This is a genomic window from Paenarthrobacter sp. NPDC089988 (assembly GCF_044748465.1).
In the GTDB taxonomy this organism is placed as follows: domain Bacteria; phylum Actinomycetota; class Actinomycetes; order Actinomycetales; family Micrococcaceae; genus Arthrobacter.
Map to the genome: position 1 here is coordinate 1 of NZ_JBIVGD010000016.1, position 115,343 is coordinate 115,343.

Consider the following 115,343-nt stretch of genomic DNA (forward strand, 5'->3'; position numbering starts at 1 on the left):
GGGCAGGGATAACAAAATCCATGACGGACCTTTCCCCGCCGATGCATCAAACTGATGCGACAGCAACCTGTCACACAACAGCCTGACACACACGGAGCTTCCCGGTGTACATGCAGCGTTGCCGCGCCCTCGAGCTCGGTCCGGCCGAAGCGCACAATGTCCGCCACCCGCTGTACACTTAAGTATCGAACATATATTCGAATAAAGGTGTGTTGTGGGCGTGATAGTCGGCCCCCGTGTGCTAGATGCGGGCTTTTCGCTTTTGTCGGTCCTGTTGGCTCCGGTCCCAGTGGCAGCTGGGTTTCCTTCGCCCGCGCAGGACTACTTCGACGGTCGGATCGACCTCAATGAGCACCTCATCAAGGACGTCACCAGCACGTTCGTCGTGCGCGTGACCGGCCAGTCCATGGAGGGTGCGGGTATCAGTGACGGCGACGAGTTGATCGTCAACCGCGCGCTGGAGCCGAAGGACGGGTCCGTCGTCGTGGCTGTCCTTGATGGCGAGTTGACCATCAAGAGGCTCCGCGTCACGAAGTCCGGGGTGGTGCTCCAGGCTGACAATCCGAAGTTTCCGGACATCCGGGTGGGAGCGTTGTCCGAGCTGACCATTTGGGGCGTGGCCACCACGTGCCTTCATCACATTTGAGGGGGCCGGGCTGTCGAGCGTCGCACCACCAGTTGTGGCATGAACCTGCGGTCCGCGGGAGGCCCGTCCGGGTTGGCGAGTCGCTGCAGGGCAACCTCGCCGGCGGCCTCTCCAAGCTTGACGGCGTGCAGGTCCACCGAGGTCAGGTCGATCCCGTGCAGCCGCGCGGTGCGGGAGTTGTCGTAGCCGATCAGCGAGAGGTCCCCGGGAATGGAGATACCCCTGGCGTAGGCGGCTTCCCGCGCTCCGAGTGCCAATTGGTCGTTGTGGCAAAAAAGTGCCGTCGGCCGGTCCGTCTGGTCCAGGATCCGGGCTGCGGCGCGTTCTCCGGAGTCCTGGGTGAAGTCGTCCGCGCATACCGTCTGCGGGACCAGGCCGGCGTCCCGCATGGTTTGCTCGTAGGCGCGTCGACGCACCAGATGGCCGTCGTAGGCAAGTCCTGCCAAGTGGGTGATCCGCGTGTGCCCAAGGCCCAGGAGGTGCTCGGTGGCCGCGCGGGCGCCATACGCATCGTCGGAATAGACGCTGTCCACGCCCTCCACCGGTCGCGTCACGCTCACCAGCGGTACGCTCCGCGCCATCTCGTGGACGTCATGATCCGGGTCCAGGAGAGTCGCGGCGATGATGATGCCCACCCGGGCCTCGATCAGCGACTCCAGCGCCCCGCGGTCCTCGCCGTCGGCAGACCGGGAAACGCTGAGGATCAACCTGTTGTGTTGCTGTGCCAAGGCTGTCCTGACGCCACTGAGGATATCGGCGTAGATCTCGTTGCGGATGTCCATGAGGTAAAGCCCGACGGCGGAACGGTGCTTCCGTGCCAGGTCGGCGGCTACGGCATTGGGCCGGTATCCGAGACGCCGCGCGGCTTCGAAGATCGCTTCCTTTGTTTCGCCGCTGACCCCTGGCGCTCCGCGGAAGGCGAAGGACACGAGGGTGCGGGACACGCCGACTTCGCGTGCAACGTCGCTCTGCGTCGCAGCCCGGCGCGGCTGGTTCTCGGATGCCATGGGGATCATCCTGCCATGAAGACAAACCGAACAATTAAGGTCATTTGTTAGTTTGACCTTACATTTAAGTCTTTCGCGCGTTAGTCTTGTGTCAGAGCGGGAGAGTATGACCCGCAACACACTGACAAAGGAGTCCTGATGTCTGCTACGCAAACTCAACGGGAGAGTGCCCATAACGCGGCCCTGCCCCCGTTGACCAACGGCCCGCACCGCAAGCGGCTGGGCCTGGTAGCTCTGGTCGCCACGTTCGGCGGCCTCCTCTTTGGTTACGACACAGGTGTGATCAATGGGGCACTCCGGCCAATGACGGTCGATCTCGCCCTGACGCCCCTGACGGAAGGAGTCGTCACCAGTTCGCTGCTGTTTGGCGCCGCGGCCGGCGCTGTGGCCGGAGGCAGGCTTTCCGACGGGTGGGGGCGCCGGAAGACCATCATCCTCCTGGCAACGCTTTTCTTCGTCGGAACCATTGCCTGCGTCTTCGCGCCAAGCTTCGAAGTCATGGTGCTGGGCCGGGTCATCCTGGGCCTGGCCGTGGGCGGCGCCTCAACCGTTGTGCCGGTCTTCCTGGCAGAACTTGCGCCCTACGAAATCCGTGGATCCCTGGCCGGACGCAACGAACTCATGATCGTCATCGGCCAACTCGCCGCCTTCGTGGTCAACGCCATCATCGGCAACATCTGGGGTGAATTCGGCGGAGTGTGGCGCATCATGCTCGCCGTCGCAGCCCTGCCGGCCATCGCCTTGTTCTTCGGCATGCTCCGGATGCCCGAATCGCCGCGTTGGCTCATCTCCAAAGGCCGCACCCGCGAGGCGCTGGCTGTCCTGAAGACCATCCGCTCTGAGGAACGCGCAGAAGCCGAGATGGCCGACGTCAAGCACCTCGCGGACGAAGAGAAGGCCTCCAAGGCAACCTCCTGGGCGGCCCTCAAGGACAAGTGGATCCTCCGCATCATCCTGGTGGGCATCGGCCTGGGCGTTGCCCAACAGCTGACGGGCATCAACTCGATCATGTACTACGGCCAGTCCGTCCTGGTGGAAGCCGGTTTCGATTCCAGCGCTGCCCTGATCGCCAACATCGCACCCGGTGTGATCGCCGTCGTCGGTGGTGTTATCGCACTGACGTTGATGCAGCGCGTCAACCGCCGCACCACGCTGCTCCTCGGCTTCACCCTGACCACCGTCTGCCACTTCCTCATTGGCATCGCCTCCATCGTCCTGCCGGTTGGCAATGCTGCCCGTCCGTTCGTGATCCTGTTCCTGGTGGTGGCCTTCGTGGGCTCCATGCAGACCTTCCTCAACATCGCCGTCTGGGTGATGCTGTCCGAGATCTTCCCGCTGCATGTCCGTGGCTTCGCCATTGGCCTCTCGGTGTTCTGCCTCTGGATCGCCAACGCCCTCCTGGGTCTCTTCTTCCCCACGCTCGTGGCCGGGGTGGGCATCACCGGCACGTTCTTCCTGTTCGGCGGGGTGGGAATCCTGGCGTTGATCTTCATCTACACGCAGGTCCCGGAAACCCGCGGCCGCACGCTCGAAGCCCTCGAAGAAGACGTCACCACCGGCGCCATCTACCTGGTCCACAAGAAGTAGCCACGCATACCCAACTGGGTCGCAGTTAAGGTCGTTCCCAGCCCTGGGAACGACCTCAACTGCGACCCAGTTGGGTGCTGGGCGTTAAGAACGCGTCAAGATCCGTCCCTGCCGCGTTAAGGAACCGTTAGGAACGGCTTCCGGCTGGTTTTGGAGGAGTTGACTTTCATCTGTCCCGCTAACGGGACCTGATGAAAGGACGTTCCAGTGGCCGAGCTGGCTGTTGTGGGGATTCTCGTGGTGTCCATGGGAATCGTGATGTGGGTTGCCCATTTATTGGGCCGGATGATCGACAAAGACGGGCCGGTGAGTGGCCGGTGACCATCGACGCTGTGATCTGGATCGGCCTGCTCGTGGCCGGACTGGCGCTCCTGGGCTACCTCGTGGCCGTCTTGGTCAATCCGGAAAAGTGGTGATCCTGGGTGATCTTCAATACCCTTGCCTTCCTTACCGAGGTTGCCGTTTTGTTGGTGGTCCTGGTCCTGCTGCATAAGCCCCTTGGCATCTACATTGAACGCGTGCTCGCCGGGACCACGTCCTCGCGCGCAGAGAAAATTTTCTATCGCCTGGCCGGAGTTGACCGCACCGCCGAGCAGGGATGGTCTGTGTACTTGCGCAGCGTCCTGGTGTTCTCGGCCGTGTCCATCCTGCTGGTGTTCCTCTTGCAGCGGTTCCAGGGCATCATCCCGGGAACGGGGCCCGCAGCCCCCGTGGATCCATGGGTGGCCATGAATACCGCGATTTCCTTCGTGACGAACACCAACTGGCAGACCTACGTACCCGAAACCACGGTGGGCATCTTCGTCCAGATGTGCCTCCTGGCGGTACAAAACTTCTTGTCCGCGGCCGTGGGCATTGTTGTGGTTGCCGCACTCATCCGTGGCATCACCCGTACCCGCACGGACAAACTCGGCAACTTCTGGGTGGATTTGGCCCGGACCACTTTCCGGCTCCTCCTGCCGCTGGCAACCATCGGTGCGGTGGTGCTGGTGCTTGGCGGCGTGGTGCAAAACTTCTGGTCCACCGATGTCAACAACGCGGCCATGGGCGTCAGCCAAACAATCCCCGGAGGTCCTGTAGCTTCGCAGGAGGCCATCAAAGTCCTGGGAACCAACGGCGGCGGCTATTTCAATGCCAACTCAGCCCACCCCTTCGAAAACCCGAACGCCTTCACCAGCCTCTTCCAGGTGTTCCTGATCCTGCTGATTCCTTCGGCCCTGCCTTACACGTATGGACGGATGGTGGGCGACCAGCGCCAGGGATTCACCGTTGCGGGCGTCATGGGCACCCTGTGGCTGGGTTCCACGCTCCTCATGGGGGCTGCGGTTGCTTCCGGGCAAGGGACCGCGACGGCGGCTGCCGGCGGCCTGGGCGAGGGCTTCGAACAGCGTCTCGGACCGGCGTCGAGCGCTTTGTTCGCTGCCTCCACCACCCTGACGTCAACGGGCGCGGTAAACGTCGCCCACGATTCTCTGCCACCCCTCGCTGGAGGTGCGGCCATGGTCAACATGATGCTCGGCGAGGTAGCCCCCGGCGGCACGGGCTCGGGACTGTACGGCATGCTCATGCTGGCCATCATCGCCGTCTTCATCGCCGGACTCATGGTGGGCCGGACGCCCGAATTCCAGGGCAAGAAGATCGGCCCACGCGAAATGAAGCTGGCGGCCCTCTACATCCTCGTCACGCCCACGCTGGTCCTGGTCCTTGCCGGAATCACCGTCCTTTTGCCCGGAATCATCGCCAACGCCCCCGCCTCGGGCCCACACCAATTCAGCGAAGTCCTGTACGCCTTCACGTCCGGCGCCAACAACAACGGCTCCGCGTTCGGTGGCATCACCAGCTCCGGCCCTTACCTGTCCACCATGCTGGGCCTGGCCATGTTGTTCGGACGTTTCCTGCCCATCGCCTTGGTCCTGGCGCTCGCCGGTTCCTTGGCGCGGCAACAACACGTGCCCGCCTCGTCGGGAACCGTACCAACGCACGGTCCGCTGTTCGGATCCCTCCTGATGGCAGTCACCGTTATCCTCACCGCGCTCAGCTATTTCCCGGCCCTGGCCCTGGGCCCCCTCGCAGAAGGACTCGTCGCATGACCAAGTCATTGACGGAAGCCGCCACGGCAACCCTTGCCGACGGCAACCCGCTGGGAACTCCCGGCGAACACAAGCACCACACCAAAGCCCCTGCCAGGCTCACGTTCACGGCAGTACGCGAGGCCCTACCCGTAGCTTTCCGGAAACTGGCCCCGCGCCAGATGCTGCATTCACCGGTCATGTTCACCGTGTGGGTGGGTGCTGCCCTCTGCACGTTGATCTGCGTGGTCCGGCCGGCGGTCTTCAGTATCGCCGTCACGCTGTGGTTGTGGCTGACCGTGCTCTTTGGCACCTTATCCGAGGCCATCGCCGAAGGACGCGGGAAGGCCCAGGCGGACAGCTTGCGCGCCAGCCGGGAAGGCGTCATGGCCAAGGTCCGTTCAGCGGACGGCACCATCAGGGAAGTTCCGGGAACCGAACTGCGGCTCAACGACACCGTTGTGTGCGAGGCCGGCGACGTCATCCCCTCGGACGGGGAGATCATCGAGGGCCTGGCGAGCGTGGACGAATCCACCATTACGGGCGAGTCGGCCCCGGTGATCCGGGAGTCCGGCGGCGACCGGTCCTCGGTGACCGGTGGAACGCGGGTCCTTTCCGATCGGATCGTGGTCCGGATCTCCGCCGATCCCGGCGAAACCTTCATTGACCGCATGATCAAACTGGTGGAGGGTGCCGTCCGGCAGAAGACACCCAACGAGATCGCCCTCCACGTTCTCCTGGTCTCCCTGACAGTGGTTTTCCTCATCGTGACCATGAGCCTTGCCCCGTTCGCCTCGCTCGCCGGGGCCACGCCGTCGCCCATTGTGCTCACAGCGTTGCTGGTGTGCCTCATCCCCACCACCATTGGCGCGTTGGTCCCGGCCATCGGCATTGCTGGCATGGACAGGCTCGTCCAGCACAATGTGCTGGCAACGTCAGGACGGGCTGTCGAGACGGCCGGTGACATCACCGCACTACTGCTGGACAAGACCGGGACCATTACGTTCGGCAACCGTCGCGCAGTGGAGTTCCACCCGGCGTCGAACGTTGGCAAGGAAGACCTGGTGGAAGCTGCCCGGCTGTCCAGCCTCGCGGATGAGACGCCGGAGGGGCGGTCCATTGTGGAACTGGCTGACGGGCGCGGAAGCAACGGCCCGGGGCTGGAAGAACTCCAGGCCGCGGACAGCGCGCTCGAGGTGGTGCAATTCAGTGCCAGCACCCGCATGAGCGGCCTTGATACAGGCGGGCGGATGCTCCGGAAAGGTGCTTCCGCCGCGGTTGCTGCTTTCGTGACTGAGGCCGGCGGCGCCGTTCCCGCTGACGTTGATGAGGCAGTGCGCCGCATCTCAGCCAGCGGCGGGACCCCGCTGCTGGTCGCCGAGAGGAACCACGACGGCGGAGCCCGGGTCCTGGGAACCGTCCACCTTGCGGATGTGGTCAAGCCCGGGATGACGGCCCGCTTTGCTGAACTGCGGAAGATGGGGATCCGCACGGTCATGATCACCGGCGATAATCCCGTGACCGCCGCAGCCATTGCCGCCGAAGCAGGCGTGGACGACTTCGTTGCCGAAGCCACTCCCGAAGACAAACTCGAGGTCATCCGCCGCGAACAGGAACATGGGCGCCTGGTGGCCATGACCGGCGACGGAACCAACGACGCCCCGGCGCTCGCCGCGGCCGACGTAGGGGTTGCCATGAACTCCGGAACGCCCGCGGCCAAGGAGGCGGCGAACATGGTGGACCTGGATTCGGATCCCACCAAGCTCATCAACATCGTGGGCATCGGCAAACAATTGCTGATCACCCGCGGAGCCCTCACCACCTTCTCCGTGGCCAACGATGTTGCCAAGTACTTCGCGATTGTCCCGGCCCTCTTCACGGCAGCGTTCCCGGGACTGGGCCTGCTCAACATTATGGGTCTGGCCACGCCGTCCTCGGCCATTCTTTCCGCGGTCATCTTCAACGCGCTGATCATCGTGGCCCTGGTCCCGCTGGCCTTGCGTGGCGTCAAGTACCGGGCTGTTTCGGCGAGCCAGGCGCTGGGCAGGAACCTCCTGGTCTATGGACTGGGCGGCCTGGTGGCACCGTTCATCGGCATCAAACTCATCGACATGCTCATCGCCCTGATCCCCGGTATGGCTTAGGAGGCCCCCTATGAATACGCTAACTGGTTACTTTCGGCAGGCAGCCACCGCCCTGCGGTTCCTGGTGTTGGCCACCGTTGTGCTCGGCGTCGCCTACCCGCTCGCCGTGTTCGGGGCGGGCCAGCTGGTGGCCCCATCCCAGGCAAACGGTTCGGTCATTCACGACGCCGGTGGCCGTCCGGCTGCCTCGGCGCTGCTGGCGCAGGTGGCCGCCACGACGGACGGCGTGCAGGATCCGGCCTGGTTCCATGCCCGGCCGTCAGCGGCCAAGTGGGACCCTGCGGGTTCCTCCGCCAGCAACCTTGGCCCGAACGAGACGAAGCTGCAGGATGCCGTTACTGCCAACAGGAACGCCGTGGCTGCGTCCGAAGGCGTGGCACCCGCCCAGGTTCCGGCCGACGCCGTGACGGCGTCGGGATCGGGCCTCGACCCGGAGATCTCCATGGACTACGCCATGATGCAGGTCCCGCGGGTGGCCCAGGCCCACGGGCTGCCCGAGGACGCCGTACGGTCCATGGTTGAGGCGCGCACGAGTTCCGGGGTGGTGGCCTTCCTGGGCCAGCCAAGCGTCAACGTCACCACGTTGAACCTCGATGTTGCCGCGGCGGCCGAAGGCAAGTAACTGATGATCCAACGAGTGAAAGAATGACGTCATGGCAAGGGGTACGCTGCGCATTTTCCTGGGGGCCGCCCCGGGCGTCGGGAAGACCTACGCCATGCTTGAGGAAGCCCACCGCCTGAAAGGCCGCGGCGAGGACGTGGTGGTGGCTTTCGCCATGGATCACGGCAGGTTGGAAACACGCGCCTTGCTGGATGGACTGGAAGTCATTCCGCCCAGGGCCATGGATTACCGGGGAACCTCCTTCGAGGAGCTCGACGTCGACGCCGTCCTGGCACGCAAGCCGCAAACCGCCGTCGTGGATGAGTACGCCCATTCGAACGTGCCCGGGAGCCGGAACCCGAAGCGGTGGCAGGACGTGGAGCAACTGCTCGACGCAGGCATAGACGTCCTGTCCACCGTCAATGTCCAGCACCTGGCATCCCTGGGAGACGTGGTCACCGCGATCACCGAGGTGAAGCAGGCCGAAACCGTGCCTGATGACGTGGTCCGGAAAGCCTCCCAGATCCATCTGGTGGACATTTCGCCGGAGCTGCTCCGGCAGCGGCTGGGCGACGGACGGATCTATGCGGCGGACAAGATCGATGCCGCCCTGTCCAACTACTTCCGCCTGGGCAACCTGACGGCGTTGCGCGAGCTGGCACTTCTATGGCTGGCGGACAGGGTGGACGAAGGCCTGGCACGCTACCGGGCCGAGAACCGCATCGAGGCAAGCTGGCCGGCCAGGGAACGGATCGTAGTGGGGCTCACCGGCGGACCCGAGGGCGAGGTCCTGATCCGGCGGGCGGCCCGCATCCTCAAGCGGGTGAACGGCGGGGACCTCCTGGCCGTTCACGTCCGGGCCTCGGACGGCCTGGCCACGGAGTCTCCCAAGGACCTGCGAACACAACGCACCCTCGTCAAGGACCTGGGAGGCAGCTACCACACTGTGACGGGGGAGGACCCGGCCACGGCCTTGCTGGATTTTGCCCGCAGCGTCAACGCCACACAGATCGTGGTGGGGGTTTCGCGGCGGAAGTCGCTGCCGGGGCGTTTGTTTGGCGGAGTGGGCAACAAGGTGGTCCGCGAGTCGGGCGACATCGATGTCCACATGGTTTCGCATCCCCTCGGGGGCCGGGGCCGGGAACGCCCGCGTCAAGGGGATCTCGGCCGGATCCGGGTTGGCATCGGATTCGCCTTGGCCGTGGTGTTGCCGGTGCTGGTGCAGGTGCTGCTGGCGGCCAGTCCCACGCACAACATCGCCACCGCCGCACTGATCCAGCTCACCGGTTCCGTGGTGGTGGCGTTGGTTGGCGGGCTCTGGCCGGCACTGCTCGGTGCGCTGTGGAGCAGCTTGCTCCTGAACTACTTCTCCGTTCCTCCGTTGGGAACCCTGACCATCAGCGATCCCCAAAACCTGCTGGCCCTGCTGGTCTTCGCCGGGGTGTCCACCGCCGTGGCCGTAGTGGTGGACCGTTCGGCACGCCGGTCCAAGGAAGCCTCGCGCGCCCGGGCAGAAGCTGAGACATTGGGCGACCTGACCCGCGGCGCCTCGACGGCCGACGATCCCGTCCAAGGACTCCTGGAACAAGCGACGGCGGTGTTCCAGGTTCGGCGGGCGGCGCTGTACACGTCGGCCGCAGACCCCAACGCCGCCGGCGAAGGTGCCGAACCCCAACGGTGGCGCCTCATCGCGGCAGCGGAATCCGGGCCTGGGGAAGCCGCGGCGGGTTCTCCCGGGCCCTCCCTTTCCGGCTTCCCGGCGGTCTCTCCTGCGGCGGATTCGGTGGAGACCGTGGAACAGATCGACGCCGACACCCGGCTGGTCCTCACGGGCCGGGCCTTGCCCGCGAGCGACAGGCGCCTCCTTGGCGCTTTCGGGGCGCATCTTGCCGCCTTGTTGGAACGCCGCCAGTTGGCCGCCAGCCGCCGGGAAGTGGTGCGCCTGGCCGAAAGCAACAGCATGCGCACATCCATCCTCCGGGCGGTTTCCCATGACCTCCGCACTCCCTTGGCCGGAATCAAGCTCGCCGTGGGTGGACTGCGGCAACCCGGCGTCAATTACACCAAGGACGAAGAGCAGGACCTGCTGGCCACCATCGACGAATGCTCGGACCGACTGGACGTCCTGGTGGGAAACCTGCTGGACATGTCCCGGATAACCTCCGACTCCGTAACCCCGCTGCTGAAGCCCGTGCGCTGGTCCGAAGTGATACCAACGTCCCTCCACGGGGTCCCCGAAGGTGCGGTGCGGGTGGACCTTCCCGCCAATATGCCGGAGGTGGAAGCGGACGCCGGGATGCTGGAACGGGTGATCGCCAACATCGTGGAAAACGCCGTCAAATACGCGCCCAACACGGACATAGTGGTGGTGGGCGCGGCCGGGGGACTGAGCACCGTGGCACTGGACGGGCGCCCGGCCGGGGAACTGCGCATCATCGACCACGGGCAGGGTGTACCGGCGGCCAACGTCCTGCAGATGTTCCAACCTTTCCAACGATTGGATGATGTACCCGCGGCCACCGGCGTTGGCCTTGGCCTGGCCGTAGCCAAGGGGTTTATCGAAGCCATGGCTGGAACACTCACTGCCGAGGAAACCCCGGGCGGTGGCTTGACCATGGTGCTCCGGCTGCCACTCTCAACCGGCTCGTTGTTCGTCCATCCCACCGGCCAGGCTCCCATGGAGGCCCAATCCGTGCTGCTCCACCGACACCACACTCCGCCGTTGCCGGCCAAGGAAGGGCTGCAGTGAACAACGTTCTGGTAGTGGATGACGACCCGCACCTGTTGCGGGCCCTCGGCATCACCCTCAAAGCCCACGGCTACACCGTGGCCACTGCTGCCGATGGCGAGTCCGCACTGCACTTGGCCGCCCAACGGCCTGTCGCCGTCGTCATTCTCGACCTCGGTTTGCCGGACATCGACGGTACCACCGTCATCACGCGGCTTCGGCAGTGGAGCAGCGTACCCATCCTGGTGCTCTCCGCCCGGCACGGTTCCAACGACAAGGTGGAGGCCCTCGATGCCGGCGCGGACGACTACATCACCAAGCCGTTTGGCCTCGATGAGCTGCTGGCCAGGCTCCGCGCCATTCTGCGGCGCAGCAACGAAACCGGCCCTGAATTCCCTGTTGTTGAAACGGGCGCGTTTACTGTGGACCTCGCCAAGAAGCGCGTCAGCAGGGAAGGGCAGGACATCAGGATGACCCCCACGGAGTGGAACATTTTGGACATCCTGGTCCGTAACCCGGACAAGCTGATCACCCAGCAGCAACTCCTCAACGAAGTGTGGGGACCTTCCTACGCCAAGGAAGGGAACTACCTCCGGGTCTACATGGCCCAGCTCCGCCGCAAGCTCGAAGCTGAGCCCGGCAATCCACGCCACCTGATCACCGAGCCTGGAATGGGGTACAGGTTCGTTCCGTGAGAAGGGTGGCGTCCTCGGCCGCCGAGCCGTCAACGGATGCGTCAGGCCGGGTAGACCGTGATCGCCGTGGCCTTGATGACGAAATAGGCCGCTGATCCTGGCGCCAGGCCGAGTTCCGCGGATGCTGCCGGTGTGACGTCTGCGGCGAGGTGGCCTGCCCGGACACGGATCAGGTCGCCGTGGGGTTCCAGGTCTGTAATGGTGACCTTGAAAGAGTTCCGGGGGCTGCCGTGCTCGGCCGTGGGGTAGATCGAGACGGCCGACGGTGGGAAGGCTGCTGCGCCCGGGTTCCCGGGCAGGGCTGCCTCGTCCAGGTGGCCTGCGATCTTGAGGCCCTCATTCGACGTCAGGCCTTCATCAGTGATGGTTCCGGTGAGCAGGTTCAGTCCGGAAAGCCCGGCGGCAAACCGGCTGCGCGGCCGCTCAAGGACTTCGCGGGTAGGGCCCTGCTCAGTGATGTGGCCGTCCTCGATCACAACCACCCGGTCCGCCAACATGAGGGCGTCCAGGACGTCGTGCGTGATGATGATTGCCTTGCGGCCTGCGAGCACGCGCTTGAGCAGGCGCCGGAGCAGCGGTGCCGCGTGGATATCCAGGGCAGCCATCGGTTCATCGAGGAGGAGCAATTCCGGGTTGGTTGCCAGCGCCCGGGCTATGGCGACGCGCTGGGCCTGCCCGCCGGAGAGCTGGCCCGGACGGCGAGTGGCGAACTCTGAGGCGTCGACTTCGGCCAGCCAATGCCGGGCCGTCTCGTGTGCGTCTTTCCGGGAGGCGCCCGACGCGCGCGGCCCAAACGCCACGTTCTCCAAGACGCTCAAATGCGGAAAGAGCAACGGCTCCTGGGCCAGGAGGGCTGTGCCGCGCTGGTGCGGTGGCGTCCAGAGGTGAGTTCCGCCGTCGAGCGTGAACAGGGGCCTCCCGCCTAACTCAGCGGAGCCCGTGTCAGGCCGGAGCAATCCGGACGTAATGCCGAGCAGCGTGGACTTTCCTGCACCGTTGGGACCCAGGACGGCCACGGTTTCAGCCGGCCCAAGGTTCAGCGAGACCTCAAAGTTGCGTGCCTTCAAGGCCGCGTTCAAGGTAAACGTCATGCCGTGGCCGCCTCGTTGACGGGCTGGGTGCGGTAGCGGCGGTAGGAAAGCCCGACGACGGCGACAGCCACCGCTACGAGGACGAGGGAGAGGGCGACGGCGGCATCGGCGTCGGTTTCGCGCTGCAGGTAAATCTCCAGGGGCAGCGTTCGGGTGACTCCCTGCAGGCTGCCGGCGAAGGTCAGGGTGGCCCCGAATTCACCAAGGCAGCGGGCGAAGGACAGGACTGCGCCCGAAGCGAGCCCGGGCAGGACGAGCGGAATGCTCACTCGACGCAACACCGTGGTGGGACGGGCACCGAGCGTAGCAGCCACGGCCTCGTATTTGGTACCCGCCGTGCGCAGGGCCCCTTCGAGGCTGACCACCAGGAAGGGCAATGCCACGAAAGTCTGCGCGAGGACCACGGCAGTGGTGGAGAAAGCGATCTGGATTCCCCCCACTTCCAGGGTCTTTCCGAGGAGGCCCTGCCTGCCAAACGTGTAGAGCAGCGCAATGCCACCCACCACGGGCGGCAGGACGAGCGGCAGCAAGACAAAAGCCCGCAGCAGGCGTTGTCCCGGAAAGCTTCCCCGGGCGAGTACCAGCGCCAGCGGCACCCCCAAAACGATGCACAACGCGGTGCTGGCGGCGGACGTACGCAGGCTCAGGCCCAGCGCGGTGAGCGAGGACTCCGAGGTGATGAGTGGGACGAACTGGGTCCAGTTGACCTTGGCCACCATGGCCACCAGCGGCAGCAGGACGAAGAGTCCCGCTGCTGCCGCGATGGCGTAGATCCACGGTGGTATGCCGGTGTACCCGGTTCTACGGCGTGATGGCATCCGTGCAGTCTACGGGGTGCCGAAGCCTGCGTCGGTGAGGACCTTCCTGCCCTCGCCGCTGGTCACGGCTGCGATGAAGGCCTTGGCCAGGTCCTTGTTCCTGCTGGCCCCCACCGTTGCGATCGGGTAGGTGTTGACGGCCTTGTCCGATTCGGGGAACGGGATGCCCTTCACCTTGTCGCCAGCGGTCTTGACGTCCGTGACGTAGACCAGGCCGGCGTCGGCCTCCTGGGTGGTGACCTTGCCCAGGACATCGGTGACGGAGGACTCTTCACTGACCGGTGTCAGCGTAGTGCCCGTAGCCTTTTCGATGGTCTCAGTCGCTGAGCCGCAGGGGACCTGGGGGGCACAGACGACTACTTTGACGCCGGACTTGGCGAGGTCCGCGAACCCTGCGATGTTGGCGGGGTTCGACGGCGGGACGGCGATTTCCAGAACGTTCGTGGCGAAGTTGGTGGCAGATCCGTCGACCTGCTTCGCGTCCGAGAGCTTGGTCATGTTCTTGGTGTCGGCGGAGGCGAAGACATCGGCCGGTGCGCCTTGGGTGATCTGGGTGACCAGGTCCGAGGAACCGGCAAAGTTCAACGTGACCTTGGTGCCCGGGTTGGCGGCCTCGAAGTCCGAGGCGATTTTGGTGAAGGTGGACTTCAGCGACGCTGCGGCGAAGACGGTCACGGTGCCGGAGGGCTTGGTGCTTTCGGAAGCTGTGCTGCTGGAGGCCGGTGTGGCGTTGCCGCCGCAGCCTGCAAGACCGGCGGCGAGCGCGCCTGCAGCCACCAGGGTGGTGATGGTCTTGGGGGCGATCCTCATATGATGCTCTTTCCTTGGGGCGTTTCGATGATGACTGTGGTGGCCTTGACCACGGCGGTGGCCACTGAGCCAAGTTCCAGCCCGAGTTCCCGGACGGCTTCGCTGCTCATGAGGGATACGACCCGGAAGGGGCCGCACTGAAGCTCCACCTGCGCCATGACCTTGTCGGCCGTAATTCCCGTTACGAGTCCGACGAAGCGGTTGCGGGCGGAACGGCCGATGTGGGTGGGGTCGTCGGGCAGTTGCGCCTGTTCGCGTGCCAGGCGTGCGAGTTCGAGTCCGTCCACTGCCAAACGGCCCGAGCCGTCCTTGAAGGGAGTGAGCGTTCCGTTTTCGGTCCATCGCCGTACGGTGTCGTCGCTGACGCCCAGGAAGCGCGCTGCTTCAGAGACTCGTATTTTGGCCATGGATCGAGTGTAGATCCTTGAATGCGGAATTTTTTAGTCGATAGCTCCGCAAATCCGAATGTGACCGAAGAATGATCCCCTCAGGTGCCGCTTCGGCGTTCGAGCAAGACGGTGTCCCGCCAGGTTCCTGCGGCGGGTCCGTATCCCATAAATCCGATCCGCTTACGGGTCCCGACGACGGCGAAACCGTGCCGCTGATGCAGCACGATGGAGGCGGTGTTTTCGGGGAAGACGGTGGATTGGATGGTCCAAACTCCCGCGCTTTCGCAGTGCCGGACGAACACCGAGAGTAGTTGGCCTCCGTAGCCCCGTCCATGGGTGCCCTGCGCGATGTAGATGGAGTGCTCGATGACTCCGCGGTACACAGGCCGGGAGGACACGGCCGAGCCCGCGGCCCAGCCCACCACGAGACCGCTTTCTTCGGCGACGAGGCGCAGGTCCGGGCGGCGGCTTGCGTCGAACTCCTCCCAGCTGGGTGGGTTGGGTTCGAACGTCGCGTGCCCGGTGGCTATGCCGTCGCTCCAGATGGCCGCCACGGCGGGCCAGTCGCCGTGGACCATGGGCCGGATCGACAGTCTCGACTCCATGGTCAAGGGATGGCCGGTTCGCCGGTGCGTCCGTGCTGGAGTCCCGTAGCGAAGCCGATGGTCACAGGTACGGGTTCCGGGCTTCCGCAGCAGGCATCCGCAGCATCGCTGGTGTCAGTTGGCAGGCTGGTGGAGCAGACGCCGGTTTCGGGGAGTTCGAGCTCCAGCGCGTCCGCCGCGGCAGTATCGCCGGCGAGCGCTGCAGCGATTGACCGTACCTGCTCGTAGCCGGTGGCCATGAGGAAGGTGGGTGCTCGTCCGTAGGACTTCATCCCGGCAAGGTAGAAGTCTTTCTCCGGTTGGGCGAGGATTCTGGCTCCGTGGGGAGGGACGGTGCCGCAGCTGTGGAAGTCGGGGTCAATCAGTGGGCCCAGGGCCTTTGGCGCGTCAACGGCTGGGTCGAGGTCCAGTCGCAGCTCGGACAGGATGGAGAGGTCCGGGCGGAAGCCGGTAGCCGCAATGACCCGGTGGACGGTAAGTGCACGCCCGTCCGCCGAGTGGACGGTCACGCCGTCGTCGGCTGTTTCGATGCGGTCCGTGCGGAAGCCGGTCAGGAGCTGGACGGAGCCGGTCTCGACGGCGGTGCGCAGCCGGGTGCCGAGCTGGCCGCGGGCGGGCAGTTCGTCGGCGTTCCCGCCGCCGTACGCACGGGCAGGGGTAGCCGCGCGGATGGCCCAGAGGACTTCCGTGCGTGGGTTGGTGCGGCTCAGCCGGGCCAAGTCCAGGACCATGTTCGCGGCAGAGTGGCCTGAACCAACCACCAGGGTACGGTGGCCTGCGAACCCGGGAACCGTGACATCGGGCAGGGGAGCAGTGACCACTCCGGTGGCCCGGGCCTCGGACTCTCCGGGAACAGCCCAGCCTGAAGATCCCAACGGAGCGGGCGAATCCCATGTCCCGGAGGCGTCGATCACGGCCCTCGCACGGATTTCGGTGAGTTCGCCGCTGTTGAGCTTCACCTGCAGGAGGAACGGGGTTTCCTCCCTGCCCCGGCTGCGGCCCTTGTCCATTCCGTCGCGGGTCACTGCGATGACCCGTGCTCCGGTCCGGATCCTGTGCTGCAATTCGGCTGTAGCGGCCAGTGGCTCCAAGTACTGCGACACGATCTCATGGCCGTAGGGGAGCGCGGTGGGACGCGGGGCCTCCCAGCCGGCGGCCTCAAGCAGGCGCACGGCTGCCGGGTCGAGGTTGTATTTCCAAGTGGAGAACAACCGGATGTGCCCCCAGTCCCGGATGGCGGAACCGACGCCTGGTCCCGCTTCCAGGACCAGGGGTTCCAGCCCCCGTTCGAGCAAGTGTGCGGCGGCAGCCAAGCCGACAGGCCCGGCGCCGATCACCGCGACGGGCAGGGTTTCCAGAGCGGTCATGGCTGTCTCCCCTAAATTCCGGCTGCGGGAGCCAGCGAGGTGATCAACGCCTCAACCCGGCCCTTGATTTCGTCGCGGATTGGACGGACGGATTCGACGCCCTTTCCGGCAGGGTCTTCGAGGACCCAGTCCTCGTAGCGTTTGCCGGGGAAGTAGGGGCATTCGTCGCCGCAGCCCATGGTGATGACGACGTCGGAATCCTGGACGGCCGCGGTGGTGAGGACTTTCGGGATCTCGGCCGACATGTCGATGCCCACCTCGGCCATGGCCTCGACGGCGGCCGGGTTGACCTGCTCGGCGGGCTGCGAGCCGGCAGAACGGACCTCAATGGCCCCTCCGGAAAGGGTGGTGAGGTAGGCGGCGGCCATTTGGGAGCGGCCGGCATTGTGGACGCAGACGAACAGGACAGAGGGCTTGTTGCTCACGTGAGCACCTTTCGGTCAGCCGCGATATCCGCGGAAGCGCTGGGAACGGGGTAGAGGAAGCGAATCAGGGCAAACCCAAGAACGCCGGCGGCGAGTTGGGCCAGGATGAATCCCGGGGCGGAGGCCGGGGCGATCCCGGAGAAAGTATCCGTGATGGTCCGGGCGATCGTGACTGCAGGATTGGCGAAGCTGGTGGAGGAGGTGAACCAGTAGGCGGCTGCGATGTACCCGCCGACGGCGAACGCCACCCGGTCCGCCCTGCCGGAGCGAACCGTTCCGAAGACAATGACCAGTAGCCCGGCGGTAGCGATCACTTCAGCGAGCCAAAGACCCGGACCGGAGCGTTCGTGCGTCGATAAGGAGGCCGCGGGCAGGCCGAACATCAGGTTCGCTGTGACCGTCCCAGCCAAACCACCAAGAACCTGTGCCGAGGCCAGCACGGCCGCAGTCGGGGTGTCAATCATCCCCAAGGCACGTTCGACGAACGTGACCACGGGATTGAACGATGCCGAAACCGGCTGGAGCGCCAGGATCAGCGCGACGAGGGCGGCGCCGGTGGCGAGGCTGTTCTGCAAAAGCTGCAGTCCGACGTCGTTCGGTGACAGTCGGGATGCCATCACGCCCGACCCGACCACGGCCATCTCCAGAAACGCGGTGCCGAGGAACTCAGCCGCGGTGCGCCTGCCCAGCACCTTCGTCACGCGGCCTGCCCGCCGATCAGGGCTGCCAAGTTCTGCAATGCCTCGGTCCGCGCCTTGTAGTAAACCCACACGCCGCGCTTCTCGCGATCCAGCAAGCCCGCCTCGTGCAGCACTTTCAGGTGGTGGCTGATGGTGGGCTGCGACAACTCAAAGGCATCGTTGAGGTCGCACACGCACGCCTCGCCGCCCTCGTGGGAGGCAACGAGGGACATCAGCCGCAACCGAACCGGGTCGGCCAGCGCCTTCAATAGCGGAGCGACTCCCTCGGCTTCGCCCTCCGACAGGGGCTCCCTGGCAAGGGGTGAGCAGCAGGCGACCGCTTGAACAGGGGTCAGTTCCAAAGACATAGACACACGTAAATATTTACATTCATCTATGTTTGAGGCAAGACCGGACCCCCACGCGGCTCGGCCCGGGTGGAATGTCATTGCCGGTATCAGGGGAGGGCGCGGCATTGTGCTCGACACCGGCCTTCCGGTGAACGGTATGGCGCGGAGAATCGTGCGTACCATATGATGGCTGTGCATGCTGACGGTACCGGTCGGGATATCCGCGAATCGCTGAATAGGCGCTATTGAAGACGTATTTATTCTCCTGGCGCATCTTCTGATAAAACCTACCGCCGCCGCCAAGAGCGGCCGCATCTCCCGCGGCACTGTTGCCGTCGGAAACCGAGCGTTCGACGCTGTCTGCATGCAGCGCAGTATCGTTTGGAAAGCCGTAGCGCTTCGTCGCCCGATTCGATTCCTTGTGGTGTCCGGGACCGGAGTGTTAGGAGGAGCCGCCACGGAGTACGGGCGGATTCCATTTGTTCCAGAAGATTCATCTTGGATGAACCCGCGGTACGTTCTTCGAATCGAATGGGCACCTCTGCAATCTCGATTCCCTGAAGCGTGGTCCGATAGTTCATTTCGACTTGAAATGAGTAGCCATTACTTCCAATAGTTGAGATATCAATTTTCTGGAGAGTGGTGGCCTTCCATGCTTTGAAGCCGGCGGTGGCGTCCTTAACCTTTAGTGAGAGGATGGACCGAACGTAGAAGTTTGCCCAGGTTGAGAGCGCCTTGCGGTGCCAAGGCCATTCTGACGCGGTGGTACCGCCCGGAACGTAGCGTGAGCCTATAACCAAGCCCACTTTACTTGTCTTAAGCCGTTCGATCATTGTGGGGATCACAGAAACAGGGTGTGACAAATCAGCATCCATTTGTATGACGATTTCTGCTTTTTCAGTCAGGGCTTTCATCATTCCAGCCACATAAGCACGACCCAGCCCATTCTTTTCAGTTCGATGAAGAACGGAAAGCTTGCCATTTGACTTCTGTGCCAAGTTGTCTGCAACATTGCCTGTTCCGTCGGGAGAGCTGTCGTCAACAACCAAAATGTAGAAATTTGAGAGTCCGAGGCTTGCTAGCTGGTTAACAAGTACTGGCAGGTTCTCTTTTTCGTTGTACGTGGGTACGACGACTGTGATCTTGGGGCTGGAAGGGGTCACAATGAGACTCCGTTTTCGTAAATTTTCTGGCAGACCAGTTTAGTGCATTGAGCAGAGACCATGAATTACAGTGGCCAAGTGTACTACTGCAAATTTTGCGTATCTTGTATAGATGGCGCGGTGCTGATGTGGGTGACCGGGCTGGTTCAGCAGGGTCCTCTTCCGCGACTGGCCACCATGAGCATGTTTGTAGGCAGGCGTGCTTTGTAGCACGCTTCGAAGACCAATTTGCACTCTTCGATAACTTTGGCGTCATAGACGTCCTTGAGTTCCATCGCCTGACGATTGAGGGATTGGATTGTGTGAATTTGGTGTCGACTGGTTTCTTCCGTGATGTCACGGAATTTCAATGGCAGAAGGTTTGCGTCCATCATTACAGCGACGTAGTCGTCAAGTTTCATGAACGGGCTCTGAAACGCTAACTTCCTGTAGCCTTCGACCACTTTGCGTTCATGCGCAGTCGGGGTTGCGATCTCGATGCGGTCGGTTAGAGCCAGCTTTCCACCTGGACGCAGAATGTGGCTGATGTTGCGGAAGACCCTGGCCCGGTTGGGCATATGCACCAATGACTCTATGGCGATTACCGAGTCGAAAGTGGAGGCTGCGTAAGGCAGCTCTTCGGCGTCGACCACCTCAAACGTCACTCGATCTGCGACACCAGCTTCTCTAGCCGCCTTGTTGGCAGCCTCAATCAATTTGGGACTCGTTGCAATTCCAACAATCTCGACATCCACACCTTGAGCGATGCGTATCGCTGGTGCACCGAGACCACATCCAACGTCGAGGATTCGGTGGCCCGGCTCAGCGGCCAAGTGCTCGGCGACGATATCCGTCATTCGAATGGTGGCCTGTTGCATGGTGCTCGTGTCGTTGGGTGAGTCCCAGTATCCGACGTGGACGTTTGTATCCAGGCGACTGAACATTGGTATCGCGTTGTCGTAGAAATCGGCCACGGCCTTCTTCTCGGGAACATAGACCGAAGTCATACGGATCTCTCCTAAAGTCTTGATTGTGGGGCGGTCAGCATATGAGTGTGAGGCTGCTATCAAGGGTGACCTAGGTCCATTCGACACCGAGCTGTTTTGCGGCCTGCGCGCCTGAGGAACATCCAGCTTCATGGAAGCCATTGCCGAGGTACGCCCCCGCGTAGGCCAGAACAGCGTCGGATAGATCTCGAACCCTATACTGCGCCTCTATGCTTTCGGGAGTGAATAATGGAACCTCATAGACCTCGCGTACAAGCACTTTCGAAGGATTTATGGGGTCGATGGGATTAAACGTCTTTAGATAGCGGACGTCGGTCTCCAGATGGAGTGCCTTGGTTACGTCCACATGACAATTACCGAAAGGAGACGTCTCGGCAGCACAAGCGAGCCGTATCATGAGCCCTCCGTGACAGTCTTTTCCGGGCAGCACGCTTTCGTCGGTATGAAGAACGACTTCGACTTTCGTGAACTCAAAGGCTCCAAGAAAGGACCGTTCTTCGTCGCTCGGGTTGTCAAGCATGCGAAGGGCTTCGAGGGGATTTACGGCTATAACGACTTTGCCGAAACTGTGGGTTGTTCCGGTAGCATCCAGAATTTCAACACCTTCGCTCACTCGACGGATCGAGCGGACTGGGGTTGCCAGTCGAACGTCAGATAACGTTTTGGCGAGCAGAGAAACGTAACTTTGGCTGCCGCCCTTAATAGTCTTCCACGAGCCTTGAACGTCAGGCCTTGACAAGGGTTCCAGAGAATCACGGAGGAACTGGATGGGCATGCGGTCGAGATCCCGTGAACTCAGGAGAAACCACGGGCCAATCCGTGGATAGAGGAAATGATGGGTAAAGTACCTGGAGTAGTCGTTCTCTCGTAGGAACTGTCCGGTTGTCCTGGCCAGATCCGGCTCGCTGGGCAGTTCGCCCAGCTCACGCCCGAACCGGCTCATGTCCGCGGCGAAGTTGCGCCAGTCCTCGTCGCGGACATCCTGCGGCTTAGTTGGCAGTCCTCCAATACCCAAGGTGTCCCCGTCAAGGTGTTTGAACTGGCAGGTGCCGCAGACGGCGTCGGTGGATTGCACCGCAGGATTGCTTTCAATGCCCAGTTCAGAAAACAGCCTCACCAGATTTGGGTAGGAGACTTCATTGAATCCAACAAACCCGAGGTCTATTGGAAATGGGGTGACTTCAGACCGGGTGTCAGCGTTGCCTCCGAGACGGGACTTCGCCTCGAAGACGGTGACATCGTACATTCGTGCAAGAAGATGAGCGGCAGTCAGTCCGGATACTCCAGCTCCTACAACGGCAACCCGCTGCTCTTGGCGTGTGTTCATGCTCGCAGCAGCCCGCTTTCGACTGAGGCGTCAGCGACCACGGGCACGTCAGGAAAGAATGTGTGTGTGGCAGTCAGTCGAACATCGCCAGCGAGTACGCCATTCCATACGAACCCGTCACCGTGGTAGCGCGGTGCCATATACGACCAGCGTTGGTTCGCTGCACCTATGTGTTGGAAGGTTTCCAGAATTTTGAGCAACCCAGGCACCTGGGCCAGGGGACTGTCTTGAATGTCTTCGAAATAGCGGACCGCGTCGTCCTGGCACTGGTCGATCATTCTTGCTACCCTGTCCAGCGCTTCCTGCAAGGTAAGCCCCTCTGTTCTGCGCAGGACGCAGATAGCGTTGTTATGGTCGCCACGTGCACATTCAGCCCTGAATGACAAAAGGTCATTTGGCAAGTACCAGTGATCCATGACACTCCGCCAGTAGCGTTGGACGAGTTCGTCGCCTACGATTTCGGGCGACAGGTCCACGCCCAGCACATATTCAGTGACAACGTGGAAAAACAACGTTGCCGAACTACCCCCTACCGATCTCAAGTCCATGTAACTTTCCAGATCCGTGACCTTTTGCTCCAAAAGCTCGGAGGCCTCGGTACCAATGGTGACTGTGCTGTAGTAGCGGAATGCTCCCACCAACTTTTCAAACATGGCCGGAGTGGACTTGGCCCGGAACCGGGAAATCAGGTCATAGATGCTCTCCATGGCCCACGGCATCTCGGGAGGAACTCCGCCGGCGAGCATGGTCTGAAGATCGCCAAGATACTTCTTGATTGCAGCCTGACGGGTGCTGTCGGAGTTATTGGGGTCGGTCCTGAGGACGGCGACGTCGTTGTCGTGAATGAACAGCCAGTCCGTGAGATCACAGATGTCCAGAACCTTTTCAGCATCTAGATCGTAGTAGGACATACAAACGAACAGTGCGCTGAGATTGTCCTTGAGTATCTTGTTTGCCAGGACCTCGTCGTTGGGCAGGAGTTGGCGTCGCACCCAATCTTCGTGCCGTCCAAGGATTTGGTAGTAATCCGGATGCAGTCCACAGCTGAACCGTTGGGTTATCGGAGGAAATGAAACGGTTGTGTTGGGCTCCAGGCCAGGGCACTCCGGCAGGGCATTGCTCATGATTTAGTCCTAAGGGAAAATGTGAAGAAGAGTGTTTGATTCGAACAGGACGGGCCGTCAGGGTTGTGGCGTGTCGTGGTTATGCGGGCAACGTGGGATGTTTTCGTCTCGGTGATCACTCAAATGGAGTGGAACCGATCGGACACGCTTCTGGACCCTTAGATGCAGTTTCTTTGGTTCCAGGACCGCCCGTCCTCCTCGTGGCCGCACTACGGCTCCAGGCGGTTTGGCCAGATTCCACTCTCTCGTTATGGTCGCCAGCGCTGTGATGATTTCGAAGAGTGCAAAGTCGTTGCCAATGCACTGATGCACGCCGGCGCCGAACGGAACGTACGAGCCGCGTGGACGTTTGGCGACTTCTTCAGGGAGCCAGCGATTGGGATCGAATCGCTTTGGGTCGGGGTACAGACGGGGGTCGTGGTGAATCGCATAGGGGCTGAAGAAGACAAGCGTGCCCTCAGAGATAAAGTGATCACCCAAGGTTGTGTCTTCGGTAGTGACCCGCGGGAGCAGCCACGCCGGCGGGTAGAGACGAAGCACTTCACTTACGACTCTGCCTGTATAAGTGAGACGGGGGACGGTATCGGCTGTCACCGGCCCATCAGCAAGAATTGCGACGACCTCGTCATGAATGCGCTGCCCGACTTCCGGACGTTCGCTCACCAGGTGGAGCGCCCAGGCCAATGTAGTAGCCACGGTCGCGCTACCGGCGGAGAACAGTGTCACCACCTCGTCCCGCAGTTGCCTGTCCGTCAAGGCATTCCCGTGTTCATCCCGAGCAGAAAGCAGCTCAGTCAGGAAGTGCTGTGAGTCGGCGTTGTGGGCCTGATGATCAGCAATGACGTGATCGGCAATTGAATGGAGCACTTGCTGGGCGTGGGAAAAGTCCCGGGACTCGAGAGTTGGCACCCGATGCATCCATGCGGGCATAAGACTGCGCCAGCCAATGCCGCGGGACGCCGTAGCAACTGAGCGCACGATCTGTTCAGTCATCTCGTCGGTAAAGCCACCCTGGTAAAGACTCTTGCCTATGACGGTAACCGTTAGTTTCGACAGATCGTTCCACACGTCTACCGTTTGGTCCGTCTGCCAAGTCTCAATCATCTTGACGGTGGCCTCGCGCATGGCGGAGTGATACCCGGGGATTCGGGACTTTCGGAAGGATGGTTGCATTAGGCGGCGCTGTTGACGGTGGTAAGGCCCCTCGCTCACGGCGAGTCCATTTCCTACAAATCGACTGCTCGTCTCATATAGCGGGCCGGATTTGATGAAGTCTTTTGTACGAGCGACCAGAAGTTCACGGACAAGGGTTGGGTCATTTACTATCTGCCCGTTCTTGTTACCCAGTTTTATGGAAGTTACCGCACCTAGGTCTCGCTGTGTTTCCAGAAATTTTTGGGGGCGGACTGCAAAACTAAGCGCGTGTCCAAAGAAGGGAATCCTTCCAGGGACGGGTCGTTCTTGAAGAGCTGCAGGTGGCGATGCTGTCATGAAACTTCCTTGGTGTGAAATGAGGCCAGTCTGTCAGTGATTGCAGTTGTTTTAGTACGATCGAGCCACTGTGTTCGAAGCGAGTTGGTGCAGTGCTGCCTTGGCCGTGGGTCTTATGTCCGCCGCGTCGAGGAATTCCAAGGACGCGCGGAACCGGGAGGAAATAAGATCTTCAACAACCTTGTCCGCTCCGGTGGCCAGCAGGATGTCCCGGCATTCTTGGGCACCGTCACTAGTGAGTCGGGCATTGCCCAGATGTCGGCGAAGCCTGCGCACCTGTGAGGCTGTAGCCCGTTCGAACGCGGCACACATCAAAACGGTGTGTTTACCTTCGCGGAGGTCGTCGAGTACAGACTTGCCAGTTAGCTTGGGATCGCCAAAAATCCCGAGAAGATCGTCCCGGAGTTGGAAGGCCTCTCCGAGTGGGACGGCGAACGCGGAAAGTGCGCGTACCTGATCGTCCGTGGCGCCAGCCAAAAGGGCACCAATCTGGATGGGCCGTTCAAACGTATATTTCGCCGTTTTGTATTGCACAACTTTCCACGCGGTAGCCAGGCACGGGGAAGCAGGTGCGCTGGCCAGCAGATCAAGGTACTGTCCAACTGCAGTCTCGGTGCGCATCATACTTAGGACCCGGTAAGGCACCGGCAGTTGACGTTCTTCGTGTGGCTCCGGCTGAATCAGGTCATAGGACCAGCCCAAGGCTAGATCTCCCAGCAGTATGGCTGCGTTGTTTCCCAACTGATCCGCACTTGGAAAGTGCCGGAGATGGGCAGCCAACGCGTGATGGGCTGTAGGGAGCCCCCGCCGCGTGGCTGATTTATCCATGATGTCGTCATGGATCAAAGCGAAGGCATGGAAGAGTTCGAGTGACGCTGCGATCCGGTAAACCAGCGGTGGCGGGACTTCGTCACTCACGCAGGACCACCCGACTATGCAGAGACGTGGGCGGATGCGCTTGCCTCCGGCCGCGAGCATTTTGCGAAGAAACTTTGTGAATACCGAGATTTCAGAACCACAAGCGGACTGATCTTGGCGCTCAAGAAATGCTTCAAGGATTGCATCAACGCGTGTTTTAACATGCGAAACGTCCGCAATTGAATCCGCTTGCAATGCTGTCATAATTCACTGTCCCCACAGGAAAGTCTGGTGATCCGCTTCGGAACTATTGACCGAAGCCGCAACGGGAATGACGATAGCATGCGTTCAATCAAAATTAGTCAACTCGATGCCACCTCTTGAGTGCAAGGCTCCTGTCTGATCGCCTTTGGGATGATAGGTTTCGAGAACTTTGCTCGAGGGTGTGACCTAGGATCGGGTGTTCAAAAGTTGCGGTGGTGTAGGTATCGAATCCAAGGATTAAAGGTACCTTTTTGCAAAGCTTGATGATTACTCGAAACATGGGTATTAACGGCGAAAATTACCGTTTTCATATCTCAATAACGTGCGTTATAGGAAAAGTATCAAACAGCGATAAGGTGGGATTTTTAGTGACCGTGGAGCAGGTAGTGCTGGTAGACGACCGTGGGGAGCCAACGGGCGTTTGCTCCAAGGCGGACGTTCACACAAGGGATACCCCACTTCATCTTGCGTTTTCGTGTTACGTCTTCAACGCCAAAGATGAAGTCCTTGTGACGCGCAGATCCCTTGAGAAGGTTGCGTGGCCGGGGGTGTGGACGAATTCGTTCTGCGGTCATCCTCTGCCGGGCGAATCCATGGAGCAAGCTCTCCGGCGACGTTCAGGTTGGGAACTTGGGATTGAAGTAACCGCGCCACGCGTGGTGCTTCCAGGATTCCAGTACCGGGCTGTAGACGTAACCGGGATTGTGGAAAACGAGATTTGCCCTGTCTATTTTGCTTTCAGTGAAGGCACTCCTGATCCCCGGCCGGCCGAGGTGATGGACTTTCGTTGGGCAAAGTTGGATGATCTCCGGCGAGCGGCCAGTGCTGCCCCGTGGGCATTCAGTCCTTGGCTGGTCCTCCAGTTGCGGGATGACCGCCTTCAGGCGGCTCGCGTTCTGGGCTGAGGGGACCATTGATACTCGTCGAATGAGCAGGGCCTTGCGGTCTTCGGGTTCAGCTTCCGAGCCAACCAGCGCTGGCCTCGAATCCCCATGAGGGATATTCCGGCGTCGTCGCTACCGGATGGGACGCCTTCGCATTGCTGATCCGACGGTGGCCAAGCGGCGACTGCAACACCCTGCAAGGCTATTTTGTCCGCGGCTCGCTGTACAGTTGAATAATTCGAATATTTGTTCGAATAAACCCGTGTCTCGCACTTGCTTGGCCGGGTTCATGTGCTAGCACCGGAAGGGGTCTGATGTCCAAACCAGCCCTCATGCGCCGGATGCAGGAAATCGCCCACGTGGACATCAACTGCTTCTACGCATCAGCCGAGCGCGCCTTCAACCCGGCACTCGAGGGGAAGCCCTTGATCGTGCTGTCCAACAACGACGGCTGTGCGGTGACCAGGTCGCCTGAGGCCAAGAAGCTCGGGATCGGAGTGGGAGACCCGTGGTTCAAGATCGCGCCGCGGGCCAAGGAATGGGGACTCATTGCGATGTCCAGCAACTATGAGCTGTACGGCGACATCAGCCTGCGCGTCATGGATCTCTTGCGGCGATACTCGGCGTGGCAGGAGGTGTATTCCATCGATGAAGCCTTCCTGGGGGTGAAGGGCAGCCCGGAGCACCTCCTGGATCTCGGACGGACCATCAAGGAAGCGTGCCGCAAGCATGTGGGCGTGCCGGTGTGCGTAGGCATCGCCCCCACCAAGACGCTGGCAAAGCTCGCCAACAAGTGGGCCAAGCACAATCCGGCGTTCAACGGCGTGTGCCGCTGGGATTCCGTGCCGGCGGATCAACGCGAGGCGCTCATGTCGCGGTTGTCAGTCATCGAAATCTGGGGGATAGCGACGCGGCTCACCAAGAGGCTGAACGCCATCGGGATCTTCTCCATTCTAGACCTGGTGCGGGCGGACCCCGTGAAACTGAGGGACAAGTTCTCGATTGTCGTGATGCGCACCGTGCTGGAACTGCAGGGCACGCCGTGCATCCCCATGGAAGAGGAACGGATCGGGCGGGACCAGTTGATCTTCTCCCGCTCCTTCTCAACGCCCATTACGACGGCGGCGCAGTTGCGGCAGGTGCTCAGCGTCTATGGCCAGATGGCCAGTGCCCGCCTGGCGAAGCATGACCTGCAAGCCAAACTGCTCACGGCCTACGCGGCGACGTCCGTGTACAACCCCAACGACAAATCCTTCCCGACCGTCACCGTCAGGTTGCCCATGCCTACCTCGGATCCCGTGCTCCTGACCAAGGCGGCGCACGCTCTGGTGCCCAAGTTCCAGGAAGGGACCAAGTACGCGAAGGCAGGGATCATGGTCACGGACCTGCGGCCCACCGGCAACCAGAAACCGTTGGAAATCTTCGAGAACCGCCACGAGGAACGGGGGATCGGGCCGCTCCTGGAACAGGTCAGCAAACGCTACGGCCGCGGCTCCATCGGCTTGGGGCATGCTGGCATCCGTGGCGGCCCGGATTGGTCCATGAAGCGGGGCCTGCTGAGCCCCCGCTACACCACCCGCTGGGACGAACTGCCCCTGGTGAAGGCAGCTTGAAGTGGACGGCGGCGTAGCGGGTTGCAGAAAGGACTACGCCCGCAGGCGGTATCCGCGCTTGACCACGGTCTCCACGAGCTTGCCGTCGGGCAGCGAGGAGCGCAGCCGGCTGACCGTCATGTCCAGGGCGTGCACGGAACCGCGCAGGTCCAGCAGCTCGGACAGCGCTTCGCGGGACAGCACCGCGCCACCGGCGCCCAAAAGAGCCCGCAGCAACAGCAACGGAGCCGGTGCCAGTTCCACCACTTCACCGTTGATCCGCAGGCAGCGCCCGCGCAGCTCGATGGTGGCGCTCTTGGTCTCCAGACGGCGCACATGGTTCAGCGACAGATGCTCGGTGACCAGGCGGATCAGGGCACCCATGCGGTACCTGTCCGGGATGAGCGGCGTCAGCCCGGCGTCGACCAATGGCTGGGCGGTGACAGGCCCGACGGCGGCGACCGTCACTGGTCCTTTGAGGGCCTCGATGAGCTGGCGGTACAGGCCCATCTCGTGCGCCGTGCTCCACATGGCATCCACGGCCGGGGCGCTGGTGAACGTCAGAACGTCCAGGTTTCCGCTGACCACGGCTTCGATCAGGCGCGGCAGCTTGTCCTCGCCGTCGGGCTTCACCCACCGGTAGGGCGTCACGGTCAGCACCGTGGCCCCGGACATCCGGAGCCGCTCAAGCTGGCGGACATCCGTGTAGCCGTGAAGCTGCACGGCCACAGTCTTACCGCGCACGCCTTCTGCCAGGAGCATGTCCACCAGTGTGGCGGTGGTTTCGTCGCTGCTGATTCCGACGTCGGCAAGCCCCGCCGCGCGGACGGCACCGCGGGCTTTGGGTCCCCGGACGAACATGCGGCAGGCGGACAGTGTTTCCAGGAGTTGCTCGCCGATGCCGAAGGAATCCGCGGCCTCGCACCAGCGGCGCATGCCGTAGGCCGTGGTGGCGATGCAGATATCCGGCTTGGCCTCGATGATGCTCTTGGTGTCCTCGATGAGGATCAGGTCTTCCTGGACGGGAGCGATCTTCAGGGCGGGGGCATGGAGTACGCTCCCGCCGCGGCGTTCCAACGCTTCGATGAGGTCCCGGGAACGGCGGTGCGAGGTGACGCCGATGCGGAATCCGTCCAGCGGCAGGTCCGTGGCTTCGGTGGCCTCGGCCAACGTCACAGCAGCTTCGAGCTCGTGTGCAACAGTCATGGGTTTACCTTCAGGCTTCAAGGAGCGAAGCCGCGAGGCGGCTCAGTTCGGCGGATGCTTCGGCATGATTGCGGTTGGCTTCAGCCACCCGGACCACCTCGCCGATGACCAGCACGGCCGGGTTGCTGCAACCGGTGGCTGCCGTTTCGATGGTACCCAGATCCGCGATGGTGGTGCGTTGACCGGGCCGGTATCCGCGCTCCACCACAGCCATGGGCATGTCCGTTTTCATCCCCGCGCGGCGCAGGCCGGCTGCAAGCTGGGGGAGCGTCCCAATGCCCATCAGGACCACGATGGTTCCGCCGAGGCCCGCCAGGTGGGTGTGCTCCTTCTCGGTCAGGGGAGCGTGTCCGGAAACCACTGTGAACAGGTGGCTTACTTCCCTGTGGGTGACCGGAATTCCGGCAGCGGCAGGAACGGAAATGGCGCTCGTAACCCCGGAGATCACGCGCACCGGTACACCAGCGGCAACACAGGCTGCCACTTCCTCGCCGCCGCGGCCGAACACGTACGGATCGCCGCCCTTGAGCCGGACAACATTCTTTCCGCGGAGCGCGGCTTCCACCATGAGCTTTTCGATGTCACGCTGCGTCACCTTGTGGTGGCCGGGCTGCTTTCCGACGTCCACCAGGTCGGCGGAGGTCAGCGCGGCCAGTTCCTGGTACGGGGCCAGCCTGTCGTAGAACACCACGTCGGCATCCCGCAAGGCATCCACCGCGCCAACCGTCAGCAGGTCCAGTGCACCCGGACCACCGCCCACCAACGTCACGTGCCCTTCCAGGCCCGGTGCGGGTTCGTCGGCCACAGGGATTCCGGCTTCGCGGCAGCGTTCCAGCAGCGGCAGCCAACCGGTATCGCCGTCGTCCACTACTGCCACCAGGAACGGGCGCACGGTGAGTGGACCGTCGAAGGCGATATCCGATGGCGTGCTGAGCCGGTGCACCACGGCGCCGGCAGCCTGGTAGCGGCGAACCGCCTGGCGCGAAGCGGTATCGGAACCGGTGACCAGAACATCGCGGCCGGTGAGGTCGATGGTGAGCTGCATGGAATTCCCCCTAGTTGTCTGCCGTGACGGCACTGCGGACCGGAATGGTGGAAGCGATGAGCACGCCACCCTTTTCCTCGTTCGTTGCCGGGCGGATCTGGCCACGCTCCGGAACGAAGGAGATGGACTCGTCCTTCTGGTTGGGGGCGTTGACGAAGGAACGGAAACGGCGCAGGCGCTCCGGGTCCTTCAGGGTCTCGGCCCACTCGTCCTCGTACGTGTCGATGTGCTTGGACATGGCGGCCTCGAGTTCCTCGGCGATGCCCAGGGAGTCGTTGACCACCACTTCCTCCACGTGCTTCAGCCCGCCGTCGAGCTCTTCCTGCCAACGGGCCGTGCGCTGCAAGCGGTCCGCCGTGCGGATGTAGTACATGAGGTAGCGGTCGATGTACTTGATGAGCGTCTCATCGTCCAGGTCCTTGGCCAGCAGCTGGGCGTGGGCGGGAGTGGCGCCACCGTTACCGCCGACGTACAGGTTCCAGCCGTCGGCCGTGGCGATCACTCCAACATCCTTGCCCCGGGCCTCCGCGCATTCACGGGCACAGCCGGAAACGCCCATCTTCAGCTTGTGCGGGCTGCGGAGGCCGCGGTAGCGCAGCTCGAGGGCGATCGCCATCTGCACGGAATCCTGGACGCCAAAACGGCACCAGGTGGAGCCAACGCAGGACTTCACCGTGCGCAGGCTCTTGCCGTAGGCCTGGCCGGATTCGAAACCTGCCTCCACCAGTTCTTTCCAGATATCCGGGAGCTGCTCGAGGCGGGCACCGAACATGTCGATGCGCTGGCCGCCGGTGATCTTCGTGTAAAGGCCGTACTTCTCGGCCACGGCGGCAATGACGCCAAGGCCCTTCGGGGTGATCTCGCCACCGGCGATGCGGGGGACCACCGAGTAGGTGCCGTCCTTCTGCATGTTCGCCAAGGCGCGGTCGTTGGTGTCCTGCAGGGTGCCACGGCCGGCATCGAGCACGTACGCGGAGTGCTGGCTGGCCAGGATGGAGGCAATGGTCGGCTTGCAGATATCGCAACCGGCGCCAGTGCCGTACTTGGCCATGATGTCCTCGAAGGACGTGAGCTCCAGGACACGGATGGCGTCGAACAGTTCCTGGCGGGACAGGCTGATGTGCTCGCAGAGGGCCTTGGAGACCTCGATGCCGGACTTCTTCAGTTCGCCTTCAAGGAGCTTCTTGAGCATCGGAACACACGAACCACACTGGGTACCGGCACGCGTGCAGCCCTTGAGCCCGCCCAGTTCCTGCACGGGGGCGTTGCCTTCGCAGGCGCCGCAGCCGTTGATGGCGTCGCGGATGGAACCGGCCGCCACATTGTTGCAGGAGCACAGGATGGCGTCGTCCGGGAGTTCCGTTTCCGGAGCCTCGCCGCCACCGGCAGCGCTCAGGTAGGCGCCCGGTTCGGTGGGGAGCTCCCGGCCCAGGAGCGGTCGCAGGCTCATGTACGGGGAGGCATCGCCCACGAAGATGCCGCCCAGCAGGGTCTTGGCATCGTCGGTAGTGACGATCTTCTGGTAGACGCCACGGGCGGGATCGGCGTACACGATCTCCAGGGAGTGCTCCGTCCTGGCGAAGGCGTCACCAAAGCTGGCCACGTCCACGCCGGACAGCTTCAGCTTGGTGGCCGTATCAAAGCCCGGGAACGTTGCTTCACCACCGTGCAGGCGGTCCGCCACGATCTCCGCCATGGTGTTTGCCGGCGCCACCAGGCCCAGGCACATGCCACCGAAGTTGGCCACTTCACCGATGGCCCAGATGCCCTCAACTTCCGTGGCGCAGAAGTCGTTGATCACCACGCCGCCGCGCTGTCCCAGGCTGAAGAGCTGCTCTTCGCCCTCGGCGGCGCGGAAGAGGTCATCGCGTGGCTTGACGCCGATGGCCACGATCACGAGGTCCGCCGGGATGGTGCGGCCGTCCGCCATCAACACTCCGGTGACCTGGCCGTCGTCGTCCGCCAGTACTTCGGACGGGAACACGCCACCGTGGACCTCGAAGCCCTTGGCCTCGATCAAACGGCCCAGGGCCTGGCCGGCGCCTTCATCCAACTGCGTGTTCATGAGCCACGGCGAGCCGTTAATGACCACCGGTGTGGCACCGAGCTGTTCGGTTCCGGCAGCGGACTCAAGGCCCAGCAAGCCGCCGCCGATGGTGACGGCGTTGACCTTGCGGCCCAGCTTGGCGCCGAGGTCGGCGATTGCCTTGTTGATGGCCCACACGTCTTCAAGGGTCCGGTACACGTGGGTGTGTTCGGCGCCGGGAATCGGCAGGCGGGCTGCGTCGGAGCCGGAAGCCACTACCAGTTCGTCGTATTCGTACTTGTTGCCGGCGGCGGTGAGTACGCTCTTGGCGACCGGGTCCACCTTGATGGCGCGCTCGCCGGTCTTCAGGGCCAGCGCCTGGTGGTCCCACATGGACGCGTCACCGAGGGTGAGGTCAACATCTGTTTCGGTCAGGGCCTTGCTCAATGCCACGCGGTCGTAGGGGAGGTGGGCTTCCTCGGTGAGGACGGTAACCTGCCAGCCATCGAGTCCGCGGTTGTACATGGCGTCGGTAAAACGGTGGGCAGCGGGGCCGCCTCCGACCACGACGATGCGGCGCGGGTTCTCTGTGCTTGAAGTGTGTCCGGTCACTGGTGGGCCTTTCGCAAATGTTGCAGACAGGTCTCCGCAACTTGTGGAATCAGCCTAGGGAAGGGCAGTTTCACTTCAGTTTCCCGTTTGTTTCGTGATCTTAACTTCTGCATCACGAACGCATTTCGCGGGGCGTGAGGTCTCTTTTACGCGCTGGACACAAAGCCTGACACCCGTTGAAACACCCGGGTCCTAGCTTTGAGGAGTGGCCGCGAGTGTGGCCTGGTCCGGGGGAGTGACGGTGGAAAGTGCCCGCACCCGGACGCAGCGAGAGGGGCTGACATGACCGTAATTCTTGACCGCGCAGAGGACCTGTCCATCACCGGCACCTGGCATCGTGTGTGCCCGGTGGACGAGCTCGAACTGGCATGGGGCGAGGCAGCACTGATCGAGGGCCGGCAGGTGGCATTGTTCCGCACCGCCCCCGGTGAGGTTTTCGCCGTCGCACAGCAGGATCCGGCAACGTTCGCCAACGTGATGGCGCGCGGCATCATCGGCTCCCGCGGGACGCGGCCCACCATCGCCTCGCCGCTGCACAAGGAGGTCTACGACCTTGAGACCGGTGAATGCTTCACGCACCCGGAACTGACGCTCGCCACCTATGCCACCCGATTGGTGGACGGCTACATCGAGGTTGAGCTCTAGAGTCCCAGGGCTTCGCGGACATCCCTGAGGACATCGTCCAGGGATGTCCGGGCCGCTTGGCGGGCAGCGGGAAGTTCCGCCGCCGACTCCACGGGCTGGATGACCTCCAGATAGCACTTCAGCTTGGGCTCGGTGCCGCTGGGCCTGATGATCACGCGGCTTTGGTCCTTGGTCAGGTACAGCAGCCCGTCCGTGGGTGGCAACGTTCCGCTTCCTGCCGCGAGGTCCGTGAAAACCTCGACGGCGGAGCCGCCAAACGCTTCCGGCGGGTTGACCCGCAAGCGGTTCATCATGGCATCCAGCAGCCCCAGGTCCGCCACGCGAATGCTGAGTTGGTCGCTCGCGTGCAGGCCATGGACCAAGTACAGCTCGTCCAAGGTATCGAAGATCGTTTTACCTTCGGCCTTCGCGGCGGCCGCGAGCTCGGCGATGAGCACGGCGGCGGAGATGCCGTCCTTGTCCTTCACCAGCTCCGGCGCCACGCAGTAGCCCAGCGCTTCCTCATATCCGTAGAGCAGGCCGGGGACGCGCGAAATCCATTTGAATCCCGTGAGCGTTTCCTCGTGCGGGTAACCCGCCGACGAGGCGATGCGGGACAGCAGCCTGGATGAGACGATCGAGTTGGCAAAGACGCCCTCGCGTGGTTCGTCTCCGGTATCCGCTGCCAGCCGCGCCACCACGTGCGCACCCAGGAGGGCGCCCACTTCGTCGCCGCGCAGCATGCGCCATTCACCCGTCGCGGGGTCCAACGCGGCAACCGCCGCCCGGTCGGCGTCGGGGTCGTTGGCCAGGACGATGTCCGCTCCCATTTCCCCAGCCTTCGCGAGCGCGAGGTCCAGTGCCCCCGGTTCTTCCGGATTGGGGAAGGCCACCGTGGGGAAATCCGGATCCGGTTGGGCCTGTTCGGCCACGAGGGTCACGTCAGTGAAGCCGGCGGCGTTCAAGACGGACACGGCTGTGCCGCCGCCTACGCCGTGCATGGGTGTGAGGACGATTTTGAGGTCCCGTGCAGGGAAGTGTTCCCGGTCCGCCAGGCCAGCCATGGCTGCTTCGTAGTCCGTGGCGATTGATGCGGGCAGCACGGTCCAGCCTGCACCCGCCAGTTCAATCGAGTCCAGCGTGCCCACCGCGGCGATCTTTGCGGCGATTTCCGCATCGTAGGGCGCCACGATCTGCGCGCCCCTGCCGCTTTCCTCCACCGCGTGCCGGCCCAAGTACACCTTGTAACCGTTGTCCTGCGGAGGGTTGTGGCTGGCTGTGACCATCACGCCGCCGTCGCAATCCAGCGCGCGGACCGCGTAGGCGAGGATCGGCGTCGGAAGTGCTGCGGGCATGAGGAACGCTTCGATGCCTGCGGCAGCGAAGATCGCCGCCGTTTCCAGCGCGAAAATGTCCGAGTTGTAGCGGGCGTCAAAGCCGACGACGGCGCGAGGCCGGGTTCCCGGGGAAGCTGCGGCGACGGTTTCGCCAAGGAACGCTGCCAGGCCTGCCGCCGCCCGGCGTACCACCACGCGGTTCATGCGGTTTGGTCCGGGGCCAAGGGCGGCACGGAGACCGGCAGTGCCGAACTGCAGCGTGCCGTTGAAGCTGTCTTCCAATTCCTGGGCTGCTCCGGCGTCGCCTGCTCCGGCGAGGGCTGCGAGCTCCAGGAGGGCGGCCGACGTCGCCGGGTCGGGGTCCTGGGAAGCCCACGCGTGGGCGTCGTCAATCAGTTGTCCAAGTGCGGCATCGCTCGATGTCATAAGCACAAAACTATCCTCAATCGGCCCCTGACAGGCAACGAGAGGTGGGATCCCGGCACATTCATGGGTCGTAAATGCCGGGATCCCGCCTCTCGGCGAAACCTAGAGGTTGCGGGAGCGGACTGAGAACGATGTATTGCCGTCAGTGCTGAAAACGGAGGCCCCCGTGTTGTCCCAGCCCGGGAAGAACGTATCCGTGACCACGGCAGTCCCGTCCTGGGCGAAGACCTCCACGGAGGAGGAATCGAGCAGGATCCGGAGTCGCAGTTTGTTACCGTCTGCTGGCACGCGAACCTGGTGATAGGGACTGAACTTTTCCGAGAAGTTAGTGGTCCCGGCCTTCGAGCGGTCCACTTTCAGGGTGCCCGGGTCCTTCTCGTAGGAGATGCGGAGTCCATCCTTGCCGTCGGCGGAATGACGGAGCAGGATTCCGGCTTCGCGGGCTGACGCCAGATCCAGCTCGAGGTCGATGAGCTGGCTGCGGTCCTCAAAGTCCTTACCAAGGCCCTCCATCCGGGAATCGACGGTGAGGTTTTTGCTCTTCACCTCACCGCGTTCCAGGTTCTGCAAGGCGGTCGCTGCAATGCCCGAACGAAGCTCGTAGCGCTTGTCACCGCGGACCAAGGTGAGCTCCCGCGGGATCGCCATGGCTCCCCGCCAAGGTGTGGTGGGCACGTCCTGGGCGTAATCCCAGTTGCCCATCCAGCCCAGCAGCACCGGCTTGTCACCGGGCGCGTAGGAGATGGTATTGGCCGCGTAGTAGTCGGCTCCGTGGTCCAGCCATTGCGACTCTTCCAGGGGAGCATCGGGTGCCGCAGCGTCTTCCGCAACGAAGCGTGTGCCATCGAATTCGCCCACGAAGTACTGCATTCCGGAGCCGCCCGCAATACCGCCCGGATTCATGCTCAGGAGCATGACCCACTTCCTGGCCGTGGATCCTTCAACGTTCATCTGCAGCAGCTCAGGCACTTCCCAGAGTCCGCCCTGCGCCCCGACGCCGGAGAAATCACTGAGGAACTCCCAGTGCAGCAGGTTGGTGGATTTGAAGAGCTTGACCACTTGGGCGTCGGCCACCACGGTGGTCATCACCCAGTAGTTGCCGGGCTCGTACCAGGTGATCTTCGGGTCGCGGAAGTTGTTATTGTTCGGCTCCAGGTTAAGCACCGGGTTGCCGCGGTGCTTCTCCCACGTGGTTCCGCCGTCCAGGCTGAAGGCCACGGACTGGGCCTGTGTTCCCTGCGGCAGCGCTCCACGCTTCCCGTAGGCGCTGGTGTAGAGGGCAACCATGGGCGGGTTGGAGGCCGAACCCAGCCCGGAGGCGTTCTTCTCATCCAGCACGATGCACCCGGAAAAGATCTCCTCGTCCGCACTGGCCTCCATGGCCACGGGCTGCTGTTCCCAATTCACAAGGTCCTTGCTGGTGGAGTGCCCCCAGGACATGTTTCCCCAGGAGTTTGCGCGGGGGTTGTGTTGGTAGAAGGCATGGTAGGTCCCGTTTGCGTAGACCAGGCCGTTGGGATCGTTGAGCCAGTTCTTTTCCGCGGTCAGGTGAACGGCCGGACGCCACGGTTCCGAAGCGGAAGGCTGCGGCCCGCGCGTGGCGGGGACCGGCGTCGGGCTTTCCGCATCGCGCGGCGCTGTGCAGGAGGCGGCTGAGAACGAAACCACGACGGCGGCACTTGCGGCAAGCAATTGGCGGCGGGAAAAACGGGGGCTGGATGAGGGGGTGTTGGGGTAAGTCATGGGGAATCCTGGGGGTTGGGGGGTGGCAGGGGTGCGCCTGGCTTCGTGGCCGGACGCACCCCCGCCGGGGCCTTATGGGCCAGGGGTCTTACTTGTAGAGGCCCTCGCCGCCAACGCGCACGTTGGTGGGCAAGTAGCCGAACGGGCCGAGGCCGTTCTTGCCGAAGCTGCGGTCAACCTGCGTTACGCCGCCCTGGAAGTTCATCTTCACGGTGGGGGAGAGGGAGCCGCCGCGGACGCCGTCCACGTTGTCGATGAACGACTGGACCAAACCGCCGGGCTGGACGTAGTGCGAGTAGGCCTGGAACTGCCGGCCGTTCTGGCGCGGGTCCGGGCCTTCAGGGGCGTTGGCCGGCATGTTCAGGTCCGTCGGGGAACCGAGTGCCAAGCCGCTGTTGTTCACGGGCTGGTAATCGGAGCGGACGCCGTTGCCGACGAAGCCATACACGCCATCGGGGCCGCGCATGCCGTCCGCGTAGGTGAACTGGTGGCTGATGGTGAACAGGTAGTACTTGTTCTTGCCCTTCTCCTTCTGGATGAAGATCTGCGGCCGCTCAGTCTGGTCGTTGACGCAGTTGGCGGACAGGATCGGGGGCAGGAAGCTCCACTTGGTCAGGTCCTTGTTGTCTGCCACTGCCAAGCCGACGTTTGCTGTCTGGTACCAGGCTCCGGTGCTGTTGACCTGGTCCACGGTTTCGGCGTTGGGATCGCCCGGGCGGTAGCCCAGGTCTTCCTGCTTGCACTTGTACTCGCCACGAGTCCCACCGGTGTTTCCCTCGAAGACCATGAAGGTCTTGCCCGGGTGGGCCGGATCGGCGAACGTGTACGGGTCCCGGAACGCGAAGCCCGGGTTCTGGGCCTTGTTCTGGTAGAGCTTTCCGTCCGGCTCAAGCAGCTTGGTGTGCTGGAACCCGTCGAAGGTCACGCCGTTCTTGTCGGCATGGATCTTGCCAAGGGCCTTGGCGATCACGGCGTCGGGTGCAATCCCGCCGCCGCCGGAGTTGCGTTCCTTGACATCGTAGAACGTGGTTGCCGTGTAGAAGACGTTGATCTTGTTGCCCTGCATGAGCCGCGTGGAGCCGGACCATTCCGTGTTGCCGATGGACGTGTTGTCCAGGAACAGATGTCCGCCGTAGTTCCACTTGTCCTTGGCAGGATCGGCGTTGGTCTTGCGGAAGAAGAAACCGATCCGGGCGTTCCAGTGGCGCTGGTCGAAACCGTAGCCTGCGTGCCGGTCAGCGACCAGGGAGAAGATGACGTCCCAGCCCTTGTAGCTGATCTGGTTGGCATTCTCGTCGGTCAGGGACCAGGTGTCCCACACCCACACGTCGTCGTTCATGGCGGGGAAGTCCTTGGGGATTTCCGGCATGGTGACGTTGGGGCTCATGGAGTTCTGGCCGGGAGTGACGTTGGGGTTGCTCTGGGCCATGATCTGCTTGGCATCCGCCCGCGTCCACTTGGAGGTGAAGTTCGCTGCCGGATCGTAGGCCTGCTGCGTGTGCTTCGACGGCAGCGGGAAGCCGGGCGTGGGTGCCGGCATGGTGCTCGACGGCGGGTCGGCCGGCAGGTTGGCCTGCGCGGCCGGTGTGACAAGGAGGATGCCGCCGGCGACGCTGACTGCTGCTGCGATGGCGGTTGCCTTGCGCAAGCGGCGTCTTGGCCGAGTTGGGGTTGAGTGCGTGTTCATGCTTGCTCTTCTCGCGGAGTGTTGGACTTCGTGGAGTTGCTGCTCGAGTCCGGCGTCCGCCCGATCCGCTGGTGGCGTCTTCGAGGGACGCCATCGTTTCGAGGTGCGGCGGCCCTTCCTGAGCTGCTCGCCGCGGTTGCTCCGGCACGTCGACTTACCGGGGCACTTTCCACGCTAAACACGTGTCAGGTGGTGAAGCAAAGCTTGTTTCGAGGGCTCGGGCGGGGATGCGCGGCACCTGTGTGCAAGCGTTTACATTGCCAACACGCGCGCGTGCCACGCTTGTTGGGGAGGGTCAAATGTTTCGCCTTAAAACAGACTTATTCTGAGAATTTACTGTGTGTTTACACGGGTGCCATGTGACTTGACGGGTCCACCGTCGTTCCCCTATGTGCCCCCAATCGGGTCGCAGTTCAGGCCGTTTCCAGCGCTGGGAAGGACGCGAACTGCGACCCGGTTAGGTGCGAATGATTTCGACGGAGTGTGGCTAGAGCTTTGCGATGATCCCGGCCAGCAACGCAGAGATCCGCCTGCCTGCTGCCTCGCCGGCTTCCAGGACTTCGGCGTGGCTCAACGGAACGGGACTGATCCCCGCGGCGAGGTTCGTCACCAAGGAGATTCCGAAGACCTCCATACCCGCGTGTCGTCCCGCAATCGCTTCAAGCGCTGTAGACATGCCCACAAGATCCGCACCGATCCGCTTGGCGTACTGGACCTCGGCCGGGGTCTCGTAGTGCGGGCCGGTGAACTGGGCGTAGACGCCTTCCTGCAGCGAAGGGTCCACTTCGCGGGCCAGCTCCCGCAGGCGCGAGGAGTAGAGGTCAGTGAGGTCCACGAACGTGGCGCCCTCAAGCGGGGAAGTGGCCGTGAGGTTGATGTGGTCGCTGATCAGGACCGGCGTGCCGGGTTCCCAAGCTTCGTTGAGCCCGCCGCAGCCGTTGGTGAGAACAAGGGTCTTGCAGCCGGCAGCAGCGGCAGTGCGCACGCCATGCACCACGGAACGGACGCCGCGGCCTTCGTAGTAGTGGGTGCGGGCGCCGAGGACCAGGGCGCGTTTGCCTTCCTTGGTGAGGACTGAGCGGATGGTTCCCACATGGCCCACGACTGCCGGCTTGTGGAAGCCGGGAACTTCCGACGCGCTGAGTGTCGCGGTGGTTTCGCCGATCAGGTCGGCGGCTTCTGCCCAGCCGGATCCCAGTACCAGGGCGACGTCGTGGGACTCGACGCCGGTCTCTGCCGCGATGTAGTCGGCGGCGTCTTTGGCGGCTTCGAAGGGGTCTGTGTTCAACAGCTCTGAGTTACTCACTGGTACAAGCTACCGTGCACGCAAGGCTGTGCGGTAGGGACGCGCCTGCGGGTGAGGTGTGGCTGACTGGCAGCGGCAGCGCGGATGCGCGAGAATTGAGGATTGTGACCACCCAAGTTGACTTCAGTTCCCCACGAATCGCGATCCTGGGAGGTGGTCCCGGCGGATACGAAGCTGCCATGGTGGCCGCCTCGCTCGGCGCCAAAGTCACCATCATTGAACGGGCAGGCCTCGGCGGCTCGGCCGTTCTGACCGACGTCGTGCCTTCCAAGACCCTCATTGCCACCGCCGACCTCATGACCCGTGTCAGCGAAGCCGACGAGCTCGGCGTCAAGTTCGACGACACCGCCTCCAAGCCACACGCTGACCTCAAGCACATCAACGACCGCGTCCTGAATCTCGCGCGTGGCCAGTCCAAAGACATCCGCGACGGGCTCGAGCGCCTCGGCGTCGAGATCGTCATCGGCTCCGGCAAGCTGCTGGACAACAACACCATAGAGGTCCTCACGCTCGAGGGCACCCGCACCATCGAAGCCGACTCCATCCTCCTGGCCGTCGGAGCCCACCCCCGCGAACTGCCCACGGCCAAGCCCGACGGCGAACGCATCCTCAACTGGGCGCAGATCTACAACCTGGACGAGCTCCCCGAAGAACTGATCGTCGTGGGGTCCGGTGTCACCGGCGCCGAATTCGCTTCCGCCTACAACGGCCTTGGCTCCAAGGTCACGCTGATCTCCAGCCGCGACCAGGTCCTCCCGGGCGAGGACACGGACGCCGCCAAGCTGCTGGAAGGCGTTTTTGAACGTCGCGGCGTGCGCGTCCTGTCCCGCTCCCGCGCCAATGCGGTTGAGCGAACGGACGACGGCGTGAAGGTCACCCTGGGTGACGGATCGGTGGTGACAGGTTCCCACTGCCTGGTGTGTGTCGGGTCCATTCCGAACACCGCGGGGATTGGGCTGGAAGAAGCTGGCGTTGCCCTGACGGAGTCCGGCCACATCAAGGTTGACGGTGTTTCCCGCACCACGGCGCCCAACATCTACGCTGCCGGCGACTGCACGGGTGTCTTCGCGCTGGCCTCCGTTGCCGCCATGCAGGGCCGGATCGCGATCGCCCACTTCATGGGTGACGGCGTGAAGCCCCTCAAGCTCAACCAGGTAGCCTCCAACATCTTCACGTCCCCGGAGATCGCTTCCGTGGGTGTGTCCGAGGCCGATCTGGCGTCCGGGAAGTACCAGGGCGATGTGGTGATGCTGTCGCTCCTCAGCAACGCGCGCGCCAAGATGCGCAACACCAAGGACGGCTTCGTCAAGATCATCGCCCGCAAGGGTTCCGGCACCGTCATTGGTGGGGTGGTGGTGGGTCCGAACGCCTCCGAGCTGATCTTCCCGATCTCCGTGGCCGTCACCCAGAAGCTGCACGTGGACGACGTCGCAAGTGCTTTCACGGTGTACCCGTCGCTGACCGGCTCCATCTCGGAGGCGGCACGGCGTTTGCACGTGCACATGTAGCCAGTTCGCTTCACGGGCCCGTTTCGGGGCGTCGCTGCGCAGGGTGCCGTTCGCACGGCATGCTGCGCAGCGAGCCATCGAAACGGGCCCTTTGCGTCTTAGGAGTCCAGCGCAGCCACGGCTTCGGCCAGGGACATGTGCAGGGCCGGGCCGTGGCCTCGCAGGAGGAGGGCTAGCCGGAAACGCGCACGCCCCAGCCACGAGTTCGCGGGAAAGCGGTGGCCTCGTAAGGAAACTTCCAGCGTTCCCGCAGCTTTCCAGCGAACGGGGTGCCGGGCCGAGGAATCGTGAGCTTACGCGGCTTCAGGCGGCAGCCGCTTGGAAGTGTTTTTCGATGAGCTCCTTGATGTCCTCGTGGCAGCCCCCGCAGCCCGTTCCGGCGCGGGTGGCCTTTGAAACTTCGGCTACCGAAGAGCACCCCTCCAACACGGAGTCCTCAATGCTGGCCGCGCTCACGCCCGCGCAGCGGCAGATGGTGCGCTCCGGATCGGAACTGTTGCCACCGCCGGAATCAAGCTGGTCCGGGCCGTCCAGCCGCAACAACAAGGACCGGTCGGCCGGAAGCTCGGACGAACGCTCGAACAGCACCACCAGTTCGGCAGCGGTCCGCGGCATCCCTACGGCAACCAGCCCCTCGAGCACTCCGCCTCGGGTGGTCATCTTGACGTAGCGCCCGTGCTCGGGATCGGCCCACTGGGAGATCTGCCGCCGCGGACGCCCGGCCACGGCGCCGGCTTCCAACAGTTCCTCGTCCCATGGATCGGCCTGGTTGTCGCCAGCGACGGCAAGGTTGATGCCACGGGCCTTGAGGACCACAACTCCAGGCTTCTCGGCGGCCAGCGGCTCCAGCGAATCTGCTGCGGACTGCCCGTCGCGGGCCAGGACCACGAGGTACTCGGCAAGCCATTCAGCCTGCCGCCACCCCGGCCCAACCAAACCGGACGGGCCACCGGCCGTGCGGCACTCGACGCAGGCGGCGTCGGGGCAACGGACCTCGGCGCAGTCGCCGATGGCGAACATGTGGGGCTCATGATAGGTCCGGAGGTGGTGATCCACCAGGATCCCGGTAGCAACAGGCAGACCACAACCCTCCGCCAATTCCATGCGCGGTCGGACGCCGCAGGACAAAACCAGAAGGTCACCATCAATGGCCGAACCATCGTCCAGCAGTAGGGCCGAGAAGGAACCTTCCGGCCCAGCCGTTTCCACGCCGGTGGAGCGCGCGTTGCCGGCCATGCGGACACCACTGGTGCGCAGGCTGGCTGTAAGAACCGATCCACTGCCGCGATCGATGCTGCGGCCCAGGGGGAACGGACCATTGTGGACCACGGTGGCACAAGCGCCCTCCTCAGCGGCGGCAAGCGCCGTCTCAAGGCCAAGCACGCCACCACCCAGCACCACTACGCGCTTGCGTTCGGAAACAGCCGAGCGCAGCACCGCCGCGTCCTGCAGGTCGCGGAGCGTAATCACCCCGGCGGGCAGCACAGGACCGGACGGATCGGGGTTCAAACCAGTCAGGTTGGGGATGACCGGCCGTGAACCCGTGGCGAAGACCAAACGATCATAGTGCTCGGCTGAACCATCGGACAGCACTACCTGTTGCCTGGCCCGGTCGATCCGCCGCACCTTGGTTCCGAGCCGAACATCCACCCCGTCGGCCTCCAGGGACACGGCATCAGCCATGGCCAAAGCCTCGGCCGTGGTGCGGCCTACCCCGAGCTCGGCCACCATCACGCGGTTGTAGGCTGCCTCAGTTTCCTGACCAACAACCAAGAGCTGGACCAGCCCTGAACGGACGGAAGGAAGGAGCTCATCCACCAAACGCGCGGCCACAGGGCCGAATCCAACAACAACGATGCGCTCGCTCATGAAGCCTCCTCGGAGTGCAGTGACAATTCGGTGCTGACAGCAGCGGGAACAATGCTGGATGCTGCCGGCCGGACCCACACCCGGCTGGTCTTGAACTCCGGCATGCCGGAAATGGGGTCGGTAGCCGCCTCGGTCAGCCGGTTGGCGTTTTCCTGGCCTGGGAAATGGAAGGGCAGGAAAACTGTGTCCGGGCGGACGGCGTTGCTTAGCTCAGCCCGGCACAGGACTTCGCCCCGCTCGTTCGTCACGGTGGCGTAGTCGCCGTCGGCAATCCCGCGGCAAGCAGCGGTTGCCGGGTGGATCAACAGCCGCACCTGGGGCTGGGCCGCCAGGAGTTCGGCAACGCGTCGGGTCTGGGCGCCGGACTGATAGTGCTCCAACAGCCGGCCCGTGGCCAACGCCAGGGAGTCATCCGCAAACGAGCGAACGGCCCGCTTGGACGGAGTCACTGGGACCATGACGGCCCGGCCGTCGGCGTGGGCAAAACCCTCGGAAAACAGCCGGGGCGTGCCATTACTGCCCACGGGATACGGCCAGTAAGCAGCCTCGCCGCGGTCCAGCATCGCGTAGTCGATCCCGGAGTAGTCGGCCAAGCCGCCGGCAGATGCCAGACGGAGTTCCTCGAACACGGTCTCCGGATCGTCACTGAAGGTGGAAGGAGCCTCAAGGAGCTCCGCGAGCCTGGCCATGAGCCACAGTTCGTTGCGGACGCCTGGGGGAGGGGTAAGCGCGCGGCGGCGCCGGATCACCCTGCCTTCGAGGTTGGTCAGCGTGCCTTCTTCCTCGGCCCACTGCGTCACGGGCAACACCAGATCCGCTTCCAACGCAGTCTCCGACATGAAGAAGTCGCACACCACAAGGAAGTCCAAGGCACGCAGCCCGGCAGTTACAGCGTTCGTGTCCGGTGCGGAAACCACCACATTGGCGCCGTGCACGAAGAGGCAACGGACGCCGTCGGGCTTTCCGAGCGACTTGAGAAGTTCGACGGCGGGCAGGCCGGGACCGGGGATGAGGGACTCATCGATGCCCCAGACAGAAGCCATATGTGCGCGGGCGGCGGGATCGGTGATTTTGCGGTAGCCGGGGAGCTGGTCGGCCTTTTGTCCGTGCTCGCGGCCGCCCTGCCCGTTGCCCTGCCCGGTCAGCGTTCCGTAGCCACTGCGCGCCGAGCCGGGAAGGCCAAGCAGAAGGCTGAGGTTGATGGCCGCCGTGGCGGTGTCGGTACCGTCAACGTGCTGCTCCACGCCGCGGCCGCTGAGGATGTAACTGCCGCCGTCGCGGGCGCCGTGGGCCAGGCGGCGGGCGGTCTCCCGGATCAGGGTGGCGGGCACACCGGTGATCGACTGGACCCGCTCCGGCCAGAAAGCATTCAGGCTGCGCACCAGCGCGGCGTAGCCGGAGGTCCGCTCCGAGACATAGTCCGCGTCCACCAGCCCTTCGTGCACCACCACATGGCTGATGCCCAACAACAAGGCCAAATCGGTACCGGGCGTCGGCTGCAGGTGGAGGCCGCCGCCGTCGGACGTAAACGCTGCAGTAGCCGAGCGGCGGGGGTCAACGACGATCAAGCCGCCGGCGTCCCGGGCGCCCTGCAGGTGCTGGACGAACGGGGGCATGGTTTCGGCGACGTTGGAGCCGAGCATGAGGATGACCGACGCCGAGTCGAGGTCGGTGACGGGGAACGGGAGTCCCCGGTCCACGCCGAAAGCGCGGTTTCCGGCAGCGGCGGCGGAGGACATGCAGAACCGGCCGTTGTAGTCGATGCGGGACGTGCGGAGTGCCAGCCGGGCGAACTTGCCCAGCATATAGGCCTTCTCGTTGGTGAGGCCGCCGCCGCCGAAGACTCCGACGGCGTCGTTTCCGTGCTGCTGCTGGGTGTCCTTGACCGCCGCTGAAATGAGCATGAGGGCCTGGTCCCAGGAGATCGGCTGGTGGACGCCGTCGGAACCTTTCAGCAACGGTTCGGTGATGCGTCCGTTGTGGCGCAACAACGACGCCGATGTCCACCCTTTGCGGCACAGCCCGCCCCGGTTGGTGGGGAAGTCGCGCCCGGATACTTCCAGGGGCGCGGCGGGGGCATCGTCCGGCGCGGGCGCTGACGCTGTCCCTTGAACTGCAGGTGCAGCCGGGGTCAGCGTCATGGCGCACTGGAGCGCGCAGTAGGGGCAGTGGGTATCGGCGCCGTTGGGCATCTAGATGTGTCCGATCGTGTTGCGCTTCTGGGCCGGGCGGATGTAAAAGGCCCAGCAGACGGTGAGCATCAGGACGTAGGCTCCGACGAATCCGTAGAACGCCGGTGTGTAGGAGCCGGCCGTGGTGTTCGAGGCGTTGAGCACCTGGGGGATCACAAAGCCGCCGTAGGCGCCGATCGCCGAGATCAGGCCAAGGGAGGAGGCTGCGAGCCGGGCGGTTGCTGCGCTGCTGGCTCCTGCGCGGGCCGCGCGGCTGGAGGTCGCGAAGATCACCGGGATCATGCGGTACGTTGCCCCGTTGCCGAATCCGCTGGCGATGAAGAGCAGCAGGAACAGTCCAAGGAAGAGCCAGAAGTTCTTCAGCGGGAGGGTCCAGATCATGGTCAGGGTGATGACGGCCATGGAAGCGAAAGCGGTCATGCTCATCCGGGCCCCGCCCATGCGGTCAGCCATGCGGCCACCGTACGGCCGGGCCAGGGAACCGACCAGCGGGCCCAGGAACGCGAGGGACAGTGCAACGGCTCCCAGGTGGATGGAGGAGAACTCGGGGAAGTAGTCCTTGATCAGCTTGGGGAACACACCGGCGAAGCCAATGAACGAGCCGAACGTACCAATGTAGAGGAAAGCCATGATCCACAGGTGCGGCTCTTTCAGCGCGGCCACCGAACCGGCAACATCACCCTTGGCGCTGGTGAGGTTGTTCATGTACTTCCAGGCGCCGAAGGCCGCGATCAGGATGAGCGGAATCCAGATGAGGCCGGCCATGGGCAGGTTGACGGTTCCGGCAGCCAACAGGGTCACGGCGATGGGAACCACCAACTGCGCGACGGCGGCACCCAGGTTTCCGCCGGCAGCGTTCAGGCCCAGCGCCCAGCCCTTCTCGCGGGCGGGGTAGAAGAAGGTGATGTTTGCCATGGAGCTGGCGAAGTTGCCGCCACCGAAGCCTGCCAGGGCGGCGACGAGGAGCATCACTCCGAAAGGCGTTTCCGGGTTGGAAACGCAGATGGCCAAGCCGGAGGAGGGGATGAGCAGGAGCAGCGCCGAGACAATGGTCCAGTTCCGTCCGCCGAACTTGGGCACCATGAAGGTGTAGGGGATGCGGAGCGTGGCGCCCACCAAGCTGGGGATCGAGATGAGCCAGAAGATCTGGTTGGTGTCGAACTTGAAGCCTGCTGCGGGGAGCTGCACGACCACGATCGACCACAGCTGCCAGACGACGAATCCGAGGAACTCGGCGAAGATGGACCAGTACAGGTTGCGCTTGGCGATGGACCGGCCTTCGGCTTCCCACTGGCCCTTGTTCTCGGCGTCCCAGTTGGCGATCCAGCGGCCGGGGCGGTGTTCAAGGGCGGGGGCGGCGGTGGCAGTGGACAGGGCGGGAACCAGTTCGTCTGCAGTGCGGTCAACAGTCACGGGAGTGCTTCCTTGGTGGGGGACGTTGTCCTTCAAAAGTAGGTTTCGCGCATTTCGCGGACCGTCGCTGTTTGTAAACGTGCTGTGACATTTCCCTATCTGAGGGATCACTGGCGCGTGAGACGATGGTGAGGTTGTGGCGCAGACCACAATGTGGGATTCTCCTGTTGGTCCACATGTTGGACTTGGTTGTCCAGTCAATGGACTGCGGGAACTATTATTGAACTCTCGAATAATCCATCGCCGCCAGCGCTTTTCGTGGCATCAGGCGGCGTGAACGAAAGCTGCTAACTACATGTCTTCCACTGCACCCTCCAGGGAAGGTGAGTCAACGAAGCCAGTGAACTCGCGGGGCCGGGTGATCTTCGCCAGCCTGATCGGTACCACGATCGAGTTCTACGACTTCTACGCCTACGCGACGGCGTCGGTCCTCGTCTTCCCCAAGCTCTTCTTCCCCGATGCCACCGACATCAACGCGCTGCTCAGTGCCTTTGCGATCTTCGGTGTAGCCTTCTTCGCACGCCCCATCGGCGCCGTGGTCTTTGGCCACTTCGGTGACAAGATCGGCCGCAAGGGAACCCTCGTGGCGTCGCTGCTGACCATGGGTATCGCCACCTTCCTCATCGGCCTTCTCCCGGAGGCCTCGCTGCCGGGCTGGGCCATCATGGCACCGGTCCTGCTGGTGGTTCTCCGCTTCTTCCAGGGCCTGGCGCTGGGCGGCGAATGGAGCGGCGCGGCCCTCCTGGCCACCGAGAACGCGCCGGAGGGCAAGCGTGCCATCTACGGCACTTTCCCGCAGTTGGGCGCCCCCATCGGGTTCATCATTGCCAACGTGATTTTCATCTGGATGAACGTTGCACTGACCCCCGAGCAGTTCCTGGCCTGGGGCTGGCGCGTGCCGTTCCTCCTGAGTGCCGTGTTGGTGGTTGTGGGCCTCTACGTCCGCCTCAAGCTCGTCGAGAGCGCATCCTTCACCAAGGTGATCCAGCAGGACAAGATCCAGAAGCTGCCCTTGGGTGCCACCTTCAAGAACCACTGGCGTCCCGTGGTTGCCGGAACGTTCATCATGCTGGCCACCTACGTGCTCTTCTACATCATGACCACGTTCACGCTGTCGTACGGCACCAAGCCCACTCTGGCAGGTGCGCAGGCGGCTGCTGAGAAGGCCGGCAAGCCCATGACGGCCGAGCAGATCGCAGCCTTCGTTCCGGGCCTCGGTATCTCCCGTTCGGACTTCCTGTGGATGCTGATCATCGGCGTCGTGTTCTTCGGCATCTTCACCGTGGTCTCCGGACCGCTCGCCGAAAAGTGGGGCCGCCGGAAGTTCCTGCTGGGCGTCACGGCCGGCATCTTCGTTTTCGGCGCACTCTGGTTCACCATGTTCGGACCGGGCCAGGCCGCCGCGATGGTCGGCTTGATCGTTGGCTTCACGCTCATGGGCCTCACCTTCGGTCCGATGGCGGCCATCCTGCCTGAGCTGTTCCCGGCAAACGTCCGCTACACGGGGTCCGCCGTCGCGTATAACCTGTCGTCCATGATCGGTGCAGCCCCTGCCTCATTCGTCGCCATCGCCCTGTGGTCTGCCGCAAACGGAAGCACTTGGCTGGTGGGCGTGTACATGGCGGTCGCCGCCGTGATCACCTTCATCGCGCTGTGGCTCACGCGCGAAACCAAGGACACGGACTACGAGAACAACGTCGCCTGACGTTGCAAGAAGTACGACGTCGGCCCCGCACCAAACGGTGCGGGGCCGACGTCGTTATGGGGTGCTTAGCGTTAGTCCTCGATGGTCGCGATGACAGCGCCGGCGGCGACCGTCTCGCCTGCCGAGGCCGTCAGGCCGCGGACCGTGCCGGACTTGTGGGCCGTGAGGGGTTGCTCCATCTTCATGGCTTCGAGCACCACGATCAGGTCGCCTTCGGCAACAACGTCGCCGTCGGCTGCTGCGATTTTGACGATGGTGCCCTGCATCGGCGAGGTCAGTGCGTTGCCACCGGCAGCGGCTGCGGTAGCCCCGGCCGAGCGGGAGCGCTTCTTGGACTTGCCCGCCTTGGCGCCTGCGCCGCTGGAAGCAACTGCCACGCCGGCACCCAGACCGGAGGGGAGGACCACCTCGAGGCGCTTGCCGCCAACCTCGACGACGACGCGTTGGCGCTCACCGGCGTCGGAGGCGTCCGCACCGGCGCCCGTGGGAGCCCAAGCGGGAATGTTGTTGACGAACTCGGTCTCGATCCAGCGGGTGTGGACCTTGAACGGGCCCTCTGCCGGCGCGAAGTCGGGGTCGGTGACCACGGCGAGGTCGAAGGGGATGACGGTGGGAATGCCTTCCACCACCATCTCCTCAAGGGCCCGGCGGGAGCGCTGGAGGGCCTGCTCGCGGCTGGAACCGGTGACGATGAGCTTGGACAGCATCGAGTCGAAGTTTCCGCTGATGACATCGCCCTGCTCAACGCCGGAATCAACCCGGATGCCCGGGCCCGTGGGGTTCTTCAGCGTGCTGATGGTGCCCGGAGCCGGCATAAAGTTCCGGCCCGGGTCCTCGCCGGTGATGCGGAATTCGAAGGAGTGCCCGCGGACTTCGGGGTCCTCGTAGCCGAGGGCCTCGCCGCGGGCAATACGGAACTGTTCGCGGACAAGGTCGATTCCGGTGACTTCCTCGGACACGCAGTGCTCCACCTGGAGGCGGGTGTTGACTTCAAGGAAGGAGATGGTCCCGTCCTGGCCCACCAGGAACTCGCAGGTTCCGGCGCCCAGGTAGTTGGCTTCCTTGAGGATTGCCTTCGAGGACTCGTACAGGCGCTTGATCTGCTCTTCGCTCAGGTAGGGGGCCGGGGCCTCTTCCACGAGCTTCTGGTTGCGGCGCTGCAGGGAGCAGTCGCGGGTGGAGACCACAACCACGTTCCCGTGGGCGTCTGCGAGGCACTGGGTTTCCACGTGGCGCGGGGAGTCCAGGAAACGCTCGATGAAGCACTCGCCACGGCCGAAGGCTGCGACTGCCTCACGGACAGCGGACTCGTAGAGCTCGGGAATCTCTTCCATGGTGCGGGCAACCTTGATGCCACGGCCACCGCCGCCGAAGGCAGCCTTGATGGCAACCGGAAGGCCGAATTCCTCGGCGAACTTCAGGATCTCGTCAGCGTCCTGGACGGGGTCGGCCGTGCCCGGAACCAGCGGGGCGCCAACCTTCTCGGCGATGTGGCGGGCCTGGACCTTGTCGCCAAGGGCGGAAATCGCCTCGGGGGAGGGCCCGATCCAGTTGATGCCGGCCTCGATCACCTTTGCGGCGAATTCGGCGTTCTCTGCCAGGAAGCCGTAGCCGGGGTGGATGCCGTCAGCGCCGGACTGCTTGGCGACGTCGATGATCTTGTCCATCACCAGGTACGACTCCGCGGCCGTGTTGCCACCCAGTGCGTAGGCCTCGTCGGCGAGGCGAACGTGCAGTGCGTCACGGTCCGGGTCTGCGTAGACGGCCACGGAGGCAATGCCTTCGTCCCGGGCGGCTCGGATGATTCGGACCGCGATTTCGCCGCGGTTGGCAATCAAGACCTTGGTAAGAGGGCTGGAAATGGGCTGCGCCGGGTTAGCTGACAAGTTGTTGACTCCTTCTGTCCTTCAGGGAGCCTAGCGCGATTGTGAGGGTTCCGCCCATATTGATGGGGGATTCCGTGTGTGAAGCGCTGTTCCTTTGTAGGGTTGCTACAAACTGGTCTCTTACGTCTGTGGTGCCCACAGTTCGGTGATGCCAACGTTCGCGTGGACCAGCAGATCGCGCAGGGTTGAGATGGAAAGACCGACGACGGCGTGCGGGTCACCGTCCACCTTGCGGATGAACGCGCCGCCCAGGCCGTCAATAGTGAAAGACCCGGCACAGTGGAGCGGTTCTCCGGTGGCAATGTAGGCATCAATGTCGTTCTCGGACATCTCCGCGAAGTGCACTTCGGCACTCGAGACGGCGCCCAAGGTGGCGCCAGTGCCTTCGGCGGTCTCGTCGTCGTCGACGTCCGCCTGCGTCTCGCGGCAGTCCACCAACCAGTGGCCTGTGTGCAGGACGCCCTTGGAACCGCTCATGCGGAGCATGCGCTCCTTCGCGACCTCGGCCGTGTACGGCTTGCCGTGCGACTCGCCGTCGAACTCGAACACCGAATCGCAGCCAATCACCAACGCACCCTCGGACTCGGGAAGCGACGCCACGGCCTCGGCCTTGGCACGGGCCAGGAGCAGCGCGGTGTCGTGCGCATCGGTCACTCCGTAGCGGGCCTGGACGCCGTCCTCGTCCACGTCGGATACAAGGACGTCGTGCCGGATGCCCGCCTCCGTGAGGAGCTTGGTGCGGGCAGGGGACTGGGAAGCGAGGATCAATCGGGTCACGCTCCAAGCCTAATACGCACCCTCTCTCACCTACCGCCCCTTAACTTCCGATCCTCTCTCACCGATTCGCCCTTTTCGGCGGACGCTCTCTCACGACGCCGGCCCTAGGCTGGTCGAATGCTGCTTCTCGTAGATCTGGACAATACCTTGGTGGACAGGGCATCGGCGTTCGATCAGTGGGCCAAAGAGTTCGTCCGGCGCCTCGGATGTCCACCCGGTGACGCGGATTGGCTCATTGGCGCAGACCGGGATGGATACGCGTCGAGGCTTTTCCTTGCGGGGCAAATGAAGATCAAGTTTGGCCTCAACCATGACTTTGAGGCTCTCGTGCAGATTCTGCTTTTTGAGCACGTGGACCTCATGACCATGGACGCCCAAAATCTACGAGCGCTCAAGGAGGCGCGGGAGGCCGGTTGGCTGATTGGCATTGTCACTAACGGAACGACTGCGCAGCAAACCCGAAAAATCGACCGGCTGGGACTGAACAACTACACCGATGCGATCGTCATTTCAGAGGAAGCCGGCGTCAGCAAACCGGAACGGGAGATATTCGAGATAGCTGCCCATCGCCTGCATGGTGAACCCGGAAATGGCTGGATGGTCGGGGACCATCCCATAGCGGACATCGAGGGTGGCAGAAAGGCGGGCTTGTCGACTGGCTGGGTTTCACGCGGCAGGGCGTGGCCGGATGCTGAGGCGACACCGATACTCACGGGTCTCACGACCGCCGAGGTGATTGATGCCGTTGTGCGCCGAGAGCCGCGGTGATCGAGCGTCCGCCGGGAGGGGCGGTTTAGTGATCGAGCGTCCGTCGGGAGGGGCGGTTCGGTGAGAGAGCGTCCGGTGGGGACGGCAAAGGGAAGCGACGAACGCCCCCTCGCCGGCAACTTGGGGTCGTCGGTGAGAGAGCGTTCGTCGGAAGGGGGTGTTTGGTGAGAGAGGATCGGGTTTGGTGCCGGAGGGTTAGTGGACGAGTTCCTCGGCGTCGGACTTTGTGCGGTCGCTGCGGGTCAGCTTGGCGCCTTCGACGTCCACGTCCGGCAGGATTCGCTGAAGCCACTTCGGCAGCCACCAGGCCTTCTCGCCGAGCAGGTACATGATGGCCGGCACGATCGTCATGCGGACAATGAACGCGTCGATCAGCACACCAAACGCCATCGCGAAGCCGAGCGGCCGAACCATGGTCAGGTGGCTGAAGATGAAGCCGGAGAACACGCTGACCATGATGATCGCCGCCGCCGTGACCACAGCGGCCGCGTGGCTGAAGCCGGTGCGGACTGCGTGCTTGGCGGATTCGCCGTGCATGAAGGACTCACGCATACCCGAGGTGATGAACACCTGGTAGTCCATCGCGAGCCCGAACAGCACGCCGATCAGGATGATGGGCAGGAAGCTCAGGACAGCCCCCGGGTTGGCGACGTCGAACACGGCCCCCAGCCAACCCCACTGGTACACAGCCACTACGGCGCCGAAGGCAGCCGCGAGCGAGAGCAGGAACCCGCCTGTCGCCAGCAGCGGCACAACGATCGAGCGGAACACCAGGAGCAGCAGGATCAGGGACAGCCCGACGACGATCGCCAGGTAAGGCGGAAGGGCGGCGCCGAGTTTGGCCGAGACATCGATGTTGCCCGCGGTTTGCCCGGTCAAGCCGATGGTCGCACCGGTTTGGTCACGGATTTCCGTGCCCTTGTCGCGAAGTTCGGACACCACATTCACCGTGCTGGCGCTGGCAGGACCTTCCTTGGGAATGACCTGGAACAGGGCCGTGCGGCGGTCGTCGCTCAAGGCAACAGGCACTGCGGCGGTAACGTTCTCGACGCTGCGCAGCTTGTCGGCGACGTCGTACTGCTTGCTTTTGGCGTCGTTTTCGCTGAGCCCGTCGGGGAATTCGGCCACCACGATGATGGGGCCGGTCATGCCTTCGCCGAAGCTGCTGCGCGTGAGGTCGTAGGCCTTGAACGCCTGCGAATCTACCGGTTCCGAACCGCCGTCGGGCAGTGCCAGACGCAGCTGGGAGGCAGGCAGCGCAAGCGCGCCAAGCAGCACGATGCTGGCAATCAGCGACATCCACGGGTGGCGGGTCACCAGCCCGCCCCAGCCGCGGGTGCTGCGCTTTTCCTCGAGGGCGCGGTCGGCGGCCTCGTGGCCCGGCGCCGCATTGTGTTGGGCGGCCTTGGCCCAGGCACGCTTGGAAATCAGTCGGCGGCCAATGAGGGAAAGGATGGCGGGCGTCAGGGTCAATGCCACGACGACGGCGACAGCAACTGTCGCTGCGGCGGCAACACCCATGACCGCCAGGAACGGCAACCCGGGAACCACCAGTGCCGCCAGCGCAATGATGACCGTGAGCCCGGCGAACAGCACGGCGTTGCCCGAGGTGCCTGTAGCGAGTGCCGCGGATTCCTCGCCGTCCATGCCTGCCAGGAGCTGGCCACGGTGGCGGTTGACGATGAACAGCGAGTAGTCGATGCCCACCGCGAGGCCAAGCATAAGGGCGAGCATCGGGGAAATGGAGCTCATGTCGATCACGCTGGTCAACGCAAATGTGCCCCCGACGCCTACCGCGACGCCGATCAACGCCATGATCAGGGGGAGGCCTGCGGCGATGAGCGTGCCGAGCATGATGATCAGGACTGCGGCTGCCACGGCGACGCCGACGATTTCCGCGATGCCGAAGATCTGCGAGACGTCCTCGGTGATCTCCTTGCTTGCGTAGGCCGTGACGCCTGCGGATGAGACACCATGGACGATGTCCTGGACTTCCTTGCGAACGGCGGGATCCACTGCGTTTATGGAGGTCTTGAACTGGACCTGCGCGATCGCTGCCTTGTTGTCACTGGAGACGAACCGGAGGCCCTCGGACGCAGCGGCCTCACGCTTGCCCAGCGCAAGCGTTGCGGCGCCGTCGGCGGCCTCCTTGGTCCCGGCGTCGAGCTTTTCCTTGCCTGCGGCAAGCTCGGCGCGCCGCGGCGCGAGCTGGGCCTCGATCTGCGCGGGCGGCAGGCCCGAGGCGGCGAGTTGCTGCTCGGCAGCCGCAAGCTGTGCTTCCCCGGCTGTGATCTGGGCCCGGGAGGCGTCCAGTTGGGCCTGCCCGGCAGCTGCCTTCGCTTCGCCGTCAGCGATCTGGCTGGCGGCGGAGTCCAGCTGCTCCTGCGTGGTGAAGGGGTTTACTGTCCCTTGAACGTCGGGCATTGCCTCAAGCTTTGTCAGTGCAGCCGCGACGGCGTCCTTCTTGGCTTGGTCGAAGCCCGAGTCGCCGGCGTCGAACACCACGCTGGCTGAACCACCGGACGACGCCGGAAGCGCTTCCTTCAGTTTGTCGGCCATCCGCTGGGTTTCGGTGCCCGGGATGGTGAAGTTGTTGGACATGGTGCCGTGGAAGGCAGCGGCTGAGCCGCCCACGGCCACCAGGACGGCCAGCCACAGGGAAATGACCAGCCAGCGGCGGCGATACGAAAACTTGCCTAGACGGTAAAGGAGCGATGCCATGTCAGGACCGATCTGTGGAGGTGGGAACGGGTGCTGTTTGAAGTGACGCTAACGACGACGGCGCGAAGCCGGCTCCGAGGAGCCCCATCGCATCGATGAGGTGCTGGCGGAGGATCGCCAGGGATTCGGGGGACAGGTCCGGTCCGCATTCGGCGAACCAGACGGTCATGGCGGCTTTCCCGCAGGAAATGACGGCTCCGGCCAAGGCATAGAGGTACAGCTCGCTGACGTCCGGACCCAACCTGGAGCGGGCCGCGTCGATGATCTGGCCGGTGCAGTGCTCCCAGGCTTCGAGTTCGGAGCGGGCCAGCGAGCGGTTGTCCTGGGTCAGGCTGAACAGTTCCGCCATCGGGGCGACGGACATGGGATCGGCCAGGGCCACGAGGGCTGCCTGGGCCGATTCGAGGATGGTTTCGTCGCTGGGCCGAAGTCGGAATTGCTCCAAGGCCCGGTCCATGAAGCCGTCGGCAACCGAAGACAGGGCTGCCTCAAGGCTTGGGAAGTAGTTGAAAAAGGTCCGGCGGGATACGCCGGCGCTCGCGGCGATGTCCTCGACGGTGAAGTTTCCAGGACCGTTGCTTCGCAACAGGTCGAGGGCGGCTGCCGCGATGGAGGCACGGGTAGCGGCCTTGTTGAGTTCGCGGCGCGACGGAGCACTTGGCTCCGCGGTGGCCGACGGGTTGGTTGGGGTCACATACTTACACTAAGTGCAACTTTGCACTCTGCGCAATTTGATTCAGGGTTTGCGCAGAATGGCCTTTGGCTTGGGCGCTCGCGACGGGTCCCCAAGACGCCGCAACACAGGGCGCTAATGACGCCGCAAAGCAGGGCGCTAATAATGTCAGACCCCTCTGGAAGAGTTGATGCATGGACGGAAAAGAGGTGCTGCTCGCGGAGGTTGGGGACGTGCCTTCGTTCGGCGCGGGTATTCAGCCGGAGGTCCTCAATCGGGACGCTGTGACTCGGACCGCGGTCCCGTCAGCTTCCGTCCGGAGCGCTGCAGGGCTGTCGGCGTCCGTCCGGAGCGGTGCAGGGCTGTCGGCGTCCGACCGGGCTGGCGCTGATCCTGCCACCGTTGCCACCCAGTTGATTGACCAATTGCGGATCCTGGAAGACATGAAGTCCGCGATTTCCGGCCTGCAGGCCAAGATCGCAGTGGCGTTCGATCACGCACAACGCCATGTCCAGGCTGAGCGGGGCGTTCCGGCATCAGAACGCGGCAAGGGGGTTGCTGCCCAGATTGCGTTGGCGCGGCGTGAATCGCCGAACCGTGGCGCACGGCTGCTGGGGCTCGCTAAAGCGCTGGTGACCGAGATGCCCCGCACGATGGCCGCGTTGGATTCCGGCCAGCTCAACGAATGGCGCGCAACGCTCTTGGTCAAGGAAACCGCATGCCTTTCAGCTGAGGATCGCTGTGCTGTGGACGAAGAACTCGCAGCGGACACGGGAACTTTCGAAGGCCTCGGGGATCGTTCGATCATCGCTGCGGCCAAGGCCGCGGCATATCGGCGGGATCCGCGCTCAGTGACCCAACGTGCGGCGCGTGCGGCCTCGGAGCGGCATGTGGGCCTTCGGCCGGCGCCGGACACCATGGCAATTTTGACCGCGCTGCTTCCTGTCGCCCAAGGGGTAGCCGCCTACAAAGCCCTGACGGAGGCTGCTGATTCGGCTCGTTCGACTGGTGATGAACGTTCCCGCGGCCAAGTCATGGCGGACACCCTCGTCGAGAGACTCACGGGTACGCCGGGCGGCATTTCCAAGGTGGAAGTGCAGCTGGTCATGACGGACCGCACGCTGTTCCAAGGAGACAGCGAGCCCGCACGGCTTGAAGGGTACGGAATAGTCCCGGGTGGTTGGGCAAGGGAACTCGTGGGCAAAGCTGAGCAGGTGCGGGCGGAGGCCGGTGAACCGGTAGGTCTGTCTGGACAGGCGCCGCCCGGGGAGTGCGGGCCGCCGCGGGCGGACGCCGGTGAACGGGTAGGTCTGTCTGGACAGGCGCCGCCCGGGGAGTGCGGGCCGCCGCGGGCGGACGCCGGTGAACGGCTAGGTCTGTCTGGACCGGCGCTGCCCGGGGAGTGCGGTCCACCGCTGGCGGAGGCCGGTGCGCCGGTGAGGCCGGCTGGACACGCGTTCCCCGGGGAGTACGGTCCACCGCGGCCCTCTTCGGGGACGCACGAAGCGTCCGGGCAAGGCAAGCCACGTTCGGATCCGGCATTCGAGGTGTATCTCCGCCGCCTCTTCACCGCCCCGGCCAGAGGGGAACTCGTGGCAATGGATTCCAAAGCGAGGCTGTTTCCCGGTGGCATGCGGCGATTCATCGAGGCGAGAGACGCTACCTGCCGCACGCCGTATTGCGACGCGCCCATTCGGCACATCGACCACATCGTTCCGTGGCAAAACCGCGGACCCACCAGCTCGCACAACGGCGCCGGACTGTGCGAGCAATGCAACCACACCAAGGAAAACCCCGGTTGGACGGCGAAGCCCTTGGCCTATGGCACGGGCGTGCACACTCTTGACATGACCACGCCCACTGGCCACGCGTACCGGTCAAAAGCTCCGCCGCTGCCGGGGCATGATCCTGCATTGAACCCGGCGGCCCGTCTGCCGGGTGGGCCGTAGCGCGAGGGCATCAGGCTTACGCAGGTCCCGTCCTTGCTCGCTAGACCGCCGTGCACGGGAGGTGACACGAGCAAGGACGGGACCTGGTTTTGCCGAGGTGGGGCTAGTACTGCGGCTGACCGGGGAACTGCTGACCCGGCTGCTGCGCGCCCGGCTGCGGCTGGCCCGGGTGCGTCGGGGGAGTCGGCTGCTGCGCGCCCGGCTGACCCGGCTGCTGCGCGCCCGGCTGCGGCTGGTCCGGGTGCGTCGGGGGAGTCGGCTGCTGCGCGCCCGGCTGGCCCGGTGCCTGCTGCGGCTGCTTGGTCAGGTAGATCGACTGTCCGGTAGCGCCGGGCTCACCTTCACCCAGGGGAAGGACATAGACGGCCGTTCCGTAGGCGCAGACTTCGGTCCAGTTGGTGCCCATTTCCGAGGTGTCGAAGCGCATAGCCACGATCGCGTTGGCGCCGCGTTGCTGTGCCTCGTTGACCATGCGTGCCATGACTTCCTGGCGGCTTTCATACAGGGCTCGGGTCATTTCGGGCAGTTCGCCGCCGCCCAGGGAACGGAAGCCGGCGAGCATTTGCGAGCCAATGTCGCGTGAACGGACGGTAAGGCCCATGACTTCGCCGAAGACGGCGTCAATGCGGTGGCCGGGAATCTCATTGGAAGTAACGATCAGCATGAACCTGAGCCTACTCAGTGCGGGGCCTTAAATGGCGCAATCCCCCGGGGAGAAGTCCCCAAGGGATTGCGCAAGGCTACCGGAACGAGGTTCCTAGCCCTTGGCGTCCGCCAGTTCGCGTTCGTCTGCGGCAGCGGTCTCGGCTGCGTACTCGTCGGAGAACGCGGCACCGTTGCGCGGTGCGTTGTACAGCGATTCGTCCAGGATGCCCTGGCGCTTGGCCACGATCGCGGGGACCAGGGCCTGGCCGGCCACGTTGACTGCGGTGCGGCCCATGTCCAGGATGGGGTCGATCGCCAGCAGAAGGCCGACGCCGGCCAGCGGCAGTCCCAGCGTGGAGAGGGTCAGCGTCAGCATGACGACGGCGCCGGTGGTGCCTGCCGTTGCTGCGGAACCGAGGACCGAGACCAGCACGATCAGCAGGTACTGGCTGAAGTCCAGGTTGATGCCGAAGAACTGTGCTACGAAGATTGCGGCGACGGCAGGGTAGATCGCGGCGCAGCCGTCCATCTTGGTGGTGGCGCCGAGCGGGACGGCGAAGGAAGCGTAGCCGGAGGGAACGCCGAGGTTGCGTTCAGTGACGCGCTGCGTGAGCGGCAGCGTGCCGATGGAGGAGCGGGAAACGAAGGCGAGCTGCACGGCAGGCCACACCCCGGAGAAGTACTGCTTGATGGAGAGGCCGTGCGTGCGGACCAGGATCGGGTACAGCACGAACAGCACCAGGGCCAGGCCGATGTAGATGGCCACGGTGAACTTGCCGAGGGAGCCGATGGTGTCCCAGCCGTAGATGGCCACGGCATTGCCGATCAAGCCGATGGTGCCGAGCGGAGCCACGCGGATGATCCACCACAGGACCTTCTGGATCACGGCCAGGGCGGAGGCGTTGAACGTCAGGAACGCTTCGGCCTGCTTGCCCACCTTGAGGGCTGCAACGCCAACAGCGATCGCCACCACCAGGATCTGGAGGACGTTGAAGTTCACGGAGGTGCTCACCGTGGTGGCGGTGTTGGCTGCTTCGGTGACCGTGGAATTCGCGCCGAGGCCAAGGAAGTTCTTGGGGAACAGCCCGATCAGGAAGGCCCACCAGTCACCGGTCTTGCCCGCGTATTCCGCCTTCTGCGTGATCCCGGTGGCCGCACCGGGCTGCAGGAGGACGCCCAGGCCGATACCGATCAGCACCGAAACGAGCGAGGTGATGGCGAACCAAAGCAGTGTGTTCCAGGCAAGCCGCGCAGCGTTGGATACTTGGCGCAGGTTCGCGATGGAGCTCACCACGGCGGTGAAGATCAAAGGAACGACGGCGGTCTGCAGCAACGAGACGTAGCTGGAACCAATGGTCGCGAGGGTGGCGCCAAGACCGTTGGGAGCAGTTTTGGTGCTGCCTGTGTACTTGGCGATCAGGCCAAGGACCAACCCAACGATGAGGGCGGCGATGATCTGGACGCCGAAGGAACTGGCCCACTTCGGGAGCCGGAAACCGGTCTTGCCGGATGCGGGAGTGATGGTGTTTGAGGTGCTCACCGGAACACGGTAGGTGCTTCGCGAATAACATAGCGAACGGACGTTTAGAAATGTTACGTGCGCAAAAGTTATTCCGTGTCCGTTTGTGACGTTGGTCTCCGGCAGTCTGAAATATCAGCGCACCCATTGCCCCCAAGCGCACCCGTAACCACGGGTGCGCTCGGCGGGAACGGGTGCGAACCCGGCGCCTGAGTGGTGCGCTTGGCGGGAACGGGTGCGAACCCCGGACCGCCATCTGCTCCCCGGCCGAAAGTGCGCTAGCCCAGCAGGGCCCTTCGCAGCACGTCCAGGCCTACCGAACCAATGTTGAGTGCTTTGCTGTGGAAGGACTTGAGGTCGAAACCGTCGCGGGTTTCGAGCTCGGCCCGGATCTGTTCCCACAAGCGCTGGCCCACTTTGTACGACGGTGCCTGTCCGGGCCAGCCGAGGTAACGGGTGAATTCGAACTGCAGTTGGCCTTCGCTGATGTCCAGGTTGGCTTTGAGGAAGTCGAAGCCCTTCTCCGGGGTCCATGTTCCCGTGCCCCAACGCTCCGGGACGGGGAGTTCCAGGTGGACGCCAATGTCGAATACCACCCGGGCGGCACGCATGCGTTGGCCGTCGAGCATTCCCATGTGGTCGCCGGGGTCTTTGAGGTAGCCGAGTTCCAACATGAGCTGTTCTGCGTACAGCGCCCAGCCTTCACCGTGCCCGGACACCCAGCAGACGTTGCGGCGCCAGTTGTTGAGCAGTTCCCGTCGATAGGTTGCCGTGGCCACTTGGAGGTGGTGGCCGGGAACGCCCTCGTGGAACACAGTGGTGGTTTCGGACCAAGTGGTGAAGGTGTCCTCGCCGGCTGGAACGGACCACCACATGCGGCCCGGCCGCGAGAAGTCGTCGGAGGGACCGGTGTAGTAGATGCCGCCCTCGTCCGTGGGCGCGATCATGCATTCGAGCGTCCTCATGACATCCGGAATCTCGAAATGGACGTCGGCGAGCTCGGACACGGCTCGGTCGGACAGTTCCTGCATCCAGGCTTTCAGGGCGTCGGTGCCCTTGATTTGCCGTGCGGGGTCGTTATTGAGGATGCTCTTGGCTTCCTCAATAGAAGCGCCGGGCTTGATCTGGTTGGCCACCTTTTCCTGCTCGGCGATCAGGCGCTCAAGCTCCTGGACGCCCCAGGCGTAGGTTTCCTCAAGATCCACCGTCGCACCAAGGAAGGACCTTGAGGCCAGGGCGTACCGCTCCCGGCCTACGGCTTCCTTTTCGGGGGCGAGGGGGAGGAGTTCGTCCCGCAGGTAGGTTCCCAACGCACTGTACGCTTCGCGCGCGGCGGCAGTACCGGCGTCGAGCTTTGCCTGGACGTCTGCCGGAAGCGGCGAACCACCAGCCGAGGCATCGGCGGCGAGTTTGGCGAAGAAGCCATCCGGAGCGGCGTAACGGCCGGTCTGCTCAATGACGATGCGGACCTGGCGTGCCGCGGAGACCTTCCCGGAGGCTGCGCCGGCCCGTAAGGAGGAGATGTAGCCATCAACTGCACCACGAACGTTGGCTGCCCGGCCCGCGATGTGGCCCCACTGCTCCACCGTGTCTGTGGGCATGAGATCGAAAATGGCGCGGATGTCCTGGGCGGGCGACGCGATGTTGTTCAAGTCTGCGGCGTCCCACCCCGACTCGTGGATTTCCAATTCCAGGCCGAGGCGTTCGCGCATGGCGTCGAGCGTGACCGCGTCCACGTCATCGCTTGGTTCCAGGCCGGCCAGGGCATCCAAGGCCAACCTTGCCGCCTCCGCGTGGGCTTCCGCGCCGGCGGGCGAGTAGTCCTGGTACTCGGTCTCGTGGCCCGGAAGCCCCAAGGTGGTGGCGAAGCTGGGGTTGAGTTCGATCAGCTTTTCTGTGTACGCGTCAGCGACGGCATCGATGGCGGACTTGGCTCGTACGGGCGTGTTTGCAGTAGTCACCCGAAGAGCCTAACCGCCACCTCCGCCATGTGAAAGGGTTATTGAAAGCTTCAGCCGCGGCTGCGCCGCCAAGCGCCGGGACCCGGGGTGGGATCCAGGCGCAACTGCTGGCGGCGCACCCAGTGGCGGACGTTCTGTTTGGCGGCCGGTTCCGGAGTCTGGGGTACTCCAACGGAAGCGACGACGGCGGCAAGGGCCGCGAGTTCTTCGGGCGTGGGATCTCCCTTGACCACGGAGAACATGGGCAGCACCGGCTCGCTGGCCGGGACCGGGTTCTTGGCCGCGCTCACAGGGGGATGTTCCCGTGCTTCTTGGTGGGCAGGCTCGCGCGCTTGTCCCGCAGAGCGCGCAGGCCGCGGATGATCTGCACACGGGTATCGGACGGCGCGATCACGGCGTCAACGTAGCCAAGCTCAGCGGCCTGGTAGGGGTTGAGCAGTTCTTCTTCGTAACCCTGGATGATTTCCGCACGCCGGGCTTCCACGTCGCCGCCGGCCTCGGCAACCGCGGCGAGGTCGCGGCGGTAGAGGATGTTCACGGCGCCCTGGGCTCCCATGACGCCGATCTGGGCGGTGGGCCAGGCGAGGTTGAGGTCCGCGCCGAGCTTCTTGGAGCCCATCACGATGTACGCGCCACCGTAAGCCTTGCGGGTGATCACCGTGAGCTTGGGGACAGTGGCCTCGGCGTAGGCGTAAAGGAGTTTGGCGCCGCGGCGGATAATGCCCTGGAATTCCTGGTCCTTGCCCGGCAGGAAGCCCGGAACGTCCACCAGGGTGATGATGGGGATGTTGAAGGCGTCGCAGTGGCGGACAAAGCGGGCAGCCTTTTCAGAAGCCGAGATGTCCAGCGTGCCGGCAAACTGCATGGGCTGGTTGGCCACGATGCCTACAGTGTGGCCTTCAACGCGGCCGTAGCCGATGATCACGTTGGGGGCGTAAAGGGCCTGCATTTCCAGGAAGTGTGCGTCATCGACGATCTGCTCGATGACCTTGCGCATGTCGTACGGCTGGTTGGCGGAGTCGGGGATCAGCCCGTCCAGGCTGAGATCGTCCTCGTCGATGTCCAGTTCCTGGTCGTGTTCCACAACCGGGGCCTCGGACAGGTTGTTCGAGGGCAGGAAGTCCAGGAGTTCGCGGACGAACTCGATGGCGTCGGCTTCGTCGGAGGCCAGGTAGGTGGACGTGCCCGTGGTGGCGTTGTGCTGGCGGGCGCCGCCCAGGGTTTCCATGTCTACGTCTTCGCCGGTGACGGTCTTGATGACGTCCGGGCCGGTGATGAACATGTGGGAGGTCTTGTCCACCATCACCACGTAGTCGGTGAGGGCGGGGGAGTAGGCAGCGCCACCGGCGCACGGCCCCATGATGAGGGAGATCTGCGGGACGACTCCGGAGGCGTGGACGTTGTTGCGGAAGATGTCCGCGAACATGGCCAGGGAAGCAACGCCTTCCTGGATGCGGGCGCCGCCGCCGTCGTTGATGCCCACCACCGGGCAACCGTTGCGGAGGGCAAACTCCTGGACTTTGACGATTTTTTCGCCGTTGACCTGGCTCAGCGAGCCGCCGTAGACGCTGAAGTCCTGGCTGTAGATGGCGATGAGGCGGCCGTCTACGGTGCCGTAGCCCGAAACGACGCCATCGCCGAGGGGCTTCTTCTTCTCCATGCCGAAGGCCGTGGAGCGGTGGACGGCGAGGGCGTCGAACTCAACAAACGAGCCGGGATCCACCAGGAGGTCGATGCGCTCGCGTGCGGTGTTCTTGCCGCGCGCGTGCTGCTTCTCGATCGCTTCCGGGCCGGAAGGCTGCTCGGCACGTGCCTGGCGGTCGCGGAAGTCGGCGATCTTTCCCGCTGTCGTTGTCAGATCGTGGCTCATCAAGTGTCTCCGGCTCTGTAGCTGATATTCCTTGGCGCGGTCCATGTCCGGTAAGACAACTGGTTAAGTAGCTTCCGTACAAAGAACAGGCCCTGTTGGCCAGTCTAGTGACGCCTTTGCCGCGAACCGCTGTAGAAACCCTACAATTTTCGGCGCCCATGCCCGATGGGGCTCGCCGTGGCGCAACCGCGAGTCGCCACTGCGTGGCCTGCTGGCGCCCCAGCTATGTTACCCGTCAGTAACATATTTCGGTTAGAGTGTCTGCATGACTCCAAGCAACGACGCTTCGTCCACGTCCACCGCCTCCGGGCAGTACAACCCAACGGGATCGCTCAAGGGCCGCACCATCATCATGTCCGGCGGGAGCCGCGGCATCGGCCTGGCCATCGCCACGCGCGCTGCCCGCGATGGCGCCAACATTGTCCTCCTGGCCAAGACCGGCGAACCGCACCCTAAGCTTGAGGGAACCGTCTTCACTGCGGCCGAACAACTGGTTGCCGCAGGCGGCCAGGCCCTGCCCCTGGTGGGGGACGTCCGCAAGGACGACGACGTCGCTGCGGCGGTGAGTGCCGCCGTCGAGCGTTTTGGCGGGATCGATGTCGTGATCAACAACGCCTCAGCGATCGACCTGTCCCGGACCGATGCCGTGGAGATGAAGCGCTACGACCTCATGCAGGACATCAATGTCCGAGGGACCTTCCTGCTGTCCAAACTGGCGCTGCCCGCCCTGCGTGAATCGGAGCACGGCCAGATCCTTACTTTGTCCCCGCCGCTGAACCTGGACCCCAAGTGGGCGGGCATGCACTTGGCTTACACCATGGCCAAGTACGGGATGAGCCTCACCACACTGGGGCTCGCCGAGGAGTTGAAGGACGACGGCGTGCAGGTCAACTCCCTCTGGCCGTGCACCCTGATCGATACTGCCGCGATCCGGAACATGCCCGGTGGGCAGCAGATGGTGCAGGCTGCCCGGGGTCCGGAAATCATGGCAGACGCCGCCCACGCGATCCTGGCCGGGGCAGGCAGCTACGGGACCGGCAACTTCTATACGGACGAAGAGGTACTGCGTGAGGCAGGAGTCCGCGACTTCGCCCCGTACAGCCTCGGCGCACCCGAAGACCGGCTGGTTCCGGACATCTTCCTCTAAGCGGATTCACACCTCCGGGGAGCGGTCCGTGGCCCGGTAACTGGATAGGATTCAGCTATGGATGCCGAACTGCCCGAAAGCCGCGAACCCAACGAGTCCCAGCTCCGCGCCGCCCTGGACCGCGAGGCGTTGTTGTCGCCCGATTTCCTTGCGGCGAGCGGCATTTCCCAGCTCAATATCGTGGAATCCACGGGATCAACCAATGCCGACCTGGTGCGCGCCGTGACGGTTGAGCCGAAGAAGTGGGCAGACCTGGCCGTGCTGACGGCCGAGCACCAGACAGCGGCACGCGGGCGGCTCGACCGGCATTGGGAATCGCCCGAGCGCTCGGCGGTGTCGGTGTCCATGGTGCTCCGTCCTGTGACGGCCGAGGGCATGCCCGTCCCCACGCAGAGCTACTCCTGGCTGTCGTTGCTGGCCGCCGTTGCCCTGCGTGAAGCGCTCCAGCAGACCGCGGGAGTCACTGCGGAGATCAAGTGGCCCAACGATGTCCTGGTCAACGGGAGGAAGATCGCGGGCATCCTTGCGCAAATGACTCCTCTGGGCGACGGCTCGGTCCCGGCCGTGATCCTCGGCGTGGGACTCAACGTCACGCTGTCCGAGGACGAATTGCCCGTCCCTACAGCGACATCGCTCGCCTTGGAAGGAACCACGACGACGGACCGCACCGCGCTGCTGAAGAGTTACCTTTCGAGTTTCGCCCGTCTATACCGGAGCTTCTGCAACGCCGAAGGAGACCCCGCGGCCGGACTCGCCGGCGGACCGTCGCTGCACAAGCGCGTTGTATCGGCCATGGTGACGCTGGGCCGCGAAGTCCGGGCGCACCTGCCCGGCGACCACGAACTGGTGGGCCACGCATCCCGTCTCGACGAGCACGGGTCCCTGCTGGTGGTTGACCATGGAGGCCGTGAGCACGTGGTGACTGCCGGAGACGTGGTGCACCTCCGTGCCACAGAAAGCGGTTATGCGTAAGGAACTGCTTCCGGGGGAGCAGGTGCTGACCATCACGCGGCAGCAGCCCCGCTCCCTTTTCTTTCCGGTGCTGGTGCTCATCCTTATTCCCGCGGTGGCCGGGTATGCCAGTGCGTGGATCGCCAAGGGAAATCCGCAGCGGCTGGCCCCGTTCATCACCAATGCATGGACGCCGTGGCTGATGGGTGCTTGTTTGGGTCTCGCCGCCTTTGCGATCCTGGCCTACAGCGTCAAGCGTTTCCTGCGTTGGCGGTCCCTGCGGTACATCCTGACAAGCCGACGCATCATCGCCAAGCACGGGGTGCTGCGCCGAGGGGACTGGCAGGTTCCGTTAATGTCAGTCCGCAATGTGGGCATCCAGCAGAACCTGCTCCAGCGGACCTTGCACTCGGGGAATATATCCTTGGATACCGGGCACTCAGCAGTGACGATCCTCGCGGATGTTCCCGAGGTGGGGAAATTCCGTGGCTTCATCATGGATGCCTTGGAGGATCTGCCGAGGGACGGAGTCCTCGAAGGAGAAGTGCTGCCGGATTTTGAGGAATTGCCGTGGGAAGTGAGAGAAGGTGGAAGAGATGAGCGTTGAGGATCAGCAGTCCGGCGAGGACCTGGACCAGGAGTTCGACGCCGTACCCGAACCTTCAGTGGATGAGGACACGGAACCAATACCCAGCCAGGTTGTGCCCACCGGGCCACCGACTGGCGTGATGTCCGCGGAACGGCTCGCCATCAAATCGCTCGAAGCCCGCCTGCTGGGCGGCGAACGCAAGCTCCGCCGTCGTGAAGTTGCCGCCGGTGCCGGTGTTTCCGTGCTGTCCGCCCGGAAACTGTGGCGCGCTTTGGGTTTCCCCAACTGGGGTGATGAGGACGTGGCCTTCACCGAACGGGACCAGGCCGCATTGACAACCATCCTTGACCTGGTCCGTGCCGGTCTCTTGACTGAGGAAGCGGCAATCTCCGTTACCAGGTCCATCGGCCAAATGACGGACCGCATGGTGGTGTGGCAGGTGGAAGCCCTGGTGGAGGACATGGTCCAGGAGCAAGGCATCCCGGACGCCGTCGCCCGCAAGCAGCTGGTGAACCAACTCCCTGCCCTGGTGGATTCCCTGGAGGAGATCCTGGTCTACTCCTACCGCCGTCAACTCAATGCCGGCGTGCAGCGGCTGGCCGTCCGCGCCGAAGCGGGCCTCCAAGCGAGCGAGGAAGGCCGTGAAGGCGACGAGGACGATGCTCCGCTGCCCCTGGCCCGCGCCGTAGGCTTCGCCGACCTGGTGTCCTACACCAGTTTGTCGCGCCGCATGAACGAGAAGACGCTGGCGCAGATGGTGCAGCGCTTCGAAAATAAATGTGCCGAAATCATCTCGGTCGGTGGCGGACGTTTGGTCAAGACCGTGGGCGACGAAGTGCTGTACATCGCTGAAACGCCTGCTGCCGGTGCCGAGATCTCCCTGGCGCTGGCCCATGCGTTCACGGAGGACGAGATTCTTCCGCAGGCCCGCGTATCCATGGTTTGGGGACGAATCCTGTCCCGCCTCGGTGACATCTATGGACCCACGGTGAACCTGGCGGCGCGTTTGACCAGTTTGGCCCAGCCGGGAACGGTGCTGGTTGATGCCATGACGGCGGCCGCCTTGGGACAGGACGAGCGCTTTGTCCTGGTCCCGCAGGCCTCGGAGAATGTGCGTGGCTTCGGTGAAATCCACCCTGTGATGCTGGCCCGCGGCCAGGGCAAGGGCCTGGTCCTGGACTAGTCCCCGGCACGGCGTCTGCTCCGCCGGGAACGGGTAGTTGTACCCATCACATCTTCGCTAATCGATGGATTAAACCGGTAGGCTGGGTGACTGTTCGCGTCAAGCCAGCCGCGCGAAGAGTGACGGCTGCCAATTTCACGGGGGATTGTTGATGGCACCGTCCAGGAGGCCTGGCCGCCGAGCGCCCGTAAACAGCGCAGCAAAGCGGCGCCGCAACAGGGTCATCGGGGCAACGTCCGTGCTGGCTGCCGCTGCTGTTGTTGTCACCGGTGCCATTCTCTACCCGGGGTTCAAGACCACCGAAGTGGACCTGAACGACGGCGGCGTGTGGGTGGTCAGCAAGGCCAACAACGCTGCCGGCCGCCTGAACTACCCCTCCAAGTCCCTCGACGGCGCGGTGGTCCCGGCCAGCGACGATTTCGACATCCTGCAGCAAGCGAGCGACATTTTCATCGACGACGCGCGCGGGGCAACCATCAACCCCGTCAGTGCCGCAAACATGCGGCTCGGCGGCGACCAGAAACTTCCGGGCTCCGCGAAGGTGAGCTTCGGCAGCAAGGTCCTGGCCGTCACGGACCCTTCCAAGGGCAAGGTGTGGGCAGTCTCGCCGACATCCGTCAGCGGGTTCAGTGACGAATCCAAGCCGCTGATCGAACAATCCGCGGGAATCACCTCCATAGTTGGGGCCGACGACGCCATCCACACCCTGGACCCCAAGACCGGCAAGCTCACCACTACGAAAGTGGATGGAGAAGGCAACGCCGTGGACTCCCAGGTCCGGACCGACGACGCCCTCAAAGCCGCCGGCGAGGTCCAACTGACGGCCGTGGGTGACAAGGCCGTGGTGCTGAACCTGGCCAACGGAAACCTGGTGCTTCCGGGTGGCTCCACTGTTCACTTGGACGATGCCAAGGACGCCAAACTCCAGCAAGCCGGACCTGCAGCGGACGCCGTGGCCATTGCCACCAAGAATGCGTTGCTCCTGCAGCCCCTGGACGGTGGGACGGCCAAGACCGTCAAGCCCGATGGCCAGGGCATTCCGGCGGCGCCCGTCCACGTAGGTAGTTGCACCTACGCGGCCTGGTCCGGAGCCAACAAGTACGTTCGCGAGTGCGCCAACCAGGCTGACAGCCGCCGCGCCGATGTGCCCAAGGCGAGTGCGTCGCCGTCGTACGTTTTCCGGGTGAACCGGGACCTGGTGGTCCTCAACGACGTCAACTCCGGCAACGTCTGGATGGTCAACCAGAATATGCAGTTGGTGAACAACTGGCTGGACGTCATTCCGCCTCAGCAGACCTCGGACGACGCTGACAAGGATTCCGCCGATGAGGTCCAGCAGACCGTACTTCCGGACCGCAGCAAGCCCAACACGCCTCCCGTGGCCAAACCGGATGCCTATGGCGTGCGGGCCGGAAAGACCACGTTGCTTCCGGTCCTGGACAACGACGCCGACTCCGACGGCGATGTCCTGACGGTCAGTGCCGCAGAGCCGCTCAAGTCCGGCGCGTTGTCTGCGGTTTACGGTGGAACCGGCTTCCAGATCGCGGTCCCGGCCGGAACCACCGGTTCGGAATCGTTCAAGTACACCGTGGACGACGGCCGTGGCGGGACGGCGTCCGCGGAGGTGGACCTGCGCATTGTGCCGCCGGAAGAAAACAACGCTCCGCAGCCCAAACCCAACCGCAACACCACCCTGGTGGTCCAGTCGGGCAAGATCGCCAACCAGTACATCCTGACGGATTGGATGGACCCCGACGGCGACGACCTCTTTGCGGTCTCGGCCTCCAGCAGCGATCCAGCGGACCAGGTCCGGATCAGGCCCGATGGCTTGCTCACGTTCCAGGACTCGGGCGCGGGTCCGGGCCGGAAGACAATCAACGTGACCGTCTCGGATGGCTCACTGACCACCGAGGGCCAGATCAGCGTGGACGTCCGTGCTGCCGGAGCACTGCCGCCGATTGCGAACGCGGACCACGTGGTGGCCGTGGCCGGCCAGGACACCGTCATTGCACCCCTGAAGAATGACACCGATCCGCAGGGCGGCACCTTGCGGCTGGCCCAGGCACAGCCCGACGGCCAATCCACTGCGGTGGTGGGCCCGGACCAGCAGACCTTCACGTTCAATTCCACGGCAGTGGGCGCACACTACGTCACGTACATGGTCACCAACGGTCCGGCGAGCGCCCAGCAACTGGTTCGCGTGGACGTCGTCTCCGGGAACAGCGACGGCGCGCCGGTTGCCGTTCGCGACATCGCCCTGCTGCCCAGCGGCGGAAGCACGGTTGTGGACGTCCTGGGCAATGATTCGGATCCTGCCGGCGGCGTACTGGTGGTGCAGTCCGTAACGGCGGCCGACGGCCTCCCCGTCAGCGTGGCGGTCCTGGACCATTCGGTGGTGAAGATTACCGACATCCGGGCCGAGGGCCAGCTGTCGCTGAAGTACACGATTTCCAACGGCAAGTCCTCAGCCACGGGGGATATCTCCGTCCAGGTGGTCCCGGCGCCCACCAAGCTGCAGGCCCCGCAGGCCAAGCCGGACGAAGTCACGGTCCGGGCCGGGGACGTGGTGACCATTCCCGTGCTGGAGAACGATACCGATCCCAACGGGGGCGAGCTCACGCTGGACCCCGTCCTGGCGCAGCAGCCGGACGAGGCGGACGGGCGCATGTTCGTGGCCGGTAAAACGCTCCGGTTCATCGCGGGCGAAGAGGCCAAGACGGTCTATGCGATCTACAAGGTGAGCAACGCATCCGGGCAGACGGATTCCCAGCAGGTAACCATCCGGATCCGCGCCCGTGACGATGCTGCGAACACCCGTCCTGAACCGAAGAACCTTACAGCGCGCGTGGTTGCCGGGATGACCGTGCGTGTTCCTGTTCCGCTGGACGGCATCGACGCCGACGGCGACTCAGTGCAGCTGATCGGGATCGACAAGGCACCGTCCCTGGGCACAGCCATCCTTCGGGACGGCTATCTCGAATACACAGCCGGTGGAAAGTCGGCCGGAACGGACACCTTCAGCTACCGCGTGCGGGACCGGATCGGGGCCGAGAACACCGGCACCGTGATCGTCGGGATCGCTCCCGCGGAAGCGGACAACCAGAAGCCCATTGCCGTGGATGACGTCATCGACGTCCGCCCTGGACGGCGCGTTGCCGTCGATGTGCTCAAGAATGACTCAGACCCCGACGGCGACCCCATCGCCTTGGTGCCCACGTTCGAGGCCAAGCCTGAACTCCAGGTAGAGGCTGCCGCCGGCAAGGCTGTCCTGACGGCGCCCGGCGTGGCCGGAGTGGAGAGCGTCAGCTACCGGATCCAGGACGACAAGAAAGCCGAAGCCAGCGCCGTGATCCGTGTGCAGACCAGTGCCACGGCGCCCCTGCACGCCCCCATTGCCGTGGACGACCACGTGACGCTCGCCGAAACGCTCGGCAAGACCGCCGTGGATGTGCCGGTCCTGAAGAACGATTCCGATCCCGACGGCGTAGCCGAGGACCTGAAGATTTCCCTTCCGGACGGCAACCCGAACGCGCGGGTGGGAACGTCCGGGAACGTAGTGGTCACCCTGGCTCCCGTGGACCAGTTGATCCCGTATACCGTCACGGACATCGACGGACAGTCGGCAACTGCCGTCATGTGGATTCCCGGCCAGGGGCTGCAGTACCCGACGCTGGCCAAGACGGACGTGGTGGAGGTGACGGCGGGCAAGGAAGTGACGTTGTCCCTGGCGGACTACGTCAAGGTAAGGGAAGGCCGAAGTCCGAAACTCACGGTTGTGGACAAGATCAAGGTCCAGGGCGCTGACCCGTTGAGTGTAGCTGCAGCAGGAGGCACCGGCTTGCGTTATGCGGCCCAGGCCGACTATGTGGGTCCGGGTTCTGTGACTTTCGAAGTGACGGACGGCTCGGGCCCTGACGACTCTGAGGGCCTTAAATCAACGCTGACCATCATGACCAAGGTCTTGCCTGATCCCAATGCCAACCATCCGCCCACGTTCAGCGGAGCCTCCATGGACGCGCCCAAGGGCGATACCACCGAACTGGAACTCGGCAACCTTGCCAAGGACGTGGATGAGCAGGACCAAGGCAAGCTCAAGTTCGAGCTCGACGGCCAGCAGCCGGGCGGCTTCGACGCACGCATTGACGGCACTGTCCTGAAGGTCACTCCCGGTGGCTCCCTGAACCCGGGCGCACGAGGCGTCCTTCCACTGCGGGTCACCGACGGACGGTCCGAGCCCGTCAAGGCTGCCGTCACCGTCACCGTGGTGTCCTCCAACCGCCCCAAGCCGGTGGCCAACGACGACACCGTGGACAAGGCCGATGCCGGCAAGCCGCAAACGGTCAACGTGCTGGGCAACGACTTCAACCCGTTCAGCGAGCCGCTCACCATCGTTTCGGCCGTGACCGAGACGGGATCAACCGCCGGGCAACCGTCCATATCCGGAGACTCGATTTCCGTGACCCCGGCTCCCGGGTCCAAGGGCGTGCTGGTGGTCAGGTACACCATCAAGGATAAGACGGACGATCCCGGGCGGCAGGCCGTTGGACGGGTCCGGATCACCGTCCGGGACAAACCTGACGCGCCGTCCGCTCCGACGGCAACCGACGTCCGGAGCCGCACTGCCGTACTCAAGTGGGCGCCGCCGTCGGACAATGGCGCGCCCATTACCAAGTACACCGTCAAGTCGGCAGGCTTCCAGCAGGAATGCCCCACCACCACGTGTACGCTGACCGGGCTGACCAACAACGTCAAGTACGTCTTCACTGTGACCGCCACCAACGAGGTAGGGGAGTCCCCAGCCTCAGTGGCATCGAACGAGATCAGACCCGACGAGAAGCCTTCGCCGCCCGCGCCGCCTACGGTCAAAGCGGGCGACAAGGACCTGGCCATCACGTGGACCCCCGCCAAGACCGAGGGCTCGCCCGTGAAGCACTACAACCTGGAAATCTCGCCGCCCCCCGCCAACGGCATCGCGGTGAAGAACGACGTGACCGGGCTCAGCTACACCTGGCCGGCCCTCACGAACGGCGTGAAGTACAAGGTGCGGGCGCAGGCCGTCAACGACCTCGGACCTTCGGACTGGAGCCTGTATTCCGCCGAAGACCACCCGGCGGGCCTGCCCGGCGCACCCGCGGCGCCGACCACGGCGGTCGTTGAATCCGCCAATGGGAAGAACACCCTGCAAGCGACCTGGAGTGAGCCGGACATCAACGGTGACCCCATCAAGAACTACTACGTCACCATGAGCGGAGGTGGTGCAGCACCTCAAACAAAAACCATTCCCGGTACTACCAGGACTACCACCTTCGAAGCCACCAATTCCGAAACCGGCTACACGTTCACGGTCCAGGCCGAGAACAAAGCCGGGAAGGGCGGGGTCAGTGCTGCATCTGCGCCACGACGGGCCACCGGCAAGCTGGGGACCGTGGGCAACGTCAGCGCAACCCCGGCGAACACCGGGGGAGCGGGCGGACAAGTGACCATCAACTTCGCCGTGCTGAACCAGGCCCAGCGCAACGGCTCGAGCGCCAGCGAGGTGAGCTACACGTACCGTGCCAGCACGGGGCAATCCGGACCCATCCAGCCAGGCCAGACCGTGGGTGGCTTCGCCAATGGACAGGCCAGCAACATCACGGTGACGGCCCAGTCCTCGGTGGCGCCGAGTTCGGACGCGAGTGCACCGGCCGGCGCTACGCCGTACGGGGCGCCGGGGACGCCGTCGGCGTCGGGTACCAACGGTGCCATGAATGATCCATCGGTAACCCTCAATTGGTCGTCGCCGTCTTCGGCAACCAACGATGTCCGGACCACCAAGATCCGGATCAACGGCGGGGGTTGGGAAACCGTGGCGGCCTCCGGCAGCAGGACCATCAATACCGGCGGCTATGAACAGACCCGGACCATTGACGTGCAAACGTTCAATTCCCTCGGCCAAGGTGGGCCGGTGGCCAGCGCCAGCGCCAAGTCCGGCAAGAAGGGCGAATGGACCACCACCATGAACCCGGGTGCTGTGCAACGGTCGTGCAGCTACACGCTTGGGGGATCGAACTACGATCCGAACAAGTACACCTGTGACGGGAAGGGCGGCAACCAGCCTCCGTGGATGTACACCTCGGACCAAGGCCAAATCGTCGTCCGTTGTTACATCGACCAGACGGACAACTGGGTGGGGATGCAGCGCTGGTGGCGGATCGAATCCGGTTCCTACCGCAACGTTGGGCGTTACATCATTGCAGGTCACACGTACCTGGGCGATCCAGCAGGTCTCGGAGCGCCCCGATGCTGACGCTGACCCCATGGTTGCAGAGCCAAGCTCCGCCGTTACGCCGGGTACTTGTACCCATCGCGCCGGCTGCTGCCAAGCCAGTATGCTGTCAAAGCCAACGGAGAGCCCGGTATCGGGTTTCCATGGATGGCCGTGTGGCGTGTGGGGTATTCTTAGGCACTGAAAATTCCGCCGCTGTATGGGGGTACTGCGGAATGTCTGGCTGCCGGCACCTGCCGGTTGGCCTGGTAGCTGCTTCGTGCAGCTGGAACAACAAGGGAATTTTGGGGCTGTGACTTCTTTCTTCGGCAAGGACTGGCTGAAAAAGCGTCGAAACAAGAAACTCGTCTCTGCCACAGCCGTGACCGCGGCCGGGGCAGTGCTTGTGGCATTCGCCGTGCTGTACCCGGGCTTCAAGACCACCGAGGTGGACCTGAACGACGGCGGCGTGTGGGTGGTGAGCAAGACCAAGAATGCGGTGGGCCGGCTGAACTACCCCAGCCGCGTCCTCGATGGTGCCGTGACGCCTGCCAGCACCACGTTCGATGTCCTGCAGCATGACGGCAACGTCTTTGTGGACGACGAGTCCGGCTCCACCATCAACCAGGTGTCCGCAGCGAACCTGAAGCTGAGCGGCGACAAGCAGCTCCCGTCGTCGTCGCGCGTCAGCTACGGTTCCACCGTCCTCTCCGTTACGGACCCCGCCAAGGGCAAGGTCTGGGCGCTCTCTCCCTCCACGGTGAACGGTTTCGACGAAGAAAGCACGGAACCTGTACTGACGGGCTCCCAGGGCATGGTCTCGGCAGTAGGCCAGGACAACCGGATCTACACCGCGGATCCGGGCAAGGGCGAAATCACGGTGACCACCGTTGATGCCAACGGTGAGCGGACCACCTCGGACGTCACCAAAGTGGACGAACTGAAGGGCGCTGGGGACCTGCAACTCACGGTGGTGGGCGACAAACCGGTAGTCCTCGACGCGGGGTCGGGCAACCTCTTCCTGCCCGGCGGGCGGAAACTCAACCTGCAGGACGCCCGCGAAGCCAAGCTCCAGCAGGGCGGCGAGGACAGCGGGTTCGTTGCGATTTCCACCCGCAAGGCGTTGCTGAAGCAACCGCTGGACGGCTCGACGGCGGATACCGTCGCCGCCGGGGGCGAAGGCGTTCCTGCAGCCCCCGTGCAGGTCAACAAGTGCGTCCACGCTGCGTGGGCAGGCGCCAACAAGTACGTCCGCGATTGTGAAAACGACGCTGACGACAAGAAGAACGATGTCCCCAAGGCAAGTGCTTCACCAAGCTACGTTTTCCGCGTCAACCGTGACCTGGTGGTCCTGAACGACGTCAACTCCGGCAGCGTGTGGCTGGTCAACCAGAACATGCAGTTGGTCAACAACTGGGACGACGTTGTCCCGCCCAAGAACCAGTCCAACGACCAGGACGAGGAGTCCGCGGACAACAACACCATCAACGTCCTGCCTGACCGCACCAAGCCCAACAGGCCGCCGGAAACCAAACCCGACGAGTTCGGCGTGCGTCCCGGCCGCACGTCCATCCTGAGCATCCTGGACAACGATTCGGACCCCGACGGCGACGTTCTCACCGCGGCAGTGGGCGCCAACGGTCCCAAGGCAGGCGCGCTGGAGAGCATCTACGGCGGCTCGGCCTTCCAGATCAAGGTTCCCGCCGAGGCCAAGCCCGGCACGGAGACCTTCGACTACAACGCCTCCGATGGCCGTGGGCTGTCTGCCGGCGGCAAGGTCACCTTGCGTGTGGTTGCTCCCGAAGACAACAAGCCCCCCTTCTTCAAGAGGGCTGAGCCCACCACCATGCTGGTGGAGCAAGGGAAGTCGGTCAGCCAGAACATCCTCACGGACTGGATGGATCCAGACGGTGACGACCTGGTCCTGCTGGACGCGAAGGCCGACAACGACCAGGACCAGGTAAAGGTCCGCCGCGATGGCCTGCTCACGTACCAGGATTCCGGCGCAGCGCCGGGCAAGAAGAACGTGACCATCACCGTGTGGGACGGCCGGGCCACCACCACCGGTCGCGTGGTGGTCAACGTACAGCCCCCGGGCGCGCTCGCTCCCGTCGTCAATGCCGACCACGTGACGGCCGTGGTGGGCCAGGACCTGGTGATTTCGCCACTCAAGAACGATGTGGATCCCAATGGTGGTGCCTTGCGCGTGGCCCACGTGGAGGCGGCAGGCCAGGCCGAGCTGGGTGCCATCACCGATGGCGGCACGTTCACCTTCAAGAGCAACACGCCCGGTCCGGTGTACCTGACGTACATCGCCAGCAATGGCCCGCAAAGCAGCCAAGGCCTGATCCGTGTGGACGTAGAGTCCGGAAAGGACTCCGGCGCGCCGGTGGCGGTTCATGACGTCGCCCTGCTCCCGGTGGGCGGCAGCGTGCTGGTGGATCCGCTCGCGAATGACTCGGATCCATCCGGTGGCGTCCTTGTGCTGCAGTCGGTGACAGTCCCCGACGGGTCCACAGCCTCAGTCAGCGTCATCGACCACAGCGTCCTGCGCGTCACGGATGTCCTCGGTTCCAAGGACCCGTTCGTCTTCAGCTACACCATGTCCAACGGCCGTTCCTCGGCCACCGGAACAGTGGGTGTGGTCCCGGTGCCGGCTCCCGCCGTCGTCGAAGCTCCCCAGCCTAAACCCGACGAAGTCAACGTGCGCGTGAACGACGTCGTCACCATTCCGGTGCTGGACAACGACACCCATCCGCAGGGCGAAGAGCTCAAGGTGGATCCGGTGCTGGCCCAGAACATCGCGGAGGAAGACGGCAAGGCGTTCGTCTCCGAGAACACGTTGCGCTTCATCGCAGGACCAACGCCCAAGACCGTGCGCGCCATCTACAACGCGGTTGACCCGCAAGGCCAGAAGAGCGCGGCAGCCGTAACCATCCACATCCTTCCCCTGGAAGGGGCGCAGAACTCGCGCCCGCAACCGCAGAACCTGACCGCACGCGTGGTGGCCGGGGGATCCGTCCGGATTCCGGTGCCGCTGGATGGCATCGACCCCGATGGCGATTCGGTGCAGCTCACCGGCATCGACAGCACTCCCACCATGGGAACCGCGACGGCGGGAAGCAACTTCATCGACTTCGTCGCCGCAGGTGACGGTGCAGGGACCGACTCGTTCCGCTACAAGGTGGTGGACCGCCAGGGTGCGGTCAACACGGGTACGGTGACGGTCGGAGTTGCGCCCCGCGGCGAAAACAACCAGAAGCCCGCGCCCGTGGACGACGAGGTGAAGGTCCGTCCCGGACGCCAGATTGCCGTGGACGCGACAGCCAACGACACCGATCCCGACGGCGACCCCATCCGGATCCTCACTGACAGCATCGAGGCCGACAAAGCCCTGGACGCCCATGTGAGCAAGACCAGCGGCCGCATCCTGGTCACCGCTCCTGCCGTGGAGGGAACAGTGAATGTCCGCTACTCCGTGGCCGATGACCGCGACGCCGTCGGCCAGGCGAGCATCAGGGTGATCGTGAAGAACGACATCCCGCTGCAAGCCCCGATTGCCCGTGACGACCGCGTCACGTCCGCCCAAACCCTGGTCAAGACGGCCGTGGATGTTCCCGTTTTGAAGAACGACGAGGACCCGGACGGCGTGGGGGAGAACCTCAAAGTCAGCACCGAGGTGCCCACTGCGCGTCCCGGCTCCGAGGGCAACGTGATCGTGGAACTTACCGAGCAGCCGCAACTGGTGCCGTACACCGTGGAAGACGTCGATGGCCAGAAGTCCACGGCCATCATCTGGGTTCCCGGCGTCGGCCAGCAGGTTCCTACCCTGGCCAAGGACGAGGTCATCGAACTGGTCTCCGGCCAGTCCGTCACCGTCAACCTGGCCGAGTGGGTCAAGGTCCGTGACGGCAAGTCACCCCGGCTCACCCAGGCCGACCGCATCAAGCTGATCGGCGGCGACGGAAGCGATCCCATCGCCAACAATGGAACGGGCATCAAGTACACGGCTGGTGCCGAGTACGTTGGCCCTGGCTCCATCAGCTTCGAAGTCACCGACGGCAGTGGCCCTGACGACCCCAACGGCTTGAAGTCCACGCTGAGCATCCGCACCAAGGTGCTGCCCGATCCGAACAAAAACAACCCGCCGGAACTCCTGGGCAGCGACGTCGAGGTTCCCAAGGGTGATTCGGCAAGCCTGGACCTGCAGAAGCTCACGTCAGATCCTGATGCTGACGATGTCCAGAACATGAGCTACGAACTGGTCGGTTCGGCGCCTGGTGGCTTCCGGGTGAACGTGGACGGCAAGAGCCTTAAGGTCTCAGCCCAGGATTCCGTCCAGATCGGGCAGTCCGGCACGGTACAGGTCAAAGCCAAGGACCGGCGGGGGCTTGAGGCGATCGCCAACTACAAGCTGACGTTGACGGCTTCCAACCGCCCGAAGCCGGTGGCCAACGACGACGTGGAACCGGACGCCCAATCCGGCAAACCTGTGACGGTCAATGTGCTTGCGAATGACTCCAACCCGTTCCCGGACACGGCTTTGAAGATCGTCTCCGCCGTTGTGGAGACAGGGCAGGGCACGGCCACACCCGGGGGAGACAGCGTCACCGTCACACCGGGGGGAGGCTTCACCGGAACCATGGTGGTGGCCTACACGGTTTCTGACAAGACCGGCGAATTGTCGCGCTATGCCACGGCCCGTGTCCGCCTGACGGTGAAGGACAAGCCGGAAGCACCCACCACGCCCCAGGCCCAAAGCGTGGGCGACCAGACTGCGCTGTTGACGTGGACGGCACCCGCAGACAGGGGCTCACCCATCACCAAGTACACCGTGTACGGTGAGGGCGGATTCAAGCAGGACTGCCCCGCGAACACGTGTACGCTGACGGGCCTGACCAACAACGTGAAGTACCACTTCGCGGTGACGGCCACCAATGCCATCAATGAGTCCGAAAGGTCGCCGGTCTCGGCCGAGGTCCGCCCGGACGTCAAGCCGGACACCCCGGTTGCGCCGTCGCTGAAGTTTGGCGACAAGCAACTGTCCGTGGCCTGGGTTCCGCCCGCCAGCAAGGGTTCCCCGGTGAAGTCCTACGACCTGGAGATTTCACCGGCACCCGCCGGGCAGAACGCGCAGATCCAAAACCTCACCGGCTCCAGCTATGTCTGGAAGGGCCTCACCAACGGCGTGGCCTACAAGGTCCGCGTGCTCGCCAGGAATGACGCCAAGGAGCCTTCCGAGTGGAGCCCCTACTCAGCTGCGGAGACTCCGGCCGGCATTCCTGCGACGCCGTCCGCGCCCTCGGTCTCGGGGGCTGGATCGGTAGGCACCCAAAGCCAGCTGCGGGTCAGCTGGGCGGCACCCAACAACAACGGTGACCCGGTGTCTGCCTATACCTTGACCACCTACCGCGGCGGCGCCGTCGTGGGTTCCCAATCTGTGGCTGCCACGTCGCAGAACGTGACCGTTGCCAACTCCGAAGCGGATTACACGTTCACGGTTTCGGCAACCAACAAGGCCGGCGTCAGTGGAGTCAGCCAGCAGTCCGCGGCGATCCGTGCCGCGGGCAAGCCGGGGACCGTGGGCAGTGGCTCCGTGACTGCCACTGGCACCAGTGGGCAGCTGCGCGTCACCTTCACGCCGCTGACCGCTGCCGAACGCAACGGCTCGCAGGACAACGAGATCACCTACCGCTGGCAGACGGCCTCGGGTTCCGGCCCGATCGGCCGCGGCGGTGGAGACATCGGCGGCCAGCCCAACGGCAGCAACGTGGTGGTCAACATCATCGCGACGTCGGTCAAGAACAACCAGTCCGGCGACGCCAAGGCGATCGGTACGGGCAACCCGTACGGGCCACCGAATGCACCGAACGTCAACGGTGGCAAGTCCGCCAAGGGCGACGGCCAGGTCCACTGGACCTGGAACAACCCGGCCACCAACGGCCGCCCGCTGGACCACTATGAGGTAAACCTCGACGGCGGCGGCTGGGTGAGCGTTGGAAAGGCCAATAGGTACGACGTTTCCGGTGGCGGATGGGACAAGACCCGGCGCCTGAACGTGCGGGCAGTGACCGTGGTTGCCGGTCCGGGCAGCGGACAGGTTGCGGCCACCAGTGGCGACGATCCAACGCCTCCGCCTCCACCGCCGTCGCCCACCACCATCCAGGCGCACAACAACACGTGCCCTGGAAAGCCGGGCCAAGCGGACACGTACAACCCGAGTGGGCCGTCGTGTGGAGTGGGTTGGGTTTCCCGTTCCGAGGGCAGGCTCAAGATCGACTGCACCAAGAACATCTACGGCGGTTCCACCAAGTGGTACCGCGTGACCGAAGGCAGCCACCCGGGTTGGTACGTCAAGGCCATCACCGTGGACCGCTACGGTTCTGAGCCGGGCGGCTGCTGATGCCCTGCGCAGCAAACGCACAACTTCATCCGAACACCCACACAATGAACAGGATCAACCGATGACCATGACAAACGAGCAGGCCGCGTGGTTTGCAGAAACGTTCGAGAAGCTCGTTGCCAACGTGGGCCAGGCCGTGCTTGGCAAGGAGCACGTCATCCGGCTGACCTTTACGGCGATGCTGGCTGAGGGCCATGTGCTCTTCGAGGATGCTCCGGGTACGGGTAAGACGTCGCTGGCGCGTGCCCTCGCGGCCACTGTCCAGGGTTCGCACAACCGCATCCAGTTCACCCCCGACCTCCTGCCCTCGGACGTCACGGGTGTGACCATCTACGACCAGAAGACGCAGAAGTTCGAGTTCCACAAGGGCCCGGTCTTCAGCAACATCGTCCTGGCCGATGAAATCAACCGTGCTTCGCCGAAGACCCAGTCCGCGCTGCTCGAGGTCATGGAAGAATCCCGTGTCACCGTGGACGGTACAACCTACGACGCCGGGCGGCCGTTCATGGTCCTGGCGACGCAGAACCCGATCGAGCAGGCTGGTACCTACCGACTGCCTGAAGCACAGCTGGACCGCTTCCTGATCAAGACCTCCATTGGCTACCCGGATCACGCCTCCACCGTGAGGTTGCTGGGCGGCTCCAACCTCAAGGACCGTTCGCGGGACCTCTCGGCCATCATCACCACGCAGGCTGTTGCGGACATGGCCGACCTCGCGGCCACCACCCACGTGGACACCGCGGTGCTGGAGTACATTTCCCGGCTCTGCGAGGAAACCCGCAACGCTTCGGAGACCCGCCTGGGTGTTTCTGTCCGTGGCGCCTTGGCCATGGTCCGCGCGGCAAAGGTATGGGCTGCCGGCCAGGGACGGAACTTCGTTCTGCCGGACGACGTCAAGGAACTGGCTCCCGTGGTCTGGACCCACCGACTGGTGATGGACCCGGAGGCGGAGTTCTCCGGCGCCACTCCGGAAGTTGTCCTGACCCGCGTCCTTGCGGACGTCGCAGCCCCGCAGCAACGCGCCAGCGCCTAAGCCTGCGCCTAGTACGGCTCCTGCACGAACCACCCGCACCCCGGCACGAACAAAGGTCCCCACATGTCCTCCAGCACACCCCTGAACAGGGCTGCTGATTCGCTCAAGCGCGCAACATCGGCGCTGGGCAGCAAGATCCGCTCCTTGGGCGGCTCCGGCAACGGTACCGGCTCCGGCTCAAGCTCCGGCAACGGCACCCGGCAAGGTGCAACCCGGCCCGGGGGCTCACGGCCAGGCAAGCCCGGCAAGCTCCACCCCGCAGCCGTGTGGGCCGAAGCCGCAGGGACGCTGGGGGAGGTCCTGGCCCCCACGTGGTCCAGCGTGCGCGGACTCTGGCTGCGCTTCGTGTGGCCCGTCCTTTCCGTGGTGAGCGTGCTCGGTTGGGTGGTGCTGGCCACCGCCATCGGCTTGTGGATCGCAGGGCAGTCCTGGGGCTGGCAGGAAGCCAAGTCCGCCGCCATGGTGGCGTTCCTGTTGTTCGTGTTCGCCATTGCGTTCATTGTTGGCCGCTCGGCCTACGGCGTGGTGCTGGACCTGGCACGCACCCGCGTGGCCGTGGGCGATGATGCGGTGGGCAGTATTGCCGTGTCCAATGTGTCAGCCCGCCCGCTGCTGCCGGCCACGCTGGAACTTCCCGTGGGTTCCAACACGGCCATCTTCCACTTGCCGCGCATGAAGCCTGCACAGGTCCATGAGGACCTGTTCACTATTCCCACCGCCCGCCGCGCCGTGATCGTTGTTGGCCCGGTCCGTTCGGTGCGGGCGGATCCGCTGCACCTGCTCCGCCGCCGCGTGATGTGGACGGAACCGGTGGACTTGTTCGTCCACCCTCGCACCGTTCCCCTCGGCGGATCGGCAGCGGGCTTTATCCGCGACCTTGAAGGCATGCCCACCACCGAGCTGTCCAGCGCCGACGTTTCCTTCCACGCCCTGCGCGACTACGTTCCCGGTGACGACCGCCGGCACATCCACTGGAAGACGACGGCCCGCACCAACAAGCTCATGGTCCGGCAGTTCGAGGAGACCCGCCGGGCGCACCTGGCCATTTCACTCTCGATCAACCTGGACGAATATGACTCCGAGGCAGAGTTCGAGATGGCCATTTCCGTGGCTGGCTCCATTGGGCGCCAGGCCATCCGCGAACAGCGCGAGCTGGACGTCATGACGCAAAAAGGCCCCTTGCGCTGCGAAACCGGCCGCAACCTGCTGGATGACATGACCAGGATTGTCGGAGCACCGATGCGGAAGACCGCCGTCGACCTCGCCCGGACCCTGGCCGATACGGTTCCGAACGCCTCCGTGGTGTTCTTCGTGGTGGGCAGCCAGGTGACGGCTACGCAACTACGTTCGGCGGCCGCCTCTGTTCCGCCCGGAGTCCGCAGCCTCGCCGTTCGCGTCCAGCCCGGCGCCGCGCCGTCGCGGGCCAACATCGCGGACCTGACAGTCCTCACCGTGGGAGACCTCGACGATCTCGCCATTGTCCTTCGAAAGGCGGCAGCATGAGCACCGCGCCGAACACCCGCAACCGCCAGCGGCGGGACGGCAGGCCGGATGCCCGGACGCGGAGGCGGGCGGTCAACAGCAACGACTCGATCTTCGCCGATGGACGGCCTTTGTGGCATTTTGCCGTCGACTGCGTTGCCCTCGCGGCATTGTTGTTCCTTGGCGTGCTTGGCTTCAGCCTGAGCTTCGGCGGGGACGCACGCTACCTTGTGGCCGGACTGGGCGGCATCCTGCTGGGCCTGGGCATCGCGGTGCTGAACGCGCACCTCAGGCTGGGCCTGCTCATCACCACGGCCGCGGCCTTCGGCTCCTACATGCTGTTCGGCTCGGCCCTGGCAGTGCCGGACACCGCCGTGCTGGGGTTCCTGCCGAGCCTGGATTCGCTGCGCACGCTGTTGCTGGGCATCGTGTTCTCGTGGAAGGACATGCTGACTGTTGGCGTGCCTGTGGGTACCGCGAACGGCATGCTCATTGTTCCGTTCCTGAGCTCGTTGCTGATGGCCCTGGCAGCGGGCCTGTTGGCCTGGCGCCTTAAGAGCCCGTACTGGCCGCTCCTGCCCGTGCTGGCACTGTTTGTGACGGGCATAGCCTTCAGCACCAGTGCAAGCTTCCTCAACGTGGAGCGCGGTGTTTCCCTGACCATCATTTCGATCGTGTGGGCCACCTTCCGTCGGGACGTGTTGCGCCAAAGCAGCACCAGGATGGTTTCGGCCAACCGTCCGGACCACGACGCCGGTACGGCCCGCCGTGGCAAGCTCCGCCGCCTGGGGACTGCTGCAGCCGTGATCGCTGCCGCCGTCGGCATCACCGCGGTGGCCTCGCCGTTGGTCACCGCGAGCGATGACCGGAAGGTGCTGCGCAACACGATCGTCCCGCCGTTCGATCCCCGCGACTACATCACTCCGCTGGCAAGCTTCCGCAACTTCGTGAAGGACCAGAAGGACGAGACACTCTTCTCCGTCAAGGGCCTGCCCAAGGATGGCCGCGTCCGCCTGGCCGCGCTGGACTCCTTCAACGGCTTGAACTACACCATGGACCCCAACAGTTCGGGCAACTTCAGCAAGGTGGGCGATGCCCGTTCACTGAACACCCTCGCCGACACAGGCAGCCCGGTGGCCAGCACCAACTACACGCTGGACATCACCATCGAGGATTACCAGGGCTACTTTGTCCCTGGCGGACGGCACACCACGGGCCTGAGCTTCCTGCAGAGCCCGGAGGCAGCTTCGGGACTGTACTTCAACGCCGGAACGGACACCGCGGTGACCACCAAGGGCCTGGCCAAGGGTGATGCGTACACCGTCCAGGTTTCCGATCCTGGAACGCTGGAGCACGGGCAGCTCACCCAGTACGACTTTGCCAAGATCACGCTGCCTGACGCGCAGGAAGTTCCGCCGATCGTGGCCTCGCAAGCCAACGAACTCTCCGCGGACGCGCCCACGGCGATCGACCGTGTCCGGCAGATCGAAGCGCACTTCCAGAAGAGCGGTGCCTTCAGCAACGGACTCGTCGCCGACGGGCAGTTGCCCAGCCTGCCCGGGCACAGTTCTGCGCGCGTACGCAACCTGCTGTCCGCCAAGCAGATGCTTGGTGACGACGAGCAGTACTCGGTGGCCATGTCCTTGATGCTGCGCCACTTGGGTATCCCTTCGCGCGTGGTGATGGGTTTCTATCCCGATCCCAAGAGCCCGGAAAACGGCGCCGGCAATATCAACATCACCGGCAAGGACGTGCATGCCTGGGTGGAAGTCGCCTTCGACCGTGTTGGTTGGGTGGCCTTCGATCCCACCCCGCCCAAGGACAACGTGCCCATCCCGCCGGACCCGGATACCAAGTCCAAGCCCAAGCCGCAGGTACTCCAGCCGCCGCCCCCGCCGCAGGAGCCCGCGGACCTGCCGCCTGACTCCACACCGGACGCGCTTGATGCTGACGAGAAGAAGAACAACCCCTGGCTTTTCTGGGGCCCGCTGTTGGCTGCGATCGGTGTTGCGCTGATTCCGATCGGCATCCTCGCCTTGCCTCTGTTGCTGATTCTCCTGTTGAAGGCACGACGCCGGAAGGCCCGGTTCCGGGACGGCCACGCCGCCCAGCGGGTGGGCGGAGGATGGAACGAAGTATTGAGCCTGGCTACGGACATGGGCGCCTCGATCGACGGCAAGTCCACCCGGCGCGAATCGGCTTCGGTGATCGCGGAGGCCTTCCCGGTCACTGGAACCACCACCACATTGTTGGCGCACCGGGCCGATGCGGCCGTCTTCGGTGCCGGCCAGCCCAGCGAAGCCGAGGTCAAGGAGTACTGGGAGATCGTGGACTCGTCGCTGGACGGCATCACGGGAAGCGTGGGTTTCTGGAAGAGGCAGCAAGCCCGCTTCTCGCCCCGCTCCCTCCTTTCGGACGGCCGGGCTGCCCTCAGCAGGCGCAGGGAACTGGAGGGGCGGTCCCCGAAGGACCGTGCGACAAACGGCCTCCGCGGCAGGATCGCGTCCTTGTTCACGAAGGGCGGCAAGGGTGGGCAATGAGGCCGAAGCATGCCCCGCCTGCCGCCATACGGTGCGTCCCGGGGCAACGTTCTGTACCTTCTGCGGCTCCCCGCTGAACAACCGTGAAGCCCGCCGGGACAGGAACGTCAACCACGCGCAGGCGGCTGCGCAGGATCCCTTGACCCGGCAGGTCGCGCCGGGTGCCGGTAGTATCTCGGTAGTGTCCGCGCCAGCCGGATCCGTTCAGCCGTTCCCGGTACAGTCCGGAGCCGGTGCCGGCGCAGCGTCGAATCCAGGGGGAGGGACCACTTTGACGACGAAGCTTGAACTCGCGCCGGCGTCTGCCGGTAAACGCTTGGGTGCGGCCGTTTTGGACTGGCTGGCTCCTGTCGCTGTGCTTGCCACCACCTTCGCCATCGGCATCGCCGGCATCACCCAGACCCGCCGGAACGGCTTCATTGTCTACGACACCGGGTTGCTGGTCCTGTTGGGCAGCATCGGCCTCGCATTCACCGTGGTCTACATGATTGTGCTGCTGGCGTTGGAAGCCAAGTCCGGCAACACCATTGGCAACCAGGTGATGGGCATCCGCAGTTCGGATGCTGACGGCTATGCACCCGGCGCGGGTGCCGTCTTTGTCCGTGGCATCATCACCGGGGGAGTGCTGCTGCTCGGCAGCATCGCGGCCGGCGTGTTCTCAGGTCTGGGACTTATTGGGCTGATGTTGTTCATTGGCCTCCCGTTGATGGGCCTTGGCGTGGTGTGGGCCATCCTGGTGGTGCTCTCCAATGCCTGGGACAGCAACGGAAAGCTCCGGGGCTGGCATGACAAGGCAGCCAAATCGCTGGTGTTCGATGTCCATGCCGGCCGCAACCCCGTGCTGACGGGTGGGATCCAGGGACCCTACAGCTTCGCCCCCGTTGACCTGCCTCCTGTACAACCCGTCGCTTCCCCGGTGCCCGGCTCGCCAGCAGTCGCGCCCCGGAAACCGGCGGCGCAGGCGGCCGCGGTGGCTCCCGTCGTGCCCGCCCCGGCGCCGCACGCTCCCGCCGTCGAGCCTTCCCACGACCCCAACCAGTGGCGGCCCCCGGTGGCTCCGCGGCCCGGGAACGCAAGCCCCGCCGTCGTTCCTCCACATGCCGCAAGTCCCGCGGCTGTCCACCCGGACGATGACCTGGACCGGACCCAAATGCGGCCGGGTGCCGCGCGTGCGCAGGCAGTTCTGCGGATCCGCGTGGACGACGGGCAGGATATCCAGCTCGGGGGCACCGTGCTCCTTGGCCGCAACCCCGCACCCCAACCAGGAGAAGCCACCCAACAGCTCCTCCCGGTTTCCGATCCCGGCAGGTCGATCTCCAAGACCCACCTGCATTTGCGGGTGGATGGCGACGGCGTCTGGGTGACTGACCGCAACTCCACCAACGGCAGCGCCGTCACCACGCCTGACGGCATCCAGACCCGGCTGCATCCGGGCGAGGCCGTCTTTGTTCGACCCGGTTCCACCGTTCACTTCGGGGACCGTTCCTTCCACCTAGGACAAGCATGAACTCACAGCCGGCAAGCCCGGATGCCGACGCCCCTGCCGCCCCCAGTGGCCCCAGTTTCCAGCTGAGTTACGGCTACGGGACGGACCGCGGCCTGCGGCGGGAGCTCAACGAGGATTCGTTCATCGCCTCCGATCCCGTCTTCGCAGTGGCTGACGGCATGGGCGGCCACGAGGCCGGGGAGATCGCCAGCGGCATGTGCGTCCGCACCCTGGGCAGCGCTCCGGAACTGGCCACCGGCACCCGTTCGGCGACGGCCGGGGAACTCCAGGCGTGCCTGCTCAAGGCAGATGCGGCCATCCGCAACGCGACCGGTGGCCGCGCCGGGACCACATTGTCCGGCGTGGTGGTGGTGGAGCAGATGGGCGTGCCCTACTGGCTGGTCATGAACATCGGCGACTCCAGGACCTACCTCCTCAGCCAAGGCGGCTTCTCGCAGGTGAGCGTTGACCACTCGGAGGTCCAGGAACTGGTGGATTCCGGAGACATCACCCCGGAACAGGCCTCGATCCACCCGCGTCGCCACGTCGTCACCCGCGCCCTGGGTACCGGTGACGAAACCGAGGCGGACTTCTGGCTGCTGCCCATCCAGGAGGGCGACCGCGTGATGGTCTGCTCCGACGGGCTCAACGGAGAGCTCGGCGACGACCACATGTTCCGTGTCCTCAGCACCGTAGCGCACCCCCAGGACGCCGTGGATGCCTTGATCCAGGCAGCGCTCCGAAGCGGCGGCCGGGACAACGTCACGGTGATCGTGGTTGACGCCAAGAACGTCCTGAACGACGCCGGCATCGCCACCACCGCTCCGCGCCCGGAAGTGGAATCCGAGGTGGAAGAAGACACCCTCCCGCGCGCCTGGGTGAACGGCGCAGAAGACGACGGAACGGAAGACCACGGCGCCGATGACGATGACGCCGGCCCGGAGACCGAGGCCGGTGCAGATGCCAAGCACTAACAGTCCGATGGTTGCCCGCTACGGCCAGGGTGATTGGTTTGGCATCGTGCGCCAAGGGACCGTGGTCCTGCTGGGACCGGACACCCCCGCATCACTGATCGATACGGTGTGGAACGGCCTGGCGTCCGCGCCGGAAGCCCACGAAGTCCTCCACGAAGTCACGGATGCCTTCGGTGTCTCCCTGAGCCGGATTCCGCCCTTCGGAATCATCGACGCCAAGGACGGCTTGCGGGTGTTCCTCCGCGGCGACCTCGAGCTCACGGTCCAGTCCACCGGGGCACGGTCCGGCTCCGGCGGCGAGCAGGTCAGCGGCCGGGACGTTACAACTTGGACAGAGCGGCGGTTCAGCTCGGCTGACGCGTACAGCCTGCGGATCGCTTCAAGCACGACGGCGGGTGGCAGCCTGCCGCTGCCGGACGGCCCACCCCTGCCTTTGGTTGAGGGCGTGGTGCGCTTGTCCGGCGTGGATGTTGAGCTCACGGACGGGGCGGCCCTTGAAGAGCCGGTACAGCCGGCCGCGGGAGTCGCGGCTACAGCGGTTGGGGTCCCGGGCCAGGCCAACGCGGTGGAAACGGCGGCCGAAATTCCGAATCAGCCTGACTCCGAGGCACCGGTATCTCCGGCCCCAGTGTCCGATGAAACGGTTCTCGGCTACCCCGATGCCGATCTCGGCTTGACCATCGCGCCGCACGCGCTGGCCTTTGGGCATGGTGAAGAAGACGCGGTGGACGAGGAGAGCTCGGCGGCGCCTGGCGACAGCGCTGCCCGCAGTGAAGGACCCGCTCACGACGGGCCTGACAGTGAGACTTCGGCAGAAGACGGATCGGGCGAGCCCACACTCGAACCGGAAGTAGCCTCTGGTGGCGCGGGGGATACGCCCTCGGCAGCGGTTGAAGGGCTGGAACAGGGAAGTGGCCCGGGTGAGGTGGCAGGCTCGGATCAGGCGGGCGGCTCTGATCAGCCCGGTGGCCCCGAGCTTTCGGATGACTCCGATCAGTCCGGACCAGACAAGCCTGCTGATTCCGGCCCCGAGCCGGACGTCTCTGAGGATTCAACCGGGGTTTCCGTGCACACCAGCACCACGGACCCACTGCTTCCGACGCTGGAAACCACCACCAACTATGACCATTTGTGGGACAAGACGGTGATGCGGAACATTGAGGACGCTGCCGTACGGATCGCGGACGATTCCGACGAGCACGATGTCCCCGCGCCCCCGGCACCCAAGACCACGGAGTCGCCCAGGTCGGCCCCGACAGTCGGTGAGCAGGCAGCGGGGGAGCTGGCAGCGAACGGGGGCTCCGGCGTCGTGCCTTCGCCTGCCGCTCCAGCTGGGCCTGCCGCCGCGCCTGCGGAACCGACGGCTGCCCCCCTCGGCGTGCCCGCTTTGATCGACTCCGTTCCGTGGCTGCGCAGCAGCGCCGGAACAGCAGCGCCGCAGGGTGGGCCGGAAGCGCCCGGCCTTGCGGGTCCGCCGGCGGCTGTCCCCGCTTCGCCAGCGCCGCCGGCCCAGTCCATGCCGGAGCACGATCCTGACCATGACGGCCAGACGATCATGAAGAGCAGCGTGGCAGACGACCTTCCCACAGCGGCGTCTGCTCCGGACCAAGCCAGCGCGCCCGCGGGCAATGGTCCGAGCGTTTTGGCACGCGTGTGCTCCCAGGGCCATGCCAATCCACCTACCTACCCGCAGTGTGCGGCGTGTGGAGTGGCCTTGTCCGGCGACGCGTTGCAGGTTCCCCGGCCGCGGCTGGGCAGGATGCGGTTGTCCACCGGCGAGCTGATTGACCTTGACCAGTCGCTCATCATCGGCCGCCAGCCCTCGGTCTCCCGGGTGCAGGGCGGCACCATGCCGCGGCTCGTTCAAGTTGAGAGCCCTGGCGGGGACATTTCGCGCTCCCACGTCGAGGTGCGGCTGGAAGGCTGGCACGTCATGCTCTGCGACCTTAAGGCCACCAACGGCACTGTCCTGATCAGGGAAGGCCAGGCCCCGCGCCGCCTTGCCCAAAACGAGATGGCCATCCTGCTTGACGGCGACATCGCCGAACTGGGTGACAACATTTCATTGCGTTTCGAGGAGATTCTTTGAGTTCCAAGAGGCCCCCCGCGCCGCCTCCACCCATCCCGGGGTTCAAGTACATCAGCCTGCTCGGCTCCGGCGGTTTCTCCGACGTCTTCCTGTACGAGCAGGACAGGCCGCGCCGCAAAGTGGCCGTGAAAGTGCTGCTTTCCGACCTGAAGACCGAGGGCGCGCGCCGCCGCTTCGAGTCCGAGGCGAACCTGATGGCGCAACTGTCCTCCCACCCGTACATCGTGACCATCTTCGAAGCGGAGATCACCGAAAACGGCCATTCCTACCTGGCCATGGAGTACTGCTCCCGGCCGAGCCTGGATGTCCGGTACCGTCGCCAGCGGTTCAGCGTGGACGAGGTCCTGGCCGTCGGTATCCAGGTGGCGTCCGCCGTCGAAACCGCCCACCGGGCCGGCATCGTGCACCGCGACATCAAGCCAGCCAACATCCTGGTCACGGACTACAACCGACCCGCCCTGACGGACTTCGGCATTTCCGGAACCATCGGCACGGACAGCGATGACGACGCCGGCATGTCCATCCCGTGGTCGCCCCCGGAGCAGTTCCGCGGCGGTGCCGTTGATGGTGTTCCCGTGGACATCTGGGCACTGGGTGCCACACTCTACACTCTCTTGGCGGGCCGTTCCCCGTTCGTCCTTCCGGGCCAGGACAACTCACAACGCGAACTGATTTCGCGGATCACCAACTCTCCCGTGCCCCGGCTGGGACGGGCCGACGTGCCCGAATCGCTGGAGCTGGTCCTTGCCACGGCCATGGCCAAGTCTCCGGACTCCCGGTATTCCTCGGCCCATGCCTTCGCGCTGGCCCTGCAACGCATCCAGGCTGAGCTGAACCTCTCGGTCACGCCGTTCGAGGTCCTTGCCGAACCCGGGCACGGGGATGAGCAGCATCCGGACGACAATGTGGAGGAGACCCGCGTCCGGAGCATCGCTTCGATCGATCCCGATGCCTCGGGAACCGCAACTACCGGCTCGGCTCCCACGTTCCCGGCCCGGACGTTCCCTTCCACGGTGCCCGGAACCAGTCCGCAGACCACGCGTCCCGGAACGGCCCAGCCGCAGCCCACCCAGCCCCAGCCCACCCAGGCTCCGCAGCTGCCGCCGGCCCAGACGTACCCGCCGCAGTTCCAGATGCCGGATGCCAGGTCCATGCAGCCGGCCGAGGCGGAACCGGAGACTGCGGAATCCACTGTCCTTCGGGGCTGGCAACCGGCGTCGGACAACCTCGATGCAACCGTCAACCGTTCCGCTCCCGGCACCGCGTCCGAGGCGGAAGAGGTCCCGCAAGCCGACCACGGGAAACGTAATCTGTGGCTTGCCGTCACCGGTGGCGCGGTCCTGGTTGTCGCCGTCGTGGTTGGCGTGGTGCTGGGCGGTTCGGCCCAGCCCAAGGTGGCACCGACGGAATCGGCGAGCAAGCCGCCGGCAGATCCGATCGGGGACGGCAACGTTCCGGACGTCGCGGGACTCAGCGCGGCCCGGGACACCAAGGATCCGAACATTGTGGTCTTCTCCTGGAAAAACCCCCAGCCAGGGAAGGACGACTCCTACAAATGGCGGACCAAATCGGCCAAGGCAGACGGGGCCTACCAAACCACTGGTACCGAGAAGGCATTTGTCTCGGGATTCAGTGAGTTGCCCATCTGTGTCCAGGTCATCATTGTCCGCTCCGACGGTTCCGCTTCGCCCGGTGGTCCTGACTCCATTGCGTGCCTGGAGAAATAGCAGGCCATGAAAGACACACACTGCCCAGCGAGGAGGCACAGATCATGGGGGATCTAGCAATAGATTTCTGTGGCGAATGGTACGAACCGTCCGACGAGGACGTCTTTGACATTGGCCGCGAAGGCGACCTCGAAGTCGACGACAACCCTTACCTGCACCGGCGTTTCCTGCAGATCGCCCGGTATGACGGCATCTGGTGGCTCAGCAACGTGGGCAGTATGCTGTCCGCCACCATCGCCGATGGTTCCGGCGGCATGCAGGCCTGGCTTGCACCCGGTGCCCGCATACCGCTGGTTTTCAGCCACACCAACGTCATTTTCACGGCCGGACCCACCACGTACGAATTCGCCGTGCATTTGAAGACTCCCTCGTTCCGGCACGAAGCCCGGGACGAGGACCAGGCCGGCGACACCACCATTGGTCCCGTGGTGTTCACCGACTCGCAGAAGGCCCTGATTGTTGCCCTGGCCGAGCCCATGCTCCGCCGTGAAGGAACCGGGTTCAGCGCCATCCCGTCCTCGGCCGAGGCTGCCAAGCGGCTGGGCTGGGCCCTGACCCGGTTCAACCGGAAGCTGGACAACGTGTGCGACAAGCTGGACCGCGTGGGCGTAGTAGGCCTGCGTGGGGGAGCGGGGAAACTCGCCACCAACCGCCGAGCCCGCCTGGTGGAGCACGCTGTGACCTCCCACCTGGTGACCGCCGCAGACCTGTACCTCCTGGAAACCGAGACTGGAGTCGACGAAGGATGAAGTTCCGCCTGACCTTGCGGCGAGACCCCGCGGAAGCAAAGGACCTCGCCGTCACCGTGGACGGCCGCGCCACGGTGGCCGATATCGCCACAGAACTCTGGGCAGCCGACCCCGCACGGAAGGGGACCGAACCGCCGTCGAACCTGTCCATCAGCGTGGACGAAGCGTTCGTGGGCGGCGGGCTCTCCGGCCAGGTCCTCAAGCCTGCCGACAACCTGCTGGAGTCCGGACTGCGGCCCGGCTCGCGTGTGTCGCTTGCCCAAGTGAGCGAACAGTTCGCCTCGACCGGGCACGGCCCGGACCGAGGACCCGCTGCGGCTACGTTGCGCGTCATGGCAGGGCCCGACGTCGGACGCGAGTTTTCGCTGCCCTTCGGCACCAGCTACATCGGCCGGGACCGGGACGCCGACATCCGGCTGAGCGACCCTTTGACGTCCAAGCGCCACGCGCGGATTACCGTGGGCGAAACGGTGGAAATCGTTGACACCAACTCGGCCAACGGCCTCCTGATGGATGGCCTGCCCGTCACCCGGGCCACGCTGGAGTCCTCGGATACTGTCACCCTGGGCGATACCACGGTGGGTGTGGTTTCGCTCTCCCGCAACCACTCGGGCGGACCGACGTCGCCGCTGGTGGATTTCAACCGCTCGCCGCGTGTGGTGCCGAGGTTCGAATCGCCCAAACGCGTTCCGCCGGCGGGCCCCAAGCGACCTGAACACCAGCCGTTCCCTTACATCATGCTCATCACGCCGCTCCTGATGGGCGGTGTCCTGTTCGCCCTGACGCAGAACCTGCTCTCGGTGATCTTCATGGCCATGATGCCGCTGTTCGTGGTGGGCCATTACGTGGACCACAAGATGCAGGGCAAGAAGCAGGCCAAGGAAGGCCATAAGCACTTCAGGGCAGCCATGCTGGCCTTCCGCGAGGACATCGACCGGCAGCAGAACATCGAGCGTGCCGTCCGGCTGCAGGAGGCGCCTTCGGTCAGCGACACCGTGGATGCGATCTACAAGCTGGGACCGCTTTTGTGGACCAACCGGCCTGAGCACCAGCACTTCCTGGGCGTGCGGTTCGGCCTTGGGTCCGCGCCGTCCCGCATCCAGTTCGACGAGCCCGGTGCCAACGAGACCGAGCCCAAGTACATGCGGGAAATCCAGGAGTGCCTGCAGCAAGTCCGCATTATCGAAGGCGTACCCATCGTGTCCCAACTGCGGACCTCGGGATCCTTTGGTGTTGCGGGCGACCGCAGTGTGGTAGACGACGTAGCCCGGGGCATGGTGCTCCAATTGGTGGGCCTCCATTCGCCGGCGGAACTGGTAGTCACGGCGTTGACGTCCCCGCGCTCCCGTGAGCGCTGGGACTGGCTGCAGTGGCTGCCGCACGTCGGTTCCGGCCACAGCCCGCTTTCCGGCGACCACCTTGCCGCCGGCCCGGCCGCCGGGTCCACGCTGCTGTCCCGCCTGGAGGACCTCTTGGAGCAGCGCGAAGCGCAGGCCAAAGAGCCCGGGCAGCAACCCAGGCCCGGGCTCAAGGACGAGCACGAGGACACTCCGGGGCCCGTAGTCCCCGCAGTGCTGGTGGTGGTGGAAGACGACGCCCCCGTGGATCGCGGACGCCTCACCCGTCTCGTGGAACGCGGCCCGGATTATGGGGTCCACGTCATGTGGGTGGCCGCGAACGTGCAGTCACTGCCGGCCGCTTGCCGGGATTTCCTCTCCGTTGACGGCGACCACGGCACCACCACGGGACAGGTCCGGCTGGGCCGGCACACCTACCCGGTGAGCTGTGAAAGCCTCGACGCCGGACTGGCCACTCAGCTCGCCCGGATGATGTCGCCCCTGGTGGACGTCGGCAATCCGCTCGAGGACGATTCCGACCTGCCCCGCGCGGTGTCCTATGCTGCGCTGATCGGCAAGGAATTCATGGACAACCCGCAGTCGGTGGCTGAGCGGTGGCGGGAGAACAACTCTGTCCACGCCAGCGCCGTACCCAACCGCAAGGACAACGGCAGCCTGCGTGCCCTGGTGGGATCGAAGGGCGTGGAGCCGTTCTACCTCGACCTCAAGAACGAGGGGCCCCACGCGCTGGTGGGTGGAACCACGGGCGCCGGCAAGTCCGAGTTCCTGCAGTCGTGGGTGATGGGCATGGCCGCCGCTTACAGCCCGGACAGGGTCAGTTTCCTGTTCGTGGACTACAAGGGTGGTGCTGCCTTCGCGGACTGCCTGCACCTGCCCCACACGGTTGGCCTGGTGACCGACCTTTCGCCCCACCTTGTACGCCGGGCGTTGACCTCGCTTCGCGCCGAACTGCACTACCGCGAACGCCTGCTGAACCGGAAGAAGGCCAAGGACCTCCTTGCCCTGCAGCGCGAAGCCGACCCCGAGGCACCGCCGTACCTGATCATCATCGTGGACGAATTCGCGGCCCTGGCCACCGAGGTCCCGGAGTTCGTGGACGGCGTGGTGGACGTCGCCGCCCGTGGCCGTTCCCTCGGCCTGCACCTGATCCTGGCCACGCAGCGTCCTGCCGGCGTCATCAAGGACAACCTCCGGGCCAACACCAACCTCCGTGTGGCCCTCCGCATGGCCGATGAAGTGGATGCCGTGGACATCCTGGGTGTTCCCACAGCCGCCTACTTCGATCCCTCCATTCCCGGCAGAGGTGCTGCCAAGACCGGTCCAGGACGGATCCAGGGTTTCCAGACCGGCTACGCCGGCGGCTGGACCACGGACAAACCGCAGCGGCCCCGCATCGACATCGTGGAAATGGCCTTTGGCTCAGGACCGTCGTGGGAGCCGCCGCCAGTCACGGATATCGTGGAAGATCCGGCCGGTCCCAACGACATTGCCCGGATGACGGCCAACATCATCAGGGCCGCGGGCGTGCTGGAGATCGAGCCGCCCCGCAAGCCGTGGCTCAACGAACTCGCCACCACCTACGACTTCTCCAAGCTGCCCAATCCCCGCACGGACGAGCGGTTGTTGCTCGGTGTTGCCGACGATCCTGCCCACCAGGACCAGCCCACGGTGTTCTACGAACCTGACCGCGATGGCAACATGGCTGTCTACGGAACCGGTGGCGCCGGTAAATCGGCCGCGCTGCGGGGCATCGCGATCGCCGCTGCCGTGACTCCCCGCGGCGGTCCCGTCCATGTGTACGGGATCGACTGCGGCTCCTCCGGCCTGAAGATGCTGGACGGACTGCCGCATGTTGGCGAGATCATCAACGGCGACGACGTGGAAAGGGTGGGCCGGCTCCTGCGCTGGCTCAAGGACATCGCCGATGACCGGGCCACCCGCTTTGCCGAGGTCCGGGCCTCCACCATCGTGGAGTACCGGGAGCTGGCCAACCGACCCGACGAGAAGCGGCTCTTCATCCTCGTGGACGGCATGTCCACCTTCCGCGAGGGCTACGAGTACAGCAACCTGTCCGCGCTGTGGGACATTTTCCTCCAACTGGCCACCGACGGCCGTCCCCTTGGCATCCACCTGGTTGTTGCCGGTGACCGCCCCAACTCCGTTCCGGCGTCGCTCCTTGCTTCCATCCAGAAGCGGCTGGTGCTGCGGCTCAGCTCTGAAGACGACTACATGACCCTTGATGTTCCCAAGGACGTCCTCAACGCGGCCTCGCCTCCAGGGCGCGGACTGCTCGACGGACTGGAAGTACAGCTCGCCGTGCTGGGCGGAAACTCCAACCTGGCCCTCCAAGCCCGTGAGGTATCCAAGCTCAGCCAGGCCATGGTCCGCCAGGGCCTGGACCACGCGCCGCAGATCCAGCGCCTGCCCGAACTCGTGGACCTGGACATCCTCCCGGTGGGCTCTGTCGACAACCCGGTGATCGGCGTCGACGACGAGACCCTCGGCTCTGCTGCCATCGCCGCCAAGGGCCCGTTGTTGCTGGCCGGTCCTCCGGGCTCCGGACGCACGGTCGCCCTGGTCACGCTGGCGTATGCCTTGCGCCGGTCCAACCCGCGCACGGACCTGATCTACATCGGTTCGCGCCGTTCGGCCGTGGCGTCCCTGAACATCTGGAGCCGGTCCCTGGTGGGCCCCGACGAAGTCTCGGACGTGGTGGACGACCTTGTGGACAAGGCCGCGGACAACCCCGGCACCATGGCGATCTTCATCGAAGGCCTGACCGAGTTCACGGACACGCTGGCCGAGTCCGGGGTGGGACGGCTTGTCACCGCTGCCATCAAGGCCGACCAGTGGGTTGTGGGCGAGTCCGAAACCTCCACGTGGTCGCAGGCATGGTCGCTGGCCCAGCCCTTCAAGTCGGGTCGGCGCGGACTGCTGCTCAACCCGGGCGACGTGGAAGGCGACAGCCTCCTCAACACCTCCCTTGGGCGCCTCGGCAAGGACTTCATTCCGGGCCGCGGCTACATCGTTGGGCGAGGCAAGGTCCGGAAGCTGCAAGTGGCCATGCCCCCGGAGAACCGCGGCTAGGATTTGCATCTGCATGGCCTCGTGTAGGAGGATGCCGAAAACATTCGCCTTTCCGGATCGCCTTAAGCGCCCCAACGCCCAAGCGAGGTCATGCTCCATGCAACGCACCGTTCTCCATACTGTGATGCCCTCTGGCCTGCGACGCCGGGTGCCTGCCGTCCTGGCGGGTATCCTGCTGGCCGCAGGTGCGTGGGTGCTGCCGCAATCGGCCGCCTACGCGGCGCCGTGTGTTCCGGAGACTGCCGGATCGTGCCCGTCTTTGGCTGCGCCAACGGAACCGACGCCGACCCAGCCCGGGCTCGCGCCCGAGACCGGCAAGACGAAGCCCACGCCTCGGCCTGAGCCGACGCGCGTCCGTGACACGCCGCCGCCTGCTCCTGCCCCTGCGGCGCCGGCACCTGCGGTGCAGGCACCTCAACCCGCGGTTGTCGCCCCGGTGACCGTTGCACCCGAGGTAACCTCAGCGCCGTCGGCCGCCCCTGAACCGAGCACGACGGCGGCAGCCCCGGCTACCGCTTCGGCAACCCCTTCCGCGAGCCCCAGCCCGTCGAAGTCCTCCAACTGGGACACGCCCATCGACAAGGGCAAGGAAACGCAGGCTGCCGTGCTGGCCAACGCGAGCTACAACGGACCGAACCTGATGGGCCTGTTCGGAATCCTCGGCGGTGTGCTGCTGGTTGGCCTGGGCGGCCTGGCCTTCGCCCTGTGGAGCAAGAACCGCCTGTCCTCGCACTGACAGCGAGCACATATTGTCACTGCCTTTTGGCAAGATAGAGCCTGTGAGCACTCCAGAGAATCCAGATCGGGTCGAAACCACCTCCAGGGCCGCCGCGGCCATCGTCGCTGAGGAGGTGGCGCCGCCGTCGGAGAATCTCCGGGACGAATACCAGGAATTGGCGGACCTGGTCCGGAAGTATCGGTACGCCTATTACCAGGAGGACGCGCCGACGGTTTCGGACGCCGAGTACGACGTCCTGTACCGGCGCCTGGAGGAAATGGAAGCGCTCCACCCGGAGTTGGTTTCCAACGATTCACCCACCCAGGAAGTCGGCGGCGAAGTATCCGCCGCCTTCGCCGCGGTTGAGCACTTGCAGCGCATGTACAGCCTTGACGATGTGTTCTCCCTCGACGAGTTGGAGGCCTGGGTCCGCAAGGCCGAAGCGTCGGTGGCCAAGTTGGGCGACCGGGTTCCGCCCATTGCGTGGCTGACCGAGCTGAAGATCGACGGTCTCGCCGTCAATCTCCTCTACCGCGACGGCAAGCTGGTCCGTGCTGCCACGCGCGGCGACGGAACCACGGGTGAGGACATCACCCACAACGTGCTTACCATCAAGGAGATCCCGCGGCAGCTGAGCGGTTCGGGCTATCCGTCCGAGGTGGAGATCCGCGGTGAGGTGTTCATTCCCTCCAAGGCCTTCGTCGAGTTCAACGAGGCCTTGGTCGCAGCCGGCAAGGCCCCTTTGGCCAACCCCCGCAACGCCGCCGCCGGTTCGCTCCGGCAAAAGGATCCGGCTGAAACGGCCAAGCGCCCACTGAGCATGTTCGTCCACGGCATCGGTGCCCGGGAAGGGCTGGAAGCCACCAGCCAGTCGGAGACGTACAGGCTGCTCGGCGAATGGGGACTGCCGGTGAGCCCCTACTCAAAGGTCCTGGACACCTATGAAGGCGTGCTGGAGTTCATCGCGGGTTACGGCGAGAAGCGCCATAGCCTTCTTCACGAGATCGACGGCATCGTGGTCAAGATCGACGACTTCGCCACGCAGCGCGCCCTCGGTTACACGTCCCGCGTGCCCCGTTGGGCAGCGGCCTACAAGTACCCGCCGGAAGAAGTCCACACCAAGCTCCTGGACATCATGGTGAACGTTGGCCGGACGGGCCGTGTGACGCCGTTCGGTCTCATGGAGCCGGTCAAGGTTGCAGGCTCCACCGTTGGCATGGCCACGTTGCACAACCAGGACGTGGTGAAGGCCAAGGGCGTCATGATCGGGGACATCGTGATCCTCCGCAAGGCAGGAGACGTGATCCCGGAAATCGTCGGTCCCGTTCTTGCCTTGCGCGACAAGCAGGACCCTCCCGTCCGCGAATTCGTCATGCCCACGGAGTGCCCGTCCTGCGGCACGCCCCTGGCGCCGTCCAAGGAAGGCGACGTGGACATCCGGTGCCCCAACGGAAAGTCCTGCCCGTCCCAGCTGCGTGAGCGCGTGTTCCACGTAGCCAGCCGCGGAGCCTTCGATATCGAGGCCCTGGGTTGGGAAGCCGCGATCGCCCTGACCCAGCCCGCCGAGCCGGAGATCCCTCCGCTCACCAGCGAGGCCGCGCTGTTCAGCCTGACCCGGGAAGACCTGGCCAACGTACTGATCCGGCGCGAAAAGAAGTCCAAGGGCGTGGCCACCGGCCAGTATGAGTTGGTGCCGTACTTCTACACCAAGGCAACGGCCAAGACTCCTTCCAAACCGACGGCCACCACGGAGAAGCTCTTCGCGGAACTGGAAAAGGCGAAGAAGCAGCCGCTGTGGCGCGTGCTGGTGGCACTGTCCATCCGGCACGTTGGCCCCACGGCGTCGCGCGCCCTGGCAACGAACTTCGGCAGCATGGACGCCATCAGGAATGCCACCGAAGAACAGCTCGCCCACGTTGACGGCGTAGGGCCCACCATCGCTGCCGCCCTCACGGAGTGGTTCGCCGTGGATTGGCACAACGAGATCGTGGAGAGCTGGGCCGCCGCCGGGGTCCGCATGGAGGACGAGCGGGACACCGCAACCCCGCGCACCCTGGAAGGCCTCACCATTGTGGTCACGGGATCCCTGCCCAACTTCAGCCGCGACGAGGCCAAGGAAGCGATCATCATCCGGGGTGGCAAGGCTGCTGGATCGGTGTCCAAGAACACCAGTTACCTGGTGGCAGGCGAGAGCGCCGGCACCAAGCTGGACAAGGCCGAACAACTGGGCATCCCGGTGCTGGACGAGGACGGGTTCCGTGAGTTGCTGGCCAACGGGCCCGCCGTTCCAGACACCCAGGAAGGCGAAGAAGAAGCTTCCGCGCAGACCGAGGAGGAGGCCGAATGACGCCGCAATCCGCCGATGTGTTGGACCTGTTGGAAGCGGCCAAGCAGGCTGCCGCCGCCGGCGCGGCCGTGCTGGCCGGGCGCTCCGTCACGGGCAGCGGCGGTGATGGCCTTGGCATGTCCAACAAGGGCGAGGCCGGAGACTGGGTCACCGAGTTCGACGTCGCGGCGGAGAACGCAGTTCGCAAGGCCATCAATGAGGCCCGCCCGCACGACACCGTGACGGGCGAGGAACACGGCACGACCCGGCCCGAGGATGCTTCGGGCTTCAGATGGTCCATCGACCCGCTGGACGGCACCACCAACTTCATCCGCAACATCGCCTACTACGCCACCTCTGTGGCCGTCGCGGATGCCGACGGCGTGTGGCTGGCCGGCGTCGTGCACGCACCTGCCCTGGGACGCGTCTATTCGGCGGCCAGGGGCCACGGTGCCTGGTTGGAAGTCGCGGGCGAGTCCACGCGGCTGGCCGGTCCGGTCCCGGGCCGGAAGGGACTGATCCTGGCCACGGGATTCAGCTACGATCCCGCCACGCGCGCCAGCCAGGCCGAAGGGCTTGTGGGGCTCATGGACAGTTTCGCGGACATTCGACGACTCGGCTCCGCAGCGCTTGACCTCTGCTTCGTGGCGGACGGCACCGTTGACGCGTTCGGCGAGCGTGGCTTGAACGAGCACGACTTCGCCGCCGGCGCTTTGATTGCGGAGGAAGCGGGCTGCTGGGTTCGCAGGCCGAAGCTGGCCAGCCCGCTCGACGGCGGCCCAAGCACCGAGGATCGGTTGGCGGCGTGGATGTGTGCCGGGACGTTGGAGTTGTCCGGGACGTTCCCGCTGTGACGTACCCATGATCCGCACCCTGGCCATCGCCAACTACCGTTCCATCCGTGACCTGACCATGGAGCTCCATGGGCTGGATGTGGTGACCGGGGCCAACGGCAGCGGAAAGTCGTCCCTGTACCGGGCGCTGCGCCTGTTGGAAACCGGCAGGCCACGTCCCACGGCCTTCAGCCGCGATCCTGAAATCAAGCGGGAGCAGATCTTCTCGGGGCCGGTGGCGCGGCCCGGCTCGTTGCTGGTGGACCGCAAGGGAGGCCTGGCCAGGCTCCGGGGACCGGACGGCGAATGGACGGAGCTTTCCCGTCGACTGGATACGTTCCAGAGCATGCTGAGGAAGGCCGGTTCAGTGTTGAGCTGAAACAGCCCGGGATGCTCAGACCCATGAAGGCGGCGGAACTCTCGGATGGCACCCTCCGCTTCCTGCTGCTGACCGCGGCCCTCCTGACACCCCGGCCGCCGGAGCTCATGGTCCTCAATGAGCCCGAAACCAGCCTCCACGTGGACCTGATGCCGGCACTGGCAGGACTCATCGTCCAGGCCAGTGCCAACAGCCAGGTGATCGTGGTGACCCACTCGCAACCCTTGCTTGACGCCCTGCGGGAGAGCGGCGCGGCGCACGAGCACGAACTCTACAAGGATCTTGGCGAGACCCGGATCAAGGGACTGGGGTCGCTTGAGGGTCCGCTGTGGAGTTGGCCCAAACGTTAGAAAGCAGACCCGATGGAGGTCAGTTCGCGTGCCTCGGCATCTGCGAACCGGTTCTCCGGCCGGGCCAGACCGTAGTGCCCGCGCAGCGTGGACGCCGTGTACTCGGTCCGGAACAATCCTCGCTGCTGGAGGATGGGAACCACCTGGTCCACGAAGACTTCCAGCCCGGAGGGAAGCACCGGCGGCATGATGTTGAAGCCGTCGGCGGCACCGGCGTCGAACCAGTCCTGGATGGCGTCCGCAACCTGTTCGGGCGTGCCGGAGAAGGTACGGTGGCCACGGCCTCCGCCCAGGCGCCCGATGAGCTGGCGGACGGTCAGTTGCTCGCGTCGTGCGAGCTCCACGATCAGCGTGTAGCGGCTCTTGGCGCCTTCGATCTCATCCTCGGAGGGGAGATCGGCTGGAAGCTGGCGGTCCAGCGGGAGGTCCTCGGGTGAGAGGCGCAGGGTCTTTGCGAGTTGTTCCCGGGCGTACTCGGGCTTGATCAGTTCATCCAGTTCGCGCTCCAGCTTGAGTGCTTCGGCTTCGGTGGATCCGATCACGGGAACGATGCCCGGAAGGATCTTGATGCCTTCGGGATCCCTTCCCACGGCCGCGGTACGTGCCTTGAGGTCGGCATAGAAAGCTTGCGCGTCGGCCAGGGTCTGGTGCGCGGTGAACACGGCTTCGGCGTACTGTGCGGCGAGCTTCTTGCCATCGTTGGAGGACCCGGCCTGGACAATCAGCGGGTGGCCCTGCGGGGACCGCGGAACGTTCAACGGACCGCGGACCCGGAAGTGCTTTCCCACGTGCTCAATGGCACGGATCTTGGTGGAATCGCCCCAGACACCCTCGGCCTTATCCGCGAGCACGGCGTCGTCCTCCCAGCTGTCCCAGAGCTTCTGCGCGACCTCAAGGAATTCCGCGGCCCGCTCGTAGCGGACAGCGTGCGCGGGTTGGTCGTCCACGCCGAAGTTCCGGGCGGCATCCGGACCAGCAGTCGTCACGACGTTCCACCCGGCGCGGCCGCCGCTGACCCAGTCCACCGAAGCGAAACGGCGGGCGAGGTTGAAGGGCTCGTTGTACGTGGTGGAAGCGGTGGCGATCAGGCCGATCTTCTGCGTTGCTGCTGCGATGGCCGTGAGCAGGACAGTGGGTTCCAGCTTGCCGACGGGACGCCTGCCCACTTCGCCGAACAGCACGGGTGAATCGGCGAAGAAGATGGAGTCCAGCTTGCCCCGTTCGGCGGTCCGGGCCAGGTGCTGGTAGTGCTCGATCCTGGTGGAGGAGAGGGGATCGCTTTCGGGGAGCCGCCAGGATGCTTCGTGGTGGCCGGTGCTCATGAGGAAGGCGTTGAGGTGGAGGTGCCGTGGCGGGGTAGTCATGGTTGATTCCTTTGCGGGTTGGGATTCAGGCAGCGGCTGTGACGCCCAGGGCGCCCAGCAGTTCGGTTCGAAGGGTGGAAGGTTCGACGGCGGGACCGGACTTTCCGGCGCGGTCGGTGACTCGTTCAAGGGCCACCCGGCCGTCCTGGAGCACGATGACCCGGTCAGCCAAAGCGATGGCTTCGTCCACGTCATGGGTTACCAGCAGCACGGCCGGCCGGTGGGCGGCTACGAGCTCTTTGAGTAAGGCATGCATCTTCAATCGGGTGAGTGCGTCCAAGGCTCCGAAGGGTTCATCGGCCAACAGCAGCCGAGGTTCCCGGACCAAGGAGCGTGCCAAGGCGACGCGTTGCTGCTCGCCCCCGGAGAGCTGGTGCGGCCATGCCTTTTCGCGTCCGGCAAGCCCCACTTCGGCGAGCGCCCTGCGGCCGCGGGCATCGGCGTCGTGCTCCTTCAGGCCCAAGGAGACGTTGCCAAGGACGGTGTCCCACGGCAGCAGGCGGGAATCCTGGAACACCACGGACACCTGTTCGGGAACCTGGACCACGCCGCTTCCGCGGACGTCCCGGTCCAGCCCGGCGAGGGCACGCAAGAGGGTGCTCTTGCCGCAGCCGCTGGGTCCCAGGAGGGCCACGAATTCACCGGGAGCAATGTCCAGGTCTACGCCGTTGAGGACGCCCTTCGGTCCGAAGCTGCGGATGAGGTTGCGGACGGAAACCTCCCGGGTGGGAAGAGCGGCGAGGCTTAGCCCGCCAGTGTTCGCTGCCATGACAGGGCCTTTCGTTCCAGGAGCCGGACGGCTGCATCTGAGAGGAGTCCGAGGATGCCATAGACGGCCAGTCCCAGGACGATGATGTTTGTTTGGCCGTACGTGCGGGCGAGCTCCATCATGTAGCCGATACCGCTGGTGGAATTGATCTGTTCCACCACCACCAGGGATACCCAGGCGCCCGTCACGGCGAAGCGCAGGCCCAGGAAGAACCCGGGAAGCGCCCCAGGCAGGACCACTTTGCGCAGGAACCCTGCCCGGCTGAGTCCGACTGTTTGGGCCAGTTCGACGTACCGCAGGTCGATGCCCCGCAGCCCGGCATGGGTTTGCAGGTAGATCGGGACGAACACGCCCAAGGTGATGGTGAGGACCTTCATGGTCTCGTCGATGCCGAACCAGAGGATCAGCAGCGGAATGAGCGCCAGGCCGGGAATGGCGCGCTTGATCTGCACGGGACCGTCGATCAGTGATTCACCTACCCGGCTGAGTCCGGCCATCAACGCCAGCACTGCGCCCACGACGATTCCGAAGAACAAGCCGAGCCCGGCCCGCTGTGCGGAGATGGCGAGGTGTTCCTGAAGGCGGCCCTCGGCGATGAGTTCGCCTGCGGTGCTGACGACGGTCCACGGTTCGGAGAGGATTCGCGGATCCAACAGGCCCGTGGCCGAGGCGACCACCCAGAGCAGGACCAACGCTGCCGGTCCCACGAGTCCGGCGAAGCGGCGTCGCGGGCCGGGGCCAAGCCGCCGGGTGCCTGGCCTGATATCAGGCCGGCCAGCCAGCGCCGGGTCCAGATGAGGCGCGACGGCGGAGCCTGGCCGGGTGCCGCCGTCGGGCGTTGCGGTGGTGCGGACGGAAGAACGGCGGGCAGCAGCCGTGGTGGTCATGCTGTTCCTCCCTTGGCTGCGTACGCGTTCCCGCCGATGGCCTCGAAACGAAGGTCGTAGAGTTTGGCGGCGTCCAGCTTGGGCTTCTTCTGTTCGCGGGCCAGCAAGTCGATGGTCTGCTGGTGGCGGGCGATGGCCTCGGACCAGGACGTGGGGAGCTCGCGCACTCCGGCGGAGTCGATCAGGTACTGGCCGTCTTCGGGGGAGAGGCCCTGGTTCTTCACGTAGTACCCCTCCAGCCATTCCTTGGGGTGGTCCTGGATCCAGCGCTGGGCCTGGCCCCAGAGGTCGACGTATTCGGCGAGGGCAGCGGCTTTTGCGGGGTCGTCGAGGACCTTGGCGGGGGAGTAGAGATGGCCTGGATCATCGCGGAGTCCGTGCCGGAGGGTAGTCCCGCCGTCGGCGCCGTACTTGGCCAGGTAGCGCTTGATCTGCACGCCACCCAGCGGTGCGGCGTCCACCTGCTTGCTGGAGAGGGCTGTGGAGTAGGCGTCACCAGTGCTCGGCAGTTCCACCAACTTCACGTCGCTTTGCTGCAGTCCGGCCTTTTCCAGCACCCGGAGCACCAACGCGCCTTGGGCCTGCCCCGGGCTGTAGGCGATCTTCTTTCCGCGGAGCCCTTGCAGGTCCGTGATTCCGGCTCCGGGGGCGATGCCCAGTTCGTAGAGCGGATGGTTGACGGCGTCCTCGCGGAATACGCTGGCGATGATGCGGACGTCCAGGCCGGTCCATGTGGCATGGATGGGCGGGATGTCCGCTACCGAGCCGACGTCCAGCGCGTTGGCGCGGAAGGCTTCGGTGGTGGCGGGTCCGCCGGAGATGTTGGCAAACTTCACGGGAAAGCTGAGCTTCTTGTCCAGGCCGGACAATTCCAGGGCCACCTGGACCGTGGGATCGCCAACCACCAAGGTTGTCCCTGCCGGAACGGTGGTGGCCAGCGGCGTCGTGACCTGGGCTGCCTGCGTGGCTTGGGTGCCTGCGGTAGCCGTGGCATTGCAGGCCGTGACGAAGGCGATGGCCGGGAGGGCAAGGAAGCCACCGAGGACCTGGCGTCGGTTGGGGGTGCTTTTGGGTGGCGTGGGGAACGGTTTTTGGGCGCGGAGGAACACGGAAAACATAGAGGGCCTTTCAGTGCGGGATCTGCCGGAACCGGCCGTCGGAAGGCCGGGGGCGGTGCTGGTCGCTTAGTGCTGAAGGCAAGGGGGACAGCAGGAATGCACCGGCACGGCAAGGGTGGCTGCGTTGGCCTGGAGCATGGTTCCTCCTGTTCGTGTTCCGGGGGTGGTGCGGTTGATCCGTGTGGCAACTCAAACACGCGCTGAATGCCCCGCGCCAGCTTGGTGAAACAGCCCGCAATGGCAGGAAATCCGGCTTCACGCCAGGAAACGCAACTCAATGCTGGGCCACGTGGAGCAACACAAATCGGCGGATAAGACTGATAGTTCGGTCACGGAAACCGCCGTTTCGCGCAGTGCAACTCCTGGTTACTACTATCATTGACAGGTGCTTTCGCCGATTACCGTCCGCCCCGCCCTGCCCGAAGACTACGACGCCGTTGCCCGCATCACGCTGGACTCCTACGTCACTGCGGGCTACTACGGCAGCGCCGACCATCCCTACCTGCTGGAACTGCAGAACGTAGCGGGCCGGGCGAAACACGCCGACATCCTTGTGGCTGAGCGCGATGGCCGGATCATTGGCTCGGTCACGGCCGCCCCGGCCGGGGGCGGTTTCTCGGACATCGGCCTGGAAGGCGAACTGGAACTGCGGACCCTCGTGGTGGACCCGGCGGTCCAGCGTTCAGGTGCCGGGCGCGCCTTGGTGCAGGCCGTCGTCGAGCAGGCGCAGGCGACCGAAGGCATCGACGCCGTGTGCCTGACCACCGGTGCCACGTGGGAAAGCGCCAACGCGCTCTACCAACGGACCGGCTTCGACCGCGCCCCCGAGCGGGACTGGTTCGTTCCGGGGACCGACATAAAGCTGTTCGTTTACAGGCTTGGGCTGCAGCAGCCCTAAAGTTTTCCTCGGAATCCCGGCAACAGGCCGGGAAGCGACAGGAAAGGCGCGGCATGCGCAAGACATTCGGCTCGGGCTCGGTCTGGGAACAGACCCTCGGCTACTCCCGTGCAGTCCAGGTGGACAACACCCTCTTCATTTCCGCCACGGCGGCCTCAGGCCCGGACGGCATCGTCGGCGATGACTTCTACTCGCAGACCAAGTACATCCTGGAAAAGCTCGGCGCTGTCCTGGAAGAAGCCGGCTTCTCCTACGGGGACGTGGTGCAGTCCAAGCTGTACCTGACGGACATCAGCAAGTGGGAAGACGCCGGCCGCGCTCATGGCGAGGTCTTCGGCGAGATCCGTCCCACGCTCTCCCTGGTGCACGTGCTGCCGTTCCTGGACCCGCAGATGCTCGTGGAAATCGAGCTCGTCGCGCAGAAGTCCGCGTAGGCACCCAACTGGGGGACAGTAACTGCTCCACTGAACGCTGAGTGGAGCACGTGCTGTCCCCTACCTGGGTCAGCCCGGGATGCCGTAGCGGTGTTCCGGGCGGCCCGTGGTTCCGTAGCGGAGTTGGATCTCGACGGCGCCATCGTCCGCGAGCGAGGACAGGTACCTTTGCGCCGTGGCCCGGGAGACGCCCACCCGGTCCGCGACTTCCGCTGCGGAGTACTGCTCACCCGCCACGAGCGACTCCAGGACGGCTGCTTCCGTTGCCGAACGCGGCTTGGCCGACGGCGTCACGTCGCCGGGGATGAGAGCCCGCTTGGCCCTTTCGATGCTGCCCTGGTCCACGCTGGGTTGTTGGCCCAGGATGCGGCGGTACCGGGCATAGGACCGGAGCTGCTGGGACAAGGACTCGGCGGTGAAGGGCTTGAGCAGGTAGCCCAACGCCCCGCGGCGGAAGGCAACCCTGATGGATTGGGCGTCCGAGGCCGCGGTGAGCATGACTGCGTCAACGTCGAGCTGGCCCAGGAGGTCCAGCCCGGAACCGTCGGGCAGGTAGACGTCCAGCAGCACAAGGTCCGGACGCAGGCTGTGGATGGCCTGCAGCGCCTGGGACACGGAGCCTGCGGGGGCCAGGGCCATGAAACCCGCCACGGAATCGACGTAGGCCGCGTGCAGCCTGGCCACGTGGAAGTCGTCATCCACGATCAGCACCCTCAAGTCCTCAGCCACTGCTGTCCTTCCTCAACGTTGAGTTGGTGTCCGTCTCCGCAGGGTCCATGACTCCGGGGACACTTGCCATGAACACAGCCCCCGGACCACCCGTGCTGCCGGATTCGAGCACCCGGACGTCGCCACCCCGGCGCCGGGCAAGTTGGCGGACCAAGGCCAGGCCCAGGCCCTGGCCGGCGCCCGGACGCGCCGGATGGTCCGCCGTCGTAAATCCTTCCGCGAACACGTCCTCCGGTTCGATGCCGCCCAAACCGTCGCCCGAGTCTCCCACAACGATGTGGAGGGTGCCGCCGTCGCGCGCTGGATCGTCCAGGAGTTCAACTTCCACCCAGCGTTCCGTCGCCGAGCCGGCGACGGCGGCGTTCACGGCGTTGTCGATCAGGTTGCCCAGGACCGTGGTGACGTCCTGGGGGTCGGCCACGTGGCCGCGGACCAGGGTTTCGGGGCCGATGCGCAACGCCACGCCGCGCTCGGACGCCTCCACGCTCTTGGCGCCCACGAACGCCTGCAAATAGGTGTCCTGGAGCAGTTCGCCCTGCTCCACCGGGAACTTCAGCGGGCCCGTGGCCGAGATCCGGGCCAGGTATTCCTTGGCTTGGTCGTGCTGTCCCATGCTCATGAAACCGGCAATCGTGTGAAGCTGGTTGGCGAACTCGTGGCGCTGGGCGCGCAGGGCGGTGGACATGGTTCCTACCGCGTCGAGTTGACGGGTCAGTTGCTGAAGCTCGGTGCGGTCACGGAGCATGACCACCCAGCCGAGGTCCTCCTTGCGGTGCCAGGCCTTGCGGGCGCTGGCGACCAGGACGCGCCCGCCGGCAACCACTTCCACGGCCTCGGCGTCCTGGGCTGCAGGACGGGTGAGGTTTTTGAGCTGCTCCGGCACCGGAGCGGTGGCCCAGTCCTTGCCTGTGGCATCGGGAACGTCCAGGAGCCGGGACGCTGCCGCGTTGAACACGGAGATCCGGCCGTCGGCGGCAATGCCGATCACTCCGTCGTCCACGCCTTGCAGGACTGCCACTTGGTCGTGGACCAAGGTGCTGATTTCTTCCGGTTCCAGTCCGAGGGTGAGCCGCTGCAACCGGTGGCGGAGCAGGAACGAGGCCAGGACGCCGGCCAGCAGGGCACCGCCCGCCGTCAGGGCAATGGGCACGATGTCACGGGCCAGGCTTTGGCTCAGGGATTCCATGGAGTAGCCCACGCTGACCTCGCCAACGATCGTTCCTTTGGCCGTGCCGGCACCATCGGGAGTGCCCGGTGCGTAAATCGGGACTTTCGCACCCGCGGACGGGCCGAGCGTTCCCGTGTTGCGGGTGGTGATTTCCTGGCCACCCAAGGCCACTGACGGGTCCGTGCTCACCCGTTCACCCAGCCGCGCGGTCTCGGGGTGGGCCAGCCGCAATCCGGTTTCGTCGGTGATCACCACGAACAGTGCGCCTGTCCGGATCCGGGCGGCTTCGGCGGCCTCCTGCAGGGGACCGGCAGCGAGAACCGCCGGGGGAGGGGTGCCTTCCTCCTTGCTGATCTCCTGGACGTCCGCCCTGACATCGGGATCGGCTGCGACGGTCCGGGCCAGTGTGAGCGCCTGGTTCTCGGCTTCCGTGCCGATGCGGTCGTAGACCAGCCAGGCGTGCACGGCTCCGCTGAGCAGAACCACCAGGAGTACGACGCCAAGCTGGAGGAGGAGTGTCTGGGTGGAGAAGCGCATGCTGATCCGGCTGTTGCGGGGCACCATTACTCCTTTCCTCCTGTTCCATTGAATCACTGAGCACAATGCGCAAAACGTTCTCAACGAGCAGTATTCCCATCAATACCCACAAACCCGGTTGCGTGACGGAGGCCACCTTACGGTTTGTAGTGCGCATCACACCGAAGTGTTGCCATCACAGTAGTAAGGAGCCGGCCGTGCTGGTTTTGCTTGGATTCGCAATGATTGCGGTATTCATGGTCCTGATCATGACCAAAAAACTGACGCCAGTCCTGGCGCTGATCATTGTCCCCACCATCTTTGGCCTCTTCGCCGGTGCCGGACTCGGCATCGGGCCCATGGTCATGGACTCCATGAAATCCATGACCTCCACGGCCGCGCTCCTCATGTTCGCGATCATCTACTTCGGCCTCATGATCGACGTGGGATTGTTCGACCCACTGGTGAAGTTCATCCTGCGCAAGCTCGGCAACGACCCCGCCAAGGTAGTCCTGGGCACGGCAATCCTCGCAGCCGCTGTTTCCCTGGACGGCGACGGCTCCACCACCTTCATCCTCACCACAGCCGCCATGCTCCCGGTCTACCTTCGCCTGAAGATGAGCCCCGTGGTCCTCACCTGCGTGGCCGGCCTGGCCAACGGCACCATGAACATCCTGCCCTGGGGCGGCCCCACGGCCCGCGCCGCCACCGCGCTGCACCTGGACGTCAACGACGTCTTCGTCCCGATGGTCCCGTCCCTGATTGTTGGCCTGCTTGTCGTGCTGGTCTTCTCCTGGCTGCTTGGCCTGCAGGAACGCAACCGCCTCCGCGCCACCGCTCCCGAAATTTGGGGCGAGGTGGCCGACCCGTCAGAAGCTTTCGACGGCGGCAACGGCCGCGGCGGTGCTGTTGCGGCCGGTTCGGGCCCACGTTTGGGCAAGGGAGGCTCCCGCTTTGGCGGCGCCGGCTCAACCCCAACGGCAGGCAAGCCGGGCACAGGCGGAGGCTCCGGCGTCGTGGTCCTGGAACGCACCGAAGAACTGGTTGACGAGCACGACACCGCCATGGCGGACACCGCACTGGACCCCAACCGGGCCACGCTGCGTCCCAAGCTGTTCTGGTTCAACCTGGCCCTGACGGTCGCCGTGATGGTGACGCTGGTGGCCAACATCATCCCACTGCCGTTCGTCTTCATGGTTGGCTCCGCGATCGCCCTGCTGGTCAACTTCCCCAAGGTCAAGGACCAGGGCGCCCAGTTGATCGCCCACGCACCGTCCATCGTGGCAGTGGTCAGCATGGTCATGGCAGCCGCAGTCCTCACGGGTGTCCTCAACGGCACGGGCATGGTCAAGGCAATGTCCGAGTGGCTCGTCCAGATCATCCCAGCCGACATGGGACCGTTCATGGCAGTGATCACCGGCGTGCTCAGCATCCCCATGACGTTCTTCATGAGCAACGATGCCTTCTACTTCGGCGTCCTTCCCGTCCTCAGCGAGACTGCCGCGCACTACGGTGTTGGCGCCGCGGACATGGCCCGTGCTTCCATCACCGGCCAGCCCTTCCACCTGCAGAGCCCGTTGGTCCCGGCCATCCTGCTGCTGGTCTCCCTGGCCAAGGTGGACCTGGGCGACCACCACAAGAAGGTCCTGTGGCGCACTGCGGTCATCTCGCTGGTGATGCTGGCTGTCGGTGTCCTGACGGGAGCCATCGGCATCGGCTAACGTTCCGCCGATACCGCAAATGATCAGCCTGCCGGGTTCGTCGCCTGGCAGGTCTGGTCATTTGCTGTTTGTGCGGCAATGTTCCCCTGGGCCGGTGCTGGGGTGGGTTTGTCGCCTGACGCAAAGTCCTCGCCCGCATAGACCTGGACGCCCTGGATGGCCGAGGCGGGTTGGATGCTGCTTGCCGGCAAACCGAACATCGCTGCGACGTCCGCCGCCACATCCTCGAAACCGGACTGGTAGTAGACCACGGTGGTAGGTACTGGTTGGGCCTGGAGCTTGGTGATCATGGTGAAGCCGGCCGCCGTGAGCGTATCCGCGATGACGTTGCTCCGGCCCGCCACGTTGGTGCCGTTGGCCACGGAGACCGGTTGGAGGGACTTGTCATAGGAAGGCGTGGCTGGTGCCGTGGACTGGTCGGTCTGGGCAGGGGCACCCTTGCTCAGGTCCGCGCTGTTTTGCAGGGCCGAGAACAGGTTTCCTGCCGCCGGTTCGTCAAGGGCAAGCCGGTTGGGATCAGAGGTCGCCGGAACCGTAGGCACGGTGATGAAATTGACCTTCGCAGGGTCGATGTTCTTGAGCCGGTCCGCGATGGTCAGCAAGGATGGAACCGAAGCCAAACCTGTGTCCACGGTCAGGTTCTTGGTCATGGTGTCTGCGATATCCAGCACCTTCTGCGGGTTGCTGAGGGTTCCCTCGGATTTGAGCTTGCGGGTCAGCGATCCGAGGAACGCCTGCTGGGCCTGGATGCGGCCCAGGTCCCCGCCGTCGGCGAAAGCATGCCTGGTCCGGAGGAAAGCCAGAGCCTGGTCGCCCTGCACCTGCGAGGTTCCCTGCGCGAGCTTCAATCCGGACTCCGGGTCATCCACTGCGGAGTTGACGCAGACATCGACGCCGCCAACTGTGCTGGAGAGCTCCTTGACCGCATTGAAATCCGCCATCATGAAGTGGTCCACCTCAAGCCCGGTCAACTTGCTCACGGTGTCCACGGCGCAGCCGATGCCTGCCTCGGCCATGGCGCTGTTGATCATCACGCCCTCCCGTGCGGCGTGCTGCTGGCTGGTGGCCTGGTCCTTGCACTCAGGCACGTCCACCAGGAGATCCCTGGGGAAACTGATGACGTTGACGTTCTTGTTGTCCGCGGAAATGTCCACCAGCATCATGACGTCCGACTGCCCATAGCCGGAGGATTGGTCCGCCGTGCCGTACTGGCTGTTCTTGCCGCTGCGGGTATCGCTGCCCAGGACCAGGATTTGGAGCCGGTCTTTCCGGTCGTCCACGGCCCCTTCGGTCCGGGTGCCACCCGCGCCCAAGGAGCCAGTGGAGATGTTCGATTGCAGGCGCCAAAGCCAGTAACCGCCGAAGCTCAGGACGCCCACCAGCACTGTGGCAACCACCAGGATGCCCACCCTGAGCCAGCGGCGGCGCTTGCGCGTCGGCGAGCCCAGGCTGCCTTCGGCGAGGCTTCCTTGGCCGGGGTATTGCGTGGGTTCTGCGGGGTTGTGGTCAGGGATATTGTGGCGACCTTGCACGTCGCGGGCCTTTCCTCGGGGTAAGAAGCTGTCTATGCTACGCACCGAATCTGGGAAGTTCCCGAGTCAAGGTCCCGGCCCGTGGGCCGGCCGCCACCATCTGCGCGGCTGCTGGCGGCTGCACGGCAGTTGGGAGGCAGTCCGGCCAAGTAGACTGGTCCGGAAAACCATTTGAACTTTGCAGGGGAGATCCATGGCTGCGATCAACCGTGACGACGTCGCGCATCTTGCGCGTCTGGCTCACATTGAAATGAGTGCCGAAGAGCTGGACAGGATGGCCGGCGAGCTTGCCGTCATTGTGGATTCGGTGAAGTCCGTCAGCGAAGCCGCCGGGGACGACGTCCCGGCCACGTCCCACCCGATTCCGTTGACCAACGTGTTCCGCGAGGACGTTGTGGGCCACACGTTCACGGCCGGGCAGGCATTGTCCGGCGCCCCCGACGCTGCCGAGGACCGCTTCAAGGTTCCGGCAATTTTGGATGAGGACTAACACCATGACTGAACTGAAGAACGAACTCATCCGCCACTCCGCTGCCGACCTCGCCGCCAAGCTGGCCGCACGCGAGGTGTCCGCCGTCGAGGTCACGCAGGCGCACCTTGACCGCATCGCCGACGTCGATGGCCAAGTAAACGCGTTCCTGCACGTGAACACCGAAGAAGCGCTGTCCGTCGCGGCCGAGGTCGACGCCGCGAGGAGCGCGGGCGAAGACCTGCATGCGCTCGCCGGCGTGCCCATCGCGGTGAAGGACCTGATCGTCACGATCGGCCAGCCCACTACTGCCGGCTCCAGGATCCTCGAGGGCTGGCACAGCCCCTACGACGCCACGGTCATCAAGAAGCTCCGCGCCGCGAAGATGCCCATCCTGGGCAAGACCAACCTTGACGAGTTCGCCATGGGTTCTTCCACGGAGCACTCGGCGTATGGCCCCACCCGCAACCCGTGGGACCTGGATCGCATCCCCGGCGGTTCCGGCGGCGGTTCCGCTGCCGCCGTCGCAGCTTTCGAAGCGCCGCTGGCGCTTGGTACGGACACCGGCGGCTCCATCCGCCAGCCCGGTGCCGTCACGGGAACGGTGGGAGTGAAGCCCACTTACGGTGCCGTGTCCCGTTACGGTGCCATCGCGATGGCGTCTTCGCTGGACCAGATCGGCCCGGTGTCCCGGACCGTCCTTGACTCCGCCCTGCTGCAGGAAGTCATCGGCGGGCACGATCCCTTCGATTCCACCTCCCTGACCGATCCCTTCACCAACCTGGTTGCTGCCGCCCGCCTGGGCAACGTGGCCGGAGTGAAGATCGGCATCATCAAGGAACTGCACGGCGAGGGCTACCAGTCCGGCGTCGAGAACCGCTTTAACGAGTCCCTTGAGATCCTCAAGGACGCCGGTGCGGAAATCGTGGAGGTTTCCTGCCCCAATCTCAAGTACGCCCTTGGCGCCTACTACTTGATCATGCCGTCCGAGGTGTCCAGCAACCTGGCCAAGTTCGACGGCGTCCGCTACGGCTTGCGGGTCCTCCCCAAGGACGGTCCCATGACCATCGAACGCGTCATGGCCGCAACCCGCGCCGCCGGTTTCGGCGACGAAGCCAAGCGCCGCATCATCCTGGGCACCTACGCCCTGAGTGCCGGGTACTACGACGCCTACTACGGCTCGGCCCAGAAGGTCCGTACGCTGATCCAGCGCGACTTCGACGCCGCCTTTGCGCAGGCCGATGTCCTGATCTCGCCCACCGCGCCCACCACGGCGTTCAAGCTGGGGGAGAAGCTGGACGATCCGCTGGCCATGTACCTCAACGATGTCGCTACGATTCCGGCCAACCTTGCCGGCATCCCGGGCCTGTCCCTTCCCGGCGGCCTGGCTGACGAGGACGGCCTCCCCGTGGGCATCCAGCTCCTAGCGCCAGCCCGCGAAGACGCACGCCTGTACCGCGTGGGCGCCGTCCTCGAGTCCATCCTTGAAGAGAAGTGGGGCGGCCCGATGCTCGCACAGGCACCCGCCCTGGGTTCTGCTTCCACCACCGCCGGAGGTTCCAACTAATGTCCGTCGACGCAACCCTGAGCTTCGAAGAGGCCATGGAGAAGTATGATCCCGTCCTGGGGTTCGAGGTCCACGTGGAGCTCAACACCAAGACCAAGATGTTCTCCTCGGCTCCGAACGTCTTCGGCGATGAGCCCAACACCAACGTCAACGAGGTTGACCTGGGCATGCCCGGCGTTCTTCCCGTGGTCAACAAGACGGCGGTGGAGTCTTCCATCAAGATCGGCCTGGCCTTGAACTGCAAGATCGCCGAGTCCTGCCGCTTCGCCCGGAAGAACTACTTCTACCCGGACACCCCCAAGAACTTCCAGACCTCCCAGTACGACGAGCCGATCGCCTACGACGGCTACCTGGACATCGAGTTGGAAGACGGCACGGTTTTCCGGGTTGAGATCGAGCGGGCGCACATGGAAGAGGATGCCGGGAAGCTGACCCACATGGGTGGCGCGGCGGGCCGTATCCAGGGTGCCGACTACTCGCTGGTGGACTACAACCGTGCCGGTGTTCCGCTGGTGGAAATCGTCACCAAGCCGATCGAGGGCGCGGGCAGCCGTGCGCCGGAACTGGCCAAGGCGTATGTTGCGGCGATCCGCGAAATCGTGAAGAACCTGGGCGTTTCCGATGCCCGCATGGAACGCGGAAATGTCCGCTGCGACGCAAACGTCTCCCTCCGCCCGCATGGCCAGGAGCGCTTCGGCATCCGTTCCGAGACCAAGAACGTGAACTCTTTGCGCGCCGTGGAGCACGCTGTCCGCTACGAGATCCAGCGCCATGCAGCCGTTTTGGATTCCGGCAACCCGATTGTCCAGGAAACGCGCCACTGGCATGAGGACACCCGTTCCACGACATCCGGCCGGCCGAAGTCCGACGCCGACGATTACCGCTACTTCCCTGAACCGGACCTGGTTCCCGTGGTTGCTTCGCGCGAATGGGTTGAGGAACTGCGCGCCACCTTGCCCGAGCCCCCCGCGGAGCGCCGCAAGCGCCTCAAGGAAGCCTGGGGATACTCGGACCTTGAGTTCCGCGACGTGGTGAACGCCGGCGTCATGGACTCCATCGAGGAGACCGTCGCTGCCGGTGCCAGCGCCGATGCCGCGCGCAAGTGGTGGATGGGCGAGGTTGTTGGCCGTGCCAAGACCGCCGAAGTCGAGCCCGCTGAACTCGGTGTCACGCCGGAGCTGATCGTCGAGCTCAACAAGCTGGTTGAAGGCGGCAAGATCAACAACAAGATGGCCTCCCAGGTCCTGGACGGCGTCCTCGCCGGTGAAGGAACCCCGGAGGAAATCATCGAGAAGCGCGGCCTTGCGGTGGTTTCCGACGACGGCCCGCTCCTGGAAGCGATCGATGCCGCCCT

The 115,343-nt window shown here is 64.6% G+C and carries 81 protein-coding genes and 1 pseudogene (1 of these 82 running past the window's edge); 40 read left to right on the forward strand and 42 right to left on the reverse strand.

All coding sequences use genetic code 11. The features are described 5' to 3' along the window. Positions 1-214: 214 nt before the first annotated feature. Positions 215-646 carry a LexA family protein gene (locus tag ACIPV6_RS17540; protein WP_400272103.1) on the forward strand — a complete coding sequence of 144 codons (432 nt, stop codon included), beginning with the start codon at positions 215-217 and terminating at the stop codon, positions 644-646. Here the strand turns inward: ACIPV6_RS17540 and ACIPV6_RS17545 are convergent. Further along, entirely contained in the window at positions 637-1,653 is a 1,017-nt protein-coding gene (locus tag ACIPV6_RS17545) for a LacI family DNA-binding transcriptional regulator (RefSeq protein WP_400272104.1), read from the reverse strand. The two genes, ACIPV6_RS17540 and ACIPV6_RS17545, sit on opposite strands and share 10 nt — an antisense overlap. A 138-nt stretch (positions 1,654-1,791) precedes the next feature. Here ACIPV6_RS17545 and ACIPV6_RS17550 point away from each other — a divergent pair, with 138 nt between their 5' ends. From ACIPV6_RS17550 to ACIPV6_RS17580, 7 genes are all read left to right on the forward strand, one after another. Continuing rightward, entirely contained in the window at positions 1,792-3,240 is a 1,449-nt protein-coding gene (locus ACIPV6_RS17550; RefSeq protein WP_400272105.1) for a sugar porter family MFS transporter, read from the forward strand. A 317-nt stretch (positions 3,241-3,557) separates the two neighbouring features. Then, the gene (locus ACIPV6_RS17555; protein ID WP_400272106.1) at positions 3,558-3,656 is read left to right on the forward strand and encodes a potassium-transporting ATPase subunit F; all 99 of its coding nucleotides are present in this window, start codon (positions 3,558-3,560) and stop codon (positions 3,654-3,656) included. Between the two features lie 6 nt (positions 3,657-3,662). Beyond that, positions 3,663-5,330 (forward strand): potassium-transporting ATPase subunit KdpA, encoded by a 1,668-nt coding sequence (gene kdpA / locus ACIPV6_RS17560; protein WP_400272107.1) that lies wholly within the window; start codon positions 3,663-3,665, stop codon positions 5,328-5,330. Next, positions 5,327-7,453, forward strand: coding sequence for a potassium-transporting ATPase subunit KdpB (gene kdpB, locus ACIPV6_RS17565; RefSeq protein ID WP_400272108.1), 2,127 nt, complete (start codon positions 5,327-5,329; stop codon positions 7,451-7,453). Before kdpA ends, kdpB begins: the two co-directional genes overlap by 4 nt. Before the next feature lie 10 nt (positions 7,454-7,463). After that, entirely contained in the window at positions 7,464-8,075 is a 612-nt protein-coding gene (locus ACIPV6_RS17570; protein WP_400272109.1) for a potassium-transporting ATPase subunit C, read from the forward strand. A 31-nt stretch (positions 8,076-8,106) separates the two neighbouring features. Then, positions 8,107-10,803 carry a DUF4118 domain-containing protein gene (locus ACIPV6_RS17575; RefSeq protein WP_400272110.1) on the forward strand — a complete coding sequence of 899 codons (2,697 nt, stop codon included), beginning with the start codon at positions 8,107-8,109 and terminating at the stop codon, positions 10,801-10,803. Beyond that, positions 10,800-11,477, forward strand: coding sequence for a response regulator (locus ACIPV6_RS17580; protein WP_400272111.1), 678 nt, complete (start codon positions 10,800-10,802; stop codon positions 11,475-11,477). Before ACIPV6_RS17575 ends, ACIPV6_RS17580 begins: the two co-directional genes overlap by 4 nt. 41 nt (positions 11,478-11,518) lie before the next feature. Here the strand turns inward: ACIPV6_RS17580 and ACIPV6_RS17585 are convergent, their stop codons facing one another. The 15 genes from ACIPV6_RS17585 to ACIPV6_RS17655 form a co-directional block, all read right to left on the reverse strand. Further along, entirely contained in the window at positions 11,519-12,568 is a 1,050-nt protein-coding gene (locus ACIPV6_RS17585; RefSeq protein WP_400272112.1) for a sulfate/molybdate ABC transporter ATP-binding protein, read from the reverse strand. Next, complete coding sequence (locus ACIPV6_RS17590) at positions 12,565-13,386, reverse strand: ABC transporter permease (protein WP_400272113.1); 822 nt, start codon at positions 13,384-13,386, stop codon at positions 12,565-12,567. Before ACIPV6_RS17590 ends, ACIPV6_RS17585 begins: the two co-directional genes overlap by 4 nt. A gap of 9 nt (positions 13,387-13,395) precedes the next feature. Continuing rightward, complete coding sequence (modA, locus tag ACIPV6_RS17595; RefSeq protein ID WP_400272114.1) at positions 13,396-14,196, reverse strand: molybdate ABC transporter substrate-binding protein; 801 nt, start codon at positions 14,194-14,196, stop codon at positions 13,396-13,398. Then, complete coding sequence (locus tag ACIPV6_RS17600) at positions 14,193-14,603, reverse strand: molybdopterin-binding protein (RefSeq protein WP_400272115.1); 411 nt, start codon at positions 14,601-14,603, stop codon at positions 14,193-14,195. The genes modA and ACIPV6_RS17600 overlap by 4 nt, the downstream gene beginning before the upstream one ends. A gap of 80 nt (positions 14,604-14,683) precedes the next feature. Then, positions 14,684-15,190, reverse strand: coding sequence for a GNAT family N-acetyltransferase (locus ACIPV6_RS17605; RefSeq protein ID WP_400272116.1), 507 nt, complete (start codon positions 15,188-15,190; stop codon positions 14,684-14,686). Between the two features lie 2 nt (positions 15,191-15,192). Then, on the reverse strand, positions 15,193-16,557 hold the full coding sequence (locus tag ACIPV6_RS17610) for an FAD-dependent oxidoreductase (protein ID WP_400272117.1): 1,365 nt from the start codon (positions 16,555-16,557) through the stop codon (positions 15,193-15,195). Positions 16,558-16,568: 11 nt separating this feature from the next. After that, the gene (locus ACIPV6_RS17615; protein WP_400272118.1) at positions 16,569-16,982 is read right to left on the reverse strand and encodes an arsenate reductase ArsC; all 414 of its coding nucleotides are present in this window, start codon (positions 16,980-16,982) and stop codon (positions 16,569-16,571) included. Beyond that, the gene (locus ACIPV6_RS17620; RefSeq protein WP_400272119.1) at positions 16,979-17,683 is read right to left on the reverse strand and encodes an aquaporin; all 705 of its coding nucleotides are present in this window, start codon (positions 17,681-17,683) and stop codon (positions 16,979-16,981) included. Before ACIPV6_RS17620 ends, ACIPV6_RS17615 begins: the two co-directional genes overlap by 4 nt. Further along, positions 17,680-18,030, reverse strand: a complete 351-nt coding sequence (locus ACIPV6_RS17625) for a metalloregulator ArsR/SmtB family transcription factor (RefSeq protein WP_400272120.1) — start codon at positions 18,028-18,030, stop codon at positions 17,680-17,682. Before ACIPV6_RS17625 ends, ACIPV6_RS17620 begins: the two co-directional genes overlap by 4 nt. A gap of 269 nt (positions 18,031-18,299) precedes the next feature. Beyond that, the gene (locus ACIPV6_RS17630) at positions 18,300-19,175 is read right to left on the reverse strand and encodes a polyprenol monophosphomannose synthase (protein WP_400272121.1); all 876 of its coding nucleotides are present in this window, start codon (positions 19,173-19,175) and stop codon (positions 18,300-18,302) included. Positions 19,176-19,321: 146 nt separating this feature from the next. After that, on the reverse strand, positions 19,322-20,161 hold the full coding sequence (locus ACIPV6_RS17635; RefSeq protein ID WP_400272122.1) for an SAM-dependent methyltransferase: 840 nt from the start codon (positions 20,159-20,161) through the stop codon (positions 19,322-19,324). A 70-nt stretch (positions 20,162-20,231) separates the two neighbouring features. After that, the gene (locus ACIPV6_RS17640; RefSeq protein WP_400272123.1) at positions 20,232-21,488 is read right to left on the reverse strand and encodes an FAD-dependent oxidoreductase; all 1,257 of its coding nucleotides are present in this window, start codon (positions 21,486-21,488) and stop codon (positions 20,232-20,234) included. Next, positions 21,485-22,612 (reverse strand): terpene synthase family protein, encoded by a 1,128-nt coding sequence (locus ACIPV6_RS17645; RefSeq protein ID WP_400272124.1) that lies wholly within the window; start codon positions 22,610-22,612, stop codon positions 21,485-21,487. Before ACIPV6_RS17645 ends, ACIPV6_RS17640 begins: the two co-directional genes overlap by 4 nt. 57 nt (positions 22,613-22,669) lie before the next feature. Next, complete coding sequence (locus ACIPV6_RS17650) at positions 22,670-24,103, reverse strand: cytochrome P450 (RefSeq protein ID WP_400272125.1); 1,434 nt, start codon at positions 24,101-24,103, stop codon at positions 22,670-22,672. A gap of 51 nt (positions 24,104-24,154) precedes the next feature. Continuing rightward, complete coding sequence (locus tag ACIPV6_RS17655) at positions 24,155-25,225, reverse strand: polyprenyl synthetase family protein (protein ID WP_400272126.1); 1,071 nt, start codon at positions 25,223-25,225, stop codon at positions 24,155-24,157. A gap of 278 nt (positions 25,226-25,503) precedes the next feature. Between ACIPV6_RS17655 and idi the strand changes: the two genes are divergently transcribed. Together idi and ACIPV6_RS17665 are read left to right on the forward strand one after the other, a co-directional pair. Continuing rightward, a complete protein-coding gene (gene idi, locus ACIPV6_RS17660) occupies positions 25,504-26,130 on the forward strand; it encodes an isopentenyl-diphosphate Delta-isomerase (protein ID WP_400272187.1) in 627 nt (208 codons plus the stop codon). Positions 26,131-26,423: 293 nt separating this feature from the next. Next, entirely contained in the window at positions 26,424-27,722 is a 1,299-nt protein-coding gene (locus tag ACIPV6_RS17665; protein ID WP_400272127.1) for a Y-family DNA polymerase, read from the forward strand. Positions 27,723-27,755: 33 nt separating this feature from the next. On the opposite strand, the gene ACIPV6_RS17670 is transcribed toward ACIPV6_RS17665, so the two are convergent. Genes ACIPV6_RS17670 through nirB form a run of 3 tightly spaced genes read right to left on the reverse strand, consistent with a single transcriptional unit; the run spans position 27,756 to position 32,590 of the window. After that, the gene (locus ACIPV6_RS17670) at positions 27,756-28,907 is read right to left on the reverse strand and encodes a uroporphyrinogen-III synthase (RefSeq protein ID WP_400272128.1); all 1,152 of its coding nucleotides are present in this window, start codon (positions 28,905-28,907) and stop codon (positions 27,756-27,758) included. A 10-nt stretch (positions 28,908-28,917) separates the two neighbouring features. Further along, the gene (gene cobA, locus ACIPV6_RS17675; RefSeq protein ID WP_400272129.1) at positions 28,918-29,952 is read right to left on the reverse strand and encodes a uroporphyrinogen-III C-methyltransferase; all 1,035 of its coding nucleotides are present in this window, start codon (positions 29,950-29,952) and stop codon (positions 28,918-28,920) included. Between the two features lie 10 nt (positions 29,953-29,962). After that, entirely contained in the window at positions 29,963-32,590 is a 2,628-nt protein-coding gene (nirB, locus tag ACIPV6_RS17680; protein WP_400272130.1) for a nitrite reductase large subunit NirB, read from the reverse strand. A gap of 282 nt (positions 32,591-32,872) precedes the next feature. Here nirB and nirD point away from each other — a divergent pair, with 282 nt between their 5' ends. Then, entirely contained in the window at positions 32,873-33,235 is a 363-nt protein-coding gene (gene nirD / locus ACIPV6_RS17685; RefSeq protein ID WP_400272131.1) for a nitrite reductase small subunit NirD, read from the forward strand. Here nirD and ACIPV6_RS17690 read toward each other — a convergent pair. From ACIPV6_RS17690 to ACIPV6_RS17705, 4 genes are all read right to left on the reverse strand, one after another. Further along, positions 33,232-34,977: a phospho-sugar mutase gene (locus ACIPV6_RS17690; protein WP_400272132.1), complete on the reverse strand. Its 1,746-nt coding sequence runs from the start codon at positions 34,975-34,977 to the stop codon at positions 33,232-33,234. The genes nirD and ACIPV6_RS17690 overlap by 4 nt on opposite strands. Positions 34,978-35,079: 102 nt before the next feature. Further along, positions 35,080-36,720: a glycoside hydrolase family 32 protein gene (locus ACIPV6_RS17695; protein ID WP_400272133.1), complete on the reverse strand. Its 1,641-nt coding sequence runs from the start codon at positions 36,718-36,720 to the stop codon at positions 35,080-35,082. A gap of 88 nt (positions 36,721-36,808) precedes the next feature. Beyond that, a complete protein-coding gene (locus ACIPV6_RS17700; protein ID WP_400272134.1) occupies positions 36,809-38,407 on the reverse strand; it encodes a glycoside hydrolase family 68 protein in 1,599 nt (532 codons plus the stop codon). A 487-nt stretch (positions 38,408-38,894) separates the two neighbouring features. Continuing rightward, positions 38,895-39,713: a purine-nucleoside phosphorylase gene (locus ACIPV6_RS17705; RefSeq protein WP_400272135.1), complete on the reverse strand. Its 819-nt coding sequence runs from the start codon at positions 39,711-39,713 to the stop codon at positions 38,895-38,897. Between the two features lie 104 nt (positions 39,714-39,817). On the opposite strand from ACIPV6_RS17705, the gene ACIPV6_RS17710 reads away from it, so the two are divergent. Beyond that, positions 39,818-41,221: an NAD(P)H-quinone dehydrogenase gene (locus tag ACIPV6_RS17710; protein WP_400272136.1), complete on the forward strand. Its 1,404-nt coding sequence runs from the start codon at positions 39,818-39,820 to the stop codon at positions 41,219-41,221. A 303-nt stretch (positions 41,222-41,524) separates the two neighbouring features. Here ACIPV6_RS17710 and ACIPV6_RS17715 read toward each other — a convergent pair whose 3' ends face one another. Genes ACIPV6_RS17715 through ACIPV6_RS17725 form a run of 3 tightly spaced genes read right to left on the reverse strand, consistent with a single transcriptional unit; the run spans position 41,525 to position 46,695 of the window. Next, a complete protein-coding gene (locus tag ACIPV6_RS17715) occupies positions 41,525-43,090 on the reverse strand; it encodes an FAD-dependent oxidoreductase (protein ID WP_400272137.1) in 1,566 nt (521 codons plus the stop codon). After that, positions 43,087-45,282 carry a molybdopterin oxidoreductase family protein gene (locus tag ACIPV6_RS17720; protein ID WP_400272138.1) on the reverse strand — a complete coding sequence of 732 codons (2,196 nt, stop codon included), beginning with the start codon at positions 45,280-45,282 and terminating at the stop codon, positions 43,087-43,089. The genes ACIPV6_RS17715 and ACIPV6_RS17720 overlap by 4 nt, the downstream gene beginning before the upstream one ends. Continuing rightward, positions 45,283-46,695 (reverse strand): MFS transporter, encoded by a 1,413-nt coding sequence (locus ACIPV6_RS17725; protein ID WP_400272139.1) that lies wholly within the window; start codon positions 46,693-46,695, stop codon positions 45,283-45,285. It abuts the gene before it with no gap. Positions 46,696-46,990: 295 nt separating this feature from the next. Here ACIPV6_RS17725 and ACIPV6_RS17730 point away from each other — a divergent pair, with 295 nt between their 5' ends. Then, positions 46,991-48,400, forward strand: a complete 1,410-nt coding sequence (locus tag ACIPV6_RS17730; RefSeq protein ID WP_400272140.1) for an MFS transporter — start codon at positions 46,991-46,993, stop codon at positions 48,398-48,400. A gap of 71 nt (positions 48,401-48,471) precedes the next feature. Here the strand turns inward: ACIPV6_RS17730 and ACIPV6_RS17735 are convergent, their stop codons facing one another. Continuing rightward, positions 48,472-50,286, reverse strand: coding sequence for an acetyl/propionyl/methylcrotonyl-CoA carboxylase subunit alpha (locus ACIPV6_RS17735; protein WP_400272141.1), 1,815 nt, complete (start codon positions 50,284-50,286; stop codon positions 48,472-48,474). Between the two features lie 120 nt (positions 50,287-50,406). Further along, positions 50,407-51,063: a Maf family protein gene (locus ACIPV6_RS17740; protein ID WP_400272142.1), complete on the reverse strand. Its 657-nt coding sequence runs from the start codon at positions 51,061-51,063 to the stop codon at positions 50,407-50,409. Between the two features lie 117 nt (positions 51,064-51,180). Here ACIPV6_RS17740 and ACIPV6_RS17745 point away from each other — a divergent pair, with 117 nt between their 5' ends. After that, the gene (locus ACIPV6_RS17745; protein ID WP_400272143.1) at positions 51,181-51,831 is read left to right on the forward strand and encodes an HAD family hydrolase; all 651 of its coding nucleotides are present in this window, start codon (positions 51,181-51,183) and stop codon (positions 51,829-51,831) included. 195 nt (positions 51,832-52,026) lie between these two features. On the opposite strand, the gene ACIPV6_RS17750 is transcribed toward ACIPV6_RS17745, so the two are convergent. Beyond that, positions 52,027-54,552, reverse strand: coding sequence for an MMPL family transporter (locus ACIPV6_RS17750; protein ID WP_400272144.1), 2,526 nt, complete (start codon positions 54,550-54,552; stop codon positions 52,027-52,029). Between the two features lies 1 nt (position 54,553). Beyond that, the gene (locus tag ACIPV6_RS17755) at positions 54,554-55,246 is read right to left on the reverse strand and encodes a TetR family transcriptional regulator (RefSeq protein WP_400272145.1); all 693 of its coding nucleotides are present in this window, start codon (positions 55,244-55,246) and stop codon (positions 54,554-54,556) included. 422 nt (positions 55,247-55,668) lie between these two features. Between ACIPV6_RS17755 and ACIPV6_RS17760 the strand changes: the two genes are divergently transcribed. Continuing rightward, the gene (locus ACIPV6_RS17760; RefSeq protein ID WP_400272188.1) at positions 55,669-57,174 is read left to right on the forward strand and encodes a DUF222 domain-containing protein; all 1,506 of its coding nucleotides are present in this window, start codon (positions 55,669-55,671) and stop codon (positions 57,172-57,174) included. Positions 57,175-57,277: 103 nt separating this feature from the next. On the opposite strand, the gene ACIPV6_RS17765 is transcribed toward ACIPV6_RS17760, so the two are convergent. The 5 genes from ACIPV6_RS17765 to ACIPV6_RS17785 form a co-directional block, all read right to left on the reverse strand. Beyond that, positions 57,278-57,838 carry a YbjQ family protein gene (locus ACIPV6_RS17765; RefSeq protein WP_400272146.1) on the reverse strand — a complete coding sequence of 187 codons (561 nt, stop codon included), beginning with the start codon at positions 57,836-57,838 and terminating at the stop codon, positions 57,278-57,280. A 93-nt stretch (positions 57,839-57,931) separates the two neighbouring features. After that, positions 57,932-59,359, reverse strand: coding sequence for a dicarboxylate/amino acid:cation symporter (locus ACIPV6_RS17770; protein WP_400272147.1), 1,428 nt, complete (start codon positions 59,357-59,359; stop codon positions 57,932-57,934). A 257-nt stretch (positions 59,360-59,616) separates the two neighbouring features. Next, on the reverse strand, positions 59,617-61,299 hold the full coding sequence (locus tag ACIPV6_RS17775; RefSeq protein ID WP_400272148.1) for a DUF885 domain-containing protein: 1,683 nt from the start codon (positions 61,297-61,299) through the stop codon (positions 59,617-59,619). Between the two features lie 50 nt (positions 61,300-61,349). Further along, positions 61,350-61,589, reverse strand: a complete 240-nt coding sequence (locus ACIPV6_RS17780) for an acyl-CoA carboxylase epsilon subunit (protein ID WP_400272149.1) — start codon at positions 61,587-61,589, stop codon at positions 61,350-61,352. Further along, positions 61,586-63,169, reverse strand: coding sequence for an acyl-CoA carboxylase subunit beta (locus tag ACIPV6_RS17785; protein ID WP_397325802.1), 1,584 nt, complete (start codon positions 63,167-63,169; stop codon positions 61,586-61,588). Before ACIPV6_RS17785 ends, ACIPV6_RS17780 begins: the two co-directional genes overlap by 4 nt. Positions 63,170-63,434: 265 nt before the next feature. On the opposite strand from ACIPV6_RS17785, the gene ACIPV6_RS17790 reads away from it, so the two are divergent. From ACIPV6_RS17790 to ACIPV6_RS17880, 19 genes and pseudogenes are all read left to right on the forward strand, one after another. Next, positions 63,435-64,316, forward strand: a complete 882-nt coding sequence (locus ACIPV6_RS17790) for an SDR family oxidoreductase (RefSeq protein ID WP_400272150.1) — start codon at positions 63,435-63,437, stop codon at positions 64,314-64,316. Between the two features lie 57 nt (positions 64,317-64,373). Then, complete coding sequence (locus tag ACIPV6_RS17795; RefSeq protein WP_400272151.1) at positions 64,374-65,288, forward strand: biotin--[acetyl-CoA-carboxylase] ligase; 915 nt, start codon at positions 64,374-64,376, stop codon at positions 65,286-65,288. After that, positions 65,281-65,874 (forward strand): PH domain-containing protein, encoded by a 594-nt coding sequence (locus ACIPV6_RS17800; RefSeq protein ID WP_400272152.1) that lies wholly within the window; start codon positions 65,281-65,283, stop codon positions 65,872-65,874. Before ACIPV6_RS17795 ends, ACIPV6_RS17800 begins: the two co-directional genes overlap by 8 nt. Beyond that, a complete protein-coding gene (locus ACIPV6_RS17805) occupies positions 65,864-67,039 on the forward strand; it encodes an adenylate/guanylate cyclase domain-containing protein (protein WP_400272153.1) in 1,176 nt (391 codons plus the stop codon). Before ACIPV6_RS17800 ends, ACIPV6_RS17805 begins: the two co-directional genes overlap by 11 nt. Positions 67,040-67,190: 151 nt before the next feature. Beyond that, positions 67,191-73,325: an Ig-like domain-containing protein gene (locus tag ACIPV6_RS17810; RefSeq protein ID WP_400272154.1), complete on the forward strand. Its 6,135-nt coding sequence runs from the start codon at positions 67,191-67,193 to the stop codon at positions 73,323-73,325. Positions 73,326-73,503: 178 nt separating this feature from the next. Beyond that, on the forward strand, positions 73,504-79,686 hold the full coding sequence (locus tag ACIPV6_RS17815; protein ID WP_400272155.1) for an Ig-like domain-containing protein: 6,183 nt from the start codon (positions 73,504-73,506) through the stop codon (positions 79,684-79,686). Between the two features lie 61 nt (positions 79,687-79,747). Beyond that, on the forward strand, positions 79,748-80,719 hold the full coding sequence (locus tag ACIPV6_RS17820; protein ID WP_397325795.1) for an AAA family ATPase: 972 nt from the start codon (positions 79,748-79,750) through the stop codon (positions 80,717-80,719). A gap of 63 nt (positions 80,720-80,782) precedes the next feature. Next, a complete protein-coding gene (locus tag ACIPV6_RS17825; protein WP_400272156.1) occupies positions 80,783-82,222 on the forward strand; it encodes a DUF58 domain-containing protein in 1,440 nt (479 codons plus the stop codon). Next, positions 82,219-84,741 carry a transglutaminase family protein gene (locus tag ACIPV6_RS17830; RefSeq protein WP_400272157.1) on the forward strand — a complete coding sequence of 841 codons (2,523 nt, stop codon included), beginning with the start codon at positions 82,219-82,221 and terminating at the stop codon, positions 84,739-84,741. Before ACIPV6_RS17825 ends, ACIPV6_RS17830 begins: the two co-directional genes overlap by 4 nt. Further along, positions 84,731-86,248 (forward strand): RDD family protein, encoded by a 1,518-nt coding sequence (locus tag ACIPV6_RS17835; RefSeq protein WP_400272158.1) that lies wholly within the window; start codon positions 84,731-84,733, stop codon positions 86,246-86,248. Before ACIPV6_RS17830 ends, ACIPV6_RS17835 begins: the two co-directional genes overlap by 11 nt. Continuing rightward, on the forward strand, positions 86,245-87,201 hold the full coding sequence (locus ACIPV6_RS17840) for a PP2C family protein-serine/threonine phosphatase (RefSeq protein ID WP_400272159.1): 957 nt from the start codon (positions 86,245-86,247) through the stop codon (positions 87,199-87,201). The genes ACIPV6_RS17835 and ACIPV6_RS17840 overlap by 4 nt, the downstream gene beginning before the upstream one ends. Beyond that, positions 87,188-89,290, forward strand: a complete 2,103-nt coding sequence (locus ACIPV6_RS17845; protein WP_400272160.1) for a hypothetical protein — start codon at positions 87,188-87,190, stop codon at positions 89,288-89,290. The genes ACIPV6_RS17840 and ACIPV6_RS17845 overlap by 14 nt, the downstream gene beginning before the upstream one ends. After that, entirely contained in the window at positions 89,287-91,017 is a 1,731-nt protein-coding gene (locus ACIPV6_RS17850) for a serine/threonine-protein kinase (protein WP_400272161.1), read from the forward strand. The genes ACIPV6_RS17845 and ACIPV6_RS17850 overlap by 4 nt, the downstream gene beginning before the upstream one ends. Before the next feature lie 44 nt (positions 91,018-91,061). Beyond that, positions 91,062-91,766: a hypothetical protein gene (locus tag ACIPV6_RS17855; protein ID WP_397325788.1), complete on the forward strand. Its 705-nt coding sequence runs from the start codon at positions 91,062-91,064 to the stop codon at positions 91,764-91,766. Beyond that, positions 91,763-96,211 (forward strand): FtsK/SpoIIIE domain-containing protein, encoded by a 4,449-nt coding sequence (locus ACIPV6_RS17860; RefSeq protein ID WP_400272162.1) that lies wholly within the window; start codon positions 91,763-91,765, stop codon positions 96,209-96,211. Before ACIPV6_RS17855 ends, ACIPV6_RS17860 begins: the two co-directional genes overlap by 4 nt. Positions 96,212-96,308: 97 nt before the next feature. Further along, entirely contained in the window at positions 96,309-96,947 is a 639-nt protein-coding gene (locus ACIPV6_RS17865) for a hypothetical protein (RefSeq protein WP_400272163.1), read from the forward strand. Between the two features lie 43 nt (positions 96,948-96,990). Continuing rightward, positions 96,991-99,276 (forward strand): NAD-dependent DNA ligase LigA, encoded by a 2,286-nt coding sequence (gene ligA, locus ACIPV6_RS17870; RefSeq protein WP_400272164.1) that lies wholly within the window; start codon positions 96,991-96,993, stop codon positions 99,274-99,276. Next, positions 99,273-100,109 carry an inositol monophosphatase family protein gene (locus ACIPV6_RS17875; protein WP_400272165.1) on the forward strand — a complete coding sequence of 279 codons (837 nt, stop codon included), beginning with the start codon at positions 99,273-99,275 and terminating at the stop codon, positions 100,107-100,109. The genes ligA and ACIPV6_RS17875 overlap by 4 nt, the downstream gene beginning before the upstream one ends. A gap of 7 nt (positions 100,110-100,116) precedes the next feature. Beyond that, a pseudogene (locus ACIPV6_RS17880) lies at positions 100,117-100,817 on the forward strand (AAA family ATPase). Here ACIPV6_RS17880 and ACIPV6_RS17885 read toward each other — a convergent pair. From ACIPV6_RS17885 to ACIPV6_RS17900, 4 genes are read right to left on the reverse strand one after another with little or no spacing between them, the layout of a single operon-like run. Beyond that, entirely contained in the window at positions 100,814-102,181 is a 1,368-nt protein-coding gene (locus ACIPV6_RS17885) for an LLM class flavin-dependent oxidoreductase (RefSeq protein ID WP_400272166.1), read from the reverse strand. The pseudogene ACIPV6_RS17880 and the gene ACIPV6_RS17885 overlap by 4 nt on opposite strands. Before the next feature lie 25 nt (positions 102,182-102,206). After that, complete coding sequence (locus tag ACIPV6_RS17890; RefSeq protein ID WP_400272167.1) at positions 102,207-102,950, reverse strand: ABC transporter ATP-binding protein; 744 nt, start codon at positions 102,948-102,950, stop codon at positions 102,207-102,209. Continuing rightward, positions 102,926-103,837 carry an ABC transporter permease gene (locus ACIPV6_RS17895; RefSeq protein WP_400272168.1) on the reverse strand — a complete coding sequence of 304 codons (912 nt, stop codon included), beginning with the start codon at positions 103,835-103,837 and terminating at the stop codon, positions 102,926-102,928. The genes ACIPV6_RS17890 and ACIPV6_RS17895 overlap by 25 nt, the downstream gene beginning before the upstream one ends. Then, complete coding sequence (locus ACIPV6_RS17900; RefSeq protein WP_400272169.1) at positions 103,834-104,955, reverse strand: ABC transporter substrate-binding protein; 1,122 nt, start codon at positions 104,953-104,955, stop codon at positions 103,834-103,836. Before ACIPV6_RS17900 ends, ACIPV6_RS17895 begins: the two co-directional genes overlap by 4 nt. Before the next feature lie 385 nt (positions 104,956-105,340). Here ACIPV6_RS17900 and ACIPV6_RS17905 point away from each other — a divergent pair, with 385 nt between their 5' ends. Then, positions 105,341-105,853 (forward strand): GNAT family N-acetyltransferase, encoded by a 513-nt coding sequence (locus tag ACIPV6_RS17905; protein ID WP_400272170.1) that lies wholly within the window; start codon positions 105,341-105,343, stop codon positions 105,851-105,853. A 53-nt stretch (positions 105,854-105,906) separates the two neighbouring features. After that, positions 105,907-106,287, forward strand: a complete 381-nt coding sequence (locus ACIPV6_RS17910) for a RidA family protein (RefSeq protein WP_400272171.1) — start codon at positions 105,907-105,909, stop codon at positions 106,285-106,287. Positions 106,288-106,356: 69 nt separating this feature from the next. Here ACIPV6_RS17910 and ACIPV6_RS17915 read toward each other — a convergent pair whose 3' ends face one another. Beyond that, complete coding sequence (locus ACIPV6_RS17915; protein ID WP_400272172.1) at positions 106,357-107,016, reverse strand: response regulator; 660 nt, start codon at positions 107,014-107,016, stop codon at positions 106,357-106,359. After that, the gene (locus ACIPV6_RS17920) at positions 107,009-108,748 is read right to left on the reverse strand and encodes an ATP-binding protein (RefSeq protein ID WP_400272173.1); all 1,740 of its coding nucleotides are present in this window, start codon (positions 108,746-108,748) and stop codon (positions 107,009-107,011) included. Before ACIPV6_RS17920 ends, ACIPV6_RS17915 begins: the two co-directional genes overlap by 8 nt. 170 nt (positions 108,749-108,918) lie before the next feature. Here ACIPV6_RS17920 and ACIPV6_RS17925 point away from each other — a divergent pair, with 170 nt between their 5' ends. Beyond that, on the forward strand, positions 108,919-110,421 hold the full coding sequence (locus ACIPV6_RS17925; protein WP_400272174.1) for a CitMHS family transporter: 1,503 nt from the start codon (positions 108,919-108,921) through the stop codon (positions 110,419-110,421). Positions 110,422-110,444: 23 nt separating this feature from the next. Here the strand turns inward: ACIPV6_RS17925 and ACIPV6_RS17930 are convergent, their stop codons facing one another. After that, entirely contained in the window at positions 110,445-111,953 is a 1,509-nt protein-coding gene (locus ACIPV6_RS17930) for an LCP family protein (protein WP_400272175.1), read from the reverse strand. Positions 111,954-112,146: 193 nt separating this feature from the next. Between ACIPV6_RS17930 and gatC the strand changes: the two genes are divergently transcribed. The 3 genes in view from gatC to gatB are tightly spaced (at most 4 nt apart) and all read left to right on the forward strand, a layout consistent with a single transcriptional unit that may run on beyond the window. Continuing rightward, positions 112,147-112,443 (forward strand): Asp-tRNA(Asn)/Glu-tRNA(Gln) amidotransferase subunit GatC, encoded by a 297-nt coding sequence (gene gatC / locus ACIPV6_RS17935; protein ID WP_400272176.1) that lies wholly within the window; start codon positions 112,147-112,149, stop codon positions 112,441-112,443. Positions 112,444-112,447: 4 nt separating this feature from the next. Then, positions 112,448-113,989, forward strand: a complete 1,542-nt coding sequence (gene gatA, locus ACIPV6_RS17940; protein WP_400272177.1) for an Asp-tRNA(Asn)/Glu-tRNA(Gln) amidotransferase subunit GatA — start codon at positions 112,448-112,450, stop codon at positions 113,987-113,989. After that, positions 113,989-115,343: the 5' portion of an Asp-tRNA(Asn)/Glu-tRNA(Gln) amidotransferase subunit GatB gene (gene gatB, locus ACIPV6_RS17945; protein ID WP_400272178.1), read on the forward strand. It continues 154 nt past the right edge of the window; the window shows 1,355 of its 1,509 coding nt (coding positions 1-1,355); the start codon lies at positions 113,989-113,991; its stop codon lies beyond the right edge, outside the window. Before gatA ends, gatB begins: the two co-directional genes overlap by 1 nt.

Bases quoted from the DNA above. Each gene is read 5' to 3' on its own strand.
- ACIPV6_RS17545 (WP_400272104.1), bottom strand. From the start codon at position 1,653: ATGGCATCCGAGAACCAGCCGCGCCGGGCTGCGACGCAGAGCGACGTT.
- ACIPV6_RS17550 (WP_400272105.1), top strand. From the start codon at position 1,792: ATGTCTGCTACGCAAACTCAACGGGAGAGTGCCCATAACGCGGCCCTG.
- kdpB (WP_400272108.1), top strand. From the start codon at position 5,327: ATGACCAAGTCATTGACGGAAGCCGCCACGGCAACCCTTGCCGACGGC.
- ACIPV6_RS17570 (WP_400272109.1), top strand. From the start codon at position 7,464: ATGAATACGCTAACTGGTTACTTTCGGCAGGCAGCCACCGCCCTGCGG.
- ACIPV6_RS17575 (WP_400272110.1), top strand. From the start codon at position 8,107: ATGGCAAGGGGTACGCTGCGCATTTTCCTGGGGGCCGCCCCGGGCGTC.
- ACIPV6_RS17585 (WP_400272112.1), bottom strand. From the start codon at position 12,568: ATGACGTTTACCTTGAACGCGGCCTTGAAGGCACGCAACTTTGAGGTC.
- ACIPV6_RS17590 (WP_400272113.1), bottom strand. From the start codon at position 13,386: ATGCCATCACGCCGTAGAACCGGGTACACCGGCATACCACCGTGGATC.
- modA (WP_400272114.1), bottom strand. From the start codon at position 14,196: ATGAGGATCGCCCCCAAGACCATCACCACCCTGGTGGCTGCAGGCGCG.
- ACIPV6_RS17600 (WP_400272115.1), bottom strand. From the start codon at position 14,603: ATGGCCAAAATACGAGTCTCTGAAGCAGCGCGCTTCCTGGGCGTCAGC.
- ACIPV6_RS17605 (WP_400272116.1), bottom strand. From the start codon at position 15,190: ATGGAGTCGAGACTGTCGATCCGGCCCATGGTCCACGGCGACTGGCCC.
- ACIPV6_RS17610 (WP_400272117.1), bottom strand. From the start codon at position 16,557: ATGACCGCTCTGGAAACCCTGCCCGTCGCGGTGATCGGCGCCGGGCCT.
- ACIPV6_RS17625 (WP_400272120.1), bottom strand. From the start codon at position 18,030: ATGTCTTTGGAACTGACCCCTGTTCAAGCGGTCGCCTGCTGCTCACCC.
- ACIPV6_RS17635 (WP_400272122.1), bottom strand. From the start codon at position 20,161: ATGACTTCGGTCTATGTTCCCGAGAAGAAGGCCGTGGCCGATTTCTAC.
- ACIPV6_RS17640 (WP_400272123.1), bottom strand. From the start codon at position 21,488: ATGAACACACGCCAAGAGCAGCGGGTTGCCGTTGTAGGAGCTGGAGTA.
- ACIPV6_RS17645 (WP_400272124.1), bottom strand. From the start codon at position 22,612: ATGAGCAATGCCCTGCCGGAGTGCCCTGGCCTGGAGCCCAACACAACC.
- ACIPV6_RS17650 (WP_400272125.1), bottom strand. From the start codon at position 24,103: ATGACAGCATCGCCACCTGCAGCTCTTCAAGAACGACCCGTCCCTGGA.
- ACIPV6_RS17655 (WP_400272126.1), bottom strand. From the start codon at position 25,225: ATGACAGCATTGCAAGCGGATTCAATTGCGGACGTTTCGCATGTTAAA.
- idi (WP_400272187.1), top strand. From the start codon at position 25,504: ATGGGTATTAACGGCGAAAATTACCGTTTTCATATCTCAATAACGTGC.
- ACIPV6_RS17665 (WP_400272127.1), top strand. From the start codon at position 26,424: ATGTCCAAACCAGCCCTCATGCGCCGGATGCAGGAAATCGCCCACGTG.
- ACIPV6_RS17670 (WP_400272128.1), bottom strand. From the start codon at position 28,907: ATGACTGTTGCACACGAGCTCGAAGCTGCTGTGACGTTGGCCGAGGCC.
- cobA (WP_400272129.1), bottom strand. From the start codon at position 29,952: ATGCAGCTCACCATCGACCTCACCGGCCGCGATGTTCTGGTCACCGGT.
- nirD (WP_400272131.1), top strand. From the start codon at position 32,873: ATGACCGTAATTCTTGACCGCGCAGAGGACCTGTCCATCACCGGCACC.
- ACIPV6_RS17690 (WP_400272132.1), bottom strand. From the start codon at position 34,977: ATGACATCGAGCGATGCCGCACTTGGACAACTGATTGACGACGCCCAC.
- ACIPV6_RS17695 (WP_400272133.1), bottom strand. From the start codon at position 36,720: ATGACTTACCCCAACACCCCCTCATCCAGCCCCCGTTTTTCCCGCCGC.
- ACIPV6_RS17700 (WP_400272134.1), bottom strand. From the start codon at position 38,407: ATGAACACGCACTCAACCCCAACTCGGCCAAGACGCCGCTTGCGCAAG.
- ACIPV6_RS17715 (WP_400272137.1), bottom strand. From the start codon at position 43,090: ATGAGCGAGCGCATCGTTGTTGTTGGATTCGGCCCTGTGGCCGCGCGT.
- ACIPV6_RS17720 (WP_400272138.1), bottom strand. From the start codon at position 45,282: ATGCCCAACGGCGCCGATACCCACTGCCCCTACTGCGCGCTCCAGTGC.
- ACIPV6_RS17730 (WP_400272140.1), top strand. From the start codon at position 46,991: ATGTCTTCCACTGCACCCTCCAGGGAAGGTGAGTCAACGAAGCCAGTG.
- ACIPV6_RS17745 (WP_400272143.1), top strand. From the start codon at position 51,181: ATGCTGCTTCTCGTAGATCTGGACAATACCTTGGTGGACAGGGCATCG.
- ACIPV6_RS17750 (WP_400272144.1), bottom strand. From the start codon at position 54,552: ATGGCATCGCTCCTTTACCGTCTAGGCAAGTTTTCGTATCGCCGCCGC.
- ACIPV6_RS17760 (WP_400272188.1), top strand. From the start codon at position 55,669: ATGAAGTCCGCGATTTCCGGCCTGCAGGCCAAGATCGCAGTGGCGTTC.
- ACIPV6_RS17765 (WP_400272146.1), bottom strand. From the start codon at position 57,838: ATGCTGATCGTTACTTCCAATGAGATTCCCGGCCACCGCATTGACGCC.
- ACIPV6_RS17785 (WP_397325802.1), bottom strand. From the start codon at position 63,169: ATGAGCCACGATCTGACAACGACAGCGGGAAAGATCGCCGACTTCCGC.
- ACIPV6_RS17790 (WP_400272150.1), top strand. From the start codon at position 63,435: ATGACTCCAAGCAACGACGCTTCGTCCACGTCCACCGCCTCCGGGCAG.
- ACIPV6_RS17795 (WP_400272151.1), top strand. From the start codon at position 64,374: ATGGATGCCGAACTGCCCGAAAGCCGCGAACCCAACGAGTCCCAGCTC.
- ACIPV6_RS17800 (WP_400272152.1), top strand. From the start codon at position 65,281: ATGCGTAAGGAACTGCTTCCGGGGGAGCAGGTGCTGACCATCACGCGG.
- ACIPV6_RS17805 (WP_400272153.1), top strand. From the start codon at position 65,864: ATGAGCGTTGAGGATCAGCAGTCCGGCGAGGACCTGGACCAGGAGTTC.
- ACIPV6_RS17810 (WP_400272154.1), top strand. From the start codon at position 67,191: ATGGCACCGTCCAGGAGGCCTGGCCGCCGAGCGCCCGTAAACAGCGCA.
- ACIPV6_RS17815 (WP_400272155.1), top strand. From the start codon at position 73,504: ATGGGGGTACTGCGGAATGTCTGGCTGCCGGCACCTGCCGGTTGGCCT.
- ACIPV6_RS17820 (WP_397325795.1), top strand. From the start codon at position 79,748: ATGACCATGACAAACGAGCAGGCCGCGTGGTTTGCAGAAACGTTCGAG.
- ACIPV6_RS17825 (WP_400272156.1), top strand. From the start codon at position 80,783: ATGTCCTCCAGCACACCCCTGAACAGGGCTGCTGATTCGCTCAAGCGC.
- ACIPV6_RS17830 (WP_400272157.1), top strand. From the start codon at position 82,219: ATGAGCACCGCGCCGAACACCCGCAACCGCCAGCGGCGGGACGGCAGG.
- ACIPV6_RS17840 (WP_400272159.1), top strand. From the start codon at position 86,245: ATGAACTCACAGCCGGCAAGCCCGGATGCCGACGCCCCTGCCGCCCCC.
- ACIPV6_RS17845 (WP_400272160.1), top strand. From the start codon at position 87,188: ATGCCAAGCACTAACAGTCCGATGGTTGCCCGCTACGGCCAGGGTGAT.
- ACIPV6_RS17855 (WP_397325788.1), top strand. From the start codon at position 91,062: ATGGGGGATCTAGCAATAGATTTCTGTGGCGAATGGTACGAACCGTCC.
- ACIPV6_RS17860 (WP_400272162.1), top strand. From the start codon at position 91,763: ATGAAGTTCCGCCTGACCTTGCGGCGAGACCCCGCGGAAGCAAAGGAC.
- ACIPV6_RS17865 (WP_400272163.1), top strand. From the start codon at position 96,309: ATGCAACGCACCGTTCTCCATACTGTGATGCCCTCTGGCCTGCGACGC.
- ACIPV6_RS17875 (WP_400272165.1), top strand. From the start codon at position 99,273: ATGACGCCGCAATCCGCCGATGTGTTGGACCTGTTGGAAGCGGCCAAG.
- ACIPV6_RS17885 (WP_400272166.1), bottom strand. From the start codon at position 102,181: ATGACTACCCCGCCACGGCACCTCCACCTCAACGCCTTCCTCATGAGC.
- ACIPV6_RS17890 (WP_400272167.1), bottom strand. From the start codon at position 102,950: ATGGCAGCGAACACTGGCGGGCTAAGCCTCGCCGCTCTTCCCACCCGG.
- ACIPV6_RS17895 (WP_400272168.1), bottom strand. From the start codon at position 103,837: ATGACCACCACGGCTGCTGCCCGCCGTTCTTCCGTCCGCACCACCGCA.
- ACIPV6_RS17900 (WP_400272169.1), bottom strand. From the start codon at position 104,955: ATGTTTTCCGTGTTCCTCCGCGCCCAAAAACCGTTCCCCACGCCACCC.
- ACIPV6_RS17910 (WP_400272171.1), top strand. From the start codon at position 105,907: ATGCGCAAGACATTCGGCTCGGGCTCGGTCTGGGAACAGACCCTCGGC.
- ACIPV6_RS17920 (WP_400272173.1), bottom strand. From the start codon at position 108,748: ATGGTGCCCCGCAACAGCCGGATCAGCATGCGCTTCTCCACCCAGACA.
- gatC (WP_400272176.1), top strand. From the start codon at position 112,147: ATGGCTGCGATCAACCGTGACGACGTCGCGCATCTTGCGCGTCTGGCT.
- gatA (WP_400272177.1), top strand. From the start codon at position 112,448: ATGACTGAACTGAAGAACGAACTCATCCGCCACTCCGCTGCCGACCTC.